Genomic DNA, 101,761 nt, shown 5'->3' with positions numbered 1-101,761 from the left:
TGCGTAACACCGGGGGCTGCTCACAAAATCGATGTCGCTCGGAACGCTGGAAGCCCTAGCGCAGCAAGCTCTGCGTCCGATGTATGCTGATTCTATAGATGATAAACGAATCGTGAAAGGCGGCACTTCGCAAACTAGGTCGATAGCATGCACCCAGGCCGCTTCAATGGCTGCTTTCAGCGGACTTCTCCACCGTCTCTTCCTGGCCGTTATCTGCCCGAGTCGACCTTAGTACGCAGTTCTTTCCCCGCCTGAAAGTGGGGCACAGCTTTCGCTGGAACCCGCACGGCCTCACCGGTTTTTGGGTTGCGCCCAGTACGGGGCGGCCGGTAGTTGAGCCCGAAGCTTCCGAAACCGCGTATTTCAATGCGGTCCCCCTTCACCAGCGTGTTGCTCAGCGCTTCAAGAATGGCTTTGACCGAAAGTTCAGTATCTTTGGTTGTGAACTGCGGGAAAAGGGCAGCGAGTCGGTTGATGAGTTCGGAGCGAATCATAGGCAAATTTTACGCGGCACTTCCGCTCGAGAACGGTGGCAAACTACACAACGCCAAGCGCGACAGCATAAATGACGCATGGCAACTTCGACGCCCTCCGGATGTTGAGCGCCGTCCCTCAGTTCAAGCCACGGTGAGTCACCGTCGGCAGGATTTCGCGACGGAAATCAAGCGCAAAAACCCAGTGGGCGGTCCTGACTGATAAAGAACGATAGCATTCTCTAGTAGGCGACCTTGAAGGTCGGACTGTCCTCCGGCCGAGTCTTGCGGTGATCGTAAATCCGGGTCGTGGCGATGTTGGCGTGACCCAGCCACTCCTGCACCTTGGCAATGTCGGCCTGGTGGTCAAGCGCGTTGGTCGCGGCGGTCGCCCGCAACGCGTGCGCTCCAATCGCGAAACCCAGTGCCGCTGAGTATTGCCGCACCAGTTTGTAAACCGCGTCGGGTGTGATCGCTCTTTCCAGTGTGCCGGTGCAGTTGTTGCGGATGGGTCGGAACAGGGCGCCCGTATCGTCCGCGCCATGCCCCGCGACCTCAAGATAGTCGCCGATCAAGCCGCTGGCCGCGGGGTGCAGCGGGACATAACGGATCTTGCCGCCCTTGCCGAACACCTTGAGGTGCGGCACCCCGCGCCGCTCGTGCTTGAAGTCCTTGACCGTCAACCGGCACAGCTCGTCACGCCGCAGGGCGTGATAGAGCAGGGTGGCCAGGATGGCGCGGTCGCGCTTGCCCTTGAGCGACGCGCCGTCGGGCGCGTCCAGCAGCTTGCGCGCCTGGTGGTCGCCGAGGGCCGGGGTCTTGCCTTCGTAGCTTTCCACCGGTGGGCGCTTGACCCCCTTGACTGGGTTATGGGTCACGGCGTTCTTCTCGCACAGGGACTCGAACAGCGACGACAGTGCCGCCAGGCGATGCCGTACGGTCATGCCGCTCAGCGTGCGCTGCACCAAGTCGTCGCGCCAGGCGATGACATGGGCGCGTGTGACGGTGCGAAATTCCTCGGGCTTCACGATGCCGGTGAACTTCATGAAATCCGCGAGGGCGTTTTCGTAGGCGCGACGGGTGGCCTTGTTGCCGAGATTGGCGAACCATTCGATCTCGGGCGGCACGTCGGCCAGGCGCTGGAACTGTTCGGCGGTCAGGAGCCGGGAAGCGACTGGGGGAGCGCTTGGCAGGTCGCTCGTGGTCATGGCCGCGCCCGGTTCAAGGAGTCAGATCGTCGGGCTGCGGCGGCTCGCCGCCCTGGCGCTGCATGATGCGGTCGAAAGCATCAAAATCAGCCCGCTCCCGACGTTCAGCGAAGAACGTCGCGGTGTTCATGGCCGCCAGCTTCTCGGCGACAGCGGTCGCCACGAACTGGTTTAAGCTCGTGCCGTCGGCCTTGGCGCGGCGCACAACTTCGGCCTTTATCGAATTAGGCAGACGCAGCGGGTAGGTGCTTTGAGAATTTCTCATAGTCTGATCCTCCGTAAGGCGGTGATAGGGGTCAATACTTCGATGCCAAATTGCAGCGGCACAGTGCCGAAATCGCGTTGATTAAACGTCACGATGGCCGACGCGAGGCCGTTGGCGGCGGCTTCGAGCACCAGTTCGTCGCCGGGATCGCGCAACAGCGGTCGCCACAAAAAATGCGTCTCGACCGGCGCGACCATGGCGATGACGGCATCCAGAAAGATGCTCACCTGGGCGGGGCTAAGACCAGCAGCTATGCCGTGTTCAGGTCGACAACAGGTCGCTTCGTATTCGAGCGCCAGCGCCACATTGGCCACAAGCGTAATCTCGCCCCGACGGGCCGCCATCAACAAGGCGGCTGAAGCGCCAGTTGGACTGCGCATGGCGGCAACGATGACGTTGGTGTCGAGAACAAGCCTCATATCACCAGCAATATCATATCTCGGGCGATGTGTCCACAAGAAAGCAGATCATGGCGCCATGGCGCCCGTCATTTGTTTATTGATAAAATAGGTTATCAATAGTACAGAAGCCTTGTCGAGCCCGTTGCCAAGCAGAGGTTTTCCGGCACGGCTGAGACAGCACAACTCGCCTTGTTGCACTTTGCGAGGCGCGCGTTGTAATGATGATGTATATACTTGGTTAGTACCCTTTGACAGGAGACCTGATCATGTCGAAAGAAGCCGTTTTCACGATGAAGCTGGAACCCGAGCTGCGCGCCGAGTTCATGGCGGAAGCTGAAGCCGCCCACCGCCCGGCGTCGCAAGGTGCTGCGCGAGCTCATGCGCGAGTTTGTTCACCGCCAGCGCGAGGCACGGGACTACGATGAGTTCCTGCGCCACAAGGTCGAGGCCGGCCGGGCCTCGATGCGGGCCGGGGAGGGGCGATCGAACGATGAGGTCGAAACCGAGTTTTCTGCACGGCGTGCCAATGTGATGAATCGCCCGTGAGGGTCGTCTGGACACCAGAAGCGCAACAGGACCGCGCCGACGTATGGGACTACATCGCTGCCGACAACCCACGTGCGGCCGCGCGAATGGATGAACTGTTCAGCGACGCAGCCATTCGTCTGGCCCAGCACCCCCATCGTTGCAAGCCGGGAAGGATTCCCGGCACCGGCAAGCTGATCCCGCATGAAAGCTATCGCCTGGTGTATGAGATCGACGCCGAAACAGCGTGGATACTGACGCTCGTTCATACGGCCCGCCTGTGGTCGCCAGTGCGTGATTAACAAGGGCCATCTGTCCCCTGCACCGTTCATGGAGAAGTGGCTCGGCACCCAGCACTCGGAAAGACAGGTAGCATGACCACTACCCTTTGGAAGGCGAAAAACCGAGGGAACCTCACTTTCCGTATCACCTGTTTGTCAAGCCCACACGTGGCTTGCAGCGACTTATCTGGTTCTCGTTGTTCACAGCGTGGTTCTCGTCCACTTCGACTACTGGACGCAGCCGGTCGGCTGGCTGTTGGCCCTGTCGATGCTTGGTGGCAGCATGGCGGCGATCATCGTGCTGACCGGCCGCGTGGAGGCAGGACGTCGAACGCAGGGCTTCATCGAGTCGCTCAATTACTTCCCGGCCTTGCGGGTTCTCGAGTCGTCCATACGGCTGAACGAGGGCTGGGCCGGTCATCGCGCCGGCCAGTTCGCGTTCGTCAGGTCGAGCAAAAGCGAGCGCGCTCACCCATACACCATCGCCTCGGCGTGGAACGGGAACGACCCGCGCATCACCTTCATCACGAAGGCGCTCGGCGACCATACGAGCACGTTGCATGAGCGCCTGAAAGTCGGCATGGCGGTGACCGTCGAAGGGCCGTACGGCTGCTTCGATTTCGACGACGAAAAGCCGCGCCAGATCTGGTTCTGCGGCCCGCCCGGGTTCGGCCAGGCCTTGCGACGCGACTTCATCGCCCGAGGGCTGGCAGCGTCAGCCTTTCACCAGGAACTGTTCGAGATGCGTTGAGCGCGCCCGCGACGGTCCCACCGCGCATGGCGCAAGCACTGAGCCGAGCGGGGTTCGGATGACTTTTTAGGGGCTTCCGGGGCCAACTTCGAGTTGTTTGACTCCGTTTGCTGAGCGTATATATACTCGCTTCGCCCCCGTTGAATTTTTTGTCCATCGGCTACGCTGGCTTCCTTCCATCCACCGGCGAGACCCACCATGAAGATCGTCCTGGCCCCGAATGCCTTCAAGGGCAGCCTATCCGCCATGGCTGCCGCTGTGGCCATGGAGCAGGGGGTGCGCGCCGCCTTCCCCGGGGCGGAGGTAATCAAGGTCCCAGTGGCGGACGGTGGAGACGGTTTAACGGAGGTGCTAATCGATGCGCTGGATGGTGAGGCGCGGGTTGTCACTGTGCGCGGCCCCCTGGAAGAACCGATTCAGGCGACCTTATGCCATGTTCCGGCCTTGGGGCTGGTCGCGGTGGAGATGGCGGTGGCCAGCGGCTTGGCCCTGCTCGCCCCGCAGGAGCGCAACCCAAGCCTGACCACGACCTATGGAACCGGCGAGCTCATTCGTGCGGCTCTGGATCTGGGGGTTCGCCACATTGTCGTGGGTATCGGCGGCAGTGCCACCAACGACGGCGGCGTTGGCATGGCGGCCGCCCTGGGCATGCGCTTTCTTGACGTCGCTGGCAACCCGGTAGCGCCGGTCGGCGGTGCCCTGGGACAAATCCACCGCATTGATCCCAGCGGACTGGATCCACGCCTGGCCAAGCTGCGCTGCGAGGCCATCTGTGACGTCGACAACCCACTACTTGGACCTCGTGGCGCGGCCTATGTCTATGGCCCGCAGAAGGGTGCGTCGCCGGCACAGGTGGAGGAACTCGACGCGGGCCTGGCCCATTTAGCCGATGTCATTGCCTCGGACCTCGGACTAGACGTCCGCGACCTTCCGGGAGCCGGGGCCGCTGGCGGGCTGGGGGCGGGGCTGCATGCCTTCCTGGGCGCCGAGTTGCGTCGTGGCGTGGACCTGGTGTTGGACTTGGTAGGACTCGATGCCCATCTCACCGGGGCCGACTTGGTCATCACGGCCGAGGGCCAGATCGACTTCCAAACCGCCTTCGGCAAGGCCCCGGCCGGGGTCGCCCAGCGGGCCAAGCTGCGGGGCATCCCCTGCATGGCCATCGCCGGCGGGATCGGCGAACGCATCACCGATTTGCACGAGATCGGCATCGACGCGGTCTTTAGCCTCTGTCACGGCCCAATGACGCTCGAACAGGCTATGAAGGGCGGACCTTCGCTGCTGCAAGCAGCAACGGAGCAAGTGGTGCGCTGTTTCTTCAGCACCTCCCGTGGAGGCCAAGGGTAGTCTTGTGTTGCACGCAGTCTCGAACATACAAGTTCCAGCCACCACAAGGGTTTCGCACCGCTTTCACGCTTGCTGAAAGTCCCTTCAAGAATGCAGCACTACACTAGCATCTCATCTTCCCCAAAACGACGAAACCCTACCTGAGGAGATTCCTATGTGGCTCGTTGCGCTATTGGTCATGTCCATCGTATTCATCGTCCTGGCGACCACCAAGCTCAAGATGCACCCATTCCTGGCGTTATTGCTGACCGCATTTGGCTTCGGCATCCTCTCGGGCATGCCGTTGAAGGATGTCGTGGATTCGGTCAATAAGGGATTTGGCGGCACGATCGGCTATATCGGGATCGTCATCTTGGCCGGTGCGATCATCGGTGCCTTCCTTGAAAAATCCGGCGGGGCCTATCGCCTGGCGACCAGTATCCTCAAGCTCACCGGGCAGCGGCAGGTGCCTCTGGCCATGGGATTCATGGGCTACGTCGTCTCTATTCCGGTCTTCTGCGACTCAGCGTTCGTACTGTTGGCGCCGCTCATGCGGGCGCTGGCGAGCAAGGCCGGGATCACCCTGGCGTCGGCCGCTGTCGCCTTGAGCCTGGGCCTCTACGCCACCCACACCATGGTCCCACCCACCCCGGGGCCGGTGGCTGCGGCGGGGATACTCGGCGCAGATCTGGGTCTGGTGATTATTTGGGGAATGGGTGTCGGGCTGGTCTCGATGATAGCCGGCTGGCTGTTCGCGGTCCTGGTGGCCTCCCGGGTCTACATCTCGCCGGACGCCGGGAAGAAAACGGATGCCGAATCTGCCGCTGCCCCCGTGGTATCCGCGCAGGAGGATGGGCCGTCCGTCACTCGCTCACTGCTGCCGATCTTTCTCCCTATCATCCTCATCGTCACCCGCTCCATTGGTGAGCTCCCGAGCAAACCCTTTGGAGAAGCCGGCGCCTTCACGGAAGTGATGGGCTTTCTCGGACAACCCGTCGTGGCCCTGTTGATCGGTGTTGGTCTGGCCATGACCCTGCCCAAGCGCTTCGACAAGGAAATGCTCTCGATGACTGGCTGGGTCGGAGAGGCCATCGTCGGAGCGGCGACCATCATCATCATCACCGGCGCCGGCGGGGCCTTCGGAAAGGTCCTGCAAAACTCCGGCATCGCGAACGTGATCGGCGGTGCACTGAGCGACGCCAATCTCGGTATCTGGCTGCCGTTCCTCATTGCCGCCGGAATCAAGACGGCGCAGGGATCGTCCACCGTGGCCATCATCACCACCGCCGGGCTGCTTGCCCCGCTCCTGGCGACCCTCGGGCTCGATAGTGATACCCACCGGGCCTTGGTCGTGATCGCCATCGGCGCCGGGGCCATGGTCGTCTCCCATGCCAATGACAGCTACTTCTGGGTGGTGACCCAGTTCTCCGGTATGGACGTGAAGACCGGCTACAAACTCCAAACCTTGGGCACCCTGGTTCAGGGGTCGGTGGCGGCGCTCGCGGTCTACCTGGTGTCGATCATGGTTCTGTAACGAGATTGGCGGAGACTGAGCTTCCCTCGAAATTTCGTCTTCCAAGGGTGACGTAGAATTCAATCACTTTGGCTTCCGGCGTTATGCGTGGAAGTGCAATGCCCTCAATCAGGCGTCGCGTCGGGCAGCCCAACGCCTCGGGCTTCCTTCGAAGGCGTCTTTCGCCAGGCCAGTGTCGTCAAGGGGCATAATCGGGACACCGCCTGGTATGCCGCTGTCGACCACGAATGGCCCGCCCTGAACAAGGCTTTCGAGACCTGGCTGGCAGCGGAAAATTTCGATGGGGGCGGCAGGCAAAGGCGATCGCTGAGCAGTCTTACCAAGGCACTGCTGACGGCAAAGGGCTAGCGCGGCGCAAGCCTGTTTCGTCGCGCGCGGAGTGCGGCTTGCGGCAATTCACACAATCGGGCTGGCACGCGGCGGGCGAATCGACAATGCAGAGGTAGTCGACAAGGCTCGTCGATGCATGCTCGTCGGCCAGAATGCAAGGTCCGTTGGCTGAGCGCGTGCGCACATTTTTTGGAGGCTGTTGCAATGGATACGCGTTACCTCGATGACCTGCACGCCGGCCAGCGCTTCGAGAGCGGTGGCATTACCCTGACCGAAGCAGAGATCATCGACTTCGCCTGGCGTTACGACCCTCAGCCCTTTCATCTCGATGCGAATGCGGCGGCAGAATCGCCCTATGGCGGCCTGATTGCCAGTGGTTTCCAGAGCCTGGCCGTGTGCTTCCGCCTGTTCATCCAGAGCGGCGTGCTGGCCGAATCGAGCCTGGGTTCGCCGGGTATCGACGAGCTGCGCTGGCTGGCACCGGTACGCCCGGGCGACACCTTGCACAGTGTCGTCGAAGTGCTCGACGTCCGGCCCTCTAACTCGAAGCCCGATCGCGGCATCGTGCGCATGAAATATCAGGCGATCAACCAGCGTGGCGAGGCGGTGCTCACTTTCATCGTCAACCACCTACTGCGGCGACGGCAGCGCTGAAGGTGACAAATGCCAGCAGAGGGTCGTCGCGGAATTCACCTTGCCCGTCGTTGGTCATCGGATGCCAAAATGATATGTGTCATGGAAATCCTTCGTCGCGGACTCGATCTGCGGCTTCTGGGGCAAGCGGGTCAGTGATCTGCTACCACACGGCGCCTGGCTCAGAAAGGCCGCAGGAGTCTGTTGTCGAGCGGCAATTCGGCCAAAGGAGCTATTCGCGTTTCAGCGAACCCGACCACCAAGGTGCCGGCTGCTATGTTCGCTGAGAACAAACAGAAAACGATCGCGGGAGAGCGGTCGCGCCGCCCATGCACCTAGTCTTCAGAAACCCCTTGATTCCCCTCCACCCCCAAGCCTACGCTCATGCGCCGCCTACTCTGGAGAGACCTCCGTTCAGACCCTGTTCACACTGCGGTTGCTAAAATCACTGTAAGCGCCAGTGGTAAGGGTCGGCGAGGGGAATGCCATCGAGAAGGGTGTTTCGCGTCTGCGGGAAGCGAACCATCTCCGCACTGTCGTCTTGAAAGATCAGGCACGACCACTGAACAGGGTTGCGGTGGCTATGCTCATCCGCTCCAGACAACCCACCACAGGAGTAAATCATGAAACGGAAAACGTTGTTTCTATCTGCGTTGGTAAGCGCGTTGTCACTGTCTGCCGGGTACGCATTGGCAGCCGATCCGCAAGCGGCCAAGGAAAATGCTCAAGTTCAGAAACAGAACAAGTCTATGGCAGCCAACTCATGACGCAAGAGGAGCAGATGGCATATCGCGCCAAAATGCGGGCCACAAAGACTACGGAGGAACGAGAGCAGCTCCGCAAGGAACATCATGAGCAGATGCAGGAGCGCGCCAAGGCGCGTGGTGTGACACTGCCCGCCGAACCGCCGGCCAGAGGTGGCGGCATGGGCCCGGGCGGCGGTGGAATGGGTCCCGGCGGCGGCATGGGGCCTGGTGGTGGTCGTGGTTTCTAACCGGGCAGTAAGTATCACGTAACAACTGCCACACCCACCAGCGATGCCGTGGTCGAGCAAGCTCGTTGTCAAACGCACGCGATCGATCCGGTAGCGGGGCCGGTGACCATGCGCGGTACGATGCTGGCCAACGTGTCCGCTGGTCTCAACCGTCAGTCGCTCGCGATCGGTTGCAGAAGCTCCGGGTTTGTGGAAAACAGACAATGATGACTTCACTCCATTTGCTCCTCTGGATTGCGTCGGGAATCGTGCTGCAGGTGGCGATCTATCTGGGTATCGGCTTCTGGCGTCACTGGCAGGAGTATCAGGCCTTGCGCGGCCGCGCAGTGGAGTTCAACCTGCCCGTCAAAGCGCCTGCGCCGACAGCGGGGAGCGACTTGGCCACTGGCTCCTGCTCAGGGTTCCGGACATTCAGGACCGAACGGAGGGTCGCTGGAGATGCTGCGCGGTCGGTTTGCTCTGGTTACCTCATGCCGGAAGATGGGCAAGCGCGGCCGCCCTTTTCGGTTCCTGACCTTCCGCCTTTGATCTGCCGACGATTGGGGGTACCGAACAGATCGTCCGTTGCTATTCGCTGTTGGATGCGCCTCGCCCGGAAAGCTATCGCGTCTCGGTCAAACGGCTACCGCCGCCAGAGGCCAGCCAACTTCCAGCACGGCGTTCGTCCGGTTTTTTTCCATGACCATGCAGCTGTCGGAAGTCTCCTCCAGGTACGGGCACCCGCTGGACATTTTCATATCGATCGTAGCGACGCACCGGTAGTGCTGTGATCGGTGGCGGCATTAGCATGATGCCAATGCGGAGCAGAGCGTTTACGTTTTCTTTCCTTGGGAGCATAAGAATGAGCTGGCGTAATACCAAATACCACTACGGATCGGTTTCTATTGGGCTTCACTGGTTAATGCTGTTACTTTTCGTGGCGGTGTACGCGTGTATTGAACTACGGGAGTTATACCCGAAGGGTAGCGATCCTCGTGAGGCACTGAAAACTTGGCATTTCATGCTGGGCTTATCTGTTTTGTTCTTGTCTGGCTGCGCCTGCTGGCGGCGCGCATGGCTGGACCCGCCCCCCTAACTGAGCCGGATCCTCCGAAGTGGCAGAAGCTATCGGCCAAGCTTATGCACTTTGCGCTGTACTTCTTGATGATTGGTATGCCGCTTGGAGGATGGCTTCTTCTCAGCGCAGCAGGAAAGCCGATCCCGTTCTTCGGTCTGGAGCTGCCAGCGCTCGTCGGCGAGAGCAAAAGCCTGGCAACGCTGATCAAGGAGATACATGAGGTCGGCGGAACCGTGGGTTATTCCTCATCGGCTTCCACACCGCTGCTGCGTTGTTTCAGCACTACGTCCTTCGAGATAACACGCTACGGCGGATGCTTCCGAACCAGGATTGAGCCGCTACCGTGCGTATTACCCATCGTGCTTCTGGCAAGATCACCATTGCAGCGGTGATCTTTCGCTGCTGTCGACAAGGCGTTTGTCCTCGACCGCGACCACAACGCGCGCTGTGTTACAGGTCATGTCGGCAACGACTACAGTGGCTACACCTGCTATGGCTACCACGAGCTCTCGCTGGCAAAGATTCACCGCGAGCATGCCGAGGAGGCGTCCGTGATTTCGATAATTGCGTTCAGTGTCACCGCAGCGACGACGAGGATGACATCAAAGACTGCCACGGAGAACGGGAAGGGAAGCGCGAGGGGCACGTGGTCGAAAGGACCACGATGGCGATGACGGAGCCGGCCATCCGTGCGTCCTCCAGGGAACTGACGGGAGGCGGCACGAATCTGGATCGCGAACAGCGCCCTGGTACCGGGGAACTGGACGGTGTAGCAAGGTCACACCTCGGTGGAGCGTATCGAGGTCGAGATTCATCATTTCTTGCCACGCGCTCACGTCACGACCCATCTGGAACCATTGGAAGACCCCGTGTCGATGATCGACCAAGAGCTTGATCGAACCTCTCTCCGTGCAAGGCGAATGGAATACGGCCTTTCGGGATATACCAAATAGATCCTCGCCTGGCCAATTTAGTCGTACGGCGCCACGACGAAGCATCCCGCCGCCGCCGACCGCGGTATGTGCAGGGCTGCCTGCGGAGAACGACTACCCCGCGGTCACGGTGTAGCGCGGCGCCGCGCCGTGCTCGCCGTTAAGGCGCGGACCGGGCGTTTACCGGAAGCGTGCCGGCAAGGACGAGAAACCGCAGGCAGGGAAGCTGGCGCGCTCGGGTAATTGGTCTGAAACCAGCGTGATCTCGTGTGTATTCGCCAGCAGCGACTCCATGAGCAGGCGCAACTCGAGCCTCGCCAGCGGTGCGCCCGGGCAGACATGCACGCCGGCCCCGTACAGCAGGTTGTTGTCGCGGTTGCGCTCGGGATCGAAGGCGTCGGGGTCGCCGAACACGGCTTCATCGCGGTTGGCGGCGGCCCAGATTAGCGTCAGACGCTCGCCCGCCTCGAGCTTGCGCCCGCCGATCTCGACCGGACAGGTGGCGACGCGACGGTTGGCGATCAGCGGTGCGTGAATACGCAGGATTTCGTCGATGGCATCGGGCAGATTGGCGGGTTGCTGGCGAAGTTCGGCCTGCAGCGCGGGATGCGCGGCAAGATAGTGCACGAGGATGCCGACGCTTGCGGCAATCGTGCCCAGTTCGCCGACCGTCCAGTTGCGCACGATGCTGACGATCTCCTCGTCACTCAACGGCCGGCCATTGATGTGCTCCTGCAGCAGGCGGTTGGTTACGTCGTCTGGGGCCTGCTCGCCGGCATCGCGGCGGATGACGAGTTGTTGTTTGATGTAGCCATCGAATTCGACTGCGATCTGCGCCATGGCCGCGCGGTTGCCGGCGCGCGTGGCCTGGTGATTCTTGCCGATCCATTGACGTAGCGGCTCATGCAAGGTGTCGGGCCAGCCCATGAAAGCGCACTGACTGCGCAGGGCGAAGGGCTGCGCGAAACCGGCCATCAGCTCGACGGTTTCACCGCGCGGTTGATCGGCGACCAGCGTATCGGCGATTTGCCGGCACTCGGGATCAAACGCCTTAATGTCTTCAACGGTAAAGTAGCGTTCGATGATTTTCCGGTAGGGCGTATGTTCCGGCGGATCCATCGCGTTGGGTATCGACAGGTGATTCGACGCCGCATTGCTGAAGGTTTCGTGATCTTCCAGCACGCGCACTACATCCTCATGGCGAAACAGGGACCACCATAGATAGTCGCTATGGGCGACCGGGCAACGCTTGCGCATCGCATCGTAAGCGGCAATCTGGTCGTTGAGCACGTCTTCCGATCTGGGGTTCCAGTCGGCGGATTTGGCATGGGTCATCATCTTCCTCCGTTGTCTACAGGACACGCGATGGTCTTGGAATCGGACATTCCCGTCCAGGTTGTGGTCCGTTTTTTCTGGTCCCCGTGATTTAAAGATGGACCGGAAGTGTGGCTCGTCGTCGGTTGCCGACGGTAGACCGGGATGACTGACAACCCTGAGATCATGTGTCTATCTGGGTTTTCCGACGACACAGAGAGGTCAGCAAAATGGGTGCAGTCATCCCGGTCTGGATTTTGGGGTACGACGGGCAAGTGATCAAGGAAGTTCGGCAGGACGAAACGACGGGCAAGATCACGGTGACCTGCCGGCGATCGTCCGCCGCCGAGGGCTGGCAGCCTGGCCCGCGCGCCCGCGCCAAGCCTCGCGCCTATGCCTCGTCGATTCACCGGCGCCCGCGCATCGCGTGGTCGAGGCGAGCAAGGTCCTCGTCGCTCAACAAGCGCGCCGCCATCGGCAACAGATCTCGTTCCTCGCGCTCCATGTGGCGCTCATGGCAAGCCGCCAGCACTTCGACCTCGTCGGCGAGCAGCGGCACGCACTCGCCGGCAGCGATCCTTTCGAGGACGCCGCGCAGGTGTTGCCAGCACGCTTCCAGCGCACGGTGATCGGCCGTCAGTCCGTCGATCATCTGGCGCAGGCAGATCGCGTCCGACCCGGCCATCGATTCGATCAGCGCCGGGAAGAGGTGGTCTTCCTCACCGGCGTGATGCTGCATGGTGGCGGTATCGAAGAAGGCGATCAGCTTGTTCGCTACTGCACGCGCCTCGTCGTCGACGCCACGCGCAAGCAGGTGCGGAGCCAGACGCCGCAAGGTTGCGCATTGCGCCTCAATCCGGTGGTGGCAGGCGGAAAGCATGGCCAGCGGCGAACCGGTTGCGGCGGCCGGCGCGGAAAACCCGGGAATGCTGGTCGTCACTTCAAGGCCTCTTCACTCGGCCTGACTGGCGCTGTTGGCCGAAAACTGCGCGACGGCCTTGAGGTGGCGGGCGGTGCAGTCACGGCCGACAGCCAGCGAGCCGACAATCGCGCCGCTGCCGTCCCTCACCAGGCCGAAGCTCAGTTCTACGTAGAGCTTGCTCCCATCCTTGTGCACCGAGCGGGTCGTAAGTACCTGGTTCCGGTACTTGGTCTGGCCGCTGTTAACGGCTTTGTGGAAGCCGTCCCAGTGCGCTTTTCGGAGTCGCTCCGGAATGATCACGTCGAGGCTCTCGCCGAGAACTTCGGCAGCGGAATGGCCAAACACGGTTTCAGCGCCATGATTCCAGACGCGGATGGCGCCATTGCGATCGGCGAAAATGATCACATCCGGGGCCTGATCCACTAGCGCCCGATAGAGATCGGAATCTGTATCCGCACACGCGGCAGTTGCCTGCATCCTGGAACTCCTTTCCACTTGGTCGAATGCGACAAGCGCTCGCCGTCGTTGCGCCGTGGTTGCTATTCGCGGCCGAGCGTCGTCAGGTCGGGCACCGTGAATGTTCCCTGCAAGGACAGAAGCTCGCGGCGATGAAGGCCTGCCAGTTGCTCAACGCATTCGTTGCCTTTTTCTGTCAGTTGCACATCCACCTGCCGCCGGTCGCTGCTGCTGACGCTACGTTGTACCAGTCCGGCCGCCTCGCACCGAGAAATCAGCGACACGACCCCATGATGCTTCGCCTGCAGGCGTTCAGCGAGTTCGCCCACGTTCGCCGATTCCCGTCCGGGAAAGCCTTTGATCTGGAGCATCAACAGGTACTGCAAGGGCGTGATTCCGTTCCGGTGCGTCAGCTCTTCGCTGAAGCGCAGATAACGACGCAGCTGGTAGCGGAAGTGGGCAAGCGTTTCGAAATCGGCTTTTGAAATATGGTCGTCGGACATTCTTCTTGCGGGCGCTTAACCATGATTTGTATCACGGCATGATATAGTTAGCTGGACGCAAGAGCAAGTTGCCTGGCCGCGGTGTTTCGCGAGCTTCGCCTGGCAGGCGTCATCCCGCGGCATCCCCAGGCAAAGGCGACTCAACGGAACCCAATGACTACTGACCCACCTACCCACGGCCTCTCGACGCTCTGCATTCACGCCGGCACGCATCTGGATCAGACCACCGGCGGCGCGTGCAGCCCCATCTTCACTTCCACGGCCTACGCGTTTCCGAATCCGGCCAAGCAGAACACCTATCCGCGTTACTTCAACACGCCCAACCAGCAGGTCATCAACCGCAAGCTGGCAGCGCTAGAGAAGGGCGAGGCGGCGCTTGTCTTCGGCTCGGGCATGGCGGCCATTTCCACTTTGCTGCTCGCTCATCTCAAACCCGGCGACCACGCAATTTTCCAGAACGACCTCTACGGCGGCAGCATGCGGCTGATCAGCAGCGAACTGCCGCGGCTTGGCGTGCAGGTTTCCTGGGGGGCGAACGTGGCGGAGTTCGCCGCTGCATTGCGACCCGAGACGCGGCTGATCTACGTCGAATCGCCGTCGAATCCGCTGCTGCATTGCATCGATCTGGCCGAACTGGCTGCGCTTGGCAAACGCCACGGCGTGTTGACGGTCATCGACAACACTTTTGCCACGCCGATCAACCAGAACCCGATTCCGCTGGGTATCGATGCGCTCATCCACAGCGCTACGAAATACCTCAACGGCCACAGCGACGTGAACGCGGGCGTGGTCGTTGCCTCCACTGAAATTGTTAGCCGTGTGACCGAGAGTGCCGTCAACTTCGGCGGCATGCTTGATGCGCACGCCTGTTCTCAGCTGGAACGTGGTCTGAAGACGCTGGCCCTGCGCGTGCAACGGCACAATGAGAATGCCGAGGCGCTGGCACGTTTTCTTGCCTCGCATCCGGCGGTGTCCAAAGTCAATTATCCCGGCCTGTCCGAACATCCAGACCACGCCATCGCGGCACGCCAAATGCGTGGCTTTGGCGGCATGCTGTCGTTCGAGCTGCGTCAGCCGGAACGGCTGGATCGCTTGCTGAGCCGGCTGCGGATCGTCATGCCGGCCTTGAGTCTCGGCGGCGTGGAGAGCCTGATTTGCGTTCCCAGCCGCAGTACACATCGCACGATGACGGCCGCCGAGCGACAGCGCGCCGGCATCAGCGACGGTTTGTTGCGGGTCTCTGTCGGTATCGAGGATGTTGCAGACCTGCTCGCAGACTTCACCGACGCACTGGCCATGAAATGATCGTCGCTCCTGGCTCCGACGAGGGAATCTCGCTTATGAACAGCACTGACAACACGCAGTCCGCCCCATTAATGATCGTCGGCGAGGTGGCGTCTTCAGGTCTTGCCCGTGGACCCGCTCTGCTGTGCGATTGCGCCCGAACGCAGACAGCCGTTCCGCTTCGGCAGGTGAGCGCGGCGGAGGTGCAAGCTGAGGTCGCGCGTTTCGATGCCGCGGTGGTCGCTGCCGAGGGTAAGCTGCTGGAAGTTCAGGAGAGCGTCCGACGGACTTTGGGGAAGGACGAGGCGGAGATTTTCGAAGCGCAAATCCTCCTCCTGCGCGACGTGCAATTGCGCGATGCGGTGCGTGCGCTTTGCCTCGAAAATCGGATGAATGTGGAGGCTGCGGTCGAAGCAGCGATCAAGCAGTTGATGGAATTGTTCGGTCGCCTCGAAGATCCCTACTTCCGCGAGCGTGCCGCCGATCTGTACGACGTCGGTAGACGCCTCCTCGATCACCTGGCGGAAGACGGGCTGCCGGATGTTCCTGCTGTTCACGAGGGATGCGTCATCGTCACCAGCGAAATTCTCGCCTCCGTCGTTGCTCGCCTGGAAGGCCATGGCGTGCGTGGCTTGATTGTCGAAAAAGGTGGCCTCACCGCGCACGCCACCATCCTTGCCCGCTCGCTCGGCATCCCCACGCTCGTACAGGTGCCGGAGGCGACCGGGAAAATTCGTGCCGGCGATCTGGTGATCGTCGATGCTCTGGCCGGACGCGCCTTCATCAATCCGCAGGCCGAAATCCTGCACAAGTACGATCAACTGGACGCCAACCTGCAAGTTCACCAGGGCATCCTGAAGGGCTTGATTGGCCTGCCGACGGTCACTCGCGATGGCGTCGAAATCAAGCTCTGCGCCAACGTCGGGCAGACCGCCGACGCGCTGGCGGCGGCGAACGTCAAGGCTGATGGCATCGGACTGTATCGCACCGAGTTCGTCTTTCTGGTCCAGGACCATTTCCCTTCGGAAGACGAGCAGTACCAGTTCTACCGCAACACGGCAGAACACCTGCAACCGGCGGAAACCGTGATCCGCGTCCTCGATGTCGGCAGCGACAAACCGCTCAGCTATTTCCCGCTGCCCCGCGAAGCCAATCCGGCCATGGGCTTTCGCGGCATCAGGCTGTTGCTCGCGCATCCCACCCTGCTGCACACGCAACTGCGGGCCATCCTTCGACTGAGTGCCTCGCATCCGGTCGCCATTCTTCTGCCGATGATCGACGGCATCGACGACTTGCGTGCGGCCAAAGCGACGATCGAACATGTGAAGGAGGAACTCGCCGCAGCCGGCCAGTCGTTCGATCCCCTGATCCCGGTCGGGGCGATGATCGAGACGCCTTCAGCGGCGATCCTCATCGAGCACCTGGCCGACGAGGTCGACTTCTTCAGTGTCGGCAGCAACGACCTCGTCCAGTTTCTGCTGGCTGCGGACCGGATACGTGGCGAGATGGTGTCCACCTATGATCCCTTGCATCCGGCGGTCATCCAGGTGCTCGCCAAGCTGGCGACGGTGGCCAGGAGCAAAGGAACACCGATCTCTTTGTGCGGAGAAATTGCCAGTGACCCGACCTACACAAACCTCTTGATCGGCCTCGGATTTCGAAGTTTCAGTGTCAGTCCAGGACGGTTGCTGGACATCAAGCACGCCATTCGCTCGACCGACCTGCAACAGGCTGAAAAGCTGGCCGAGCAGGTTCTGTCGGTGCACTCGACGCGCGACATCCGGGCGCAGGTGCAGGACGACTGGAACCGACGTCGCCCGGTTGCTTCGCCAGAGTTCAACAACCCAACAAGTCCCGTCGGCAGATCGCTTGCGGTGAGACACAACCTTGCTCGGCAGCGCTTCGAAGCGCAGGCAGGAGACAGCGCCTCGGCGTTTCTGAGCTACCGTGTCGAAGGCGAGCGCGTCATTCTGAAGCACACCTTCGTACCGGACGCGCTTCGCGGCCAGGGAATCGCTGCTGATCTGGTTCGTGTAGCGCTGGAGGAGGCGCGGCAACGGCGCTGGAAGATTGTCCCGCGCTGTTCGTATGTCGCCAGCTTCATCGAACGCCATCCCGAATTTGGCGACCTGGTCGACCGGCAGGAAGGAAACCTGGACTGAAGCAAGTGCTTCGCGCTGAGTACCTTGAAGCCGGGTCCATGGAATCGTTGCGCCAGTATTTACGAAGGCTGTTTCTTCCCGAAAATACCGACCCACAAAGAACGGAGGATTGTGTGAACGAGATCATTTCAAAACTGCTCGCGGAACATCGAAACCTGGGGAAACTGGTCGGACTACTGGATCGCCTTCCTGTGGATATGACTGATCCGAAACTCGACGAGATCACGCTGCTGGTTGACGTCTTCGCTTACCTGACCTGCTTTCCAGATGTCCGTCATCACCCGGTCGAAGACCGGATCGTCGCCAGTCTCCTCGCTCAAAATGCGCTGTCTGCCGATATCGCTGACGAGATCGAAAGGCAACATCGTGTACTGGCCGGGCAGGGCACGGATTTGATGCGCGACCTCGAGTCGGCTGCGCGCGAGGAAACGACTTCGTGGCACGCCGCTGTGGTCAGCGCCCGGCTATACGCTGAACGCCTTCGCCACAACATGACGGTCGAGGAACTCGCCGTTTTTCCAGTGGCTGAACAGCGTCTTGGCGACGCGGATTGGCATGCGATTGCCGCTTTATCGACACGTGAGCCGGCAGATCCGCTCTTTGTTTCGCTGACCGAGAAGCGCTTCGCCGACCTGCGCAGAGTGATCGCCAGAGAAGCAGATTGTGGCTGTTTCGAGAATCCGGAAGTAGGGCGGTGATGGCGAGCAATATCGCGGAGCATCGCCCTCGCTTCCCGGTTCTTGGTAAGCTCCCGCTTACGACGTCAGGCTGGACCTCGTCTTGATCTACAGAAAACCGGACGACAGCGTGCTGCAACTCGTCCGTCTCGGTTCGCATGGCGAACCGGGTTTGTGAAAGGTCTGGCTCAATGGAACTCGAAAGTTTTCTTTTCTCCGCGGTACTGCTGCTGAGCGCAGCAGCGGTCGGCGTAGCGCTGTTCAAACACCTTGGGCTGGGATCGGTGCTCGGATTGCTCGTGGCGGGGATCGTGGTTGGCCCGCATTCTCCCGGCCCCTCGGTGACGACGCATGTCGATGAGGTGCGGCATTTCACCGAGCTGGGCGTCGTGCTGCTGCTGTTCGCGATCGGACTCGAGATGCGTCCCGCGCGGCTGTGGGCATTACGGCGCGAGGTGTTTGGCCTGGGGTCGCTGCAGATCTTGCTCTCGGGCCTGTTGATCGCCGGCTACATGCTTTTCTACCTGGATCGCTGGGAGACTGCGCTGCTCGCTGGCCTGACCATGGCCCTGTCGTCGACCGCCTTCGTCATCCAGTTGCTCAACGAACGTGGGGAACTGGCCAGCACCCACGGTCAGGCGTCGTTTGCGGTGCTGTTGATGCAGGACCTGGCGATCGTACCCCTGTTGGCAGTTGTGCCAATCCTGTCCCAGACCGGGGTTCTGTCGATCGAGGTGCCGCTTTGGAAGCAGATCGGCCTGGTGATCGGCACTCTGACTCTGCTGTTCGGCGTCGGCCACTACGTGGTGCCCAGGGTCCTCGAACAACTGTCTCGGCAGCGCAACCGCGAGGGCTTCATTCTGGTCGTGCTGCTGGCAGTGTTCGTCGCTGCCTGGGCGACCAATGAGGTTGGTCTGTCGATGGCACTGGGCGGCTTCATCATGGGGATGCTGTTATCCGGATCACGCTATGCCTACCAGGTGAAGGCCTACATCGAGCCGTACAAGGGCATCCTGATGAGCGTCTTCTTCGTCGCCGTCGGCATGTCCATCGAACTGAAGGTACTCGCCGCTGAACCCTGGGTTTTCATTCAGCAAGTGGCCGTCATCTTGTTGATAAAACTGGCCGTAATGTTTGCTCTGGCGTTGGCGTTCCGATTCACTGTCGAATCGGCCATCCGCATGGCCGTGCTGCTCGGGCAGTCGGGGGAGTTCGGATTCGTGTTGTTCGGTGCGGCGCGTGGACTGGGCGTGATCGACGACCGTACCTTCGTGGTGTCGGTGGCAGTGATATCGATCAGTATGATGTTCACGCCGCTGATGGTGCGGGCGGGCGATGCCCTGGTGCGGCGCCTGACGAAGTCAAGCCCCGGGCCGACCGGCGCAGCTGTCCTCGCGGCGGGGGACTCGGAGGGCGGGACGGTCATCATTGCCGGCTACGGTCGGGTGGGGCACACCGTGGCCATGATTCTGCGCGCCAGTGGCGTACCGATCCTGGTGTTCGACAAAGACCCCGTGCGGGTTGCCCAGGGCCGGGCCGATCACCTGCCGGTTCACTATGGCGACCTGGCCGATCCGGAACTGCTCGCCGCGGCACCGGTCGAGCACGCGGCGCTGGCGATAATCACCGTCGATCACATGCCAACAGCAATCGCGGCGTTGGCACACCTGCGCCGCCAGTATCCGCAACTGCCGATCATTGCCCGGGCACGCGACCTGGAGGCTACCGCCAAACTGGAAGAAGCCGGCGCCACGCGGGTGTTTCCCGAGGTAGTGGAGAGCAGTCTTCGTCTCGGGGCTGAGGCGCTGCTGATGCTCGGCGTCGCAGCCGAAAGCACCGAGGGTCTGTTGCAGGGCGTGCGTGGGACCGACTACGCGCTGGTGCGCGAACCGTCTGAACGTAGATCCGACCCCGATAGCGAGGAAATAGCGCGGTAGCCGAATAGGAGAATATTGCCATGGCACTATCACACGCCAAGTCCGGCGATCTGGTTAACATCCAAGATGCCGCCGCCGAGTTCAGTAGCAACACTTCAGTCACGCTGGTGCGCGATGATCATATCGAGATCTTCCGCCTGGTCCTGGGCGCCGGCACCCACATGCAGGAGCACAGCGCTGCCGGTGCCATGACGGTGCAATGTCTGGGAGGCGAAGTGGATTTCAGTTGTCACGATAAAACCCAGACGCTGCGGCCGGGCAACCTCATCTATCTGAACGATGCGGCACCGCATGCCCTGCATAGCAAACAGGGGACCATCCTTCTCATTACCCTGATGTTGCATCGCAAATAGCTGCTGCGGCACGGAAGCTCAATAGGCAAGCGACGAGCACCGCCGGGCTTACACCAGCGGGCGCTCTCCGGTAGAGTGCGCATCCTGTCCCTTGCCGTCGCCGCGGGGCAGGGCCTGACCGCCAGCCATGGCGATGCCAACTGGCGACCCGAAAACCTGCCATGCACATCACCCAGCACACCGACTACGCACTGCGCGCACTGATCTTCCTCGGGACCAACGAGGACCGTCTGGTGACCATCCAGGAAATTTCCGACCGCTTTGCCGTGTCGCGCAACCACCTGATGAAGGTTGTCAGTCGCTTGATCCGTGGCGGCTTTGTAGACGGCGTACGAGGCAAGGGCGGTGGCTTGCGATTGGCGCGTCCGGCGGCGACCATCGTCGTCGGCCATGTCGTCCGCCACATGGAATCGGGCATGGATCTGGTCGAGTGCTTCGGCAAGGATTGTGCCTGCATTCTTGACCCCGATTGCCAGCTGAAGGTAGCGCTTTCAAACGCCCTGGCGGCTTTCCTCAAGGTCCTTGATGGCGTGACGCTCGCCGATCTGCTGGGCAAGAGCGAACGCGTGATCCTGCACGTCCTGCACCCTTTGGCGCTCCCTTCCAGGTAGTCCTTCTGCAGTTGGCGCCTGTCGCGCCGCCTGCCCATCTTTGAACTCGGTGATTTATAAGCGGTATTGCGCTTGCATCTTTTGTAAGAGGTATTTAATATGCTTCTTTATGACTTTTGCCTCGGTCTTGTTCTGTTCAACGGCTTTCGCCGATATCGTAAAGGAGCTTCATCATGCAAAACACACGCAGGCTTTGGACCTGGCTAGCGCTGATCTGCCTGCTTTCCTTCGCCGCTTTGGGCTGGGTGGGCCGCGAAATATTCGTGCATGCGCCACCGATTCCGAAACAGGTGGTGAGCAGCCAGGGCGACGCCCTGTTCTCGGAAGGGCAGGTGCAACGCGGTCAGGAAGCCTGGCTGGCTGGCGGTGGCCAGCAACTGGGCTCGGTCTGGGGACACGGCAGCTATCTTGCGCCGGACTGGTCGGCCGACTGGCTGCACCGCGAGGCGATCGCGCTGCGCGAGATCTGGGCGCAGCGCGATTTCGGCGCCGCTTTCGCGCATCTGCAGCCCAGCCAGCAGGCGCAACTCGACGCGCGCCTGAAGACCGAGATGCGCCGCAATACCTACGACGCGACGAGCGGCGTGATCAGTTTGAGCGCCGATCGCGCCGCGGCAGTGGCAAAGGTGGCGCAGCACTACATCGATCTTTTTGGCACCGATTCCGAGCTGAACGCATTGCGCGAGCAGTACGCGATGCCGGCCAATGTCCTGCGCGACGCCGCTGACCGCCAGGCGCTGGCAGCTTTCTTCTTCTGGAGCGCGTGGTCGGCAGCGACCGACCGTCCGGGCGAAAACCAGTTGAGCTACACCAGCAACTGGCCGCACGAGCCGCTGGTCGGCAACACACCGACCGCGGGTACCGGTATCTGGTCGATCGCCAGCGTGATTCTCATGCTTGGCGCGATCGCGGCGATGATCTTTTTCCACTCGACCGGTCACGAAGCAGGCGACCCGACGCCGCCACGGGCTGACCCGCTGTTCAACATGAAGGTGACGCCGTCGATGTTGGCCACCAGGAAATACTTCTACGTGGTCATCGCGCTGATCCTCGCGCAGGTCGGCATGGGTGTCATCACCGCACACTATGCGGTCGAAGGCACGAGCTTCTTCGGCATTCCGCTTGGCGAAATTCTGCCATTCACCGTCAGCCGCACGATCCATACCCAGTTCGCCGTGCTGTGGATCGCCACTGCCTGGTTGGCAACCGGCCTTTACATCGCGCCGGCGATTTCCGGCAGCGAGCCGAAGTTTCAGAGCCTGGGCGTCAATGTGCTGTTCTACGCCTTGCTGCTGATCGTCGCCGGGTCTACGGTCACCGGTTGGCTGGGCACTCTCCAGAACCTGGGCAACGACTACAGCTTCTGGATCGGCAATCAGGGCCTGGAGTACACCAGCATGGGCCGTGTCTGGCAGATCCTGCTTTTCGTCGGCCTGCTGATCTGGGTCGGCCTGCTTGGTCGCGCCCTGCTGCCCGCTTTGCGCACGCCATCCGAGAGCCGCGGCCTGATCGCCATGGTCTTCCTCGCTGCAATGTGCATCGGCGGCTTCTATGCCACCTCGCTGGTCTGGGGTCAGCAGACACACTACGCGATGATCGAGTACTGGCGCTGGTGGCTGGTCCACCTGTGGGTCGAAGGCTTCTTCGAAGTCTTTGCCACCGCCGTCATCGCGCTGCTGTTTACCCGCCTCGGCCTGATTCGCGCGGCGACTGCCAACAGCGCGATCATCCTGGAAACCATCGTCTTCATGTTCGGCGGCATTCTCGGTACCCTGCATCATCTGTACTTCACGGGCACGCCGACTTCGGTGATCGCCATCGGCGCCATGTTCTCGGCCCTGGAAGTGGTGCCGTTGGCGATGATCGGTGTCGAAGCATGGCGCAACTACCAGCGTTCACAATCGGCGCCCTGGGTGCAGGCGTACAAGTGGCCAATTCTGTGCTTCATTGCCGTTGGCTTCTGGAACGTCGTCGGCGCCGGCCTCCTCGGCTTCACGCTCAATACGCCGATCGCCCTGTACTACATGCAGGGAATGAACATGACCGCCGCGCACGGTCATGCGGCTCTGTTTGGTGTCTATGGAATGCTCGGCATCGGTCTGCTGCTGTTCTGCCTGCGCGGTCTCTCCAACCATGCAGCGTGGTCCGACAAGTTGCTCGCCCTGACTTTCTGGTCGCTCAATATCGGTCTGGCGATGATGGTCTTCATGTCGCTCGTGCCGGCCGGTGTCTACCAGGCTTGGGCCAGCATCAGCGAGGGTGTATGGTTTGCACGTTCGCCAGCTTTCGTGCATTCGTCGTTGATGGAAACCTTCGTCTGGTTGCGCGTCCCCGGGGACATCGTCTTTGCCCTCGGTACGCTGTTCCTGGCCATCTTCGCTGGGCGCTTGCTGATCGTCCGGCGTAATCCGGCAGCCGTCGCAAACGCCAACGCGTTTGCCGGCAAGACGATGTAGGACTGGATCAGGTGAGAGTTCCGGGGCAAGGGCCGGTGGCCCTTGCCCCGCACTTCCATCTGCCGTACACCAATCCGCACGGAGCGAGACCACCAGACCATGCCAAACGCCAAAACCAACCCGAGAAGGCGCGTCATCGAGATAAAGCCCATCGTCGACCCGGACGCCAAGGTCTATCCACGCTCGATCAATGGCTACTTTCAACGTTGGCGCTGGGCCTTCATCTGGCTTACCCAACTCGTCTTCTATGGCCTCTGCTGGTTGCCCTGGAATGGCCGGCAAGCGGTTCTGTTCGACCTCGATACGCGGCGCTTCTACCTGTTCGATCTCGTCCTCTGGCCGCAGGACGCGATCTATCTGGCGATCCTCCTCGCCCTCTCGGCGCTGGCACTGTTCCTGTTCACCGCCGTCGCCGGGCGCTTGTGGTGCGGCTACACCTGTCCGCAAACGGTGTACACCGAGATGTTTCTGTGGTTGGAAAAACTCGTCGAAGGTGAGCGACCGAAACGCATGAAGCTCGACGCTGCACCGTGGTCGGTGCACAAGTTGGCCATCAAAACCGCCAAGCACTCCCTCTGGATCGCGCTTGCCCTTTGGACTGGCCTGACCTTTGTCGGCTATTTCACGCCGATTCGCGACTTGACCCACGGCATCGTTGAGCTGTCGCTTGGCCCGTGGGAGGTATTCTGGGTTCTCTTTTACGGCGCTGCCACCTATGGCAACGCAGGTTTCATGCGCGAGCACATGTGCAAATACATTTGCCCGTACGCGCAATTCCAGTTCGTGATGTTCGACCGCGATACGCTGAACATCACCTATGACCGGCAGCGCGGCGAACCGCGGGGCCCGCGGCGGAAAATTGCCGACCCGCGCGCGGAGGGCCTGGGCGACTGCGTCGACTGCAGCATATGCGTACAGGTCTGCCCGACCGGTATCGATATCCGCAACGGCCTGCAACTCGAGTGTATTGGCTGCGCGGCGTGCATCGATGCTTGTGACCAGGTAATGGACAAGATGGAGTACCCGCGGGGTCTGATCCGCTATTCGACCGAGAACGCGGTTGACGAAAGCCTGTCGCGCTCCGAAATCATTCGTCGGGCCGCGCGGCCGCGGACACTGCTCTACCTGGCCGTTTTTCTTGCCGTGTCGACGGCCACTGCCTGGTCGCTGCTCAACCGGGTGCCGCTCAAGGTCTCCGTGATCCGTGACCGTGCGGTCCTGTCGCGCGAGGCGCCGGACGGCAGCATCGAGAACGTATTCAGTCTGCAGTTGACGAATGCCAGCGAGCAGGCACGGACCTACCGCGTGCACGTTGCTGGCCTGCCCGGACTTCGCCTCGAGGAGGCGCATGAAATCGAAGCGCCGCCAGCCGGCCTTGGAAAGGCCGTGCTGGTGCTGAAGGTCGATCCCGAGGCCGCGCCTGCCGGTGCTCACCCCATTCAGATCACCGTCGAAGACATCGCCGACGCAAGTGTCCGAAAAACAGAAAACGCGAGCTTCTGGATGCCGTGACGCGAAATCCGGAACGGTCGACAAGTGTCGCCCGAAAATGAAGGCTCAGCGTGTGTGTTCCTCTGCTCGCGAACCAGGATGGCGGTTTCGCCGGTGGGTGGAGGCAAAGTGGCCTGCGCCCGCTCGGACAGCGACGGTTCTGGACATGCTTTTCAGGACCGAAGACCTGTGGCAGCAATAACTCATACTAATTGGCGGCCAAAGCTGGCCGAATACTGACTGTTTGTGGACGACGATCACCATGTCAAAACCGCTCGCATTCGAGAAGCCCGGCCCACAGGCCGGTACGCCGGCCGCAGGATTTGCGCTCTGGGCCCTGGGCTTTCGACCGTTCTACCTGCTGGCCAGCATCTTCGCAGCGCTCTCGATTCCGCTCTGGGTCGCAATCTATGCAGGCTATCTGCCGGCACCATTTGTACCCGGCCTCATCTGGCACGGCCACGAAATGCTCTTCGGCTACACGCTGGCGGTGATCGCCGGCTTCCTGTTCACGGCCGGTCGTAACTGGACCGGACAGCCAACCCCAACAGGCGTAGCGTTGCAGGCGTTTGCCTTGCTCTGGGTCGCCGGTCGGGTCCTGATGCTGACGCCTTACGCAATGGCGGCAGCGCTGGTCAATGCCGCCTTCCCGGTAGCCGTTGCGATCGCTCTTGCCATCCCTTTGTGGAGGAGCCGCAACCGGCGCAACTATTTCTTCGTCGCGCTGCTCATGCTGCTCGGCATGGCGGTTCTGGCGATCCACCTTTCCTGGCTCGGAATGCTGGCCTGGCCCGAACGGACGAGTTTGCAGGCCGGACTTGATGTGGTGCTGTTCATCATCGCCGTAATGGGCGGACGCGTCATCCCGATGTTCACCAACAATGGCATCCCGGGTACGCAAGCGACTCGCCATCCACTCGTTGAAAAAACCGCGCTCGCAAGCCTTCTCGTCCTGCTCGTCGCTGACGTTGTGCCTGCACCGGCCGCCGTGATCGTGACCGTAGCCCTGGTCGCGGCCGTTGCACACGCCGTCCGGCTCTATCTCTGGCAACCGTGGCGAACGGCTACGACGCCAATGGTGTGGGTGCTGCATGCGGCTTACGCCTGGATTGTCGTCTACCTCGTGCTGCGCGCGCTGGCGGCGCTCGGGCTCGTCGCCGAACCGCTGGCGCTGCACGCGCTGACAATTGGCGCCATTGGCAGCATGACCATCGGCATGATGACGCGCACCGCGCGCGGCCACACCGGTCGTCCGCTGCTTGCCGATCGCTACGAGGTCACGTGCTACGTCCTCGTCCAGTCTGCCGCGCTGATTCGCGTCTTCGGCGGCATGATCGTGCCCGACGCCTACCTGATCACGGTCAGCGCCTCGGGGATTTGCTGGTCGCTGGCATTTGCACTCTACGCGATTTGCTACTGGCCGGTACTGTCACGGGCACGGCTAGACGGAAAACCCGGCTAGCCTGTTTCTTCCCTCGCTTGACCTTGAAGGCGAGGGACAGGTCATTCCGCGCAGTTGCACATCAATAGCCACCCGTTCGCACGACAGAATTGAGAATAGTTGACCATTGTCAACGACTATTCGGCGGCTGAGGCGTAAATCGACACCTCGGCTTGGCGTTTTGCCGGCCGCACGACCAAACACGGAGGATCCAGGAAGATGACGACTCATCGCAAATTGCGTAGTACCGCCATATTGCTTGCCGCTTCTTTGCCATTGGCCTTGGGCAGCGCCTTTGCACAGGAGGATGCCAAGAAACCGATTTCACAGGTCGAACAGAGCTATCAGGCCGGCGATTCGTCGCCGGTCGGCGACACGGCAATGCATCACAACATCAACCCCAAGGCACCTCCGATGACCAAGGAGGAATTCGAGAAAGCCAAGAACATCTACTTCCAACGCTGCGCTGGCTGCCACGGCGTACTGCGCAAGGGCGCAACCGGCAAGCCGCTGACCACGGACAAAACGCTGGCTAGCGGCACTGAGTACCTCAAGGTCTTCATCACCTACGGCTCGCCCGGCGGGATGCCAAACTGGGGTACTTCCGGGGATCTGACCGAGGCCGAAGTGGACATGATGGCGCGCTACGTCCAGCAGGAACCGCCCGTGCCGCCGGAATGGGGAATGAAGGAGATGATGGCCTCGCTGAAGATCAGCGTGCCGCCCGAGCAGCGTCCCACGAAGAAGATGAACGACCTGGATCTGGACAACCTCTTTTCGGTGACGCTGCGCGATGCCGGCAAGATCGCTCTGATCGACGGCAAGACCAAGAAAATCGTCAAGATCCTGCCGACCGGCTACGCCGTACACATTTCCCGGATGTCGAAGTCCGGGCGCTACCTGTACGTGATCGGTCGCGATGCCCGCATCAACCTGATCGACCTGTGGATGGCGGAGCCGACCAACGTCGCCGAGATCAAGGTAGGCCTCGAAGCGCGCTCGGTCGAAACCTCGAAGTACAAAGGCTACGAAGACAAGTACGCCATAGCCGGTACCTATTGGCCGCCGCAGTTCGTGATCATGGACGGCGACACGCTGAATCCGCTGAAGATCGTATCAACGCGCGGTTCAACGGTCGATACGCAGGAATACCATCCGGAACCGCGCGTGGCGTCGATCGTCGGCTCGCACTACAACCCCGAGTTCATCGTCAATGCCAAGGAAACCGGCAAGATCATGGCCGTCAACTACTCGGACCTCAAAAATCTGAAGATCACCATCATCGACGCCGCGCGATTCCTTCATGACGGGGGCTTCGACTCGACCGGCCGCTATTTCATGGTCGCCGCCAATGCGTCGAACAAGATCGCGGTGGTCGATACCAAGGAAGACAAGCTCGCAGCGCTGGTCGACGTCGGCAAGATCCCGCATCCCGGACGCGGCGCCAATTTCGTCCATCCGAAGTTTGGTCCGGTATGGGCGACCAGCGACCTCGGTGACGAGTTCATCAGCCTGATCGGCACCGACCCGGTCAAGCACAAGGCACAGGCGTGGAAGGTCGTGCAAACGCTTACGGGGCAGGGAAGCGGCTCATTGTTCATCAAGACGCATCCGAAATCGACCAATCTTTGGGTCGATACACCGCTCAATCCGGAAGCGAAGATCAGTCAGTCGGTTGCCGTCTTCGACATCAAGAACCTGGACAAGGGTTTTGAAATCCTGCCGATTGGCGAGTGGGCCGATCTTGGCGACGATGGTGCCAAGCGCATCGTGCAGCCCGTGTTAACGGTGTCGCTTTTCCGTAGAAATCTGGCGTCGACGGCCTGACGAGGCGAGAAAGCCAGTCGGTTTGCTTTCGCTTTTGACTTTCAGCCAAGCATGTATATGCCGGTTTTCCGGTTTGCCGCCGGCCAGGCTCCCGGCGGACGGGTTGCGCAGCAAACCGTCGTCTGGCAAGCGAAGCGCGGCAGGAATGGGCGACCAGGGATCGGGGAGCGCCGTCGGCTATCGACTCATGGGGTTTCAAGGGGATCTGATCTGCGGCCCGGCATAACCCCCGTGGCAGTAGCGTTCGCGTTGCCGATGCGGTAGAAAGCCGGGCGGCCGGTGGAAAGGCAGGCGCGACACCGGTCCCAACCGCGAAGCCAGACCCGATGCCGCGCCCCGTAGCCTCCACAGTGGCGACGTTGCCTGCCTAGTATTTCACGAAGCGCACCTCGCCGTCAGATTCCCATTGGCCGGGACGGCCAATGGATCTCCCTGGAAGACGTTACCTGTGCGCCGCTTGCCGCACAGCTGTGCTCATTTGCAGCCACTGTGATCGTGGCCATCGCTACTGCACCGCGCAGTGTGCCGACCAGGCACGCCGACAGGCCACCGGTGCTTCGGGTCGCCGCTATCAAGACAGCCGCCGCGGTCGTCACGCCCATGCCGAACGCCAGCGCCGTTACCGAGCCCGGCAGCAGAAAGTGACGCATCAGGGTTCCCCACCCAGGGTCGCTCCTGATCAACTCCCCTTTGAACCGACGTTGCCGGTCGCACCCCTGCCAGGGCACTGCTGTCGCTGTCATCGTCCCTTGCCGGACGGGGTGCGCCAGGACTTTCTGCAGCGTCGGATTCGCCGTCACCCACCCGACCGGAGAAGACATGACTCTCAGCCCCGAGATTGAAGCGCAGATCCTGCGTTATTACCACGCCGAACGCTGGCGTATCGGCACCATCGCGACCCAACTGCACGTGCATCGCGACAGCGTCGCCCGCGTGCTCGCCCAAGCCGGCTTGCCGGCACTCGAACCCGTTCGCCGCCCTTCGGCGATCGATCCCTACCTGCCGTTCATCCTCGAAACCTTGACGCAGTTTCCGCGCCTACGCGCCTCCCGCGTGTACGACATGGTCAAGGGTCGCGGGTATCCGGGACGCCCGGATCACTTCCGGCACCTGATCGCCCGCCACCGACCGCGCCCGAAAGCCGAAGCTTATCTGCGCCTGCGCACCCTGCCGGGCGAACAGATGCAGGTCGACTGGGGTCACTTCGGCCACCTGGAAATCGGTCGGGCACGCCGGCCGTTGATGGCCTTCGTCGCTGTCCTCTCCTGGTCGCGGCAGATCTTCCTGCGCTTCTATCTCGGCGCCTACATGGAGAATTTCCTGCGTGGCCACGTCGGCGCGCTGACCGCCTGGGGCGGCTGCCCGCGGGTCGCCCTGTACGACAATCTCAAGAGCGCGGTCCTTGAACGCCAGGGCTCGGTCATCCGCTTTCATCCGACGCTGCTGGCCCTGGCCAGTCACTACCGCTTCGATCCGCGCCCTGTGGCGGTGGCGCGGGGGAATGAGAAGGGACGCGTCGAGCGGGCCGTGCGTTTTATCCGCGATGCCTTCTTCGCCGGCCGCCGCTTCACGGATGTGGACGATTTGAATGCCCAGGCCGACGCTTGGGTCAGCGGGCCTGCGGGTGAGCGGCGCTGCCCGGAGGACGAGGCGCTGACGGTGCATGAGGCTTTCGACCAGGAGCGAACGCGCCTGCTGACGCTACCGGGGAACGCCTTCCCGACCGACGAGGTCAAGGCCGTCTGCGCCGGCAAGACGCCCTACGTGCGCTTCGACCTGAATGACTACTCGATCCCGCATACCTGCGTGGCGCGCACGCTGACGGTCGCTGCCCGCCTGGATCAGGTACGCATCCTCGATGGCCAGACCGTGGTCGCGACGCATCGACGCAGTTATGACCGCCGGCAACAGATCGAAGTCCCCGAACATATCGCGACCCTGGTCGCGCATAAGCATCAAGCGAGCGCGCATCGCGGCACCGATCATCTGGTGCAGGCGGTGCCGACGAGCCGCGAGCTGCTGACGCAAGCGGTCGACAGGGGCGAACCGCTGGGACGCACGGTGCGCGCGCTGACTGAGCTGCTGGAAGCTTACGGCGTGGCCGAACTGACGGCGGCGATTGCCGACGCCCTGTGGCGGGGCGTGCCGCATCCCAATGCGGTTCGGCTGGCCCTGGAGAAGCGCCGGCAGGCGAAGGCGGAACCGCCGCCGCTGGCGGTGCCTTTGCCGGAGCACCTGAAACGGCGGGATGTCCCGGTGCGCCCGCACAAGCTTGATGACTACGATCAGCTGATGGAAGGGACGCCGGATGACGAATGACACCCACCGCCAACGGGCGGCCGCTTTGCAGTTGCATGGCCTCCTCGCGCATTGGGCCGAGTGTGCCGAGCAGCCCTGGCTGGATCCTTTGCTGTCCTGGGAGGAAAGCGAACGCGCCCGTCGCTCGCTCGAACGGCGGCTGCGCTGCGCCCATATCGGGCGCTTCAAGCCCTTGGCCGATTTCGACTGGGCCTGGCCGCAGCAGTGTGATCAGCGGGCGATCGCCGAACTGATGACGCTGGACTTCCTGCCGGCGGCGACCAACGTCCTCCTGGTCGGCAGCAGCGGCCTGGGCAAGACGATGATCGCTCAGAACATTGCGCATCAGGCAATCCTGGAAGGGCACACGGTGTTGTTTGCCACCGCTGGGCAGCTGCTCGGTGATCTGGCCGGCCTGGACAGTGACTCGGCGCTGCGTTACCGACTGCGTCGCTATGCGGCACCTGATTTACTGGTCATCGACGAGGTCGGCTATCTCTCTTACTCCAACCGCCACGCGGACTTGCTCTTCGAGCTGATCAACCGGCGTCACGAGAAGAAGAGCACCTTGATTACGACCAACAAATCGTTCTCGGAATGGCCGGAGGTCTTCCCCGGGGCGAGCTGCGTGGTGGCGATGATCGACCGCCTGGTCCATCACGCCGAGATACTCGCCATCAAGGGCGAGTCGTATCGGCGCAAGGAGGCCCAGGAACAGGCCGCCGCCAGATCCAGGAAGCGCTCGGCGAAGGCGGCGGCGTGAAGCACTCTCATCCGCCGTCCGGCCTGCATGACGGTCTCGACTTGCTCATCGACTCTCGCTGGTCGCCTGATCAGGCGCTGGCGGTCATCGAGTTGCTTGATGATCTGCGCGATCGGATCTGGGCGCACTACGAGCTCGCTCTGCAGGCCAAGTTCCGAGAGGATCGCGTGACACGCCGCGATGTCCGGGTCAGCGATCCGCCGTTCTAACCAAAATCAACACTCTCAAGACTCAGGGGCCCGCCGGGCCCCTGTTTGGCTAATTTTGCCCAACCCCCGAAAAAGTAAAATCAGCGTGATGGTCCAAAACCGAGCGGTTTCGGACATGTAGAAATGAGGTGTCCACAAGTAAGCAAAAGCGGATTACGGACATGCTAGACTTACGTACTGCCATTTTGGACAAAGAACAGCTTATGTCGCGCATTTTTGCTTACTGCCGGGTGTCAACGGCGGATCAGGTCACCGCGAATCAGCGGCAAGAGATCGAGGCTGCTGGTTTTGCTATTGAAAGTCACCGGGTAATAGAGGAATGCATCAGCGGTTCGGTGGCATCAAGCGAGCGTCACGGCTTCATGCGTCTTTTTGATCGCCTGGAGTCTGGCGATGTCTTGGTGGTGACCAAACTGGACCGACTTGGCCGCAATGCTATGGATGTGCGCACCACCGTCGAACGGCTCGAAGCCAACAATGTTCGCGTACATTGTCTTGCCTTGGGCGGAGTCGACCTCACCAGCGCGGCTGGCAAGATGACCATGCAGGTGATTGCGGCTGTCGCCGAGTTCGAGCGGGATTTGCTCATCGAACGTACGCAGTCGGGCATCAGTCGGGCACGCGCCCAAGGCAAGCGATTTGGCCGACCGTTGGTGTTGAACGGTGAACAGCGCACTCTGGTGTTACAACGTCTGGTCGCAGGCACTACCGTGGCGCAAGTGGCTAAGGAATTCGCCACCAGCCGGCAAACCATCATGCGGGTGCGTGACGCGATGAATGTACACCTTCATGCAGACGACGATGAGCGGCACAGTGCCATTGGAGCCACCTCGGCTCCTTCTCCCGGGCTCCCTGCAAGCATTGCATAGTGTGACCCGAGCAGGATCCCGCCGAGCGGTAGCGGCATCGGGCCTGGAGAATCGGCTGACCTTGGATCGGAACGGTGGCACGACGACAAAGCGCGCAATTGTCGCAAAGAGCAACTCTCTTGGTAATTTGAATGTCGTCAGACACCGATTCTCACCGCCTGACTATCCTCACCCGCGAAGAAATCGATGACCTGTACGGTTTGCCTCGGTTCACCGATGACGACCGCCGCCTTTTCTTCGAACTAAGCCCGGCCGAACGTGCGGCCGTCGACGCGCGAACTATCTCCGTGGCCACGTACTTGGCGTTGGAGCTAGGCTACTTTAAGGCCAAGCGACAGTTCTTCACCTTCGAGCGTGCGGATGTGATTGACGATCTGCGCTATTTGCTCGCGAAGCAATTCCCGGGCAGCACCGTGGAGTCCGTCAAAGCACCCTCGAAGCCCACGCACGTTGTCATCCAGCGCACCATCCTCGATCTGTTTGGCTACCGCCACTGCGACAGTGCTGCCCAACAGGCGTTGGAGGACAAGGCGTGCCGTACCGCGATGCTGTCGACGCAGCCCCTGTATATTCTGCGCGAATCCCTACAGTACCTCGCCAATGAGCGCATCGTGCCGCCGCGTTACACGACGCTGCAGGATATGGTCGGTCGGGTAGTGACCTACGAGCGTAATCGTGTCGCCGATTTGTTGGCTCTTGCGCTGACACCGGCCGTCAAGCAAGCGCTCGACGCCCTACTACAGGCTGATGAACAGATGTACCGCATCAGCGCACTCAAGCGCGAGCCCAAAGACTTCAGCCATAAGGAACTCAAGCGTGAGGTCGAGCGGCGGAAATTCTTCCAACCGCTGCACGAGTTCGCTCAGGACTTCCTCGTCGCGGCCGGTCTGTCCAACGAGAGCGGCAAATACTACGCGTCGCTGGTCAAGTTCTACACTGCCTACAAGCTGCAGCGCATGCCCAAAGGTGCCGCGAGGCTGTACCTGTTGTGCTTCGCCTTTCATCGCTTCCGGCAGATCAACGACAACCTGATCGAGGCGTTCATCCATCTGGTCAGCCAGTACGAGAAGCAGGCCAAACACGCCGCCGAAGCAGCGATGCAGCAGGCGCTGCTCAATGCTGGCGAGAACCTGCGGGCCGCTGGCGAGGTGCTGCACCTGTTCATTGACAAGTCGATCTCCGGCGACAGCCCCTTCGCCACGGTCCAGGAAAAAGCGTTCTCACTGCTGAAGCCGGAAAGTTTTGCGACCGTGGCCGACTACCTGCGCAACATCGCCTTCGACAAGACCATCTTCCAGTGGTCCTATTACTCCTCGTTATCGCTCACGTTCAAGCGCAACCTGCGGCACTTGTTTTGCGAGCTCGACTTTGCCGGCCGGGTGGAAGATGCGCCGTTGCTTGAAGCCGTGACGTTCCTCCAAGGGCTGCTGCGCGAAGGCAAGTCACCGAGGCAGACGAAGCAGAAACTCTTCCCGAGAACGGTGATTCCCAAGAGCTTGCAGCGGTACCTGCTCGTCGAGGCTGAGGCGGATGAAGCGGATGAGGCGAAGGGCGGTGCTACGCGACTGGACGTCGATCGCTACGAATTCCTGGTCTACCGGTTGCTGCGCAACGCCCTGGAGTCCGGCGATCTGTACGTACAAGAAAGCAACGAATTCCGGCGCTTCGAGGACGACCTGATCAGCAACACCCGTTGGGCGCAGCGCGATACCGTGCTGAAGCAAATCGGCGCGCCGCTGCTGCTGGCGCCGATCGAAGAAACGCTCAAAACTTTCCGCGAAGCCCTGGAAACACGGTTCGCGGAGGTGGACCAGCGCATCGTCAATTGTGCCAACGAGCACATCAAGATCACTGGCCGCGCCGAGAAGCGGCGCTGGAAGCTGATCTATCCAACGGCCGAGGAGCCGGTCAATAGCCCGTTCTACGGTCAGTTGCCGGGCATCGGTATCGCCGACTTGCTCTGGTTCGTCGCCGGCAGTACCGGCTTTCTGGGTAGTTTCAGCCATGTGCTCGGTCGCTACGCGAAGGACGCACCGGATCCCCGCGAACTCCTCGCCTGCATGGTTGCTCTCGGGACCAACATGGGGTTGTCGAAGATGGCGGAAGTGTCAGGCCTGAGTTTCTCGTCGCTGCAAGGCACCGCGCGCAACTACCTGCGACTGGAGACCCTACGCGCTGCGAACGACGCCATCAGCAACGCCATCGCAGCGCTGCCGGCGTTTCACCTGTACGACATACGCGATGAGATGCACTCCAGCAGCGACGGCCAGCGCTTCGAGACGCAGATCGACACCTTCAACGCCAGGCACTCGCCGAAGTATTTCGGACTGCAAAAGGGGGTGAGTGCCTGCACGCTGGTGGCCAACCACGTTCCTATCAACGCTCGCATTATCGGCACCCATGAGCACGAGAGCCACTTCGTGTTCGACCTGCTGTACAACAACACGTCCGACATCAAGCCAGAACGCCACTCAACAGACACGCACGGCACGAACCAGGTCAATTTCTGGATTTTGCGCGTCTTCGGCTACGGGTTTGCGCCACGCTACCGCGATCTGCACAAGAAAACGCAGACGCTGGTTGGCTTCGATAATCCGAGCCACTATGCAGACCTACTGGTTAAGCCCTCACGCAAGGTCTACGACGAGCTGATCGTCAAGGAATGGCCCAACATTCTGCGCATCATGGCATCGCTGGCGCAGAAGGACGTGACCCAGGCGACCATCGTGCGCAAGCTCAGCAGCTACCTGCGCCAGAACCAGACGAAGAAAGCGCTTTGGGAACTCGACAACATCTGCCGCACGTTGTACATCTTGGATTTCATCGACGACGTAGACCTGCGCCAGGCGGTTCAAAAGGCGCTGAACCGCGGGGAAGCGTACCACCGGTTCCGTAGGGCGGTGGCCTACGTCAACGGCGGCAAATTTCGTGTACAGACCGAGGCCGAGCAGCAGATCTGGAACGAGTGCTCACGCGTGATCGCCAACTCGATTATTTTCTACAACACAGCGCTGCTCTCCAAGGTGTATGCACAGAAGCTCACCGCTGGCGACCAAGCCGCCATCGACATGTTGCGGAAAATTTCGCCGGTAGCCTGGCAGCACGTCAATCTGTTCGGCACCTTCGAATTCAGCGACGCGCCATCCAAGGTGAACATCGATGTGCTTGCTGCTCGCTACGCCGACCCCGATCACTGGAGCAAGGTGTTCAAAGAGGAGAACCAGGAGGTGCCGTTGGGCTGATTTTACTTTTTTGGGGGTTGGGCAAAAATAGCCTGTTTCGTATACGTCACATCGCACACTTCGCCGCCAAATTCCGCCGCCATTTAGTGCCGCCAGATTTCTGCGGATCTACACAGCCGCTAACAGCCCGAGTACAACGTGGCCGGCGATGAGGTCTGGTTCTCGGTGTGGAGCGCCAAGGACAAGAATTCGGCGCTGGTCGTCGTTGACGACAAGACGCGCAAGCTGAAAGCCGTGATCAAGGATCCGGAGTTGATCACGCCGACCGGCAAGTTCAACGTCTTCAACACCCAGCACGACGTCTATTGATCTATTGATGCAGGAAAGTGCGGGGGCCAACCGGCCCCCGTTTTTCTTGCGTTTGGCAGGCTGCTTACCGTTTGAGGTCAATCTGAAGAGCGTGAAAACGCGCAAACGGCAGCCTGTCGCCAACGCTTCGACCACACAGCACGCCGCAGAGAATAGCTCGTAAAGCTTTCCATTCCGCCGCACTCCGAACCCCTTCATTGGCGGCCGCTGGCCAAGTAGCATGCCCTTGGCTAACGGTCATGGCAATCGAGACGCCCCGGATCATGAGAGTCATGACTGTTTTCCCTCCACTTGCAGTGCGCATTCCGGCTTGCACGCCGGAATCGTTCGACGGGCTGGGCGCATGCGCCCAGAATTTCCCGTCTCACCCCCGACCCTTCTCCGGCAAGGGGAGAAGGGAGGTTTGTGAGTCGCTTGCGCGACTTTCACATTAAAACCCTCCTCGTCAAAGCGAAGAAGTCACCAGGAAGCCGGACCAAACCATGAAAATCCAGTGGGCTGTGTTCGCCAAGACCAGGTCAAGCTAGCGATTCAGGAAGAGCGTGGAGTTCATGGGGGTACGACACACCGCGAAGGCTCGTCATCTGGCTGGTAGCAGCCTGTCGGACAGACGCCATCAGTGCCGCTCTTTCGGCGGAGAGCTTCGCGTCGGTCAAGCCGGCCTCGATGATGGGGATCAGAACGGGTGGTCACCACCCTGTCTACCGTGGAGGTGAGCCGCAGCCTTGCTATACTCGCCTTCGAGGGGTTGCGACCGGCCAGTCACGTTGCCGGTGCCATGCGCGATGAAATACACGTGCGCGCACTGCGCCTTGCCGGTGTAAACAGGGTCATCAATCCCTTCCTGGATGCTGCCGACCATGCTGCGCAGACGATCACCGAAGCACTCAGCCACTCAGAGGACACCTCATGAACAGCCTGCAAACCCTGCTTGTCGCCACCGATCTTTCGGCGCCGTCGCGCCATGCTGCACAGCGCGCAGCGATGCTCGCCCAACAGGCCGGGGCCCGGCTTGAACTGGTGCATGTTTTGGAGAGGGGGTCGCTCGACGAACTGCGCCGCTTGTTCCATGACGATGGTGAGGCCGCGCAGGGGCGCGTACGCGAGCAGGCGCGCGAGGCTCTGTCGCAACTGACCAGCGAAGTCGGAGAAACACTCGGCGTCAGCGCTGGTCATCATCTGCTTGAAGGAGCCGTGCTCGATAGCATTGGCATGCAAGCGGAGCTGCTCAACGCCGCGCTGTTGATCATCGGCGCTCGCGGCGCCAGTGGTATGCGCGCCTGGCTGCTCGGGGCAACCGCCGAGCGCTTGTTGGGGCTCACGCGGCGGCCAATTCTGCTGGTCAGGCAGGCGCCCCGCGAGCCGTACCGTAAAGTCATCGTGGCGGTGGATTGTTCGCCGTGGTCGATGCAATCCATCCGCCTGGCACAGGCTGTCGCTCCGAGTGCGAGACTGATTCTCTTGCACGCCTACGACGTCCCTTTCGAAGGCAAGATGCGCCTTGCCGGTGTCGATGACGACATGATCAAGCGCTACGCGGCCAAGGAGCATCAAGAAGTTTTCCTGCGCTTGAAGCAGAGCGCACGCGAAGCCGGGATACCCGCCAGTTGGCAGCAACAGGTCATCCACGGTGACGCAGCTGCGGTGATCCTGCAGCAGCAGGAAGAAGAGGGTGCCGATCTGATCGTTCTCGGCAAGCACGGTGTCGGCATGGTCGAGGAACTGTTACTTGGCAGCGTCACAAAGCATGTCCTGGCCGAGGCACGTTGCGACACCCTCGTTGCGGCTCGCTGAGCGTTCATTTCTTGATAGGCTTCGATATCGACCATCAGGGGGTGCCGGATGCTGGTACGACGGCGCTTTTTTACCGGCGCCTTGCCCACCCCGGACGCCACCGAGCAGGATCACATTGCCATGCGTCGGCATGAGCAACTTGCTTCTATTGCACGTGCTCGTCTTCAAGCACCGGCTGGTAGTCCCAGTCCCTGACGCCCTGGACAATCAGCTCGATATCATTGTCCGGTACGCACAGTATTTTCATCGCTGTCGCGCCCAGGCGCAGACTCGCTTCAATTGCTTCCGGATATGCGTGCGTGGCTCCGGCAGCGAGTAACTGCGAAGTTGCAGCCAGATCCCTGGCGCGCACGACTATTGGTACGTGCGGGGCGATGCTGCGTAGGAACGCCACCGTCCGCAAGGCAATTACCGAATCGTCCACAGTGAGGATGACCAAGGGAGTGCGCTCGACGTGAATCGCCACCATCAACTCGGGATCGGAAATGTCGCCGTAGAGCACCTGGTTTCCGTCGGCGCGTCCCTGCGCTACCCGTTTCGGGTCAACATCAAAAGCCACACATGGGATGCCGCTGTTTTGCAGCAGGACGGCGATGGTGTGTCCGACGCGTCCATAGCCGCCGATCAACACCGGTGGATTCGACTCATCGATCGCCATGTTGGGCACTTCTGGCTCTGCGTTGCGCCGAATGCTGACCAGGCGGCGCGCGATGGTCTGATTGAAGCGGATCAGCAGCGCTCCAGCAATCATCGAGAAAAGGACAGAGGTCAAGACGATCTGCCCGAGTTCGACGCCAATCACTTGCGCGTCGAGGGCAATGGCGAGCAGGGCGAAGCCGAACTCGCCGCCCACGGCGAGCAGCAACCCGGTCTGCCACGCGGTCATGGCCGAGATGCCGCTTCTACGCACCAGCGCGGTGACCAGCAAGGCCTTGCTCACCAACAGTAGAAGTGCACCGAGTGCCGCCCACTGCCAGACGCGAGGAATCGATGCCGGATCGATGAGCATGCCGATGCCGACAAAAAAGAGGCCGAGCAGGACGTCACGAAAGGGGCGAACGGTCGATTCGATCTGGTGACGGAATTCGGTCTCCCCGAGCATCATGCCGGCCAGAAATGCGCCAAAAGCTAGCGATAAACCGAGATTGTTGGTCGTCCAAGCCGCCAGCAGGGCGACCAGCAGGACCGCCAAGGTGAACAACTCGGCCGAGCGTCGTTTGGTAACCAAGCGAAAAAGTGGGCGCAACAGCCAGCGGCCGGCAAAAAACACTAGTGCGAAGGCGAGCGCAGCCTTGGCGGCCGCCCAGCCGAGGGAACTCACCAGCAGGTCCGCGCCATCGCTCATGCCGAGCACCGGGATCACCACCAGGAACGGAACCGCCGTCACATCTTGAAAAACCGACATGGCGAGGCCGAGTCGGCCATGTGGGCTACTCTCTTCACCTTGCTCGGCCAACTGGCTGCCGATCATGGTCGACGAAGATTGCGCAAATACGGCGCCGATCACGAACGCCGCCGTGGCGGGTACTCCGGCCAGCCAGAGGAGGAGAGCGACGGCGGCGGTGGTAAACGCCACCTGAGCAGTGCCCAGTCCGAGTACCTGGTGGCGCAAGGCGTGTAATTGCGGCAATGAATAATTCAGGCCGATGGTGAACAGCAGAAAGACGACGCCGAACTCGGCCAAGACCTTGAACTCCGGCACGTTGATCGTCGGTCCGACGGTATAGGGGCCAAGAATCACACCGACCAGCAGATAACCCAGGCTGGTCGGGATGCGCAGGCGCTGGAAAGCGAGCACGACGGCAACCGCGACGCCGAGTAGCATGAGAATCTGGGCGAGGTGCTCCATCACGGCGATTTCCACCGTATCATTGACGTGAGTTTGGTTTTTTGGACCATTTCGGCATTCCGTTGAGTAAGAGTAACGCGCGGCTGAGCGTCACAAGCCATCAAGCTCCCACGATCCAATACCGCTTCATGCTGTTCGTTTATTGTCGGATCGAGGCGTCAAATTGCCGAAAAAACGGGATTTCCGGGGAATTGTACCAGCCATTCCTGGACGTCCAGAGCATCGAAAATGGCCGATGTTCAGCCGACGGCAATCGTACAGAGAGGAGAACGCCGTGCATCAATTTGATCGTATCCTCGCCGCCACGGACCTTTCCGCGCCGGCTCGCCATGCCGCAGAACGTGCCGCCCTGGTGAGCAAGGAGGCGTGTGCACCGCTAGATCTGCTGCATGTCGCCAATTTCGACACGTTGGAACGGCTGCGTCTGCTCATCAACGTTGCGCCGGATGACATGCTGGCGCGAGTGCTCGATACGGCGCAAGCACGAATCGCTGAGCTTGCCCTCGCGCTCAACCAGCGCTATGGCATCTCGGCGGGGATCCGGGTTACAGCCGGGTCCCTGCTGCCGAAACTGGTGAAGGAATGTGAGGCGCTGACGGCCGGCCTACTGGTTTGCGGCGCGCAGGGCGAAAGCGTCCTGCGTCACTTCCTGCTGGGGACGACGGCGAGGCGCATATTGAGCACGGCAAAATGCCCGGTGCTGATCGTCAAGCAGGCACCGCACGCGCCCTATCAACGGGTGCTGGTACCGGTTGATTTCTCGCCTTCGTCGCTGCGGGTGATCCGGCATGCGCGCAGTATCGCGCCGCTCGCCGAAATCGTTCTGCTGCATGCATTCGATGTCCCTTTCGCGAGGGACATACGTTCTGCGCGCATAGACGATGAGATCATCGACCTCTACCGAGTCGCTGCCAAACAGGAAGCATTGCAGAAGCTGACGGCTCTTCGCGACGAAGCCGGGCTATCGTCAAACGGCTCCTGCCTGATTGTTCTTCGCGGCGATGCGCGTTCGCGCATCATCGAACAGGAACAGAAAATGGACTGCGACCTGATTGTCATAGGAAAACATGGCAAGGGTTTGGTCGAAAAACTCCTGATGGGCAGCGTTACCGAGCATGTCCTGAGTGAAGCGCGAAACGACGTATTGGTGTCTATCTGATTGTCATCATAAGAGCGGTTATGGAAATCTTTCCATAACCGCTCAACTGCACCTCAAACCCCTTCTTCGTAGCGTTTCATGAGCCAAGTCCTTACCTGCTGCTCGCTTCGCCAATGCGAACTCTTTGCTGCCGTGTCCGGCAATCTCAGTCCGACTCAGCTCGACAATGCACTGGATCAACAGCAGGGCCCCGGTGATCTTGGCGCATACAGCATGTGGCTGGGGGCACAGGTTTCGGGAACTCAACCAAGCTTGCGTGGTCCTCGGCATGGCCTTCAAGGGTGACTTTGGCGTTTCACACGGCAGAAGCAAGCGCCCTCTTGATGCGTTTCAGGCCTTCATCAACGCTTTCCGCCAATTTGATCGCATTTGGATCAGTGGAGCGTTTCTCGGTAGTCCATTCGCAGAAAGACGCCATCAGCGCCGCTCTTTCGGCGGAGAGCTTCGCGTCGATCAAGCCGGCCTCGATGATGGGAATCAGGCCAGCCGCCGCCCGGAGACGATTGAGTTCCGGGGTTGCGGGAGGAATTTGTTTCGACATCTCTTGACTCTAACGAGGAGCCGCGCAGCCCGATAGGCTGGCTATTTTCAATGGCCGAATATTCATGGCTTAGGGTACGCTTTTCTTCCGTTTCGTGAGCAGAATCATTGCTGAGTGCCCGTGAAAGCCCGCACACATCGAGAGTTGAGTGATCGTTGTCAGCCAGCGAGTTCGCGCAAGCGATCTCGCCATCGGGGGGAGCCTAGCGGCGGGGGCCTGCCGCAGGCAGTCCCCCAAGAGCGAGCAGCCGCCGACGGCCTTGGCGGCTTCCGCGGCCTTGCTGCGGCCGGGATTTATTCCCTGGGAGGCTTCCAGGTGCTGATCGTCGTCGCCGGCGATCAGGATGAGCTTGTCCGGAAACTTTGCATGCAAGGCATTGGCGTGGCTTCTGGGATGGTTCATTTCAGCCACATGGGGTTGAAAGAAGCGGTTGCAAAAAGTTGGCGCTGGCGGGACAGCGTCAAACGGCACGCCGCGTAAGCTGGGAACGGCGTGGTCAGGGCACCACCATTCCCGGATACGGACTCAGGTGCATGAGCTTGGAGGTCACCGAGCCCAACAACAGGCTCTCCGTCACGCCCAGTCCGCGGCTGCCGATGACGATGCCGCTACAGTCGAGCCGCTCGGTCAGCGCAATGATTTGCTCGGCGGCCTCGCCCATCACGACATGCAGCCGCCAGGGCTGGCTGTTTGCGTCGAGCAGGGCGCGCGCCCGCGCGGTGGCGAGCCAGGCCCGCTGCGCGAGCTCCGCTTCCGCCGCTTCCGCGCTAAGCCAGGGCTGAACGTTCACAAGGTATAGCCCGCAGGCCGTCGTCGTGCTGGCCTGACCGGCGGCATGGGCGACCGCGCGCAACGCGCTGTCTGAACTGTCGACAGCGACCAGCCAGCGATTCGTTACGGGCGCCGGAAGCGGCAACGCACTATCGAACACCAGCCCGACGAGACGGCCATCGGCGTCGCGCTGGCAACTTACGGGGGCAGGAAGATAAATGGGATACTGCCTACCGCGAGTACCGAATCGCTGGCCTCGATCACGATCAGCACGAGAAACATTGGGGTCGCCCACAGGAGGCCGTTCTGGCGGACGAAGAAGGATTCGCCGTGGAACGTCGGCGTGATGCGCAGATTCCCGCGCAGCCAGCGTAGCAGCGGCTTCTTCTCCAGGTTGGGCTCGGCAAACCGGCCCGAACGATGGCGGGCTCCACGGGCCCTTCGCAGAAGTCGGTTGGGGAATCGAATACATCATGGCAGTCTCCTTTTGAAATAGGCCAAGTTCAGAGATCGAAGGTCGTCAGAACGAACGCCGCGTGGTGGCCACGGCAACCGGTAGCACGGATTCGGCCGCGCCGCTTGAGATCGGCGACGGCGGCGGCCAACGCTTCGCTGGTCGCATCGACACCGTGCAGCACAGCCAGCTTGCGCACGTTAAGGCACGTATGCTGATGCAGCTTGCGCAATATCGAGTTCGGCGAAACTAGTTCAGTGCTCACTTCCATCCTCCAATCCATAACCAGAAAAAGAGCCATACATCCAATCGGGGCAAGCTAATGGCTTCTTCGCGTGTTTCAACGACCTTGCGTACGCGACGACTTCCGCGCGCTGCGTTGCGCGCCAAACGTTCCCTCAAGACGACAATTGTGTGTCTCAACCTCATGCCCGGGTCGCCCTGACCTGGTCCGGCATTGCGCGGTGCCAAGCTCTTCCGGGGAACACTAAAACCTCATGAGTTCAACATTTTGTCTTTCTGTCAAAAGCCGCTAGTACTGCTCGCTCGACTTCCTTGCGATCATCTTAGTCAATCCGGCGGGGTCTTATAAGCCCTCGTGCGGACACCAGAATGTATCGATTTAGGATACAATCGATGTTCCGATTGAAGCTCGCAGGAGAAGCCCATGCTCGACCTCAATTTGATGAGGATCTTCGCCCGGGTCGTTGAAGCAGAGAGTTTTGCGGAGGCCGCGCGACGCCTGGAGACGTCCCGATCCGTCGTGAGTAAGGCGGTTGCCAAACTCGAGAAAGCCCTGGGTGCGCGCCTGCTCAACCGCACCACCCGACATCTGAGCCTCACCGAAATTGGTGCCGCGGTCGCCGAGCATTGCACGCGCATGCTCGATGAAGCCGTGCAGGCGGAGAAGCTCGTCGCCAGTCTCAATACCGAACCGCGAGGCGTCCTGCGCGTCAGCGCCTCGGTCGCCTTCGGCACGCTGCATGTTGCGCCGGCGCTGGCCGAGTTTCTACCACGCCATCCGAAGCTGGCGATCGACCTGACGATCACTGACCGCTGGGTGGACCTGGCCGAAGAGAGTTACGACGTCGCCATCCGCGTGACGCGTGAACCGCCGCTGCACTGGGTGGCGCGCAAGCTGGCACCCGTCCGGCGGGTGCTATGCGCCACGCCGGGATACTTCAGGGACCGCGGTATTCCACGTGCTCCCGCCGACCTGGTCCGGCACAACTGCCTGGACTACACGCGCTCAGGCGAGCAGGGGCGCTGGCGGTTTTCCGGGCCGGATGGCGATCTGCTGGTACCGGTGAACGGGCCGCTGCACGTCGACGACGACGAGGCGCTATCGCAGGCCGTGCTCGGCGGCCTCGGCCTCGGACTGCTGCCGACCTTTATCATCGGCAAGGATTTACAGGAGGGGAGGCTGCTAGCCGTGCTCTCCAATTACATCCCGGTCGACCGTTACGTTTACGCCATGTACCTGCCGACGCGCCACCTGCCGAGCAAGGTTCGGGTGTTCATCGACTTTCTCGTCGAACACATCGGTGCCGACGCTTACTGGGATCGGGCGGGAGAAGCGACGTTCAAAGCGCAAGAGGTGCTTGCCACGCTGAAGAGGAGGTCAGCTCACGAAACGGAAAAAATCGCACGATAAGACGCCGCCGGCATTGTTGCTGAGCCTCGCCGAGCAGCCACCGGACACCTTGATGCCTTCTGAGTCACTCACGCACCGACCATGAGTAAGCTAATAGCGCGTCATCGCAGCGCGACTTGCGATGACGCCACGTCTGTTATCCGACCTTCACCGCCCTGCGTAGCCGCTGCTCCCGTTTCTCGACCTGCTGTGGAGGCTCGACACCGTGTGCCACATAGCGCTCGATCACGTCATCGACCACCGAACGAACCTGCCGCTCGATACCTTCCCGCCGGAGTCGTCTCAGAAAACGGAAAATAAAGCACGGTAAGCGATTCGGCAGAGCCTCTCTTGTAGTCGCGTCGCGACTACAAGAGAGGCTCTGAAACCGCTTTAATCTTTCAACGGCCTTTTGGCGCCCCAGCAGCGGACAAATCAGTCTTGAAGAGCTGACCCTTTGCAGGGCCAATTTTGCAAGACGCTCAGGTGAATGAAAAAGCATCGCGCCTACGGCACGAGCGCCGAAGCCTGTTTGACCGAAACCGGCTAAAGGGTGAACCCCGTCACCCTTTACTCCCGCGACACGGCAACTCTTCACTTGCCCATCTATGCATGCGCCAGATCGAAGTGGCGTGCTTACGGCGGAACGAGTTCTCCCAAACCGGCCCAGCGGAGTTCCTCGTTCAACAGGTTCCGTACCGTTTCGGCATCTTCCATTAGCATGGCGCGGTAAAGGACTTGTCTCGCGCGCTGACTGGAGAAGCTCCTGATCAGCCATTTAATCCGCAGCAGCGCGGATGCGTTCATGCTAAACGTTCTCAATCCCATGCCCAGCAGGAGGATCGCCGAACCAGGATCCGCGGCCATCTCGCCGCAAACGCTTGCCGGCTTGCCGCAGCGCCGGGCATCACGTATTGCACGGTGCAGAGCACGGAGCACTGCCGGGTCCAGATGGTTGAACAAAGGCGCGACACTGGGATTGTTCCTGTCAACGGCGAGCAGATACTGAGTGAGGTCGTTGGAGCCAATCGAGAAGAAATCCACATAGCGGGAAAGAGTGGGAATGGAAAACAAAGCCGATGGCACCTCCAACATGGCGCCGATCAGTGGCGCAGGGCACTCAAACCCCGCCTCGCCAAGTTCTCGGCGCGCTCGGTCGACCGCCTGCCTGGCTGCTTTGATCTCACCGATCCGCCCGATCATGGGAAACATAATGCGCAGATTGTTCAACCCAACGTTCGCGCGAAGCATTGCCCGGAGTTGAGGCTGGAAGATGTCGGGTCGATCCAGCGTAACGCGAATGCCGCGCCAACCCAGATACGGGTTTTCTTCCGTCGTAGAGAAGTAAGGCAGGGGCTTGTCGCCCCCGATGTCGAGCGTGCGCATGGTTACCGGTTTTGGTGCGAACGACTGAAGAACCTTGCGATAGATCTCGTACTGCTCCTCTTCCATCGGAAAAGTCTCACGTGTCATGAACGGAAACTCGGAGCGATAGAGCCCGACCTCGTCGACGCCGAGGTTTGCGGCGACATCCATGTCGGTCAGCAGGCCAACGTTCAGCCCCAGTCCCACATGAACCTCGTCAGTCGTCGTCGCCTCGAGATCGCGTAAACCAGTAAGCTTTACCGAAAGCTGCCCTTCGTGTTGGACCAAGCGCCGGTATTCCTGGATCGCGGCGGGCAATGGGTCGATGAACACGCGTCCCCGATAGCCGTCGACAATGATCGGATGGCCGTCGAGAGAGCTGACGTTGCGTGCCCCGAGACCCATCACGGCCGGAATTCCAAGGCCACGGGCGAGAATCGATGTATGCGACACCACGGAGCCGCGTAGGCAGACGATGCCTTTGAGCTGTCCAGAGGGCACATCCGCGACTCGGGCGAGGCTGACCTCGTCACCGAGCAGGATGGCGTTGCTCGGGTACTGTTTGATCGCGGTGACATTGGACAACAGCTGCAACAGGATGCGACGACCGATTGCCCGGATGTCCTCGGCTCGTGCTCGCAGGTAGACGTCATCTGCCTGTTCGAATACCCGGGCATGCTCGGAAATCGTGTCCCTCAGCGCTCCGGGCGCCCAGTTCCCCAAGCGAATTCTGGCAACCACTTCTTCGACCAAATCGTCCTGTCCGAGAATCAGGATGTACACGTCGAATATCGCGCGAGTCTCGTCGGACAGTCGGCCCTGCATGCGCTCGGCGCTTGCACGCAGTTCCTCCTGTGTTTTGCGCACGGCGCACCTGAAGCTCGCTTCCTCCTGCGCCACATCGTCGGGTATGCGGTTGGCGACCGCATCGAGTTCTGCCAGCGGGGACGGCAGGACAATGGTGCCGATCGTCACGCCCGGGGCTCCGGGCAACCCCTGAATGAGTCCAACCGGTCCCGTTGGACCCGGTGCACTCGGCGGAATGTGGCTTCCCAGGGCAGCATAGCTCAATGTGGCTGCGAGTTGCGCGCCGATCGTGGACAGAAAGGCAACCTCGTCTTTGGCGAACACGCGTTGCGATTTCTGCTGCACGACGAGCACGCCCATGGATTGACGGAAATGCACGAGCGGTACCGCCAGAAACCCGGACAACTGCTGTTCTCCGGATTCCGGGAAATGGCGGTAGCTAGGGTGTTCAGCCGCATTCGCAAGATTTACCGGCGCCTGGCGTCTCGTGACCAATCCAACGATGCCCTCGTGGGCCGCCATCCGAATTTTACCCACCACACTTGGGTTCAGCCCTTCCGTCGCCATCAGCACGTAATGCGATGCGGGATCACGAACGTATACGGAACACACGTCGGTGTTCATGGCCGCTTTCACCCGGCGCACGACGATCTCCAGTGCTTCGTTCAAGTCGCCCGCGGCGGTCACGCGCCACATAATTTCCTGGAGCTTCTCTAGCATGTATTTAGCAATCGTTGAGAAACGGCAAAGAGATTGTGCGAATCCGCAAATGGTGTATTTCGGCCTTCGGAATGATAACTTGGGTTGGGAAGACACATCTTCCAGCCGGCTGCGTCCCTTGAATCCTGATAGCCATGGGGCTGATCCGGCAAAACCCGCCACGTGGGGTCATCTCAGAGAACGGAAAATAACGCACGCTAGCGGCGAACCTGTCAGGTTCAAGCCTAAGACGTTGGGCCTGGAACGTCAGACAAGGCTGAAAGGGGTCCTGACGTGACGTGAGCGTTCACCTGACGCTAAGTTGAAGCGTAGTCCAACCCGGACAGGCTCAACCGAAAAGCTCGCTGTGCGAGCCAAGCCTCGCCAGTCTGAGGGTGTCGGCATCCGACTTGCGGTAGATCAGCAGCAGGTCTGGCTTGACGTGGCATTCACGGTAGCCTGCCCAATCGCCGCTCAGGTCATGGTCGCGGCATTTGGCATCAAGCGGCTGGTCAGTCGCCAGCGCCACCAGAACGGGCTTCAACTCGCTATCGAGCGTGGCCCGGTGCTGTCCCTTGGCTTCGCGCTTGTAGTCGCGTTTGAAGGATGATGCGCGGTCAATCGTCCGCATGCAGGTCTGCCATCAGGTCGTCAACGCTGGCGAACCGCTTGCCCTTCCCGAGCTCAAGCTCGGCAATGGCCTTGCGCGTGGTGGCGTTGGGAACCTTCACATCGAAGGGCAAACGGCGCTCATCGGCTATGCGCAGCATCAGCAAGCGGATAGCGTCAGAAATGGACAAGCCCATTGCGTCGAGCGCATCAGCGGCGCGTTCCTTGGTCTTGCTGTCGATGCGAGCGCGGACATAGGTATCGGCGGTGCTCATAGCGGCTTCCCTCAAAGCGGTTTCAGAGCCTCTATTGTAGTCACATGGCGACTACAATAGAGGCCTCTGCCAGATTGCTTACCGTGCTTTATTTTCCGTTTTCTGTGACGACCCCTATCAGCACAAGGGCTTGCTGCCCGAACCGGCGTGGCCCTATGGCAGCATCCACCGCTACGGCAGGGCGGATGTAGCACGGGTGAAGTTTGTGAAATCAGCCCAGCGGTTGGGGTTCAGCCTGGATGAGATCGCCAAGCTGCTTTGGCTGGAGGATGGCACCTACTGCGACGAAGCCAGCCGCCTAGCCGAGCACAAGCTCCAGGACGTGCGCGCCAAGCTGTGGCCGACCTGGCGCGCATGGAGTTCGTGCTGTCACAGCTCGTGTGCGCCTGCCATTCACGCAAGGGAAATGTTTCGTGCCCGCTGATCGCATCGCTGCAAGGCGAAGCGAGCGGAGTCTCGCAACGTCGGCAGGGGACGAGCTTGGGCGAGCCATGCCTTATCGTACGATTTTTTCCGTTTCGTGAGCTGACCCCAATTATTGGCCGGCAGGCGTCGGGACTCGCAGATAGACCATGCTCCAAAGCACGATGGCCGTCACCAGGTTGAGGCCGCTGGCCCGGTATCGCTGTTGCTCGAAGCCGCGGTCGCGGATTTCGCCAAGCCGGTTGAAGAACACGGCGCGGGCCAGCCGCACTCACGGCTCCCAGTGCGTACCAGTGCGCACTGCGAGGTAGACCTCACGCAGGAACAGCCCCAACCCGATGATCATCGATCCCATGGACGCCATGAAAGTCACCGCCACAGTGACCGCCAGCTCGACTTTGATCAGCGTACCGGCGAAGGCGCCGGCGACCACTAGACAGATCAGCAGCGCACTAAATGCTTCGCAGAACATCGCCATGTAAACCAGATTCCCGCGGCGCTTCAGCAACCCTAGCTCGCGCTCTGCGGCTTCGCAGTTACAAGCCTCTGGAGCGTCCTGGAGACGCTTGCGGATCGCTCGTCGGCGGTCGACGATACGTCCCAGGCGAACGTTCATCGCGTTGATCAGGGTGGCGATTCCGGTCAGCAGGAAGACCGGCGCGACTGCGAGTTGAATGGCGTGCGAGAGATCGGCGAGGGGGGCAGGCATGGGCAGATGCTATCCCGTTGTGAACACCGTGCATACGGTCGACGGTCATGCAATCTGATACCAGCCACCTAACCCGGATGTTGCACAAACGCTGCCCTGTGCCTCCCCCGGGGCTTGACTACGCATTTTTCGATTTCCAGGCGATAGTTCCCCCGACCCCGCAAGCGGGGAGAAGCGTGAGAAGTGGTTGATGGTCAGGGTGGGTGGCTGCCTCTCGTGGGCCAGACGTGGCGTGTTCATGGCGAAGCCGGCATGGGGCGCATCCGCTTGGCGGGGTAAAGCCTCTTGCAGAGCTGTGCCAGCAGCCCCTTGAGCGGGCAACTGCTGGGTAGCTGCAGCAGCACCCGGTCCTTGTACTGTTTGACGCGGACGGCGATCTTGAACAGCGCGAGGATGACGGTCTTGGGCTGTGCCGTCGCCAACGGCGTGCCTTGCAGCCCCAGGTGGCGCAGTTGCTGATGCAGAACGTAGGCCGCGGCGCTCAGCAGCAGGCGAGCGAAGTTGGCGAGGAAGGACGAAGCGGATGTCCGATCCGATTTCAGATCGCTTTTCACTTGCTTGATCAAATTCTCAGCCTGGCCGCGGCCACAGTAGTCCTGTTGGTAAAGCGTCCGCGGCGAGGGGCCACGCAAGGAGGTGACCACGTAGCGCTGATTGTCCTTGGCAGGCGTGATCGCGCTACCGGTCAGGACTTCGGCCTTGAGCACCACCCGGAAGGCGCGCGGCCAGGAGCGCGCCTGGTAGTCGAATTCACCGAAATGGCGCACCGCCGCGGCGGCCGGGCGCAGGCCCCGGGCGGCCAGCGCCCGATTCAAGGCGGCGTGTGCGCGCACGTTCTTCATCAAGCCCTCGGCCTGGCGCGTGAGGACCGGGTTGCCGGCCAGGCCGAAGATGAAATCTGCATTGCCATCGGCCTGAATCAACGCCATCAACTCGGGATTGGAGAAATGGCCGTCGCCACGTAGCAGGATATGGGTCTGCGGCCAGTGGCGCCGCAACACGGTGAGCACCCGCTTCATGATCATGGCGTTCTCGGCGCCGGTCGGGCGTTTGCCGGGGCGCAGGACGGCGCTCACCAGAGCGCCGGAGTGGGCCTCGAACACCAACAAGGGCAGGTAACAGTGGTGGCCGTAGTGGTGATTGTAGAAAGACAGGGCCTGCTGGCCATAGGTGGCATCGTCGGTGTGATCCAGATCCAGCGTGATCGTGCGCGGCGCTTCGGCGTAGCCAGCGATGAATTGCTCGACCAGAGCCTGCGCCAGTCGGTAGATGTCGCTTCGTCGCACGGCGCCCTCCAGACGCGAGAAGGTGGCACCGCTGGCCAGCGCCTGCTCGGCATCGAGCGGTGCCCGCCCGGCTGCCAGCTTGAACAGCGGGTCATGACGCAGGGCGTTGGCGTCGTTGCCGTCCTCATAGCCGCAGGCAATCTGAAAGACGCGCTGCGTCAGCAAATCGCGCAGCGGGTGGGTGATGTAACGAGGATCGCGGGAATCGGCAATCGCCCCGGTCAGGCGATCGATCAGGCCGATGCGACGATCGACGGCGCTCAGCACCAAGGCGCCCAGGTCCGAGGACACCTCACCGGCGCTGAAATCGGCGCGAACCGTGAAGCCCGCAGCGGGCGGGAGGTGGAGTTGTTCCGGGGTAAAATCCAAGGCTGGGCGAGTAGTGGTAGGCATTTTTTACGAACTGGTTTCTATAGAACTCCAATTGTATCAAATGTTTACGTGCTTACTCGCCCTCTTTATGCAACATCCAGGCTAATGGCAATGGCCTGAACGGCTCTTCCGGCTGACCCACTGTCTGTGGGTAGCCGCGCCCAATGGCCGCTGTACGGGGTTGTAAGCCGGAATCGCCGAATATGCGGTGCACTACATATTCGGCGATATGCAGAGTCCAGGAATATGCAGAATTGCAGGCGTGGGAGCCTTGTGCTGACGGCCATGTCGGCTCCCATCGCTCAGCATATTCAAGCGCCCCGCAGCGAGGCGATCAGTTTGTCTGGCGCCCGGAACCGTCCTTTTTTTAGTGAGAGCGGCACAACGGCGCTCATTGCATCCAGCTTTTCTGTTGGGTCCGCCCGCAAGTAAATTTCGGTCGTCTGGATGTCTGCATGGCCGAGCCAGAGCGAGACTTTGCGGATATCCCCCGTTGCCTGCAACACCATCATCGCGGCGCTGTGCCTCAGGCTGTGCGGCGAGATGTGCCGTTGCTTAAGCACGGGATATCGTTCGGCGGCCGTCTGAACGTATTTGTTGAGAATGTACTCGAAGCCGGATCGAGTTAGCTGTAGCGACGCAAAATGATGTCGGCCCAGACGCACAATCAAGGGGGCTTTCTGACGCAAATTAGTTGAGACGGATAGCGACTCCAGACGCACATTCGGTGATTCTCAAACCACATTACGTGAGACGGACGCACATTGTTGAGACGCTCACTCGTGCTCGCGGCACCGACGGTCACGACGGCGGGCTCACGAGATCTCGGTACCGAACGTCTGGATGAATTTCGACTTTCCTACGCGGCTCGGGGGGCTCACATCCGCCATTTCACAGTGGGGCTCGCCAAGAAAACGGTCGGTTTTCTGGCGGGCAGCAGGCGGCAGTTTTTTGCTCCGACGGGTCACCAGAAAACCCGTTGCTAAAATCAACACAAGATTGCATCCTATGCTCCTTGTTTCCTGACGGAGCGAAGAAGTGCTGCTAATCGGTTACGCCAGGGTATCGAAGTCCGATGGCTCACAGACGGTAGCTCCGCAGCGCAATGCACTGCTTGTTGCTGGCGTCGACCCCGAGCGCATCTATGAAGACCTGGCTTCAGGGCGCAATGACGCGCGTCCTGGCTTGATCGCCTGCCTCAAGGCGCTTCAGCCCGGTAACACGCTCGTCCTCTGGAAACTGGATCGCCTGGGGCGCGATCTTCGACACCTGGTCAACACCGCCGAAGACTTGCGCGTGCGGGGCATCGGCTTGAAGGTACTGACCGGCGCCGGGGCGCAGATTGACACCACCACCGCCAATGGACGACTGGCCTTCGGCATCTTTGCAGCCTTCGCCGAATTCGAGCGCGAACTGATCGCCGAGCGCACCCAGGCGGGTCTCGCGGCGGCACGTGCTCGTGGGCGCTTGGGTGGGCGTCCGCGCAAGATGGATCGAGCAATGCTGACCATGGCGATGGCAGCCCTGTCGGATCCAAAGGCCGTTGCTGCCGACGTCGCCAAGCGCTTGGGCATCACGACGACCACGCTTTACACCTACGTCAACGGTGATGGTTCACCGAAAGCCGCCGGTACTGCTTTGCTGCGCACCGAAACGGGCGACGAATCACCAGACACGGCATTCGCTGTCCAGCGGAGCGCATAGTGGGCGCCGGTGTCGCCGTTCCGATGGAGGCGATCGTGGCCTTGCGCCGCAGATTAGCGGCCTTGCCGATACGACATCCGGAGCGCCTGGTGTTGATGGACTCGATGGCCAACCTGTACGCGGTCTCGCGGACCACCTTGTATCGCCTTCTGCGTGGCGATCGGCGTCCGAAAGACGCGCACCGGGCAGATCGCGGCAAGCCGCGCATCATGCCGGCTGTGGAAATCGAACATTGGTGCGAGATCGTCGCTGCCCTGAAAGTTCGCACCACCAACAAAAAAGGGCGCTGCCTGTCGAATGCCCGGATTCTCGAACTGCTCGTTGAGTACGGTGTTGAGACGCCGGATGGACTCGAGAAGCTTCCGCCAGGTCGGCTGTCGGAATCCACGCTCAACCGACACCTACGACGGCTGGGCTATGACCGGGATCGCATGACGCGCGAGCCACCGGCCGTGCGCTTCCAGGCCGAATTTGCAAATGCGCTGTGGCACTTCGACATGAGTCCGTCAGACCTGAAGGAGCTGGAAACCCCACCGTGGCTCGATCCGGATCGGCAGGGTGCGCCTATGCTGATGCTGTTCAGTGTCGTCGACGATCGCTCGGGGGTGGCCTACCCTCGACGCTCACGAAACCTGACCCTTTTTCGCTCACTGAAACGGATCCAGGAGATGCGCAGGAGTCGGCAATCTGCGCGATGCAGGCGGTGATTGAACGAGGTTTGGCGGCGGCGCGGCGACGCGCTCCGCCGGGGATTGTTTTGAGGGGAAAGGGATACGCTTGACGCGTGAGGAAGAGAAGCCTCGGAGCTGGGTCAAGGGCAGGCTGCGGTTTTTTGCAGCCTGGCGAAGCATCCCTTGACGCAGCGGAGGGGCACTACGCTGTGGGGTGGCAGTAAGTGCGGTATCGCGCTTACTGCCATGGAGACCGGTACTTGCGCGTGTCGAATTCGCCCCGATCGCCGTCCTTCAATCACTGATCGCTTTCCCCGTCGCTGCCGCCAAGGCGCGAATCGGACGAACCGGCAAGCGGATCGGTGGCCGACGAGCCAGCAAACAGCGGCGCCGTAGCCCCTTCAGGAGGCCGCAGGCTCGTCCGGCGGCGCGGCTTTCCTCGACGCCGAGCGTTTAGCCGTCGCTGTCGCGGCCGCCGTCGCGCTCGTCGGGGCGCTTCCTGGCTCACTGCGCAAAGAGGGTCCGCTCAAGCGCAGGATGATGCAGCGGTGCTGAAGTCGGTCGAGCAACGCATCGACAAGCGGCTTCTTTTGAAACAGCTCGTACCAGTCGGGCAGATCGAGGTTCGTAGAAATCATCGTTGACAGCCCCAGGCTATAACGCTGATCCATCAAGCGGAAGAACGCGTTGACCTGTTCCGGCTTCAGATTGAGGTAGCCCAGCTCATCGATGGCGATCAGCGGAAAGCGGCACAACTGGTTGAGCAGCCCCGTCGTCGAGCGGTCGGCGAGCGAAGCATACAAGGCGTCGAGCAAAGCCTGCGCGTTGAAGAAGCGCGCACGATAACCGTTCAGACACGCCTCGCGGAGCAATCCCACCGCGATCCCCGACTTGCCGGTCCCTGGCGGACCGATCAACAACACGTTCTCGCCACGGCGCAGGAATTCCAGTCCGGCCAGCGTCATCACCTGCGCCTTGTTCACGCTCGGCTGCCGCGCAAAAGGAAACGACTGCAAAGTCCAGGGCCAGGGCAAATGCGCCTGGCTCAAGCGATAAGCCAGACTCTTCTCCCGTCGTGCCGCGTCTTCCGCGCTGAGCAGACGAAAGAGCACCTCCGGAACCGGCGTCCCCTGGCGCTCGGCCAGATCGAGTTCCTCATCGAGCACCGCCGCCATCCCCGACCAGCGCATCTGCCCAAGCAAAGCCTTCAGACGCTCACGCATCATCACCTCCATCGTCGAGATTAAAGAAATCCCCCGCCACCTGCTGCAGGATCATGCGCTCCAGGCGACCCAGGTCGAACAGACCGAACTGCAGCGCCTGCGCCACCGCGGCCAGCAAAGGCCCCTGCGGATAAGTCCGCTTGAACTCCAGCAAGCGGCGCAGCGGCCGCACCCCCCGACCATGCGCCTGGCGGACCAGCGCTTCGACGTACGCATCGAGCAGCGGGTCGTGCCCCTGCAACAAGGTCGCCTCGCGTGGCGGCGTGCGCGGCCGGGGCTGCGGGGTCGGGTGATGCCCAGGGAGCTTCTGCTTCGCATCGCGCACGCCGAGCAAACGGGCATGCACCGCGAGCAGCTGCTCACCCCGGCAAACCCTGACCTCGGTGGCATACAGATAGACGCTCAGCGCCTTGCCCACCCAGCGTTCGGGCACCGAATAGCGATTCGTCTCAATGGACACGAAACCCTGCAGATCGACCACCCGCTCGACCACCTGATAGACCGGCGGCAGCACCGCCGGCAACGGCTGCAGGCAAAGCTTCTCGACGCCGTAGGCGGCGTTCGGCGCCACCCCCAGAGCGCGCTTCGGTTTGGCATTGGCGACGTTCTCGCACCAGGCCAGCGCCTGCGCGTTCAGGTCGGCGAAATCGCGAAACGTCCGGCCGGCCAGGAAATTCCCTTCTATCCAGGAAAAAGGTCTTTCGATCCTCCCCTTGCGATCAGGCATGTTCACCGGGTGCGCACGGAAAGCGAAGCCCAGCGTACGTGCCAGGGCCACCATCTCGGGCGCGAACACGGCCTCGTCGCCGGCCCCGGCGACGACGATCACGCTGGTATTGTCGATAACGCAGGTCGGGCAGCTGCCGGCCATGAAACGCACGGCTTCGAGCAGGAACTGCTTGGCTTCGAAACGCGTGAAACGCGCAAAGTACTGAACGAAGAGCCGCCGCGAATACGCCAGGATCAATGACGCGCATTGCGCCGTCACCGGCTTGCCGGCCAGGATCACGCGATGCGGCGAAGTATCGTGCTGCATCTCCTGGCCCGGGGCGAAGTAATACGCGCCGGCACGTTTCGGCGGGGTGCGCAGATCGGCTTCCCGGATCCAGCGGGTCAGCGTGCTGTAACCCGGACGAAGGTCCATTTCTGCCGCCAGCATCTCCTGGATGCGCACCCCATTGCCGCGCGCACGCTCGAAGGCAGAGACCAGCCAAAGCCGAACCGGCGCCGGGCACGCGGGTTGCCGAGCGCCCTCTGCGGTGTCGGGCGGGGAAGCCGCCGGAGAACGCAGGACGCGGCGAAGGGTGTTACGCGACAGCTTCAACAGCCGGCTGATCTCGCGCAGCGCCAGACCTTGCTGATGCAGTGTCTGCACGGCTTGACGAATCTCGGGCGATTTCATCGGAGTAACCCTTCCTCAGGTGGCACTGGAGAGCCGCCAGCGCCGGTTGCAAAGCGCTGACCGCGGCGGTGACCGCGGGTGGCAAGTCCACTGGCGAGGGCGCCAGGGCGTACAGACGCCGCCTCAGGCGGGCGCTGACCGCGTCGAGAATGCGGATGTCGGCCAGCACCTCGCCTTCCGGACCCTCGCGCAGGCGATCGGCGCTCTTCTCGTCGGCCTTGGCGGTCAGCGAATTGAGCAACAGCTGCGGCGCCTCGACCATCCGCTCGCGCACCGTCCGCGAAGCGCCTTGATACTGCGCGAACCAGGTCGCCAGCTGGCGGGTGGTCAGCGGCGTCGTGTGCAAACTCTCCAGTAGCTGTTCGGCGTGGGTGCTGTTGGCGCGCGCCAACGGGGCGAGAATCCGCACCGCCGCCCAGGTGGAGACCTTTCCCTGGCGTACAGCCGTCAACAAACCGTCCGAGAGGGCCGTAATCAGTTGCAGACGACGACTGACCCAGCTCACGTCGCGGCCGCATCGGCGGGCGATGTCATGCTGGCTCAGTGAGCCAATCGAGAGCAATTCGCGCAGCAGCAGCGCTTCTTCGATCGGCACAAACGCGCGGCTGCGAGTGCGCGCCAGGACTCCCAGAAGGCCTTGTATTGGATCGCCGTCCCAGCACTCGACCTCGGCCGTATCCTTGCCGAGTTGCCGCAACGCGGCAACGCGTCGATACCCGTCGAGCAGAATCGCCGCGCTGCCCTCGCCAGCCACCGCAATGCAGGGGACGAGTTGGCCATTGACCGCGATCGACTGGGCCAGACGCGTGATCGCCGCCGTATCCGGCACGCGAAGCTCGACGTAGCGCAACTCCAGTCGGTGCAAATCCAGAGTCTGGGCCGTAGCGGCCGTCTGATCCATGCGGTTGACCTCCTATGGCATCCAGCCTAGCGAGGCGACCGCTGCAAGGCGATCGAGTCCTCTCTTTGCAAGCCGCGGCATGTGCCTCAGGGAGCGCGACAAGTGGCTGAAAGAACGGTGATTTCGACCGTCCACGCGTCCATCTTTGCAAGTGACGCGTCGATCATCGGCGATAAGCGATAAGTGCCTGAGGGAAGGGCTATTTCCGTCTTTGACGCGTCCATCTTTGCAACCCCAGCCCGGCCGAGTGCGCGTTCCCGCTGCCGGGCACGATTGCGCGCGACGTATTCCGGATGCTGGTCTCGATATGTCCGCCAATAGTCGGAGTGGCGCTCTGCCCAGGCCTTCTGCGCGCGCTTCTGGTTATCCCGATAGTCGGGATCGTTCTGGCGTTTGGCCGCTTGCCAACGCCGTCGCCGTTCGCGCTGGCAGGCGGCGGCAGAACAAAAGCATTGGTCGGGGTTCTGCGGACGGGGCCGGAACGGCTGACGACAGGCCTTGCACTGCCGGTACTCCATGACGGTTTCTCCCCACACGACGTCGTGCGGGAAGATTGGCCCTATGCAGGGGTTCCTGTCGCGCTGCGGGAGATCTTGCGAGGGCTGGCCGCAACGTGTTGCGGCCGGTGAACTGGGCGGACCCGGTGTGTTCGGTAAAGGGGGCTCGACCGCGTAATCAGAAGAGCAGGCACTCGGAGCTACGCGCGCTGCTGCGTTGCCAACCGGCGTGGCCTGCCGACCGAGCTTGCGGGGCTACGAGGTTCGGCTTCCGGAAATCGCTGCAGACCTCAACAGGGGCTCACTGGGTGACGCTTGGTGGGTCAGCTTTGGTGAGCAAAAGCGGGTCAGTTCCGGGGAGCGTCAAGGGGCCTACCAGGAATACCGCTGCGTATACGGCGAGGATGTCGAGACGGGGCTGAGGTTTCTGTTCAACGCCATGTCAGCCAAGGAGGAAGCAGGAAATCGGTTGCAGGGCATCCCGAGCGCGATCCAACTGGACAACGGGCCGGTCGGTAAGTCGGCAGTGTTCCGCCGCGTGATGGAGTGCCTTGGCGTCGAGGTCATCCTGCATATGCCGCGCAATAGCGACGGCCGACGCACCACGGCGCGCAGCAAGGGCAAGGTGGAGCGTCCCTTCCGGACGGTGAAGGAAGCGCACGAGACGCTGTATCACTTTCACAAGCCAGCGACCGAAGCGGAGGCCAATCGCTGGCTCGTCAACTACGTGACCAAGTACAACCATCGGGACCACCGCACCGAAGACCACAGCCGCCAGGAGGACTGGCTTACGCACCTTCCCGCGGATGGGCTACGGGCGATGTGTTCGTGGGAACGATTCTGCACCTTCGCCCGCGAGCCGGAGCGGCGTACCGTGGCGATCGACTGCCGCCTGACCGTCGCGGGCGTGACCTACGAGGTGGATGCCGAATTGGCCGGCGAGGAAGTCATCGTATGGTGGGGTTTGTTCGATCAGGAACTCTTCGCAGAACTGGGTGACGACCGCTACGGCCCGTTTCAGCCGGTCGGCGGGCCGATCCCGATCCATCGCTACCGCAAGCATCGCAAGAGTCGGCGTGAGCATCGTGCCGACCAGGTGGCGCAGTTGGCCGAGAAAATCAGCATCCCACGTGCTGCGGTGAGCGGAGAGAGCGACATTGTGGTGTGCGCCCCGCCGGGCGCCGCGCTCATGCCGCCGGCGAAGCCGTTCGACGGTCCGGACCCTTTCCACGAACTGACCTTCCCCAATGCGGTAGCGGCTCGGCAGGCCATCGCCGAGGAGTTGCGCTTGCCGCTTGCGAAGCTCGGCGATGAGGACCGCGCCTTCATCACGCAACTACTCGCGGAAACCCTGTCACGGCCCGTCATTATTGCAACCATTCGCACCCGCTTCCCGGCGGGGCGCAAAGGAGGAATCGCCTGATGCTCACCGAAGTCATGCGGCACTACCACCTCAGGCGTCCGCCCGTGGATGTTGGATTCTTCGAAACCGACCATCACCAGCAAATGACTCGCGACCTGATAGCCGCGATCCAGGGAGGGCGTCTGATCGCGCTGACCGCCGTGATCGGCTCCGGCAAGACCGCGCTCGCGCGGCGCCTGCGCGACAGCCTCGATAAGGAGGGGCGCGTGATCGTGTCGCGCTCCTTGACCCTGGACAAGGCCAAAATCACCGTCCCCTTGCTGATCGCCGCACTGTTCTACGATCTGTCGACGGAGAAGACGGTCACGATATCGAGCCAGTCGGAGCGGCGCGAGCGGGATCTGCAGGAGCTATTCCGCAAGGTCAAGAAACCGGTCGCGCTGTTCGTCGATGACGCGCACGACCTGCACCCGAAAACCCTGACCGCCTTGAAGCGCTTGCTTGAGCTGGTCGTAGACGGCGGCGGGCAGTTGGCGATCGTTCTGATCGGGCATCCCAAGCTCAAGAACGACCTGCGCCGCCCCAAGATGGAGGAGGTGGGAGATCGGACTACCATCTTCGAGTTTGGGGGTCTGCGCGACCGGCAGCGCGACTACATCGACTGGGCGATGAAAGCCTCGCTCGAAGAGGGCGTCGAGCCGGGCACAGTGCTGACCGACGACGCGGCCACTCTCCTGGCTGCAAGGCTCAAAACCCCGCTGCAGATCGGGCGGCACCTGGTGCGCGCTTTCGAAGCAGGCTTTGAAGCCGGTGTGAAACCAATCGACGCCGCCATCGTGGAGACGGTGCTGTCGAGGCGCATTGATGATCTGGAACCCCAACTGACGCGGCACGGGTACGACGTGCGCGCTTTATGCGAACAGTTCGAAGCGAAGCCGGTGGAGATCCGCGAACTGCTGCGCGGCACGCTGAATCCGCAGCGCTCGACGGAACTCATCGAGGAAATGCGGGCAGTGGGACTGCCGCTGTGACCCTCCGCACCGCGAACGCGATTGAGCGTCTCAACAATGTGCGTCCGTCTCACGTAATGTGGTTTGAGAATCACCGAATGTGCGTCTGGAGTCGCTATCCGTCTCAACTAATTTGCGTCAGAAAGCCCTCTTGATTGTGCGTCTGGGCCGACATCATTTTGCGTCGCTACAGTTAGCGGCTGGCCGCGCGCATTAACGAACAACTCCGTCGCCGGCGCCGGACCGCGCACCGCCAACCACGCGCGCAAATCCACGCAAGTCTGCTTCCAGAGTGGGAGCAAACGTTCCCGACGGCCCTTGCCCATGATCCGCACATTGGGCGATGGTTGCCACTCGATCGCATTTATCGGCAGGTTGACCAGTTCCGAAACGCGCAACCCGGCGGAGAAGCATAGGTGGAGCATAGCGCGGTCGCGGATGCCGTCGTGGCGCTGGAGATCCGGCGCATTGAGAACGGTCTGCATCTCATCCATCGACAAATAACTGATCAAGTGGGAATCGGTGCGCTTCGCCGGGATCGCCAAAATGCGCCGGCTTTGTTCCAGCAGCGCCGGCACGCGATGCTCGATAAAGCGCATGAAGGACTTGATCGCCACCAAGCGGGCGTTACGCGTGCGCGGGCCATTGTGGCGCTCGGTTTCAAGGTGTTGCAGGAAGTCCATCACCAATTTGGCGTCGATCTGCTCAAGACTTAGCGCCGATGGCGTAAGCCGCAGTCGCTTGCCGGCAAACTCGAACAGCAACTGGAAGGCGTAGGCATAGCTGTCGCAAGTGTGCTCGCTCGCGCCACGTTGCAGGGGAAGGCGTTCGCGCAAAAAGGCGGTGATATGGGGGGCGATCGGTGTCATGGCGTTTGCTCCTCGAACAAGCGCTCGCATACGTCGACGATATCCTCCATCAATCGTGGCGAGCTTTCCAAATACCAGTACGTGCTGCTTGGGACTGCGTGACCAAGGTAGGTCATCAGTGCCAGCATGTGGCTCCCAATGTGGTCGCGAGCATGCGGGCAAGCTATCAGCGCATTCGACGCAAAGGTGTGACGAAAATCGATCAGCCGGGGCCTCGGCTGCCCTGCTTGGCGGGGAAGACCGCAGGCTGACAGGAGTTTGTGGAATGTCGGATACACTGCGTCGAGACTCAATGGACCGAGCTGTGTCGAGAGGAACATATGGTCATCATTGGTGGCAACTCGGCGGCGTTCGACCAGATATCGCTCCAGTGCCGCCTGGGTCGTCGAGTGCAACGGCACCAGCCGACTTTTTTTAAACTTCGTGTTGCGGATCACCAAGCCGTCAGCGGAAATGTCCTGGAAATGGAGGCTGATGGCTTCGGAAATACGCAGCCCGGTCGCGGCCAGCAGGCCAATCAAGGTGCTGTAGGTCTGCGCCCGTAGCGTCCCTGGCGGACCAAGGTGCAGCGCTTGCGCCATCAGCGCCTGGATTTCGTTCTCGGTATACAGATAGGGGGTTGGCCGCTGCCGCCGCGCACAATACACGCCCTGCGGCGGGATCTCGTGGCGACCATCGGTAGCATGAGCAAACCGCGCAAAGCGGATGACCATCTTCAAACGGTTGCTGCGTTGCGATTCCGACCGCCCTTGCCCTGCCCAGGCGATGGCCGTCGCGGCGACTATGACGGTGTCTCCTTGCGCACTGGCGAAGCGGACAAAGCCTCGGAGGCGGTGTTCGTCATCGACGAGAGCGAAACCGGCCGCGTGGCGAACAGCCAAATAGGTATCAAGCGCGTCCTTTAGCATGATGTCGCTCCCGGCCACGGCCTGATGACTTGCTGCAATAGTCCGATGTCGACTTTGGCGTACAAGGCGGTGGTGTCGATGCTGCGGTGGCGCAATACTTCGCCAATGACCTGGAGCGAAGCGCCTTGGCGGAGCAACCCGGTTGCCGCCGAATGGCGGAAAATATGGGAACCGAACGACAGCGCCTCGACACCGGCACGCCGGATGGCACGCGTAGCGACATGCTTGACCACGTTTCGGGTGATCGGCTCCCATGGAGCGACAGCGGTGATAAAAACGTAGACGTCGTTTACCGAGGGACGCGCTTGCCGCAAATAGTTCAAGATGGCGTCACCGACGTCCTGAGGCAAAGGCAGTTTGGCCTCATGCCGACTCTTGCCGATGACGGTAAACGTGCCGTGCAACCAATCGATATCGTCGAACTTCAACGAGGCGACGTCGCTGGCGCGCAGGCCGAGTCGTGCCAACAGCAGAAGGATGGCTTTGTCGCGGATATCGATAGGCCTTGCGCCATTGCATGCCTCCAGAACACGCTCTACGTCGGCCGGCGGCAAATAGCGGGGCAAGCTCGCCAAGCGCCATTCGGCAATGGTCGGAATGGCGGCGTCGAGGCCCGGCTGACAACGTTCAGTGGCGATCAAAAACCGAAGAAACATGCGAGCGGCTTTTACACGGGTTTGTGCAACAGCGCGGCCGTTGCGCTTGGCGTAAGTCAGAATGAAGCCGTGGAGCTTGGTGGCATTGAACTGCTCTGGTTGCGGGTCCAGCGAAGAGAGCAGGTCCATGACGTGCTGGCGATAGGTGATCAGCGTCGAGGGTTTGACGCCACGGTGAATTTGCATCCAGTGCTCGAATGCGGCCACCAGTTCCGGCGGAGCTAGCGCCGCCTTGGTAGCGACGATGCCTTGCTGGGCGCGAAGAAACTCCGTGAACTGTTTCGCGCCGCGCCAGTAGATCGAATGCTGTCCCTTCGTGCCATGCAGCCGACCCTGCTTGGCCAAATGATCGCAGAAGGTATTCCAAACACCTTCGTGCAAGGAAGTCAGGTCACCACCGGCCACCTGCATCCAGTTGGCGAAGCCGACCGCCCCAAGGAGAAGATGCCGGATGGCGTCTTTGCAATAACCCCGTTTCACCAACCAGTCAGTGAAAGGGTCTAGATAGGGACCGACAGGTCCCGCATAATACCCCGCGCGCGTTGCCGGGCGCGTGAAATAGGTCGTAAGCATACTGTCCTCCTTTGGCTAACCAACCGTTCAAGGACGACAGTAATATGCCGAGAAAACCGGCAAAAGAAACCGCTGCAACCACCTGATTTCAAGGCAAATGCTGCCGCCCTAGGAAAGAATACTCCTCATATTCCTGGACTCTGCATATCCCAGAAAATTCCGTCAATCTGGGGTAGAACAAGCAGTTGTGTCACCAGCCGCCACCTTGGAGTAAGCGGGAGCTTCATTTGCTCATCAACTTGCGCAGCAGGCGCTTTTCCAGGGAGACGCATTCCTGCGGATTGCGTCCCTTGTGCTTGGCGATGCGATCCGCCGTGGCGACCTGACGCTTAATGGGCCAGAGCAGGAGCGGCCAGCCATCATTCGTCGCCGTCCAGGCCTCCACAGCACAAGCGGTCCGGGTACAGCGCCGTCAATTGCGATAGCGTCGCCTGTACCTCTTCCAGATTGGTCATCATGTGGGAAACCTGCTCATCCAGATCGCTGGCCAGCTCGAATAGAGAAGCGACCTGGCTGCGCGATCCCTCGTTGATGACGGCCATTGCCAGTTGGTGCAGCTTCAGCAGGTCGGTGCGAAGCTGCGGCGGGGTGGCGTATTCGCCATCGCTGAGATCGTCGCGCAGTTCGTCCACGGCATCGACGGCACGCAGCAGCGAATGCGTCTCGAAATTATCCGGAGACAGTTTGTCCCACTCTTCATCGGTAATGCGGGCTACCATCGGCTGGCACCTGATCAAGCGACCGCGAGCGTCAGGTGTCCGACCGGCTCGGCGGCCGGCCGCACTTTGATCTCGATGTCGTAGCCGAGGCGGTTCAAGCAGTCCATCAGCTTGCGCTCGGACAGGTTCGTGAAGTCACCACGCATCATGCCTGACACCTTCGGTTGCGGGATGCCCATGCGTTTCGCCGCCTCTTGTTGATTCAGCCCAAGAGCGCGCATTGCCTTCCTGATTTCGACTACCAAGCCGGTCTTGATCTTGAGTTTTTCGGCGTCTGGCAGTCCAAGGTCGGCAAAGACGTTGCCCGAGCTGCGCTGAACCTCGACGCCTTCAATGATTCGTTTTTGCATTTCGTAGCTCCTGTGCCAATGCGTCGGCCACTTTCAGCCGAGCGCGCAATGATGTCCATATCTGACTTTGGTGTGGCGATCCCCCTCTTGCTCTTCTTCTGGAAGCAGTGCAGGACGAACACCGCTTCCGCGTACTTCACCGTGTAGACGGCCCGGTACGTGCCGCCGGCATCGTCCTCGACAACCTCAAGCACGCCGGCACCGCCGAAGCCCTTGAGCACCTTTGCCGCGTCGTCCTGATCGCCCATCTGCGCCAACGACAGTGCGTAACCGAAGCGCCTGCGCACGTCAGGCGGCAACGCCATCAGATCCTTGTAGCTGCTCGCGATCCATTCGAGCGCTTTTTCTTCATTGGTCATGGCGGCAGTTTATACCTGTTCAGGTAAACGCAAAAGCGCGATACCAGTCGCGTTGATGTCGCAAAACACCTGCTTCCCACCCGGACGGCAAAGCGTCGCAAACGATAGTCTCGACAGGGCGAAAGCTGCACGGGAAACGGTGTCGGATAGGCCGGATGGCCGGAAACCTTGTCTCCGGCGTTTTCCGACTACGAAATGGCGGCTGGTGACACGGCTTGCTTGTTCTACCCCTTGTGGCGGCGATAGCCGGCTGCCTCGCAGAGCAGGATGTCCGTTGAGCACGCAGTGCGAATAAGGGCTTCGTGAAGAAGGACGACCCGCCTGCGGGTGGGCCTACTTCACATATCCTGCCCGGCGCTGCAGCGTTGTTCTACCTTTTTTTACCGTTACTGCACCGTTGTTTTACCTTTTTTCTACCGTTGTTTTACCGTTACTGCACCGTTGTTTTGACAACACCAGCCCGGACAAACAACGGCGACAAAGCGCCGTAACCACGCTTTGTCGCCGCCATGACCCTCTTGAGGCCACCCAACCAACCCCCGCGCAACAACGATTTCCCGAAGAAAGCTGTCTGTTGCCGCACCCCCTTTGCCCGCGTTCAAGCGCTTGAACGCGGTTTCTTAAGTGCCGTCAGCTCGCCCTGCAACCGGGCGGCTTCCACCGCAGCAGCCTGGGCTTCGGCGCGTGCAGCCGTCACTGCTTCGCGTTCGGCCGTCTGTCGCGCATGGGCCCGCTCCAGTTCGCCCTTGAGGTCCTCGACCCGCGCCGCCAGTTCGCCGGCCTTGGCCTCGGCGGCGGCCATCCGTTCGGTCTGTGCCGCTCGCGCCGCTACCGCTTCACGCAAGGCCTGCTCCTGCGCTGCAGCATGACTCTCGGCCTGCTCGCGCTCAGCCTCCAGTCGGCCGATCGCCTGCTCCGCCTGGTCAAGCTGTGTCTGGATCGCGGCGACCTCTTCCCGCGTCGCCGCCCGCAGCGCTTCCACCTGCTGTCCGGCCTGTTCGTCGAGCAGGCCCCAGAACTCCCGGCCGAGACTCATCAGCCGGGCGACAGCGGGTTCCGGCAGTTCTACCGGCTGCCGCTGCTTTGGCGCCGCCTCCCGCCACTGGTCCAGATAGCGCTTGACCGTCGTATAGCTGCCCCCGCCGATCCCTTCCTGCACGTTCAAGATGGTCGGCGCCGTGCCCTGGTCCGTCAGGGCCTGTGCCACCTCGAAAACACGCGCTTGCGTCACCACCGCCTTGGCCATGATTTTATGTCCTTGAAATAGCGTCCTGAAATTATCGTTATAATGGTAATAAGATTACGGTAATTACCATAATTCAGCAAGAACTCCGTCGCAGAAAAGCCGAAACAAACGGGGCACCGAACGGCCCGCCGGCGCAAAAACGGGCGGCCGCCCGATCCTCAGCCATCACGTAGAGCGCGTGGGTAACGCACCGGGTTATGCAAGGGCTTGTCCACAGAAATCCGGGAGAGTCCAAGGTCACGTCAGACGAAGCCCGTAGAGCGCGCCAGAAAGGATTAGGTAGGGGAGTTCCTGCCCCACCCGAAGAAAACGCGCTCACGGCCCGCTGTGGCCGATTCCCGGGGTGCTCCGAGCGACGGATTGGCCCCGCAGTGCCCTCTTCCCCACCCCGGGCCAGTCGCCCCCGTGGCAGGAGTCGTCTCAGACAAGGAAAGAATCGCACGATAAGGACGGCCGCCACCAACACCGACGAAGGTCTGCGAGAAGCCTTGCCGAGAAAGCAGCGCGACTCTGCGGTGATGTGCTCTAGGTGCTCTCAAAAACCGTTCTCGCTTGGAGCGACGCGCAACGGCGAGTTTCGAGAGATCTGAAACTAGTCTACTGGGGACTAATAGAGTAGGATTAAATCCTATTCACGCGCTTTGGAGGTCGCTATGCGAACCACACAACAACTGAGCATCACCCTGCCTAACGACATGGCGGCCGCGGTGAAAGCCAAGGTGCAGACTGGCGAGTACGCCACCGAAAGCGAAGTCATCCGCGACGGCTTACGTGCACTCCTGGCGCGTGATCGAGCCGTCGAAAGCTGGCTGCATCACCAGGTAGGCCCGGCCTACGATGCGCTTAAGGCAGAGCCTTCCCGCGCGGTCACTATTGACCAGGTGCGCGCCCGTCTTGCCGCCGAACACGCCAAGGCACGATGAGCTATCGCGTTGCCTTCTCCCCCGAGGCAGAGGAACAGCTTGCGGCTCTGTACGGCTACATCGCCGCTGCGGCGTCTCCCGACATTGCCGCACGCTACACCGAGGCTATCGTGAGCTACTGCGAGAGCCTGCGTACCTTCCCTCATCGCGGCACCATGCGCGATGAGGTTCGTCCCGGTCTACGCATCACCCACTACAAAAAACGCGCCGTGATCGCCTTCGACGTGGACGCCGAGCAGGTATCCATCATTGGCGTTTTCTACGGCGGCCAAGACTACGAAACGATCCTGCAAGACGATTCCGAAGACTGAAGACGCCCCCCGTCCCGGCGGGCATTGCTGTGATCGAAGTGGCGGCTGGTGACACGCGTGTTGGGGCTACCTCTCCTCATCCCCGGGCCGGTCGCCCCGGTGGCAGGGCGTTGCGTTGCCGGGCGGCGTAGTCGGCATGCTCGGCGGTCTTCCGAGCATAGGCTTCGCCGTTCTCGCGAGCCTTGGCGCTTTCTTCCAGCAGTCGTTCGGCAGTCGCTTCGATGCCGTGGCCCCAGGAGAGCGCGATCTTGCACCAGATGAAATCTGCGCTGGTGCGCTTTGGACTACCGCCGGAGCCGAGCGGCGCCCCTTCGAGGCAGCGCGCGTAGCTGGGCCATTTGCGGGTCCGTAGCCCGCCGGAGGATGCCACGGCGGGGGGAGGCGCCGCCGGAACCGGCCGGGCCGGCGCGACCACCCCCATCGCGTCGAGGGTCTGCGTAGTGACGCGCAGCCCGGGCTGGGCAGCGTCGATCAGGATCCGGGGGAAGTTCGGGGCGTAGGCGGGTTTGAAATTGGCGGTGCCGGCGACACGAGTGGCGCCGGACGCTTCCTTGTCGGCGCCCGTCCCTTCCTTGAGCCGCGCGGCGAAGCCCCGAGGAGCGCTGGTGACGGCCACCCAGGCCTGCTGTCCCCTGGGACTGGTGCGCAGGATCAGGAATGCGGCCGGAGCGATGCGGGCCAGGGCATCCGGCGCGAGATCGTCGAGCTGCACCAGAGTGACGCCGTCGCCGGCGCGAGGTCGAACGATCAGATTGTTCTGCCGCCGCGCGGCGCTGGGCACCAGGTAGGGCATGGACTGCCGGGCCTGGGCCAAGCTTTGCGCTGGGCGAAAGCCCCGTTTCTCCTGCTGGAGGTTGGTGTGGGTGATGTCGAAAGCCTCGGCCCCCACACTGGCAAACAAGTTGAGCAGGCGCAGCGCCTCGGCGATCGGTTCGCCTGCGTCGTCAGACCCGTTCCCGTTCATGACCCCCCCTGCCCCCCGCCGTGGCTTCTATTTGCGTTGTCTATCCCGTGAACGTTGCCGAAAGCTAGTGGGCGTTGGCGGGGAGTGTAATTGATAACACGTTATCACGCTATCATGATAGCATGTAAACATGGTTGTTGTTTACGGAAGAAACTCTTGCGAATCCTGGTGGAGGTTCTCTAACCCGCAACCCGGATAGTCTGACACGGGACAATCTGTCGATTGAACAACTCGTCGTCGTCTTCTTGTTTGTTGATTTCTGCATGGCAAGGCCGTAGGGAACTTGCTTCCTTGTTGCTGTTGCCTCTGAGCGTGTAACGCGATCACTCTCAAAAGCCGTGGGCTTGGTTTGTGTTTATGCCTATGGCAAGCATAGTTGCCCACCGGCGGGAACAAGGATAAAGACTTTTTAAAGGATAAAAAAAGGATAAAAGAATAGGGCGAAAAAAACAGAGGTTTTTTTCTTTTATAACAATATTTTAAAAAAACGACCCGTCAGCTGGACAACCTGTCACCGTGCAAAAACAGGTCGTTTTTTGGCCCGCTACTCGTGTTTTTTCGTCCTCTGGATGGGTCATTTGGCGACCTGTCAGCTGGACAACCCGACTTTTTGAGGACCTGTCAGCTGGACAACCTGCCAAAAAAGTGACCTGTCAGCTGGACAACCCGCTCTTTTATCGACCTGTCAGCTGGACAACCTACCAAAAAAGTGATCTGTCAGCTGGACAACCTGCCACCTGTCAGTTGGACAACCTGCCTTTTGCCGTGACCTGTCAGCTGGACAACCTGCCTTTACCGCGTCCGCATAGGCTTATCCACAGGCCTATCTAGGGCTGCTGCTGGTCTTTGACTCGGGGCCGAGGTTTGCCGTGCAAGCGTGTTGGCGATGCTCTTGGCGTCGTTCTGGCGGCGGTTGGCGGCCTTCTGCTCGGCAGCAAATTCGCGGGATGGGAACAGCGTATAGCTCGCGTCTTCCAGCTTCCCGCGACTGCCGCGTTGCTCGACCTTCTTGCACGCGTAGAGCACGCCCAATTCCTTGATTTCCGTCCACGCATCGTCGAGAGCGGCGATCGCCTGGCGTTGCTGTTTGTAGCCTTCCAGCAAGCCGCTGTCGCGCTTGATCGTGCTGAAACGCATCTCAAAGCTGTTGGTGATAGCCGCTGCAGTGTATTTCAGCACGAGCTGGCTAATGAGCCAGCGAGCGAGTTGGGTACGGCATTTCATCAGACGCCGGTAATTGAACTGCCGATAGGCGACCTTATCGATGCTTTCCGTGACGAACGGGTGAAACTCCACATACCATTTGGCTTCTGGATTCTTCTCCAGGTCGTCGCGCTTTACCCCTATCAGCTTTGGAAAATAAGTTGAGCGGGCAAAGTGCCGAACGCCGAGAGGATCGGCGGGGTCGCTGGTTTCAAGGTCAATGGCCCCTAACGACAGCACATCCATTCCTTCGGCCAAGTCCCTGTAGGTCATGGCGTGGCCTTGACTGGCCAGCTCCTGCCGCAACCGATGAAGCGTGAAAATCAAGCCGCTGCGCCGATCTGGCTGGTCATAGAAGCCTGCTGGGGGTGCTGCGGCGAGGCGACGCAAAGCGTGTTCTATCAGCTCTTCGCGGGCACTTGGGTAATATTCAATCGTCTCCTCCGTCGGGTTTCCAGCCTCGTCGCGCACTTCAATACGGGCGGGGCGGACGACTGCGGTGAGGGGAATGCCGCGATAGTGGAAGGCCACCTTGCGGATAGGCAGATACCCCCCAGGGAGGCGTACTTCGTCCTGGTTCTTGCGGGATAGCGCATAGCGCGGGATGCTGTCCCAGAGATCGACCGCATTGGAGAGCGTGGCGCGTTCGTTGTCGGTGTTGGCGAGAAAGTCTTGAAACAGACTGAGTTGCTGGTTCTCGAAAGCGTCCACGGGGATCGGCTTGAATGCCTTGGGTCTGCGGACGGCTTTTTTTTTGGCTGTGCTTTCTTCAATCATGCCGCACTCCCCTTCCCTTCCCTGCTCAAGCGATTTGGTCGCGGCCATAGTGAGCAAACAACAGATTAACCGCCTCGATCATCAGAGCTTGCTGCGTTTTGTCCTGTTCAAGCCCCATGTAACTTAGCTGCTTCTCCGCTGCCTCGGTCAAATAAACCAGCTTGCCGCGCTTGCCTTCACGCGATGCCGTGCGAACACGCGACGGGCTCGCTGCTGCGGTCGGTTCCGCGACTCCTGCCGGTGATGGAGCGGGCGGCGAGAAGATCGAGGCGAGGTCGTTGGCGGACTTAGCTCTTGTCATGGTGCTAGTCTCCTATCATGTAAGGATGTTTGCGTGTTTGCGTGCTATCACGATAGCTTCAAGCCTTGTTTGATGCAAGCGAAAAGCTCCGCTATTTCCTGTGCAGCCTTACCGTCCGGCTCGTATTCATGTACGGCGCGGCAACCGGTCAGGGCAGACTCGAACGCGGCGCGCCGGTGCAGAACGGGGGGCAACACGTTGATGCCTTGTCCTTGGATAACCGCTTTGGCTTCGTCCGCCTTGTTGGAATTGGGTTGCGCATGATTGATGACTACGGCGGCGGCGGTGTTGGATAGCCTGGCGATGTCCGCCGTTGAAATCAGGGCTTTGAGGTCAAAGCGGGCAGGGCGGCAGGGCATTAAAACGAAGTCGGCCAGCTTCGCCGCTTGGGCGGCGTCACGATTTGAGTGAGGCGCGGTGTCGATGATGAGCAGTTGCACCCCGTTGTCCTCTGCCTTCTTCTTCTCCCTCGGCAGGTCGCTTTCTCTCGCCCGCACGAAATCGAGTTTCGGGCTGTTGGGGTCATTTTCGGCCCGGCCTTGGTTCCAATCGTAAGCGCTGCCCTGTGGGTCGAGGTCGATCAGGGCAGGATGGATGTTCTGCGTCCGTGCGTAGGCAGCGAGATGCACGGCAATCGTGCTTTTGCCGCTGCCGCCTTTCTGAGCAAGGATGGCTAGGGTCTTCATGGCACGACTTCCTTATAAGATAGATTGGTATCATGATAGCCTGCTCGCATGCGTTCGTGGTCGTTTGCTGTAGTGCTATCACGTTAACAATATAGCGCCAAAGCGGGCAAACCGAAATTTTTCTGGCGAGGCGGGGCGCAGCCATGCCCCGCCACCCAGCGTGAGCGAAGCTGACGCCGCTGCCTGGCTTTTGCGTCATGAGAATCGTTGTCGAAGGCCTGGACTTCAGGACTGGTGCGCGCAGCGCGCGCGTGGACGCCCTGATGTTTTATCTGTCATGGTTTTGAGCTTGCCCATACATAGCACTTAGTGCCATGAAACGAACCTGGGGACGCGGCATGTCCATTTAAAAGACCCGATGGTTCGACTGTTGGGCGCACAAACAGGGATTGACCACGATTTGTGTGGACCACTGGGATCGCACGGCCGCCGGGGCGGAAGACGAAGTGGCAAGGCTTGCGCTCACGCGTAGGGGCAACAGCTAAACAGGCACCCGAACGTATCCGCGGCGAGTTCGGACCTTCTCCACGGTCTCGATCATCTTCATGCCTTCCTCTTCGCTTGATACGAAAAGAGTCCGGAGCGCACCAAGACGATTGGTCTTCCCGCCCCTGGAAACGACGAGCACCCAATCCTGAAGCAGGTCACGCATCAGGCGGACCTCGTAGTACCTGGTACTTGTCTCCCAGCGAACGCGCATCGTTGCCTCTCCTCCACGCTGCATTGCAGGCCATCATTGAAAAGCAGAATACGGTGAAACGGCCCTCCAGCGAACGGCTACCGCCGTCCGGCACCGCAATGTCACTGGTGAAACGCTGTCCCCAGGTCACGAGCGCTGTGCAGGACACGTGCAATCGGGGTTGTAAGCCGGAACCGCCGAATATGTAGTGCACCGCATATTCGGCGATATGCAGAGTCCAGGAATATGAGGAGTATTCTTTCCTAGGGCGGCAGCATTTGCCTTGAAATCAGGTGGTTGCAGCGGTTTCTTTTGCCGGTTTTCTCGGCATATTACTGTCGTCCTTGAACGGTTGGTTAGCCAAAGGAGGACAGTATGCTTACGACCTATTTCACGCGCCCGGCAACGCGCGCGGGGTATTATGCGGGACCTGTCGGTCCCTATCTAGACCCTTTCACTGACTGGTTGGTGAAACGGGGTTATTGCAAAGACGCCATCCGGCATCTTCTCCTTGGGGCGGTCGGCTTCGCCAACTGGATGCAGGTGGCCGGTGGTGACCTGACTTCCTTGCACGAAGGTGTTTGGAATACCTTCTGCGATCATTTGGCCAAGCAGGGTCGGCTGCATGGCACGAAGGGACAGCATTCGATCTACTGGCGCGGCGCGAAACAGTTCACGGAGTTTCTTCGCGCCCAGCAAGGCATCGTCGCTACCAAGGCGGCGCTAGCTCCGCCGGAACTGGTGGCCGCATTCGAGCACTGGATGCAAATTCACCGTGGCGTCAAACCCTCGACGCTGATCACCTATCGCCAGCACGTCATGGACCTGCTCTCTTCGCTGGACCCGCAACCAGAGCAGTTCAATGCCACCAAGCTCCACGGCTTCATTCTGACTTACGCCAAGCGCAACGGCCGCGCTGTTGCACAAACCCGTGTAAAAGCCGCTCGCATGTTTCTTCGGTTTTTGATCGCCACTGAACGTTGTCAGCCGGGCCTCGACGCCGCCATTCCGACCATTGCCGAATGGCGCTTGGCGAGCTTGCCCCGCTATTTGCCGCCGGCCGACGTAGAGCGTGTTCTGGAGGCATGCAATGGCGCAAGGCCTATCGATATCCGCGACAAAGCCATCCTTCTGCTGTTGGCACGACTCGGCCTGCGCGCCAGCGACGTCGCCTCGTTGAAGTTCGACGATATCGATTGGTTGCACGGCACGTTTACCGTCATCGGCAAGAGTCGGCATGAGGCCAAACTGCCTTTGCCTCAGGACGTCGGTGACGCCATCTTGAACTATTTGCGGCAAGCGCGTCCCTCGGTAAACGACGTCTACGTTTTTATCACCGCTGTCGCTCCATGGGAGCCGATCACCCGAAACGTGGTCAAGCATGTCGCTACGCGTGCCATCCGGCGTGCCGGTGTCGAGGCGCTGTCGTTCGGTTCCCATATTTTCCGCCATTCGGCGGCAACCGGGTTGCTCCGCCAAGGCGCTTCGCTCCAGGTCATTGGCGAAGTATTGCGCCACCGCAGCATCGACACCACCGCCTTGTACGCCAAAGTCGACATCGGACTATTGCAGCAAGTCATCAGGCCGTGGCCGGGAGCGACATCATGCTAAAGGACGCGCTTGATACCTATTTGGCTGTTCGCCACGCGGCCGGTTTCGCTCTCGTCGATGACGAACACCGCCTCCGAGGCTTTGTCCGCTTCGCCAGTGCGCAAGGAGACACCGTCATAGTCGCCGCGACGGCCATCGCCTGGGCAGGGCAAGGGCGGTCGGAATCGCAACGCAGCAACCGTTTGAAGATGGTCATCCGCTTTGCGCGGTTTGCTCATGCTACCGATGGTCGCCACGAGATCCCGCCGCAGGGCGTGTATTGTGCGCGGCGGCAGCGGCCAACCCCCTATCTGTATACCGAGAACGAAATCCAGGCGCTGATGGCGCAAGCGCTGCACCTTGGTCCGCCAGGGACGCTACGGGCGCAGACCTACAGCACCTTGATTGGCCTGCTGGCCGCGACCGGGCTGCGTATTTCCGAAGCCATCAGCCTCCATTTCCAGGACATTTCCGCTGACGGCTTGGTGATCCGCAACACGAAGTTTAAAAAAAGTCGGCTGGTGCCGTTGCACTCGACGACCCAGGCGGCACTGGAGCGATATCTGGTCGAACGCCGCCGAGTTGCCACCAATGATGACCATATGTTCCTCTCGACACAGCTCGGTCCATTGAGTCTCGACGCAGTGTATCCGACATTCCACAAACTCCTGTCAGCCTGCGGTCTTCCCCGCCAAGCAGGGCAGCCGAGGCCCCGGCTGATCGATTTTCGTCACACCTTTGCGTCGAATGCGCTGATAGCTTGCCCGCATGCTCGCGACCACATTGGGAGCCACATGCTGGCACTGATGACCTACCTTGGTCACGCAGTCCCAAGCAGCACGTACTGGTATTTGGAAAGCTCGCCACGATTGATGGAGGATATCGTCGACGTATGCGAGCGCTTGTTCGAGGAGCAAACGCCATGACACCGATCGCCCCCCATATCACCGCCTTTTTGCGCGAACGCCTTCCCCTGCAACGTGGCGCGAGCGAGCACACTTGCGACAGCTATGCCTACGCCTTCCAGTTGCTGTTCGAGTTTGCCGGCAAGCGACTGCGGCTTACGCCATCGGCGCTAAGTCTTGAGCAGATCGACGCCAAATTGGTGATGGACTTCCTGCAACACCTTGAAACCGAGCGCCACAATGGCCCGCGCACGCGTAACGCCCGCTTGGTGGCGATCAAGTCCTTCATGCGCTTTATCGAGCATCGCGTGCCGGCGCTGCTGGAACAAAGCCGGCGCATTTTGGCGATCCCGGCGAAGCGCACCGATTCCCACTTGATCAGTTATTTGTCGATGGATGAGATGCAGACCGTTCTCAATGCGCCGGATCTCCAGCGCCACGACGGCATCCGCGACCGCGCTATGCTCCACCTATGCTTCTCCGCCGGGTTGCGCGTTTCGGAACTGGTCAACCTGCCGATAAATGCGATCGAGTGGCAACCATCGCCCAATGTGCGGATCATGGGCAAGGGCCGTCGGGAACGTTTGCTCCCACTCTGGAAGCAGACTTGCGTGGATTTGCGCGCGTGGTTGGCGGTGCGCGGTCCGGCGCCGGCGACGGAGTTGTTCGTTAATGCGCGCGGCCAGCCGCTAACTCGATCCGGCTTCGAGTACATTCTCAACAAATACGTTCAGACGGCCGCCGAACGATATCCCGTGCTTAAGCAACGGCACATCTCGCCGCACAGCCTGAGGCACAGCGCCGCGATGATGGTGTTGCAGGCAACGGGGGATATCCGCAAAGTCTCGCTCTGGCTCGGCCATGCAGACATCCAGACGACCGAAATTTACTTGCGGGCGGACCCAACAGAAAAGCTGGATGCAATGAGCGCCGTTGTGCCGCTCTCACTAAAAAAAGGACGGTTCCGGGCGCCAGACAAACTGATCGCCTCGCTGCGGGGCGCTTGAATATGCTGAGCGATGGGAGCCGACATGGCCGTCAGCACAAGGCTCCCACGCCTGCAATTCTGCATATTCCTGGACTCTGCATATCGCCGAATATGTAGTGCACCGCATATTTGACGGTTCCCGCTTACAACCCCCAGTTGCAGCAGGGCCCGCTGCCGAAGCAGAAACCAGCGCGTTCCGGTCGCGGACCCCCGCCGTCATATTGTCCACCTCGACGTCCTGCAGCCGAAGTGTCCTGTAAAACAGACTGCCCAGCGCCAGGCGGGCTTCACCCTCTCCCATCGAGAGCCACCATTTCTGCCGCGCTGTCTGACCGCTTACTTAGCTGCAAGCCGGTGACCCGCAGATGGCCCGGCATGATGGTCCATGCGGAAGTGGTCGCCGATGACACTGACGGGAAGTGTAACAACGGCTGGCCGCTGCTGCCCGACCCCGGCGCTTGGTCGCCGAGCCGAGGGCACGACCAGCGCCCGGAGAACTCCTTTGTGCAGACTTCCGAACGGCGCGGTTTTCTGGCCATGCCCACGCCAGTCCGGACGATTGACCGGACTCAACACTCACCCGCACCCTTGAAACCTGGCGTTGAAGTTCCTACGCTTACCGTGGAGGTGACCTTATGCAGACAAGTGTGCTTGAAGGCCGTGAACGGGAGATCCTGGTCGCGCGCAGCGAACCGCCAGCCCGCGACAGCGAGCTGTACCTACGGCAGACCGACCGCGTGCGGCCGGATGGTCGCCCCGAGACCCTGGTGTCGGGCGTCGATATCGTGCTCAAGGACGGCGCCCCGAACGGCATCTTCCGTCAGCTGAACCGTCCGCGGACAGAGAAGCTGAACGCCGACCGGCCGAAGGAGAAGCGCCGCAGCGTCGTGATCGTCGCCGATACCGTCACGCTGCACGGCGAGTTGTCGCTGCCGGAAACCGACGTCACGATCTTCGCCCGCCGGCTAGCAATCCGCGACGACGGCCGCATCAACACCAGTCCGTTGGATTGGGATGTCGCCAAGGCGCCGGACGGCGATCCCGTCAACCGCCGGAAGGCGGGCGACGGGATCGCCGGCCCGAGTGCCGGCACGATCACCCTCTTCCTTGACACCATTGATGCCCCGGCAGCGCAAAAGGCCTTCCTTGCGCTCGGTGGCCACGGCCAGGCTGCCGGGCACGGTTTCGACGGCCAGCCCGGCGACCGCATGTCGACGGTCAGCAACCAGTTTCAACTCCGAGATTCCGGCCACCTCAACACCGCCACGGCGAAATACCCGCATCCCTGCGTCTATGCCGACTTCCATTGGAAGTGGGGCTTCATCCCCCAGTACCACGGCCACTACGGCGCCAAGAAATGGCCGAGCAGCGGTCAGGACGCCGTTGAGCCGGGTGTGCCGGGCTCCGGTGGCAATGGCGGTGCCTTCACCACCAACGCGGCCTCGGTCAGGGCCCTGCTGGCCAACGGCGGCGGACGTGCCGGCGCCAAGGCCGGCGACGTGCGCGGCGGCCGGGCCGGCCATCCCACAACCTGCGCTCACTACGAGGTGACCAATCAGTTCGATCTGTTCCGCGCTACCGCCGCCTCCCACGTACGGTCGATCGACGGCAGCCCGAAGTCCTTCGTGGACGGCAAGAGCCATACCGCCCAGCCCGCCGCCCGCGGCGACGGGAAACAGGGTGCGGTTAGCCTGGTCGAGGCGCCGTCTGCTTGGCTGCATCCGCTGCAGCTGAGGACGGTGCTGCGCTATGCCCGCGATGCGCTGCTTGCCGGCGAGCGCGAGACGGTGGCCGGGTTGCTGAAGCCGTACATGGCCGCCCTCGCGCAGCCGATGCCGACGGCCGCAGGCGCCTGGGACGCGGACCTTACCGCCGCCTGGGCAGCCGCCCAGTCCGACGCGGCATCGCTGCTGACCCGGCTCAACACGCAACTGGATGCCTTCGGCAATCCCTTTGGCTTCATGCCGCTGCTGTCGCTGGCCTCGACGGTCCGGCTGCACGAGCGGCAAGCGGAACGGGCCCTGGAGATGCTGCTGCTCGCCGCCTGGGTCGGCGATTCCGAGCGCAACGCCGAGAGTGCGGCCAACGCCATGGCCAGCGCGATTGAGGACACGCTGGCCGACACCGAGCGGGTGGTGTCCGGGCTGCACAAGGCGGAGGCGCGCGTCGAGGCCCTGGATCAGGACCTGATGGCGCTGGAGGAGCGCTTGCGCGCCATGGGGCACAAGCTCGACGCCCTACGCACCAGGCTGTACAACGAGGCGTCGCAGGACCTGCATATCCGGGCGCAGATCAAGTTCGGCATCAAGATGGCCAGCGCGATCGCCCAGGTGATCCCCTACGTCCAGCCGGCGGCGGGGGCACTCGGCGACCTGGCCAACGTGGCGGCAGACCTGACCGATTCCGATACCGACGTGCCGGACACCGTCAGCAAGATGGGCGACACCATCGACAAGGCGCGTCAGGCGCAGAACAAGGCCACTGCGGCGAAGAAGAAGGCCGAGGCGGAAGCCAAGAAGGCCAAGGACACAAAGCCGAACAGCGGCAAAAAGCAGGCCTCGCTGGCCGCCAAGGGCTGGGGCGACGTGGCCGACGGCATCGGCCCCGCCGTTGCCCGCGCCGGCGAAGCGTTCAAGGCGCTGCAGGTGTCCGACGCGCAGATCGAGGCGGAGTTGGCGAAGCTGGAGGATTCCAGCCCCGAGTGGCAGACGGTCACCGGCGACCTGCGAACGCTGAATGCCGACAAGGCGCGCATCTTCGGCGGACTTTGCGCGCTGCTGAACGAAATCGCCGAGAGCTACGGCCGCCTCGCCGCCAATGCCGACGCGGTGCGTCTGCTGCAGGCGGAGAAGGAGGACAAGGTCGCGCGACTCAGCCCGGAGGCGAACGAGGTCGTGCAGGGCATGGCGCAGAACGCCCGCCTGTCGCTGCAGTACAGCCTGTACCTGATGAGCAAGGCCTACGAGACGACTGTGTTCAAGCAGTTGTCCGTCGACTGGTCGTTGGACGCCGTATTCGACAGGATCGTGACGCTGCTTGGCGGCCGCGACAGTCTAGATGCCGCCTCCCTGACCGAAATGGCAACCGCCCTGAAGCCGCTGTTCGACCAGACGGTCAACGACCTGCGCAACCGGCTGCTGCAGGATTTCGACTTCAACAACACTCTGGTGGCGCCGCTGGAGTTCGGCATGACCGACGCCCAGACGCCGGCGCTGCTGGACCGGCTGAACGCTGGCGAAGCGGTGGCCATCGACCCCCTGAGCGTCGGCCTCGTTCTGCCGCAGCAGCAACGCGCACGCGCGGTCAGCTTTGAATGCACCAAGCTGGAGTTCGAACCGGCCGGCCAGGCCCTGCCCGCCTCCGGCAACATGATCGTGACGCTGAGCCCCGGTATCGAGGGCACGGTGCGCCAGGACGAACACCTCTACCTGGTACGCACCGACCGGCCGCGGCAATGGGCGTGGACCTTCAACTTCAGCGGCCGGACGCTGGAGGTGAATCCGCCGTCGCTGGCCGCGCTGGACCTGCTCAACCTTCTGCTGCAGTCCTCTGACGACGACGTGAAGCAGAAGCTGGCCGCCCCGCCCGCCTGGACCGACAACGCCGTCAGCGTCAGCTTCAGCCCGCCACTGCCGCCGCAGCAAAGGCCGCGGATCAAGGCGTTGATCTTTCGTTGCCTAGTCGAGTCCCTGCCTGCGCCGCAGTCGCAGCGAGCGCTGGACATCCGCGGCATCGGCCCGGAGTCGGAGATCGCGGTGGCCCCGGCGGACCTTGCGAGCCGCGCGGCGGGCATGGGAGCGAGCTACCGAATCTTCTCGAAGGGCCAGCAGGTCACCCTGACCGCGCCCGACTGCCAGGGCACCGGCCACTTCCGGGAATGGTCGCTGCTCGGTCGGGACCTGATTCGCTCGGAAAATCCTGAAACGCGGATCGAGCTGTCCGACAACATCGTGGCGATGGCGCAGTACGCCACCACGGTCGTCGAGACAGCGGTGCTGGAACGTTGCCGCGGGATGGACCCCGCCGCCCTGCACGGTGAAGTGGGCGATGCCGCCCAGGTCGAGGCGCTCGCTTCCATTTTCACGGCCCGCGCCGCGGCACCGACCTTGGCCGCCGGCGAGCCGACGCTGCTGCGCGCGGCGCCGGAAGACGCCGCGGCGGCGATCGCCCTGATCCCACCGGACGCTTGGCCGACGACGCTGGAAGACGCCAGCGCCGGTTGGCAGAAGGTCCAGTTCGGCCCCGCCATCGGCTTCATCCGCGCCGCCTCCGTCAAGGCCTCAACGCAGTAGAGAAATCTCCGACTGCGCTCGTGCTTCTCTGGCCGCCAGCCGTTCCGTTTTCCGTTCGCCTAAAATTGGGGGATTACCATCCCCTTAACAAGAAAAAGGAAAGCACTAATTATGCAGATCCACAGACGACTAACAGTATGGACGGCCCTTGTCGTGCTTGCCTTGCCTGGCTTGGCCGCGACAGTACAGGCCGAAGTATCGAAAAAGACGATTGGCTCACTTGGCGCGCCCGACAGCGTCGAGACATCGATCGGAACGCTGAACTTCAAGGACGGCGCGCCCAGCGCCGACACTGCTCAAAAGGTATTCGATACGCTCGCCTTCACCCGCGCGCTTAACGTATACAACAACAGCTTTCGCGGCGCCTCCGCCCTGGGCTTCCACAAGGGCTTCCAGAGCATCGGCGCCAACTACAACGACGTCGTCATTACACCTAAACTGCTCGACTCCACGTCCCTATTCCTGACCGGAAACGCCGACACCGTCTACTACCTCTCCGTCATCGACCTTTCGAAGGGGCCGATGGTGATCGAACAGCCTTCGGATGGCGTCGGGACCATCAACGACATGTGGTTCTCGTGGATCATCGACGTCGGTGGCCCCGGACCAGATCGCGGCCGGGGTGGCAAGTATCTAATCGTCGGTCCGGATTACGATGGGCCGCTGCCCAAGGGTGGATACTTCGTCGCCCACTCCAAGACGAACCGGGTTCTCTACGCGTCGCGCGCCTATCTGGTTAATAACGATCCCAAGCCGGCGGTCGAGAACGTCAAGGCGAACATGAAGATCTACCCCTATGCCGCGGGCGGTTACGGCACCAGCATCGCTGAGGCGCTGACCGGCGCGGTCCGCCTCGGGGGAGACCCGAAGATCCCCGACACCAAGTTCATCGATGCGAGCAACCTGTCGTTCAATACCATCCCGCCCAGCGATTTCGGCTTTTACGAATGGATCAACGAAAACGTCCAGGCCGAGCCCGCCGCCAGCTATGATGTGGAGCTCTCCGGGCAACTCGCCGCCATCGGCATCGTCAAGGGCAAAAAGTTTGCGCCTGACGAACGAATGAAGAAGATCCTCACCGATGCCGCCGTTGTAGGCCAGGCAGCCGGACGGGTGCTGAACTGGCGCCCCTTCGAGGCTCACCCGGACTGGGCCTACTACCCGAACTCGATGTGGGGAAACATGCTCTGGGAAGGCGGCGCCTTCTTCGAGACTCCACCACCCGCGTTCAAGGACGGGGCATTCAAACCGCTACCGCCGACCGGTGCCCGCACCCTGGATTCGCGCACGGCCTTCTACTACGGCTACACCCTCGACAGCCCCGGCATGATCATGAACATCCCCGGCGTGGGATCGCAGTATCTGATGGGTTTCCTGGATGCCAACGGCGATGTGTTCGATGGGTCGAAGGCTTACAAAGTGACGCTGCCAAAGGGTATCCCGGCCAAGGCGTTCTGGTCGTTCACGCTCTACGATAACCAGACACGGTCGATGTTGCAGACGCCCCAGAAATATCCGCGCGCCGGGTCGCAGAGCTACCCTTCACCGGCGGCGAAGGCGGCTGAAGACGGTACCACCACGATCTGGTTCAGTCCTGAACAGCCAGGCGGCGTGGATCGCGGCAACTGGATCCAGACCGATCCTAAGAAGGGCTGGTTTACGATCCTTCGGCTCTACAGCCCGCTTCCGTCGTTCTTCGACAAATCCTGGCGGCCGAGCGAGATCGAATTGGTCCGGTGAGAGACGGTTCAGCCAGCCAACATCCGCATTCACCTGACTGGCTACAGCGGGCTTCGCCCGCCTCCGCCGGCAGGTGGTGTGGGACATTGAATGTCCGCTTCTTGAAAGCGCGACGGGCAGAAAAGGGTCGTTATGCAAAGTCGCCGATTATGGAAAGTTGTCGAGGTGCCTTGGTGACGACGCCAGGCAGGGACTGGCACGGCAACATCTAACGCTGCCACACGCTCGACATAATTTCTGCGTTTGGCTTACGTCGCAACCCTAGGTCAAAGGACATCTATGAACATCCATATCCCGGTTGTTGGTTGTCGTCTCGCCGAAAACGCTGGCCGGGCAAGGATCTTAAGTCTGACGAGGCAGGCAGGATCCAGCGCTATCGTCGTAGAGACCTGCAGACGCCCCCCATTGAGATGCTGCGATTATGTGTACGACCCGATGTTCATGCTCCCCTTCCGATGGCGGTTGGCGTTGAAAAATGACAGCGACTTTCGATAATCGGCGACTTTGCTTCGCTTCCCGGAAGCGGCCATTCATCATCGAGTGCTGACGACCCTAAGCGGAAGTAGCTCGAATTGAAAAGCTGCCGTTCAACGTCGAAGGTGAGGGGCGCGGAGGCAGCAATCGAAGCCTGCTGGCGGAGTGTCCCTCTCGACCGCTTGGTTATGCGGCGTCTTGCTCATCCTGCTGACTTCATTCGCCGGTATTCCCTGGACGCCGAGACTACTTGTTTCTTCGTATGGTCGTAATAGGTGGACCGGCCAACAAGCGTACGAAGATCCCCAGAAAGGTAGAGTACGACTGTCCCAACGATATAGCCCCTCCCCTGTTTGTCCTCGAAGAACAGGACCAGTTGCCCAGAGGTGAACCGCCCTTCGTAGTCGAAGACCCTAGTTCCTTCTGGCACCTCGCGCGTAATCGTGGCTCTTACGAAAGAGCCATGCTGCTCGATCTCAAGTGTGCTGTTCTGTTGATCCGGTTTATCTCCGTCTGGGAAGAAGCCCGCCCACGCGCCGGAGAGGTTCGGGACTGTTGAACTAGACTGCGTATCTTCGGCTGTGACTTTGAGCAGTCTCGGTCGCCCACCTAAGGCGCAAATGCGCTCTTCAATTGAAGTGCAGGCCGGACCAATGGCGGCATGGATGTTGCCGCTGGCGTGTGGCCGATATGTGGCGGCGGAAATGCCCAGTAGATCCGTTGGCAGCTTTAGGTCGTTGGTCTTGTCATACAGGAAGAAGCAACGATTCCGCCCCAACCGGCCCATGAAGAGCCCAAGTTCGAACACAACGTTGTCGCGCGGAGAGACTGCGTCGTGATCTCGACTTTGTGTCAGGTCGTCGGGCGTCAGAACCAATACTGCAAAGTCTGAAGTCTCGATGGCCTTGATGAGAGATTCGAGATAGCTGTATGAAAGTTCAAAGACACCCTGGCTCCAGAGATTCACGTCGGCGAACCCGTCGAGTGCCTTTTGTACCGCTTTTGCGACCAGAAGCCCCTCTGAGGACGAACCGACGAAGACGGAAGCGCGTTGAGTCATGACGGTACCTCCACATATGCCGCATAACGAATAGCGTTTATCTGCCGCCCCGAAAGCGCTCGGCTCAACCGCTGCTGAAACCTCCGAAGCTAGGTCGATAGCATACGCCAAGATTGCTTCGCGTGCCGCTTCGTGATGATTCTTGCATCATGCATCGAGAGGCTCTTCACGACCCAAAGCAGAAGTTCGGCGAAATACAAAGCAGACCTTCGCGGTGCTGCGAAATTACCGGGTCCGGGCGCCTTTTACGAACTCAAGTGAAGCCCGAAATAATTCGAGATCCTGCTCGTAGTCTGCTGCGTCGGCCCTATCGATTTGAATCCACTCCCTCGAACTTGCCATCCCGCCGGGTTGGAATGGAACGACGTTGCTTCTCGAGAATTGCAACTCGGACGCAGTAGAGGCCGGCACACGTAGCCCTACGCCATTTCCACTTATACAGGCGAACATCTTGTCGTTGACGAAGAAGGCGTCAAGGTCGCTAATTTTTCTTGCGCTGACGCCGGGAAGTTTAAGAAGAAGGGTATCGATTTGCGTCTTGCGGCTTGTTTTTTGGATACGGGTGTTCAAAGGGGCTCCATCGAGTGTGTCATGCCAAAGACGATTCAGTCTTATAGTGAAATACGCCGGAGAAATTGAGACTGCAAAAACCCAATGCCAAGGTGTGAAATTATTGCCCGAGTCCAGTCGAATTCTTCTGTGTCGCAGCCTAACGGCTGCTTTCTAAGATCGTCAATGCGAACTCCCGACCTATTGCGGTCAGTCGCTGAGCCGCGTAGCCGACGTTCACGACAACGCAATCTACAGGCTCAACGTTGAAGCTGTGCGCTGCAAACGAAGCGCAGCGTAGTTTGCATCCGAACGAGCGCCTTGTTAGGAACTTACGGCTCACCAACTATTAGAACTGGCGCTCCTTTTTCAAAGTCAATTGGCATGGAAGTATGTTCATGCACAACGCACCACCCGCCATCTAGTTTTTGAAAACAAACAGTAGTGCGACACCAAGGCTGCTTATCTGGATTGGCTATATTGCTGCCGCTTACCTTTGAATAAAAATGCATAAAGGCAAGATCATTTCCTGCATATAATTTAACTTTTCTTCTACTTACTTTCGGGGATTCACCAAAATATGGAAAGCATGAGTTCCATAGGTCTTTATATTTTTCAATTCCCACAACTTGCGCGCCTATATCAAATATTTCAACATTCTCTATATAGTCTTTCGCGAGTGAACTGGAATCGCATTTCGATACTGCTTTATCCCATTGTGAAGTTAGGTCAATAATTTGCTCGGCAGATTCTCTGCTTCCAATAATTTCAATGTCCATTTTCTGATCCTGATGTTTTTAATGTTGTGCCTAACTTTGTTTTATGGCGACAGTTTTGCTGCGTAACACCGGGGGCTGCTCACAAAATCGATGTCGCTCGGAACGCTGGAAGCCCTAGCGCAGCAAGCTCTGCGTCCGATGTATGCTGATTCTATAGATGATAAACGAATCGTGAAAGGCGGCACTTCGCAAACTAGGTCGATAGCATGCACCCAGGCCGCTTCAATGGCTGCTTTCAGCGGACTTCTCCACCGTCTCTTCCTGGCCGTTATCTGCCCGAGTCGACCTTAGTACGCAGTTCTTTCCCCGCCTGAAAGTGGGGCACAGCTTTCGCTGGAACCCGCACGGCCTCACCGGTTTTTGGGTTGCGCCCAGTACGGGGCGGCCGGTAGTTGAGCCCGAAGCTTCCGAAACCGCGTATTTCAATGCGGTCCCCCTTCACCAGCGTGTTGCTCAGCGCTTCAAGAATGGCTTTGACCGAAAGTTCAGTATCTTTGGTTGTGAACTGCGGGAAAAGGGCAGCGAGTCGGTTGATGAGTTCGGAGCGAATCATAGGCAAATTTTACGCGGCACTTCCGCTCGAGAACGGTGGCAAACTACACAACGCCAAGCGCGACAGCATAAATGACGCATGGCAACTTCGACGCCCTCCGGATGTTGAGCGCCGTCCCTCAGTTCAAGCCACGGTGAGTCACCGTCGGCAGGATTTCGCGACGGAAATCAAGCGCAAAAACCCAGTGGGCGGTCCTGACTGATAAAGAACGATAGCATTCTCTAGTAGGCGACCTTGAAGGTCGGACTGTCCTCCGGCCGAGTCTTGCGGTGATCGTAAATCCGGGTCGTGGCGATGTTGGCGTGACCCAGCCACTCCTGCACCTTGGCAATGTCGGCCTGGTGGTCAAGCGCGTTGGTCGCGGCGGTCGCCCGCAACGCGTGCGCTCCAATCGCGAAACCCAGTGCCGCTGAGTATTGCCGCACCAGTTTGTAAACCGCGTCGGGTGTGATCGCTCTTTCCAGTGTGCCGGTGCAGTTGTTGCGGATGGGTCGGAACAGGGCGCCCGTATCGTCCGCGCCATGCCCCGCGACCTCAAGATAGTCGCCGATCAAGCCGCTGGCCGCGGGGTGCAGCGGGACATAACGGATCTTGCCGCCCTTGCCGAACACCTTGAGGTGCGGCACCCCGCGCCGCTCGTGCTTGAAGTCCTTGACCGTCAACCGGCACAGCTCGTCACGCCGCAGGGCGTGATAGAGCAGGGTGGCCAGGATGGCGCGGTCGCGCTTGCCCTTGAGCGACGCGCCGTCGGGCGCGTCCAGCAGCTTGCGCGCCTGGTGGTCGCCGAGGGCCGGGGTCTTGCCTTCGTAGCTTTCCACCGGTGGGCGCTTGACCCCCTTGACTGGGTTATGGGTCACGGCGTTCTTCTCGCACAGGGACTCGAACAGCGACGACAGTGCCGCCAGGCGATGCCGTACGGTCATGCCGCTCAGCGTGCGCTGCACCAAGTCGTCGCGCCAGGCGATGACATGGGCGCGTGTGACGGTGCGAAATTCCTCGGGCTTCACGATGCCGGTGAACTTCATGAAATCCGCGAGGGCGTTTTCGTAGGCGCGACGGGTGGCCTTGTTGCCGAGATTGGCGAACCATTCGATCTCGGGCGGCACGTCGGCCAGGCGCTGGAACTGTTCGGCGGTCAGGAGCCGGGAAGCGACTGGGGGAGCGCTTGGCAGGTCGCTCGTGGTCATGGCCGCGCCCGGTTCAAGGAGTCAGATCGTCGGGCTGCGGCGGCTCGCCGCCCTGGCGCTGCATGATGCGGTCGAAAGCATCAAAATCAGCCCGCTCCCGACGTTCAGCGAAGAACGTCGCGGTGTTCATGGCCGCCAGCTTCTCGGCGACAGCGGTCGCCACGAACTGGTTTAAGCTCGTGCCGTCGGCCTTGGCGCGGCGCACAACTTCGGCCTTTATCGAATTAGGCAGACGCAGCGGGTAGGTGCTTTGAGAATTTCTCATAGTCTGATCCTCCGTAAGGCGGTGATAGGGGTCAATACTTCGATGCCAAATTGCAGCGGCACAGTGCCGAAATCGCGTTGATTAAACGTCACGATGGCCGACGCGAGGCCGTTGGCGGCGGCTTCGAGCACCAGTTCGTCGCCGGGATCGCGCAACAGCGGTCGCCACAAAAAATGCGTCTCGACCGGCGCGACCATGGCGATGACGGCATCCAGAAAGATGCTCACCTGGGCGGGGCTAAGACCAGCAGCTATGCCGTGTTCAGGTCGACAACAGGTCGCTTCGTATTCGAGCGCCAGCGCCACATTGGCCACAAGCGTAATCTCGCCCCGACGGGCCGCCATCAACAAGGCGGCTGAAGCGCCAGTTGGACTGCGCATGGCGGCAACGATGACGTTGGTGTCGAGAACAAGCCTCATATCACCAGCAATATCATATCTCGGGCGATGTGTCCACAAGAAAGCAGATCATGGCGCCATGGCGCCCGTCATTTGTTTATTGATAAAATAGGTTATCAATAGTACAGAAGCCTTGTCGAGCCCGTTGCCAAGCAGAGGTTTTCCGGCACGGCTGAGACAGCACAACTCGCCTTGTTGCACTTTGCGAGGCGCGCGTTGTAATGATGATGTATATACTTGGTTAGTACCCTTTGACAGGAGACCTGATCATGTCGAAAGAAGCCGTTTTCACGATGAAGCTGGAACCCGAGCTGCGCGCCGAGTTCATGGCGGAAGCTGAAGCCGCCCACCGCCCGGCGTCGCAAGTGCTGCGCGAGCTCATGCGCGAGTTTGTTCACCGCCAGCGCGAGGCACGGGACTACGATGAGTTCCTGCGCCACAAGGTCGAGGCCGGCCGGGCCTCGATGCGGGCCGGGGAGGGGCGATCGAACGATGAGGTCGAAACCGAGTTTTCTGCACGGCGTGCCAATGTGATGAATCGCCCGTGAGGGTCGTCTGGACACCAGAAGCGCAACAGGACCGCGCCGACGTATGGGACTACATCGCTGCCGACAACCCACGTGCGGCCGCGCGAATGGATGAACTGTTCAGCGACGCAGCCATTCGTCTGGCCCAGCACCCCCATCGTTGCAAGCCGGGAAGGATTCCCGGCACCGGCAAGCTGATCCCGCATGAAAGCTATCGCCTGGTGTATGAGATCGACGCCGAAACAGCGTGGATACTGACGCTCGTTCATACGGCCCGCCTGTGGTCGCCAGTGCGTGATTAACAAGGGCCATCTGTCCCCTGCACCGTTCATGGAGAAGTGGCTCGGCACCCAGCACTCGGAAAGACAGGTAGCATGACCACTACCCTTTGGAAGGCGAAAAACCGAGGGAACCTCACTTTCCGTATCACCTGTTTGTCAAGCCCACACGTGGCTTGCAGCGACTTATCTGGTTCTCGTTGTTCACAGCGTGGTTCTCGTCCACTTCGACTACTGGACGCAGCCGGTCGGCTGGCTGTTGGCCCTGTCGATGCTTGGTGGCAGCATGGCGGCGATCATCGTGCTGACCGGCCGCGTGGAGGCAGGACGTCGAACGCAGGGCTTCATCGAGTCGCTCAATTACTTCCCGGCCTTGCGGGTTCTCGAGTCGTCCATACGGCTGAACGAGGGCTGGGCCGGTCATCGCGCCGGCCAGTTCGCGTTCGTCAGGTCGAGCAAAAGCGAGCGCGCTCACCCATACACCATCGCCTCGGCGTGGAACGGGAACGACCCGCGCATCACCTTCATCACGAAGGCGCTCGGCGACCATACGAGCACGTTGCATGAGCGCCTGAAAGTCGGCATGGCGGTGACCGTCGAAGGGCCGTACGGCTGCTTCGATTTCGACGACGAAAAGCCGCGCCAGATCTGGTTCTGCGGCCCGCCCGGGTTCGGCCAGGCCTTGCGACGCGACTTCATCGCCCGAGGGCTGGCAGCGTCAGCCTTTCACCAGGAACTGTTCGAGATGCGTTGAGCGCGCCCGCGACGGTCCCACCGCGCATGGCGCAAGCACTGAGCCGAGCGGGGTTCGGATGACTTTTTAGGGGCTTCCGGGGCCAACTTCGAGTTGTTTGACTCCGTTTGCTGAGCGTATATATACTCGCTTCGCCCCCGTTGAATTTTTTGTCCATCGGCTACGCTGGCTTCCTTCCATCCACCGGCGAGACCCACCATGAAGATCGTCCTGGCCCCGAATGCCTTCAAGGGCAGCCTATCCGCCATGGCTGCCGCTGTGGCCATGGAGCAGGGGGTGCGCGCCGCCTTCCCCGGGGCGGAGGTAATCAAGGTCCCAGTGGCGGACGGTGGAGACGGTTTAACGGAGGTGCTAATCGATGCGCTGGATGGTGAGGCGCGGGTTGTCACTGTGCGCGGCCCCCTGGAAGAACCGATTCAGGCGACCTTATGCCATGTTCCGGCCTTGGGGCTGGTCGCGGTGGAGATGGCGGTGGCCAGCGGCTTGGCCCTGCTCGCCCCGCAGGAGCGCAACCCAAGCCTGACCACGACCTATGGAACCGGCGAGCTCATTCGTGCGGCTCTGGATCTGGGGGTTCGCCACATTGTCGTGGGTATCGGCGGCAGTGCCACCAACGACGGCGGCGTTGGCATGGCGGCCGCCCTGGGCATGCGCTTTCTTGACGTCGCTGGCAACCCGGTAGCGCCGGTCGGCGGTGCCCTGGGACAAATCCACCGCATTGATCCCAGCGGACTGGATCCACGCCTGGCCAAGCTGCGCTGCGAGGCCATCTGTGACGTCGACAACCCACTACTTGGACCTCGTGGCGCGGCCTATGTCTATGGCCCGCAGAAGGGTGCGTCGCCGGCACAGGTGGAGGAACTCGACGCGGGCCTGGCCCATTTAGCCGATGTCATTGCCTCGGACCTCGGACTAGACGTCCGCGACCTTCCGGGAGCCGGGGCCGCTGGCGGGCTGGGGGCGGGGCTGCATGCCTTCCTGGGCGCCGAGTTGCGTCGTGGCGTGGACCTGGTGTTGGACTTGGTAGGACTCGATGCCCATCTCACCGGGGCCGACTTGGTCATCACGGCCGAGGGCCAGATCGACTTCCAAACCGCCTTCGGCAAGGCCCCGGCCGGGGTCGCCCAGCGGGCCAAGCTGCGGGGCATCCCCTGCATGGCCATCGCCGGCGGGATCGGCGAACGCATCACCGATTTGCACGAGATCGGCATCGACGCGGTCTTTAGCCTCTGTCACGGCCCAATGACGCTCGAACAGGCTATGAAGGGCGGACCTTCGCTGCTGCAAGCAGCAACGGAGCAAGTGGTGCGCTGTTTCTTCAGCACCTCCCGTGGAGGCCAAGGGTAGTCTTGTGTTGCACGCAGTCTCGAACATACAAGTTCCAGCCACCACAAGGGTTTCGCACCGCTTTCACGCTTGCTGAAAGTCCCTTCAAGAATGCAGCACTACACTAGCATCTCATCTTCCCCAAAACGACGAAACCCTACCTGAGGAGATTCCTATGTGGCTCGTTGCGCTATTGGTCATGTCCATCGTATTCATCGTCCTGGCGACCACCAAGCTCAAGATGCACCCATTCCTGGCGTTATTGCTGACCGCATTTGGCTTCGGCATCCTCTCGGGCATGCCGTTGAAGGATGTCGTGGATTCGGTCAATAAGGGATTTGGCGGCACGATCGGCTATATCGGGATCGTCATCTTGGCCGGTGCGATCATCGGTGCCTTCCTTGAAAAATCCGGCGGGGCCTATCGCCTGGCGACCAGTATCCTCAAGCTCACCGGGCAGCGGCAGGTGCCTCTGGCCATGGGATTCATGGGCTACGTCGTCTCTATTCCGGTCTTCTGCGACTCAGCGTTCGTACTGTTGGCGCCGCTCATGCGGGCGCTGGCGAGCAAGGCCGGGATCACCCTGGCGTCGGCCGCTGTCGCCTTGAGCCTGGGCCTCTACGCCACCCACACCATGGTCCCACCCACCCCGGGGCCGGTGGCTGCGGCGGGGATACTCGGCGCAGATCTGGGTCTGGTGATTATTTGGGGAATGGGTGTCGGGCTGGTCTCGATGATAGCCGGCTGGCTGTTCGCGGTCCTGGTGGCCTCCGGGTCTACATCTCGCCGGACGCCGGGAAGAAAACGGATGCCGAATCTGCCGCTGCCCCCGTGGTATCCGCGCAGGAGGATGGGCCGTCCGTCACTCGCTCACTGCTGCCGATCTTTCTCCCTATCATCCTCATCGTCACCCGCTCCATTGGTGAGCTCCCGAGCAAACCCTTTGGAGAAGCCGGCGCCTTCACGGAAGTGATGGGCTTTCTCGGACAACCCGTCGTGGCCCTGTTGATCGGTGTTGGTCTGGCCATGACCCTGCCCAAGCGCTTCGACAAGGAAATGCTCTCGATGACTGGCTGGGTCGGAGAGGCCATCGTCGGAGCGGCGACCATCATCATCATCACCGGCGCCGGCGGGGCCTTCGGAAAGGTCCTGCAAAACTCCGGCATCGCGAACGTGATCGGCGGTGCACTGAGCGACGCCAATCTCGGTATCTGGCTGCCGTTCCTCATTGCCGCCGGAATCAAGACGGCGCAGGGATCGTCCACCGTGGCCATCATCACCACCGCCGGGCTGCTTGCCCCGCTCCTGGCGACCCTCGGGCTCGATAGTGATACCCACCGGGCCTTGGTCGTGATCGCCATCGGCGCCGGGGCCATGGTCGTCTCCCATGCCAATGACAGCTACTTCTGGGTGGTGACCCAGTTCTCCGGTATGGACGTGAAGACCGGCTACAAACTCCAAACCTTGGGCACCCTGGTTCAGGGGTCGGTGGCGGCGCTCGCGGTCTACCTGGTGTCGATCATGGTTCTGTAACGAGATTGGCGGAGACTGAGCTTCCCTCGAAATTTCGTCTTCCAAGGGTGACGTAGAATTCAATCACTTTGGCTTCCGGCGTTATGCGTGGAAGTGCAATGCCCTCAATCAGGCGTCGCGTCGGGCAGCCCAACGCCTCGGGCTTCCTTCGAAGGCGTCTTTCGCCAGGCCAGTGTCGTCAAGGGGCATAATCGGGACACCGCCTGGTATGCCGCTGTCGACCACGAATGGCCCGCCCTGAACAAGGCTTTCGAGACCTGGCTGGCAGCGGAAAATTTCGATGGGGGCGGCAGGCAAAGGCGATCGCTGAGCAGTCTTACCAAGGCACTGCTGACGGCAAAGGGCTAGCGCGGCGCAAGCCTGTTTCGTCGCGCGCGGAGTGCGGCTTGCGGCAATTCACACAATCGGGCTGGCACGCGGCGGGCGAATCGACAATGCAGAGGTAGTCGACAAGGCTCGTCGATGCATGCTCGTCGGCCAGAATGCAAGGTCCGTTGGCTGAGCGCGTGCGCACATTTTTTGGAGGCTGTTGCAATGGATACGCGTTACCTCGATGACCTGCACGCCGGCCAGCGCTTCGAGAGCGGTGGCATTACCCTGACCGAAGCAGAGATCATCGACTTCGCCTGGCGTTACGACCCTCAGCCCTTTCATCTCGATGCGAATGCGGCGGCAGAATCGCCCTATGGCGGCCTGATTGCCAGTGGTTTCCAGAGCCTGGCCGTGTGCTTCCGCCTGTTCATCCAGAGCGGCGTGCTGGCCGAATCGAGCCTGGGTTCGCCGGGTATCGACGAGCTGCGCTGGCTGGCACCGGTACGCCCGGGCGACACCTTGCACAGTGTCGTCGAAGTGCTCGACGTCCGGCCCTCTAACTCGAAGCCCGATCGCGGCATCGTGCGCATGAAATATCAGGCGATCAACCAGCGTGGCGAGGCGGTGCTCACTTTCATCGTCAACCACCTACTGCGGCGACGGCAGCGCTGAAGGTGACAAATGCCAGCAGAGGGTCGTCGCGGAATTCACCTTGCCCGTCGTTGGTCATCGGATGCCAAAATGATATGTGTCATGGAAATCCTTCGTCGCGGACTCGATCTGCGGCTTCTGGGGCAAGCGGGTCAGTGATCTGCTACCACACGGCGCCTGGCTCAGAAAGGCCGCAGGAGTCTGTTGTCGAGCGGCAATTCGGCCAAAGGAGCTATTCGCGTTTCAGCGAACCCGACCACCAAGGTGCCGGCTGCTATGTTCGCTGAGAACAAACAGAAACGATCGCGGGGAGAGCGGTCGCGCCGCCCATGCACCTAGTCTTCAGAAACCCCTTGATTCCCTCCACCCCCAAGCCTACGCTCATGCGCCGCCTACTCTGGAGAGACCTCCGTTCAGACCCTGTTCACCTGCGGTTGCTAAAATCACTGTAAGCGACAGTGGTAAGGGTCGGCGAGGTGAATGCCCATCGAGAAGGGTGTTTCGCGTCTGCGGGAAGCGAACCATCTCCGCACTTGTCGTCTTGAAAGATCAGGCACGACCACTGAACAGGGTTGCGGTGGCTATGCTCATCCGCTCCAGACAACCCACCACAGGAGTAAATCATGAAACGGAAAACGTTGTTTCTATCTGCGTTGGTAAGCGCGTTGTCACTGTCTGCCGGGTACGCATTGGCAGCCGATCCGCAAGCGGCCAAGGAAAATGCTCAAGTTCAGAAACAGGAACAAGTCTATGGCAGCCAACTCATGACGCAAGAGGAGCAGATGGCATATCGCGCCAAAATGCGGGCCACAAAGACTACGGAGGAACGAGAGCAGCTCCGCAAGGAACATCATGAGCAGATGCAGGAGCGCGCCAAGGCGCGTGGTGTGACACTGCCCGCCGAACCGCCGGCCAGAGGTGGCGGCATGGGCCCGGGCGGCGGTGGAATGGGTCCCGGCGGCGGCATGGGGCCTGGTGGTGGTCGTGGTTTCTAACCGGGCAGTAAGTATCACGTAACAACTGCCACACCCACCAGCGATGCCGTGGTCGAGCAAGCTCGTTGTCAAACGCACGCGATCGATCCGGTAGCGGGGCCGGTGACCATGCGCGGTACGATGCTGGCCAACGTGTCCGCTGGTCTCAACCGTCAGTCGCTCGCGATCGGTTGCAGAAGCTCCGGGTTTGTGGAAAACAGACAATGATGACTTCACTCCATTTGCTCCTCTGGATTGCGTCGGGAATCGTGCTGCAGGTGGCGATCTATCTGGGTATCGGCTTCTGGCGTCACTGGCAGGAGTATCAGGCCTTGCGCGGCCGCGCAGTGGAGTTCAACCTGCCCGTCAAAGCGCCTGCGCCGACAGCGGGGAGCGACTTGGCCACTGGCTCCTGCTCAGGGTTCCGGACATTCAGGACCGAACGGAGGGTCGCTGGAGATGCTGCGCGGTCGGTTTGCTCTGGTTACCTCATGCCGGAAGATGGGCAAGCGCGGCCGCCCTTTTCGGTTCCTGACCTTCCGCCTTTGATCTGCCGACGATTGGGGGTACCGAACAGATCGTCCGTTGCTATTCGCTGTTGGATGCGCCTCGCCCGGAAAGCTATCGCGTCTCGGTCAAACGGCTACCGCCGCCAGAGGCCAGCCAACTTCCAGCACGGCGTTCGTCCGGTTTTTTTCCATGACCATGCAGCTGTCGGAAGTCTCCTCCAGGTACGGGCACCCGCTGGACATTTTCATATCGATCGTAGCGACGCACCGGTAGTGCTGTGATCGGTGGCGGCATTAGCATGATGCCAATGCGGAGCAGAGCGTTTACGTTTTCTTTCCTTGGGAGCATAAGAATGAGCTGGCGTAATACCAAATACCACTACGGATCGGTTTCTATTGGGCTTCACTGGTTAATGCTGTTACTTTCGTGGCGGTGTACGCGTGTATTGAACTACGGGAGTTATACCCGAAGGGTAGCGATCCTCGTGAGGCACTGAAAACTTGGCATTTCATGCTGGGCTTATCTGTTTTTGTTCTTGTCTGGCTGCGCCTGCTGGCGGCGCGCATGGCTGGACCCGCCCCCCTAACTGAGCCGGATCCTCCGAAGTGGCAGAAGCTATCGGCCAAGCTTATGCACTTTGCGCTGTACTTCTTGATGATTGGTATGCCGCTTGGAGGATGGCTTCTTCTCAGCGCAGCAGGAAAGCCGATCCCGTTCTTCGGTCTGGAGCTGCCAGCGCTCGTCGGCGAGAGCAAAAGCCTGGCAACGCTGATCAAGGAGATACATGAGGTCGGCGGAACCGTGGGTTATTTCCTCATCGGCTTCCACACCGCTGCTGCGTTGTTTCAGCACTACGTCCTTCGAGATAACACGCTACGGCGGATGCTTCCGAACCAGGATTGAGCCGCTACCGTGCGTATTACCCATCGTGCTTCTGGCAAGATCACCATTGCAGCGGTGATCTTTCGCTGCTGTCGACAAGGCGTTTGTCCTCGACCGCGACCACAACGCGCGCTGTGTTACAGGTCATGTCGGCAACGACTACAGTGGCTACACCTGCTATGGCTACCACGAGCTCTCGCTGGCAAAGATTCACCGCGAGCATGCCGAGGAGGCGTCCGTGATTTCGATAATTGCGTTCAGTGTCACCGCAGCGACGACGAGGATGACATCAAAGACTGCCACGGAGAACGGGAAGGGAAGCGCGAGGGGCACGTGGTCGAAAGGACCACGATGGCGATGACGGAGCCGGCCATCCGTGCGTCCTCCAGGGAACTGACGGGAGGCGGCACGAATCTGGATCGCGAACAGCGCCCTGGTACCGGGGAACTGGACGGTGTAGCAAGGTCACACCTCGGTGGAGCGTATCGAGGTCGAGATTCATCATTTCTTGCCACGCGCTCACGTCACGACCCATCTGGAACCATTGGAAGACCCCGTGTCGATGATCGACCAAGAGCTTGATCGAACCTCTCTCCGTGCAAGGCGAATGGAATACGGCCTTTCGGGATATACCAAATAGATCCTCGCCTGGCCAATTTAGTCGTACGGCGCCACGACGAAGCATCCCGCCGCCGCCGACCGCGGTATGTGCAGGGCTGCCTGCGGAGAACGACTACCCCGCGGTCACGGTGTAGCGCGGCGCCGCGCCGTGCTCGCCGTTAAGGCGCGGACCGGGCGGTTTACCGGAAGCGTGCCGGCAAGGACGAGAAACCGCAGGCAGGGAAGCTGGCGCGCTCGGGTAATTGGTCTGAAACCAGCGTGATCTCGTGTGTATTCGCCAGCAGCGACTCCATGAGCAGGCGCAACTCGAGCCTCGCCAGCGGTGCGCCCGGGCAGACATGCACGCCGGCCCCGTACAGCAGGTTGTTGTCGCGGTTGCGCTCGGGATCGAAGGCGTCGGGGTCGCCGAACACGGCTTCATCGCGGTTGGCGGCGGCCCAGATTAGCGTCAGACGCTCGCCCGCCTCGAGCTTGCGCCCGCCGATCTCGACCGGACAGGTGGCGACGCGACGGTTGGCGATCAGCGGTGCGTGAATACGCAGGATTTCGTCGATGGCATCGGGCAGATTGGCGGGTTGCTGGCGAAGTTCGGCCTGCAGCGCGGGATGCGCGGCAAGATAGTGCACGAGGATGCCGACGCTTGCGGCAATCGTGCCCAGTTCGCCGACCGTCCAGTTGCGCACGATGCTGACGATCTCCTCGTCACTCAACGGCCGGCCATTGATGTGCTCCTGCAGCAGGCGGTTGGTTACGTCGTCTGGGGCCTGCTCGCCGGCATCGCGGCGGATGACGAGTTGTTGTTTGATGTAGCCATCGAATTCGACTGCGATCTGCGCCATGGCCGCGCGGTTGCCGGCGCGCGTGGCCTGGTGATTCTTGCCGATCCATTGACGTAGCGGCTCATGCAAGGTGTCGGGCCAGCCCATGAAAGCGCACTGACTGCGCAGGGCGAAGGGCTGCGCGAAAACCGGCCATCAGCTCGACGGTTTCACCGCGCGGTTGATCGGCGACCAGCGTATCGGCGATTTGCCGGCACTCGGGATCAAACGCCTTAATGTCTTCAACGGTAAAGTAGCGTTCGATGATTTTCCGGTAGGGCGTATGTTCCGGCGGATCCATCGCGTTGGGTATCGACAGGTGATTCGACGCCGCATTGCTGAAGGTTTCGTGATCTTCCAGCACGCGCACTACATCCTCATGGCGAAACAGGGACCACCATAGATAGTCGCTATGGGCGACCGGGCAACGCTTGCGCATCGCATCGTAAGCGGCAATCTGGTCGTTGAGCACGTCTTCCGATCTGGGGTTCCAGTCGGCGGATTTGGCATGGGTCATCATCTTCCTCCGTTGTCTACAGGACACGCGATGGTCTTGGAATCGGACATTCCCGTCCAGGTGTGGTCCGTTTTTCTGGTCCCCGTGATTTAAAGATGGCCGGAAGTGTGGCTCGTCGTCGGTTGCCGACGGTAGACCGGATGACTGACAACCCTGAGATCATGTGTCTATCTGGGTTTTCCGACGACACAGAGAGGTCAGCAAAATGGGTGCAGTCATCCCGGTCTGGATTTTGGGGTACGACGGGCAAGTGATCAAGGAAGTTCGGCAGGACGAAACGACGGGCAAGATCACGGTGACCTGCCGGCGATCGTCCGCCGCCGAGGGCTGGCAGCCTGGCCCGCGCGCCCGCGCCAAGCCTCGCGCCTATGCCTCGTCGATTCACCGGCGCCCGCGCATCGCGTGGTCGAGGCGAGCAAGGTCCTCGTCGCTCAACAAGCGCGCCGCCATCGGCAACAGATCTCGTTCCTCGCGCTCCATGTGGCGCTCATGGCAAGCCGCCAGCACTTCGACCTCGTCGGCGAGCAGCGGCACGCACTCGCCGGCAGCGATCCTTTCGAGGACGCCGCGCAGGTGTTGCCAGCACGCTTCCAGCGCACGGTGATCGGCCGTCAGTCCGTCGATCATCTGGCGCAGGCGATCGCGTCCGACCCGGCCATCGATTCGATCAGCGCCGGGAAGAGGTGGTCTTCCTCACCCGGCGTGATGCTGCATGGTGGCGGTATCGAAGAAGGCGATCAGCTTGTTCGCTACTGCACGCGCCTCGTCGTCGACGCCACGCGCAAGCAGGTGCGGAGCCAGACGCCGCAAGGTTGCGCATTGCGCCTCAATCCGGTGGTGGCAGGCGGAAAGCATGGCCAGCGGCGAACCGGTTGCGGCGGCCGGCGCGGAAAACCCGGGAATGCTGGTCGTCACTTCAAGGCCTCTTCACTCGGCCTGACTGGCGCTGTGGCCGAAAACTGCGCGACGGCCTTGAGGTGGCGGGCGGTGCAGTCACGGCCGACAGCCAGCGAGCCGACAATCGCGCCGCTGCCGTCCCTCACCAGGCCGAAGCTCAGTTCTACGTAGAGCTTGCTCCCATCCTTGTGCACCGAGCGGGTCGTAAGTACCTGGTTCCGGTACTTGGTCTGGCCGCTGTTAACGGCTTTGTGGAAGCCGTCCCAGTGCGCTTTTCGGAGTCGCTCCGGAATGATCACGTCGAGGCTCTCGCCGAGAACTTCGGCAGCGGAATGGCCAAACACGGTTTCAGCGCCATGATTCCAGACGCGGATGGCGCCATTGCGATCGGCGAAAATGATCACATCCGGGGCCTGATCCACTAGCGCCCGATAGAGATCGGAATCTGTATCCGCACACGCGGCAGTTGCCTGCATCCTGGAACTCCTTTCCACTTGGTCGAATGCGACAAGCGCTCGCCGTCGTTGCGCCGTGGTTGCTATTCGCGGCCGAGCGTCGTCAGGTCGGGCACCGTGAATGTTCCCTGCAAGGACAGAAGCTCGCGGCGATGAAGGCCTGCCAGTTGCTCAACGCATTCGTTGCCTTTTTCTGTCAGTTGCACATCCACCTGCCGCCGGTCGCTGCTGCTGACGCTACGTTGTACCAGTCCGGCCGCCTCGCACCGAGAAATCAGCGACACGACCCCATGATGCTTCGCCTGCAGGCGTTCAGCGAGTTCGCCCACGTTCGCCGATTCCCGTCCGGGAAAGCCTTTGATCTGGAGCATCAACAGGTACTGCAAGGGCGTGATTCCGTTCCGGTGCGTCAGCTCTTCGCTGAAGCGCAGATAACGACGCAGCTGGTAGCGGAAGTGGGCAAGCGTTTCGAAATCGGCTTTTGAAATATGGTCGTCGGACATTCTTCTTGCGGGCGCTTAACCATGATTTGTATCACGGCATGATATAGTTAGCTGGACGCAAGAGCAAGTTGCCTGGCCGCGGTGTTTCGCGAGCTTCGCCTGGCAGGCGTCATCCCGCGGCATCCCCAGGCAAAGGCGACTCAACGGAACCCAATGACTACTGACCCACCTACCCACGGCCTCTCGACGCTCTGCATTCACGCCGGCACGCATCTGGATCAGACCACCGGCGGCGCGTGCAGCCCCATCTTCACTTCCACGGCCTACGCGTTTCCGAATCCGGCCAAGCAGAACACCTATCCGCGTTACTTCAACACGCCCAACCAGCAGGTCATCAACCGCAAGCTGGCAGCGCTAGAGAAGGGCGAGGCGGCGCTTGTCTTCGGCTCGGGCATGGCGGCCATTTCCACTTTGCTGCTCGCTCATCTCAAACCCGGCGACCACGCAATTTTCCAGAACGACCTCTACGGCGGCAGCATGCGGCTGATCAGCAGCGAACTGCCGCGGCTTGGCGTGCAGGTTTCCTGGGGGGCGAACGTGGCGGAGTTCGCCGCTGCATTGCGACCCGAGACGCGGCTGATCTACGTCGAATCGCCGTCGAATCCGCTGCTGCATTGCATCGATCTGGCCGAACTGGCTGCGCTTGGCAAACGCCACGGCGTGTTGACGGTCATCGACAACACTTTTGCCACGCCGATCAACCAGAACCCGATTCCGCTGGGTATCGATGCGCTCATCCACAGCGCTACGAAATACCTCAACGGCCACAGCGACGTGAACGCGGGCGTGGTCGTTGCCTCCACTGAAATTGTTAGCCGTGTGACCGAGAGTGCCGTCAACTTCGGCGGCATGCTTGATGCGCACGCCTGTTCTCAGCTGGAACGTGGTCTGAAGACGCTGGCCCTGCGCGTGCAACGGCACAATGAGAATGCCGAGGCGCTGGCACGTTTTCTTGCCTCGCATCCGGCGGTGTCCAAAGTCAATTATCCCGGCCTGTCCGAACATCCAGACCACGCCATCGCGGCACGCCAAATGCGTGGCTTTGGCGGCATGCTGTCGTTCGAGCTGCGTCAGCCGGAACGGCTGGATCGCTTGCTGAGCCGGCTGCGGATCGTCATGCCGGCCTTGAGTCTCGGCGGCGTGGAGAGCCTGATTTGCGTTCCCAGCCGCAGTACACATCGCACGATGACGGCCGCCGAGCGACAGCGCGCCGGCATCAGCGACGGTTTGTTGCGGGTCTCTGTCGGTATCGAGGATGTTGCAGACCTGCTCGCAGACTTCACCGACGCACTGGCCATGAAATGATCGTCGCTCCTGGCTCCGACGAGGGAATCTCGCTTATGAACAGCACTGACAACACGCAGTCCGCCCCATTAATGATCGTCGGCGAGGTGGCGTCTTCAGGTCTTGCCCGTGGACCCGCTCTGCTGTGCGATTGCGCCCGAACGCAGACAGCCGTTCCGCTTCGGCAGGTGAGCGCGGCGGAGGTGCAAGCTGAGGTCGCGCGTTTCGATGCCGCGGTGGTCGCTGCCGAGGGTAAGCTGCTGGAAGTTCAGGAGAGCGTCCGACGGACTTTGGGGAAGGACGAGGCGGAGATTTTCGAAGCGCAAATCCTCCTCCTGCGCGACGTGCAATTGCGCGATGCGGTGCGTGCGCTTTGCCTCGAAAATCGGATGAATGTGGAGGCTGCGGTCGAAGCAGCGATCAAGCAGTTGATGGAATTGTTCGGTCGCCTCGAAGATCCCTACTTCCGCGAGCGTGCCGCCGATCTGTACGACGTCGGTAGACGCCTCCTCGATCACCTGGCGGAAGACGGGCTGCCGGATGTTCCTGCTGTTCACGAGGGATGCGTCATCGTCACCAGCGAAATTCTCGCCTCCGTCGTTGCTCGCCTGGAAGGCCATGGCGTGCGTGGCTTGATTGTCGAAAAAGGTGGCCTCACCGCGCACGCCACCATCCTTGCCCGCTCGCTCGGCATCCCCACGCTCGTACAGGTGCCGGAGGCGACCGGGAAAATTCGTGCCGGCGATCTGGTGATCGTCGATGCTCTGGCCGGACGCGCCTTCATCAATCCGCAGGCCGAAATCCTGCACAAGTACGATCAACTGGACGCCAACCTGCAAGTTCACCAGGGCATCCTGAAGGGCTTGATTGGCCTGCCGACGGTCACTCGCGATGGCGTCGAAATCAAGCTCTGCGCCAACGTCGGGCAGACCGCCGACGCGCTGGCGGCGGCGAACGTCAAGGCTGATGGCATCGGACTGTATCGCACCGAGTTCGTCTTTCTGGTCCAGGACCATTTCCCTTCGGAAGACGAGCAGTACCAGTTCTACCGCAACACGGCAGAACACCTGCAACCGGCGGAAACCGTGATCCGCGTCCTCGATGTCGGCAGCGACAAACCGCTCAGCTATTTCCCGCTGCCCCGCGAAGCCAATCCGGCCATGGGCTTTCGCGGCATCAGGCTGTTGCTCGCGCATCCCACCCTGCTGCACACGCAACTGCGGGCCATCCTTCGACTGAGTGCCTCGCATCCGGTCGCCATTCTTCTGCCGATGATCGACGGCATCGACGACTTGCGTGCGGCCAAAGCGACGATCGAACATGTGAAGGAGGAACTCGCCGCAGCCGGCCAGTCGTTCGATCCCCTGATCCCGGTCGGGGCGATGATCGAGACGCCTTCAGCGGCGATCCTCATCGAGCACCTGGCCGACGAGGTCGACTTCTTCAGTGTCGGCAGCAACGACCTCGTCCAGTTTCTGCTGGCTGCGGACCGGATACGTGGCGAGATGGTGTCCACCTATGATCCCTTGCATCCGGCGGTCATCCAGGTGCTCGCCAAGCTGGCGACGGTGGCCAGGAGCAAAGGAACACCGATCTCTTTGTGCGGAGAAATTGCCAGTGACCCGACCTACACAAACCTCTTGATCGGCCTCGGATTTCGAAGTTTCAGTGTCAGTCCAGGACGGTTGCTGGACATCAAGCACGCCATTCGCTCGACCGACCTGCAACAGGCTGAAAAGCTGGCCGAGCAGGTTCTGTCGGTGCACTCGACGCGCGACATCCGGGCGCAGGTGCAGGACGACTGGAACCGACGTCGCCCGGTTGCTTCGCCAGAGTTCAACAACCCAACAAGTCCCGTCGGCAGATCGCTTGCGGTGAGACACAACCTTGCTCGGCAGCGCTTCGAAGCGCAGGCAGGAGACAGCGCCTCGGCGTTTCTGAGCTACCGTGTCGAAGGCGAGCGCGTCATTCTGAAGCACACCTTCGTACCGGACGCGCTTCGCGGCCAGGGAATCGCTGCTGATCTGGTTCGTGTAGCGCTGGAGGAGGCGCGGCAACGGCGCTGGAAGATTGTCCCGCGCTGTTCGTATGTCGCCAGCTTCATCGAACGCCATCCCGAATTTGGCGACCTGGTCGACCGGCAGGAAGGAAACCTGGACTGAAGCAAGTGCTTCGCGCTGAGTACCTTGAAGCCGGGTCCATGGAATCGTTGCGCCAGTATTTACGAAGGCTGTTTCTTCCCGAAAATACCGACCCACAAAGAACGGAGGATTGTGTGAACGAGATCATTTCAAAACTGCTCGCGGAACATCGAAACCTGGGGAAACTGGTCGGACTACTGGATCGCCTTCCTGTGGATATGACTGATCCGAAACTCGACGAGATCACGCTGCTGGTTGACGTCTTCGCTTACCTGACCTGCTTTCCAGATGTCCGTCATCACCCGGTCGAAGACCGGATCGTCGCCAGTCTCCTCGCTCAAAATGCGCTGTCTGCCGATATCGCTGACGAGATCGAAAGGCAACATCGTGTACTGGCCGGGCAGGGCACGGATTTGATGCGCGACCTCGAGTCGGCTGCGCGCGAGGAAACGACTTCGTGGCACGCCGCTGTGGTCAGCGCCCGGCTATACGCTGAACGCCTTCGCCACAACATGACGGTCGAGGAACTCGCCGTTTTTCCAGTGGCTGAACAGCGTCTTGGCGACGCGGATTGGCATGCGATTGCCGCTTTATCGACACGTGAGCCGGCAGATCCGCTCTTTGTTTCGCTGACCGAGAAGCGCTTCGCCGACCTGCGCAGAGTGATCGCCAGAGAAGCAGATTGTGGCTGTTTCGAGAATCCGGAAGTAGGGCGGTGATGGCGAGCAATATCGCGGAGCATCGCCCTCGCTTCCCGGTTCTTGGTAAGCTCCCGCTTACGACGTCAGGCTGGACCTCGTCTTGATCTACAGAAAACCGGACGACAGCGTGCTGCAACTCGTCCGTCTCGGTTCGCATGGCGAACCGGGTTTGTGAAAGGTCTGGCTCAATGGAACTCGAAAGTTTTCTTTTCTCCGCGGTACTGCTGCTGAGCGCAGCAGCGGTCGGCGTAGCGCTGTTCAAACACCTTGGGCTGGGATCGGTGCTCGGATTGCTCGTGGCGGGGATCGTGGTTGGCCCGCATTCTCCCGGCCCCTCGGTGACGACGCATGTCGATGAGGTGCGGGGCAGTTTCACCCAAAACAAAAAAAGGAGCTGGCGTCGTGCTGCTGCTGTTCGCGAT

At 61.0% G+C, this 101,761-nt stretch carries 91 protein-coding genes and 16 pseudogenes; 58 read left to right on the top strand and 49 right to left on the bottom strand.

Features of this window, described 5'->3' with window-relative positions:
- Positions 1-209: 209 nt before the first annotated feature.
- The 4 genes from QZ648_RS23360 to QZ648_RS23345 all read right to left on the bottom strand — a co-directional run bounded on the left by QZ648_RS23360 (position 210) and on the right by QZ648_RS23345 (position 2,365).
- A complete protein-coding gene (locus QZ648_RS23360) occupies positions 210-494 on the bottom strand; it encodes an integration host factor subunit beta (protein ID WP_169068583.1) in 285 nt (94 codons plus the stop codon).
- Between the two features lie 221 nt (positions 495-715).
- A complete protein-coding gene (locus tag QZ648_RS23355; RefSeq protein ID WP_169068584.1) occupies positions 716-1,681 on the bottom strand; it encodes a tyrosine-type recombinase/integrase in 966 nt (321 codons plus the stop codon).
- A 13-nt stretch (positions 1,682-1,694) separates the two neighbouring features.
- Entirely contained in the window at positions 1,695-1,946 is a 252-nt protein-coding gene (locus QZ648_RS23350) for a YlcI/YnfO family protein (protein WP_169068585.1), read from the bottom strand.
- Positions 1,943-2,365, bottom strand: coding sequence for a PIN domain-containing protein (locus QZ648_RS23345; RefSeq protein WP_169068586.1), 423 nt, complete (start codon positions 2,363-2,365; stop codon positions 1,943-1,945). Before QZ648_RS23345 ends, QZ648_RS23350 begins: the two co-directional genes overlap by 4 nt.
- Before the next feature lie 248 nt (positions 2,366-2,613).
- On the opposite strand from QZ648_RS23345, the pseudogene QZ648_RS23340 reads away from it, so the two are divergent.
- The 10 genes and pseudogenes from QZ648_RS23340 to QZ648_RS23300 all read left to right on the top strand — a co-directional run bounded on the left by QZ648_RS23340 (position 2,614) and on the right by QZ648_RS23300 (position 10,112).
- Positions 2,614-2,893: pseudogene (locus QZ648_RS23340) on the top strand (antitoxin of toxin-antitoxin stability system).
- Positions 2,890-3,174, top strand: a complete 285-nt coding sequence (locus tag QZ648_RS23335) for a type II toxin-antitoxin system RelE/ParE family toxin (RefSeq protein ID WP_169068588.1) — start codon at positions 2,890-2,892, stop codon at positions 3,172-3,174. Before QZ648_RS23340 ends, QZ648_RS23335 begins: the two are co-directional and overlap by 4 nt.
- A 262-nt stretch (positions 3,175-3,436) precedes the next feature.
- A complete protein-coding gene (locus QZ648_RS23330; RefSeq protein WP_248595647.1) occupies positions 3,437-3,904 on the top strand; it encodes a hypothetical protein in 468 nt (155 codons plus the stop codon).
- 198 nt (positions 3,905-4,102) lie between these two features.
- A complete protein-coding gene (locus QZ648_RS23325) occupies positions 4,103-5,251 on the top strand; it encodes a glycerate kinase (protein ID WP_291998415.1) in 1,149 nt (382 codons plus the stop codon).
- Between the two features lie 154 nt (positions 5,252-5,405).
- A complete protein-coding gene (locus QZ648_RS23320) occupies positions 5,406-6,764 on the top strand; it encodes a GntP family permease (protein ID WP_169068590.1) in 1,359 nt (452 codons plus the stop codon).
- A gap of 70 nt (positions 6,765-6,834) precedes the next feature.
- Positions 6,835-7,112, top strand: a pseudogene (locus QZ648_RS23315) (GNAT family protein); the annotation flags it as partial.
- Between the two features lie 186 nt (positions 7,113-7,298).
- Complete coding sequence (locus QZ648_RS23310) at positions 7,299-7,748, top strand: MaoC family dehydratase (protein WP_169068529.1); 450 nt, start codon at positions 7,299-7,301, stop codon at positions 7,746-7,748.
- Between the two features lie 602 nt (positions 7,749-8,350).
- Positions 8,351-8,494, top strand: coding sequence for a hypothetical protein (locus QZ648_RS25205; protein WP_366144232.1), 144 nt, complete (start codon positions 8,351-8,353; stop codon positions 8,492-8,494).
- Positions 8,495-8,508: 14 nt separating this feature from the next.
- On the top strand, positions 8,509-8,721 hold the full coding sequence (locus QZ648_RS25200; protein ID WP_366144231.1) for a hypothetical protein: 213 nt from the start codon (positions 8,509-8,511) through the stop codon (positions 8,719-8,721).
- A gap of 841 nt (positions 8,722-9,562) precedes the next feature.
- Positions 9,563-10,112: pseudogene (locus QZ648_RS23300) on the top strand (cytochrome b).
- A 778-nt stretch (positions 10,113-10,890) separates the two neighbouring features.
- On the opposite strand, the gene QZ648_RS23295 reads toward QZ648_RS23300, so the two are convergent.
- From QZ648_RS23295 to QZ648_RS23280, 4 genes are all read right to left on the bottom strand, one after another.
- Positions 10,891-12,048, bottom strand: coding sequence for a cytochrome P450 (locus QZ648_RS23295; RefSeq protein ID WP_169068532.1), 1,158 nt, complete (start codon positions 12,046-12,048; stop codon positions 10,891-10,893).
- 382 nt (positions 12,049-12,430) lie between these two features.
- Complete coding sequence (locus QZ648_RS23290; protein ID WP_291998426.1) at positions 12,431-12,964, bottom strand: hemerythrin domain-containing protein; 534 nt, start codon at positions 12,962-12,964, stop codon at positions 12,431-12,433.
- A 12-nt stretch (positions 12,965-12,976) separates the two neighbouring features.
- The gene (locus QZ648_RS23285) at positions 12,977-13,423 is read right to left on the bottom strand and encodes a PAS domain S-box protein (protein ID WP_169068533.1); all 447 of its coding nucleotides are present in this window, start codon (positions 13,421-13,423) and stop codon (positions 12,977-12,979) included.
- 62 nt (positions 13,424-13,485) lie between these two features.
- The gene (locus tag QZ648_RS23280; protein ID WP_169068534.1) at positions 13,486-13,905 is read right to left on the bottom strand and encodes a MarR family transcriptional regulator; all 420 of its coding nucleotides are present in this window, start codon (positions 13,903-13,905) and stop codon (positions 13,486-13,488) included.
- Between the two features lie 153 nt (positions 13,906-14,058).
- On the opposite strand from QZ648_RS23280, the gene QZ648_RS23275 reads away from it, so the two are divergent.
- From QZ648_RS23275 to QZ648_RS23225, 11 genes and pseudogenes are all read left to right on the top strand, one after another.
- Positions 14,059-15,210, top strand: a complete 1,152-nt coding sequence (locus tag QZ648_RS23275) for a PLP-dependent aspartate aminotransferase family protein (protein ID WP_169068535.1) — start codon at positions 14,059-14,061, stop codon at positions 15,208-15,210.
- 35 nt (positions 15,211-15,245) lie between these two features.
- The gene (gene ptsP / locus QZ648_RS23270) at positions 15,246-17,351 is read left to right on the top strand and encodes a phosphoenolpyruvate--protein phosphotransferase (protein ID WP_169068536.1); all 2,106 of its coding nucleotides are present in this window, start codon (positions 15,246-15,248) and stop codon (positions 17,349-17,351) included.
- A gap of 113 nt (positions 17,352-17,464) precedes the next feature.
- Positions 17,465-18,049 (top strand): hemerythrin domain-containing protein, encoded by a 585-nt coding sequence (locus QZ648_RS23265; RefSeq protein WP_169068537.1) that lies wholly within the window; start codon positions 17,465-17,467, stop codon positions 18,047-18,049.
- Positions 18,050-18,113: 64 nt separating this feature from the next.
- A pseudogene (locus QZ648_RS23260) lies at positions 18,114-18,206 on the top strand (type II toxin-antitoxin system mRNA interferase toxin, RelE/StbE family); the annotation flags it as partial.
- A gap of 13 nt (positions 18,207-18,219) precedes the next feature.
- Positions 18,220-19,965, top strand: a complete 1,746-nt coding sequence (locus tag QZ648_RS23255) for a cation:proton antiporter (protein ID WP_169068538.1) — start codon at positions 18,220-18,222, stop codon at positions 19,963-19,965.
- Positions 19,966-19,985: 20 nt separating this feature from the next.
- Positions 19,986-20,318 carry an AraC family ligand binding domain-containing protein gene (locus QZ648_RS23250; RefSeq protein WP_169068539.1) on the top strand — a complete coding sequence of 111 codons (333 nt, stop codon included), beginning with the start codon at positions 19,986-19,988 and terminating at the stop codon, positions 20,316-20,318.
- A gap of 161 nt (positions 20,319-20,479) precedes the next feature.
- On the top strand, positions 20,480-20,929 hold the full coding sequence (locus tag QZ648_RS23245; protein WP_169068540.1) for an Rrf2 family transcriptional regulator: 450 nt from the start codon (positions 20,480-20,482) through the stop codon (positions 20,927-20,929).
- Between the two features lie 173 nt (positions 20,930-21,102).
- The gene (locus tag QZ648_RS23240) at positions 21,103-23,385 is read left to right on the top strand and encodes a nitric-oxide reductase large subunit (RefSeq protein ID WP_291998425.1); all 2,283 of its coding nucleotides are present in this window, start codon (positions 21,103-21,105) and stop codon (positions 23,383-23,385) included.
- Between the two features lie 99 nt (positions 23,386-23,484).
- Positions 23,485-24,897, top strand: coding sequence for a cytochrome c oxidase accessory protein CcoG (gene ccoG / locus QZ648_RS23235; RefSeq protein ID WP_291998424.1), 1,413 nt, complete (start codon positions 23,485-23,487; stop codon positions 24,895-24,897).
- A gap of 241 nt (positions 24,898-25,138) precedes the next feature.
- Positions 25,139-26,338 (top strand): NnrS family protein, encoded by a 1,200-nt coding sequence (locus tag QZ648_RS23230; RefSeq protein WP_169068733.1) that lies wholly within the window; start codon positions 25,139-25,141, stop codon positions 26,336-26,338.
- Between the two features lie 198 nt (positions 26,339-26,536).
- Positions 26,537-28,144, top strand: a complete 1,608-nt coding sequence (locus QZ648_RS23225) for a nitrite reductase (protein WP_291998423.1) — start codon at positions 26,537-26,539, stop codon at positions 28,142-28,144.
- Between the two features lie 395 nt (positions 28,145-28,539).
- Here QZ648_RS23225 and QZ648_RS23220 read toward each other — a convergent pair whose 3' ends face one another.
- Complete coding sequence (locus QZ648_RS23220; RefSeq protein WP_169068695.1) at positions 28,540-28,794, bottom strand: hypothetical protein; 255 nt, start codon at positions 28,792-28,794, stop codon at positions 28,540-28,542.
- 169 nt (positions 28,795-28,963) lie between these two features.
- Between QZ648_RS23220 and istA the strand changes: the two genes are divergently transcribed.
- The 6 genes and pseudogenes from istA to QZ648_RS23190 all read left to right on the top strand — a co-directional run.
- Positions 28,964-30,463 (top strand): IS21 family transposase, encoded by a 1,500-nt coding sequence (gene istA, locus QZ648_RS23215; RefSeq protein ID WP_169068694.1) that lies wholly within the window; start codon positions 28,964-28,966, stop codon positions 30,461-30,463.
- On the top strand, positions 30,453-31,205 hold the full coding sequence (gene istB, locus QZ648_RS23210; protein WP_169068693.1) for an IS21-like element helper ATPase IstB: 753 nt from the start codon (positions 30,453-30,455) through the stop codon (positions 31,203-31,205). The genes istA and istB (QZ648_RS23210) overlap by 11 nt, the downstream gene beginning before the upstream one ends.
- Positions 31,202-31,414 carry a hypothetical protein gene (locus QZ648_RS23205; protein ID WP_169068692.1) on the top strand — a complete coding sequence of 71 codons (213 nt, stop codon included), beginning with the start codon at positions 31,202-31,204 and terminating at the stop codon, positions 31,412-31,414. Before istB (QZ648_RS23210) ends, QZ648_RS23205 begins: the two co-directional genes overlap by 4 nt.
- 203 nt (positions 31,415-31,617) lie before the next feature.
- Positions 31,618-32,283 carry a recombinase family protein gene (locus QZ648_RS23200; RefSeq protein WP_291998429.1) on the top strand — a complete coding sequence of 222 codons (666 nt, stop codon included), beginning with the start codon at positions 31,618-31,620 and terminating at the stop codon, positions 32,281-32,283.
- 131 nt (positions 32,284-32,414) lie between these two features.
- Positions 32,415-35,525 (top strand): Tn3 family transposase, encoded by a 3,111-nt coding sequence (locus tag QZ648_RS23195; protein ID WP_291998422.1) that lies wholly within the window; start codon positions 32,415-32,417, stop codon positions 35,523-35,525.
- Positions 35,526-35,648: 123 nt separating this feature from the next.
- Positions 35,649-35,834 (top strand): annotated as a pseudogene (locus QZ648_RS23190) (cytochrome D1 domain-containing protein); the annotation flags it as partial.
- A 676-nt stretch (positions 35,835-36,510) separates the two neighbouring features.
- On the opposite strand, the gene QZ648_RS23185 reads toward QZ648_RS23190, so the two are convergent.
- Entirely contained in the window at positions 36,511-36,729 is a 219-nt protein-coding gene (locus QZ648_RS23185) for a hypothetical protein (protein ID WP_169068691.1), read from the bottom strand.
- Positions 36,730-36,743: 14 nt separating this feature from the next.
- On the opposite strand from QZ648_RS23185, the gene QZ648_RS23180 reads away from it, so the two are divergent.
- Positions 36,744-37,628 (top strand): universal stress protein, encoded by an 885-nt coding sequence (locus QZ648_RS23180; protein ID WP_169068690.1) that lies wholly within the window; start codon positions 36,744-36,746, stop codon positions 37,626-37,628.
- A 145-nt stretch (positions 37,629-37,773) separates the two neighbouring features.
- On the opposite strand, the gene QZ648_RS23175 is transcribed toward QZ648_RS23180, so the two are convergent.
- A complete protein-coding gene (locus QZ648_RS23175) occupies positions 37,774-39,477 on the bottom strand; it encodes a cation:proton antiporter (RefSeq protein WP_291998428.1) in 1,704 nt (567 codons plus the stop codon).
- A 274-nt stretch (positions 39,478-39,751) separates the two neighbouring features.
- Here QZ648_RS23175 and QZ648_RS23170 point away from each other — a divergent pair, with 274 nt between their 5' ends.
- Positions 39,752-40,636, top strand: coding sequence for a universal stress protein (locus tag QZ648_RS23170; RefSeq protein ID WP_169068677.1), 885 nt, complete (start codon positions 39,752-39,754; stop codon positions 40,634-40,636).
- Between the two features lie 295 nt (positions 40,637-40,931).
- Here QZ648_RS23170 and QZ648_RS23165 read toward each other — a convergent pair whose 3' ends face one another.
- A complete protein-coding gene (locus QZ648_RS23165) occupies positions 40,932-41,177 on the bottom strand; it encodes a hypothetical protein (protein ID WP_169068678.1) in 246 nt (81 codons plus the stop codon).
- 315 nt (positions 41,178-41,492) lie between these two features.
- On the opposite strand from QZ648_RS23165, the gene QZ648_RS23160 reads away from it, so the two are divergent.
- Positions 41,493-41,657, top strand: coding sequence for a hypothetical protein (locus QZ648_RS23160; protein ID WP_291998421.1), 165 nt, complete (start codon positions 41,493-41,495; stop codon positions 41,655-41,657).
- Between the two features lie 16 nt (positions 41,658-41,673).
- Here the strand turns inward: QZ648_RS23160 and QZ648_RS23155 are convergent, their stop codons facing one another.
- The 3 genes and pseudogenes from QZ648_RS23155 to QZ648_RS23145 all read right to left on the bottom strand — a co-directional run bounded on the left by QZ648_RS23155 (position 41,674) and on the right by QZ648_RS23145 (position 42,667).
- Entirely contained in the window at positions 41,674-42,093 is a 420-nt protein-coding gene (locus QZ648_RS23155) for a universal stress protein (RefSeq protein WP_291998420.1), read from the bottom strand.
- A 65-nt stretch (positions 42,094-42,158) separates the two neighbouring features.
- A pseudogene (locus tag QZ648_RS23150) lies at positions 42,159-42,350 on the bottom strand (hypothetical protein); the annotation flags it as partial.
- Between the two features lie 101 nt (positions 42,351-42,451).
- Entirely contained in the window at positions 42,452-42,667 is a 216-nt protein-coding gene (locus QZ648_RS23145; protein WP_169068681.1) for a hypothetical protein, read from the bottom strand.
- Positions 42,668-43,069: 402 nt separating this feature from the next.
- Here QZ648_RS23145 and QZ648_RS23140 point away from each other — a divergent pair, with 402 nt between their 5' ends.
- Positions 43,070-44,056 carry a LysR family transcriptional regulator gene (locus QZ648_RS23140; protein ID WP_169068682.1) on the top strand — a complete coding sequence of 329 codons (987 nt, stop codon included), beginning with the start codon at positions 43,070-43,072 and terminating at the stop codon, positions 44,054-44,056.
- A gap of 615 nt (positions 44,057-44,671) precedes the next feature.
- Here the strand turns inward: QZ648_RS23140 and ptsP (QZ648_RS23135) are convergent.
- From ptsP (QZ648_RS23135) to QZ648_RS23125, 3 genes are all read right to left on the bottom strand, one after another.
- Positions 44,672-46,927 (bottom strand): phosphoenolpyruvate--protein phosphotransferase, encoded by a 2,256-nt coding sequence (ptsP, locus tag QZ648_RS23135; RefSeq protein WP_169068683.1) that lies wholly within the window; start codon positions 46,925-46,927, stop codon positions 44,672-44,674.
- A 328-nt stretch (positions 46,928-47,255) separates the two neighbouring features.
- Positions 47,256-47,537 carry a type II toxin-antitoxin system YafQ family toxin gene (locus QZ648_RS23130; RefSeq protein WP_169068684.1) on the bottom strand — a complete coding sequence of 94 codons (282 nt, stop codon included), beginning with the start codon at positions 47,535-47,537 and terminating at the stop codon, positions 47,256-47,258.
- The gene (locus tag QZ648_RS23125; RefSeq protein ID WP_169068685.1) at positions 47,524-47,790 is read right to left on the bottom strand and encodes a type II toxin-antitoxin system RelB/DinJ family antitoxin; all 267 of its coding nucleotides are present in this window, start codon (positions 47,788-47,790) and stop codon (positions 47,524-47,526) included. Before QZ648_RS23125 ends, QZ648_RS23130 begins: the two co-directional genes overlap by 14 nt.
- 115 nt (positions 47,791-47,905) lie before the next feature.
- Here QZ648_RS23125 and QZ648_RS23120 point away from each other — a divergent pair.
- Positions 47,906-48,237 (top strand): annotated as a pseudogene (locus QZ648_RS23120) (MerR family DNA-binding protein); the annotation flags it as partial.
- A gap of 115 nt (positions 48,238-48,352) precedes the next feature.
- Here the strand turns inward: QZ648_RS23120 and QZ648_RS23115 are convergent.
- From QZ648_RS23115 to QZ648_RS23100, 4 genes and pseudogenes are all read right to left on the bottom strand, one after another.
- A pseudogene (locus tag QZ648_RS23115) lies at positions 48,353-48,478 on the bottom strand (Tn3 family transposase); the annotation flags it as partial.
- 6 nt (positions 48,479-48,484) lie between these two features.
- Positions 48,485-48,922: a DUF2721 domain-containing protein gene (locus QZ648_RS23110; RefSeq protein WP_169068686.1), complete on the bottom strand. Its 438-nt coding sequence runs from the start codon at positions 48,920-48,922 to the stop codon at positions 48,485-48,487.
- 236 nt (positions 48,923-49,158) lie between these two features.
- A complete protein-coding gene (locus QZ648_RS23105; RefSeq protein WP_169068687.1) occupies positions 49,159-50,601 on the bottom strand; it encodes an IS1380 family transposase in 1,443 nt (480 codons plus the stop codon).
- 290 nt (positions 50,602-50,891) lie between these two features.
- A complete protein-coding gene (locus QZ648_RS23100) occupies positions 50,892-51,245 on the bottom strand; it encodes a tyrosine-type recombinase/integrase (protein ID WP_336511762.1) in 354 nt (117 codons plus the stop codon).
- 376 nt (positions 51,246-51,621) lie between these two features.
- On the opposite strand from QZ648_RS23100, the gene QZ648_RS23095 reads away from it, so the two are divergent.
- Complete coding sequence (locus QZ648_RS23095) at positions 51,622-52,284, top strand: recombinase family protein (protein ID WP_291998427.1); 663 nt, start codon at positions 51,622-51,624, stop codon at positions 52,282-52,284.
- 23 nt (positions 52,285-52,307) lie between these two features.
- Positions 52,308-52,898: pseudogene (locus QZ648_RS23090) on the top strand (IS481 family transposase); the annotation flags it as partial.
- Between the two features lie 458 nt (positions 52,899-53,356).
- On the opposite strand, the gene istB (QZ648_RS23085) reads toward QZ648_RS23090, so the two are convergent.
- The 4 genes from istB (QZ648_RS23085) to QZ648_RS23070 form a co-directional block, all read right to left on the bottom strand.
- Positions 53,357-54,178: an IS21-like element helper ATPase IstB gene (gene istB, locus QZ648_RS23085; protein WP_169068735.1), complete on the bottom strand. Its 822-nt coding sequence runs from the start codon at positions 54,176-54,178 to the stop codon at positions 53,357-53,359.
- Entirely contained in the window at positions 54,171-55,580 is a 1,410-nt protein-coding gene (locus QZ648_RS23080; RefSeq protein ID WP_248595661.1) for an IS21 family transposase, read from the bottom strand. Before QZ648_RS23080 ends, istB (QZ648_RS23085) begins: the two co-directional genes overlap by 8 nt.
- On the bottom strand, positions 55,486-56,481 hold the full coding sequence (locus QZ648_RS23075) for a ParB/RepB/Spo0J family partition protein (RefSeq protein ID WP_169068736.1): 996 nt from the start codon (positions 56,479-56,481) through the stop codon (positions 55,486-55,488). Before QZ648_RS23075 ends, QZ648_RS23080 begins: the two co-directional genes overlap by 95 nt.
- Positions 56,482-56,567: 86 nt before the next feature.
- The gene (locus tag QZ648_RS23070; RefSeq protein WP_291998419.1) at positions 56,568-56,999 is read right to left on the bottom strand and encodes a hypothetical protein; all 432 of its coding nucleotides are present in this window, start codon (positions 56,997-56,999) and stop codon (positions 56,568-56,570) included.
- 331 nt (positions 57,000-57,330) lie between these two features.
- Here QZ648_RS23070 and QZ648_RS23065 point away from each other — a divergent pair.
- Together QZ648_RS23065 and QZ648_RS23060 are read left to right on the top strand one after the other, a co-directional pair.
- Positions 57,331-58,401 (top strand): annotated as a pseudogene (locus QZ648_RS23065) (IS481 family transposase); the annotation flags it as partial.
- Complete coding sequence (locus QZ648_RS23060) at positions 58,401-59,372, top strand: AAA family ATPase (protein ID WP_169068491.1); 972 nt, start codon at positions 58,401-58,403, stop codon at positions 59,370-59,372. The pseudogene QZ648_RS23065 and the gene QZ648_RS23060, both read left to right, overlap by 1 nt.
- A gap of 107 nt (positions 59,373-59,479) precedes the next feature.
- Here QZ648_RS23060 and QZ648_RS23055 read toward each other — a convergent pair whose 3' ends face one another.
- From QZ648_RS23055 to QZ648_RS23025, 7 genes and pseudogenes are all read right to left on the bottom strand, one after another.
- Positions 59,480-60,220 (bottom strand): tyrosine-type recombinase/integrase, encoded by a 741-nt coding sequence (locus tag QZ648_RS23055; protein WP_169068490.1) that lies wholly within the window; start codon positions 60,218-60,220, stop codon positions 59,480-59,482.
- Complete coding sequence (locus tag QZ648_RS23050) at positions 60,217-61,128, bottom strand: tyrosine-type recombinase/integrase (protein WP_291985968.1); 912 nt, start codon at positions 61,126-61,128, stop codon at positions 60,217-60,219. Before QZ648_RS23050 ends, QZ648_RS23055 begins: the two co-directional genes overlap by 4 nt.
- A complete protein-coding gene (locus tag QZ648_RS23045; protein ID WP_291995983.1) occupies positions 61,122-62,357 on the bottom strand; it encodes a tyrosine-type recombinase/integrase in 1,236 nt (411 codons plus the stop codon). The genes QZ648_RS23050 and QZ648_RS23045 overlap by 7 nt, the downstream gene beginning before the upstream one ends.
- A gap of 359 nt (positions 62,358-62,716) precedes the next feature.
- Positions 62,717-63,076: a transposase gene (locus QZ648_RS23040; RefSeq protein ID WP_169068487.1), complete on the bottom strand. Its 360-nt coding sequence runs from the start codon at positions 63,074-63,076 to the stop codon at positions 62,717-62,719.
- Between the two features lie 14 nt (positions 63,077-63,090).
- Positions 63,091-63,426: a helix-turn-helix transcriptional regulator gene (locus tag QZ648_RS23035; RefSeq protein WP_169068486.1), complete on the bottom strand. Its 336-nt coding sequence runs from the start codon at positions 63,424-63,426 to the stop codon at positions 63,091-63,093.
- A pseudogene (locus QZ648_RS23030) lies at positions 63,407-63,785 on the bottom strand (type II toxin-antitoxin system RelE/ParE family toxin). The gene QZ648_RS23035 and the pseudogene QZ648_RS23030 overlap by 20 nt, the downstream one beginning before the upstream one ends.
- A gap of 598 nt (positions 63,786-64,383) precedes the next feature.
- Positions 64,384-65,031 carry a DNA-binding protein gene (locus QZ648_RS23025; protein WP_169068740.1) on the bottom strand — a complete coding sequence of 216 codons (648 nt, stop codon included), beginning with the start codon at positions 65,029-65,031 and terminating at the stop codon, positions 64,384-64,386.
- A 653-nt stretch (positions 65,032-65,684) separates the two neighbouring features.
- On the opposite strand from QZ648_RS23025, the gene QZ648_RS23020 reads away from it, so the two are divergent.
- Together QZ648_RS23020 and QZ648_RS23015 are read left to right on the top strand one after the other, a co-directional pair.
- Positions 65,685-65,954, top strand: coding sequence for a type II toxin-antitoxin system ParD family antitoxin (locus QZ648_RS23020; protein WP_169068561.1), 270 nt, complete (start codon positions 65,685-65,687; stop codon positions 65,952-65,954).
- Positions 65,951-66,265 carry a type II toxin-antitoxin system RelE/ParE family toxin gene (locus tag QZ648_RS23015; RefSeq protein WP_169068739.1) on the top strand — a complete coding sequence of 105 codons (315 nt, stop codon included), beginning with the start codon at positions 65,951-65,953 and terminating at the stop codon, positions 66,263-66,265. Before QZ648_RS23020 ends, QZ648_RS23015 begins: the two co-directional genes overlap by 4 nt.
- A 76-nt stretch (positions 66,266-66,341) precedes the next feature.
- On the opposite strand, the gene QZ648_RS23010 is transcribed toward QZ648_RS23015, so the two are convergent.
- The 4 genes from QZ648_RS23010 to QZ648_RS22995 form a co-directional block, all read right to left on the bottom strand.
- Positions 66,342-67,229, bottom strand: a complete 888-nt coding sequence (locus QZ648_RS23010; protein ID WP_291998418.1) for a DNA-primase RepB domain-containing protein — start codon at positions 67,227-67,229, stop codon at positions 66,342-66,344.
- 792 nt (positions 67,230-68,021) lie between these two features.
- The gene (locus tag QZ648_RS23005) at positions 68,022-69,209 is read right to left on the bottom strand and encodes a replication protein (RefSeq protein ID WP_291998417.1); all 1,188 of its coding nucleotides are present in this window, start codon (positions 69,207-69,209) and stop codon (positions 68,022-68,024) included.
- 25 nt (positions 69,210-69,234) lie between these two features.
- Complete coding sequence (locus QZ648_RS23000) at positions 69,235-69,510, bottom strand: ribbon-helix-helix domain-containing protein (protein ID WP_169068699.1); 276 nt, start codon at positions 69,508-69,510, stop codon at positions 69,235-69,237.
- Between the two features lie 47 nt (positions 69,511-69,557).
- Positions 69,558-70,196: an AAA family ATPase gene (locus QZ648_RS22995; RefSeq protein WP_248595660.1), complete on the bottom strand. Its 639-nt coding sequence runs from the start codon at positions 70,194-70,196 to the stop codon at positions 69,558-69,560.
- Between the two features lie 1,054 nt (positions 70,197-71,250).
- On the opposite strand from QZ648_RS22995, the gene QZ648_RS22990 reads away from it, so the two are divergent.
- The 5 genes from QZ648_RS22990 (at position 71,251) to QZ648_RS22970 (ending at position 80,390) form a co-directional block, all read left to right on the top strand.
- Positions 71,251-72,486: a tyrosine-type recombinase/integrase gene (locus QZ648_RS22990; RefSeq protein ID WP_291995983.1), complete on the top strand. Its 1,236-nt coding sequence runs from the start codon at positions 71,251-71,253 to the stop codon at positions 72,484-72,486.
- The gene (locus QZ648_RS22985) at positions 72,480-73,391 is read left to right on the top strand and encodes a tyrosine-type recombinase/integrase (RefSeq protein ID WP_291985968.1); all 912 of its coding nucleotides are present in this window, start codon (positions 72,480-72,482) and stop codon (positions 73,389-73,391) included. Before QZ648_RS22990 ends, QZ648_RS22985 begins: the two co-directional genes overlap by 7 nt.
- Positions 73,388-74,377, top strand: coding sequence for a tyrosine-type recombinase/integrase (locus tag QZ648_RS22980; protein ID WP_169068653.1), 990 nt, complete (start codon positions 73,388-73,390; stop codon positions 74,375-74,377). The genes QZ648_RS22985 and QZ648_RS22980 overlap by 4 nt, the downstream gene beginning before the upstream one ends.
- Before the next feature lie 616 nt (positions 74,378-74,993).
- Positions 74,994-78,650: a hypothetical protein gene (locus QZ648_RS22975; RefSeq protein ID WP_169068580.1), complete on the top strand. Its 3,657-nt coding sequence runs from the start codon at positions 74,994-74,996 to the stop codon at positions 78,648-78,650.
- A gap of 111 nt (positions 78,651-78,761) precedes the next feature.
- The gene (locus QZ648_RS22970; protein WP_291997247.1) at positions 78,762-80,390 is read left to right on the top strand and encodes a DUF1254 domain-containing protein; all 1,629 of its coding nucleotides are present in this window, start codon (positions 78,762-78,764) and stop codon (positions 80,388-80,390) included.
- Positions 80,391-81,066: 676 nt separating this feature from the next.
- Here the strand turns inward: QZ648_RS22970 and QZ648_RS22965 are convergent.
- From QZ648_RS22965 to QZ648_RS22935, 7 genes are all read right to left on the bottom strand, one after another.
- Positions 81,067-81,924 (bottom strand): nucleotide-binding protein, encoded by an 858-nt coding sequence (locus tag QZ648_RS22965; protein WP_291998416.1) that lies wholly within the window; start codon positions 81,922-81,924, stop codon positions 81,067-81,069.
- A 225-nt stretch (positions 81,925-82,149) separates the two neighbouring features.
- Positions 82,150-82,494, bottom strand: a complete 345-nt coding sequence (locus QZ648_RS22960) for a hypothetical protein (protein ID WP_291997223.1) — start codon at positions 82,492-82,494, stop codon at positions 82,150-82,152.
- A gap of 311 nt (positions 82,495-82,805) precedes the next feature.
- On the bottom strand, positions 82,806-83,252 hold the full coding sequence (locus QZ648_RS22955) for a nuclear transport factor 2 family protein (protein ID WP_291997224.1): 447 nt from the start codon (positions 83,250-83,252) through the stop codon (positions 82,806-82,808).
- A gap of 268 nt (positions 83,253-83,520) precedes the next feature.
- The gene (locus tag QZ648_RS22950) at positions 83,521-83,805 is read right to left on the bottom strand and encodes an integration host factor subunit beta (protein WP_169068583.1); all 285 of its coding nucleotides are present in this window, start codon (positions 83,803-83,805) and stop codon (positions 83,521-83,523) included.
- Between the two features lie 221 nt (positions 83,806-84,026).
- Positions 84,027-84,992, bottom strand: coding sequence for a tyrosine-type recombinase/integrase (locus tag QZ648_RS22945; RefSeq protein WP_169068584.1), 966 nt, complete (start codon positions 84,990-84,992; stop codon positions 84,027-84,029).
- 13 nt (positions 84,993-85,005) lie between these two features.
- Complete coding sequence (locus tag QZ648_RS22940) at positions 85,006-85,257, bottom strand: YlcI/YnfO family protein (RefSeq protein WP_169068585.1); 252 nt, start codon at positions 85,255-85,257, stop codon at positions 85,006-85,008.
- On the bottom strand, positions 85,254-85,676 hold the full coding sequence (locus tag QZ648_RS22935) for a PIN domain-containing protein (RefSeq protein WP_169068586.1): 423 nt from the start codon (positions 85,674-85,676) through the stop codon (positions 85,254-85,256). The genes QZ648_RS22940 and QZ648_RS22935 overlap by 4 nt, the downstream gene beginning before the upstream one ends.
- 248 nt (positions 85,677-85,924) lie before the next feature.
- Between QZ648_RS22935 and QZ648_RS22930 the strand changes: the two genes are divergently transcribed.
- From QZ648_RS22930 to QZ648_RS22890, 10 genes and pseudogenes are all read left to right on the top strand, one after another.
- Positions 85,925-86,203, top strand: coding sequence for an antitoxin of toxin-antitoxin stability system (locus QZ648_RS22930; protein WP_169068587.1), 279 nt, complete (start codon positions 85,925-85,927; stop codon positions 86,201-86,203).
- Positions 86,200-86,484 (top strand): type II toxin-antitoxin system RelE/ParE family toxin, encoded by a 285-nt coding sequence (locus tag QZ648_RS22925; RefSeq protein ID WP_169068588.1) that lies wholly within the window; start codon positions 86,200-86,202, stop codon positions 86,482-86,484. The genes QZ648_RS22930 and QZ648_RS22925 overlap by 4 nt, the downstream gene beginning before the upstream one ends.
- Before the next feature lie 262 nt (positions 86,485-86,746).
- The gene (locus tag QZ648_RS22920) at positions 86,747-87,214 is read left to right on the top strand and encodes a hypothetical protein (RefSeq protein ID WP_248595647.1); all 468 of its coding nucleotides are present in this window, start codon (positions 86,747-86,749) and stop codon (positions 87,212-87,214) included.
- A 198-nt stretch (positions 87,215-87,412) separates the two neighbouring features.
- Entirely contained in the window at positions 87,413-88,561 is a 1,149-nt protein-coding gene (locus tag QZ648_RS22915; RefSeq protein ID WP_291998415.1) for a glycerate kinase, read from the top strand.
- Positions 88,562-88,715: 154 nt separating this feature from the next.
- Entirely contained in the window at positions 88,716-89,513 is a 798-nt protein-coding gene (locus QZ648_RS25195; protein WP_366144230.1) for an SLC13 family permease, read from the top strand.
- The gene (locus tag QZ648_RS25190; RefSeq protein ID WP_366144234.1) at positions 89,414-90,073 is read left to right on the top strand and encodes a hypothetical protein; all 660 of its coding nucleotides are present in this window, start codon (positions 89,414-89,416) and stop codon (positions 90,071-90,073) included. The genes QZ648_RS25195 and QZ648_RS25190 overlap by 100 nt, the downstream gene beginning before the upstream one ends.
- Before the next feature lie 70 nt (positions 90,074-90,143).
- Positions 90,144-90,421: pseudogene (locus QZ648_RS22905) on the top strand (GNAT family protein); the annotation flags it as partial.
- A gap of 186 nt (positions 90,422-90,607) precedes the next feature.
- Positions 90,608-91,057: a MaoC family dehydratase gene (locus QZ648_RS22900; RefSeq protein WP_169068529.1), complete on the top strand. Its 450-nt coding sequence runs from the start codon at positions 90,608-90,610 to the stop codon at positions 91,055-91,057.
- A 602-nt stretch (positions 91,058-91,659) separates the two neighbouring features.
- Positions 91,660-92,031 carry a hypothetical protein gene (locus QZ648_RS22895; protein ID WP_169068530.1) on the top strand — a complete coding sequence of 124 codons (372 nt, stop codon included), beginning with the start codon at positions 91,660-91,662 and terminating at the stop codon, positions 92,029-92,031.
- A gap of 841 nt (positions 92,032-92,872) precedes the next feature.
- Positions 92,873-93,423, top strand: a pseudogene (locus tag QZ648_RS22890) (cytochrome b).
- A gap of 779 nt (positions 93,424-94,202) precedes the next feature.
- Here QZ648_RS22890 and QZ648_RS22885 read toward each other — a convergent pair.
- The 5 genes and pseudogenes from QZ648_RS22885 to QZ648_RS22870 form a co-directional block, all read right to left on the bottom strand.
- A pseudogene (locus QZ648_RS22885) lies at positions 94,203-95,358 on the bottom strand (cytochrome P450).
- A gap of 381 nt (positions 95,359-95,739) precedes the next feature.
- Entirely contained in the window at positions 95,740-95,994 is a 255-nt protein-coding gene (locus tag QZ648_RS25185) for a hemerythrin domain-containing protein (RefSeq protein WP_366144233.1), read from the bottom strand.
- 57 nt (positions 95,995-96,051) lie between these two features.
- Positions 96,052-96,273, bottom strand: a complete 222-nt coding sequence (locus tag QZ648_RS25180; protein ID WP_366144229.1) for a hypothetical protein — start codon at positions 96,271-96,273, stop codon at positions 96,052-96,054.
- On the bottom strand, positions 96,270-96,731 hold the full coding sequence (locus QZ648_RS22875) for a PAS domain S-box protein (protein ID WP_291998414.1): 462 nt from the start codon (positions 96,729-96,731) through the stop codon (positions 96,270-96,272). The genes QZ648_RS25180 and QZ648_RS22875 overlap by 4 nt, the downstream gene beginning before the upstream one ends.
- Before the next feature lie 62 nt (positions 96,732-96,793).
- A complete protein-coding gene (locus QZ648_RS22870) occupies positions 96,794-97,213 on the bottom strand; it encodes a MarR family transcriptional regulator (RefSeq protein WP_169068534.1) in 420 nt (139 codons plus the stop codon).
- A gap of 153 nt (positions 97,214-97,366) precedes the next feature.
- On the opposite strand from QZ648_RS22870, the gene QZ648_RS22865 reads away from it, so the two are divergent.
- From QZ648_RS22865 to QZ648_RS22845, 5 genes and pseudogenes are all read left to right on the top strand, one after another.
- Positions 97,367-98,518 carry a PLP-dependent aspartate aminotransferase family protein gene (locus QZ648_RS22865; protein ID WP_169068535.1) on the top strand — a complete coding sequence of 384 codons (1,152 nt, stop codon included), beginning with the start codon at positions 97,367-97,369 and terminating at the stop codon, positions 98,516-98,518.
- A 35-nt stretch (positions 98,519-98,553) separates the two neighbouring features.
- Complete coding sequence (gene ptsP, locus QZ648_RS22860; protein ID WP_169068536.1) at positions 98,554-100,659, top strand: phosphoenolpyruvate--protein phosphotransferase; 2,106 nt, start codon at positions 98,554-98,556, stop codon at positions 100,657-100,659.
- 113 nt (positions 100,660-100,772) lie between these two features.
- Complete coding sequence (locus QZ648_RS22855) at positions 100,773-101,357, top strand: hemerythrin domain-containing protein (protein WP_169068537.1); 585 nt, start codon at positions 100,773-100,775, stop codon at positions 101,355-101,357.
- 64 nt (positions 101,358-101,421) lie between these two features.
- Positions 101,422-101,514: pseudogene (locus tag QZ648_RS22850) on the top strand (type II toxin-antitoxin system mRNA interferase toxin, RelE/StbE family); the annotation flags it as partial.
- Between the two features lie 13 nt (positions 101,515-101,527).
- Positions 101,528-101,761 (top strand): annotated as a pseudogene (locus QZ648_RS22845) (hypothetical protein); the annotation flags it as partial.

The organism is Candidatus Accumulibacter sp. ACC012 (assembly GCF_907163155.1).
Taxonomy (GTDB): domain Bacteria; phylum Pseudomonadota; class Gammaproteobacteria; order Burkholderiales; family Rhodocyclaceae; genus Accumulibacter; species Accumulibacter delftensis.
This window is presented reverse-complemented; position numbering and strand designations above follow the sequence as displayed.

Coding starts and splice junctions, on each gene's coding strand:
- QZ648_RS23360 (WP_169068583.1), bottom strand. CDS start 494: ATGATTCGCTCCGAACTCATCAACCGACTCGCTGCCCTTTTCCCGCAG.
- QZ648_RS23355 (WP_169068584.1), bottom strand. CDS start 1,681: ATGACCACGAGCGACCTGCCAAGCGCTCCCCCAGTCGCTTCCCGGCTC.
- QZ648_RS23350 (WP_169068585.1), bottom strand. CDS start 1,946: ATGAGAAATTCTCAAAGCACCTACCCGCTGCGTCTGCCTAATTCGATA.
- QZ648_RS23345 (WP_169068586.1), bottom strand. CDS start 2,365: ATGAGGCTTGTTCTCGACACCAACGTCATCGTTGCCGCCATGCGCAGT.
- QZ648_RS23330 (WP_248595647.1), top strand. CDS start 3,437: ATGGCGGCGATCATCGTGCTGACCGGCCGCGTGGAGGCAGGACGTCGA.
- QZ648_RS23325 (WP_291998415.1), top strand. CDS start 4,103: ATGAAGATCGTCCTGGCCCCGAATGCCTTCAAGGGCAGCCTATCCGCC.
- QZ648_RS23320 (WP_169068590.1), top strand. CDS start 5,406: ATGTGGCTCGTTGCGCTATTGGTCATGTCCATCGTATTCATCGTCCTG.
- QZ648_RS23310 (WP_169068529.1), top strand. CDS start 7,299: ATGGATACGCGTTACCTCGATGACCTGCACGCCGGCCAGCGCTTCGAG.
- QZ648_RS25205 (WP_366144232.1), top strand. CDS start 8,351: ATGAAACGGAAAACGTTGTTTCTATCTGCGTTGGTAAGCGCGTTGTCA.
- QZ648_RS25200 (WP_366144231.1), top strand. CDS start 8,509: ATGGCATATCGCGCCAAAATGCGGGCCACAAAGACTACGGAGGAACGA.
- QZ648_RS23295 (WP_169068532.1), bottom strand. CDS start 12,048: ATGATGACCCATGCCAAATCCGCCGACTGGAACCCCAGATCGGAAGAC.
- QZ648_RS23285 (WP_169068533.1), bottom strand. CDS start 13,423: ATGCAGGCAACTGCCGCGTGTGCGGATACAGATTCCGATCTCTATCGG.
- QZ648_RS23280 (WP_169068534.1), bottom strand. CDS start 13,905: ATGTCCGACGACCATATTTCAAAAGCCGATTTCGAAACGCTTGCCCAC.
- QZ648_RS23275 (WP_169068535.1), top strand. CDS start 14,059: ATGACTACTGACCCACCTACCCACGGCCTCTCGACGCTCTGCATTCAC.
- ptsP (WP_169068536.1), top strand. CDS start 15,246: ATGAACAGCACTGACAACACGCAGTCCGCCCCATTAATGATCGTCGGC.
- QZ648_RS23255 (WP_169068538.1), top strand. CDS start 18,220: ATGGAACTCGAAAGTTTTCTTTTCTCCGCGGTACTGCTGCTGAGCGCA.
- QZ648_RS23250 (WP_169068539.1), top strand. CDS start 19,986: ATGGCACTATCACACGCCAAGTCCGGCGATCTGGTTAACATCCAAGAT.
- QZ648_RS23245 (WP_169068540.1), top strand. CDS start 20,480: ATGCACATCACCCAGCACACCGACTACGCACTGCGCGCACTGATCTTC.
- QZ648_RS23240 (WP_291998425.1), top strand. CDS start 21,103: ATGCAAAACACACGCAGGCTTTGGACCTGGCTAGCGCTGATCTGCCTG.
- ccoG (WP_291998424.1), top strand. CDS start 23,485: ATGCCAAACGCCAAAACCAACCCGAGAAGGCGCGTCATCGAGATAAAG.
- QZ648_RS23230 (WP_169068733.1), top strand. CDS start 25,139: ATGTCAAAACCGCTCGCATTCGAGAAGCCCGGCCCACAGGCCGGTACG.
- QZ648_RS23225 (WP_291998423.1), top strand. CDS start 26,537: ATGACGACTCATCGCAAATTGCGTAGTACCGCCATATTGCTTGCCGCT.
- QZ648_RS23220 (WP_169068695.1), bottom strand. CDS start 28,794: ATGCGTCACTTTCTGCTGCCGGGCTCGGTAACGGCGCTGGCGTTCGGC.
- istA (WP_169068694.1), top strand. CDS start 28,964: ATGACTCTCAGCCCCGAGATTGAAGCGCAGATCCTGCGTTATTACCAC.
- istB (WP_169068693.1), top strand. CDS start 30,453: ATGACGAATGACACCCACCGCCAACGGGCGGCCGCTTTGCAGTTGCAT.
- QZ648_RS23200 (WP_291998429.1), top strand. CDS start 31,618: ATGTCGCGCATTTTTGCTTACTGCCGGGTGTCAACGGCGGATCAGGTC.
- QZ648_RS23195 (WP_291998422.1), top strand. CDS start 32,415: ATGTCGTCAGACACCGATTCTCACCGCCTGACTATCCTCACCCGCGAA.
- QZ648_RS23180 (WP_169068690.1), top strand. CDS start 36,744: ATGAACAGCCTGCAAACCCTGCTTGTCGCCACCGATCTTTCGGCGCCG.
- QZ648_RS23175 (WP_291998428.1), bottom strand. CDS start 39,477: ATGGAGCACCTCGCCCAGATTCTCATGCTACTCGGCGTCGCGGTTGCC.
- QZ648_RS23165 (WP_169068678.1), bottom strand. CDS start 41,177: ATGTCGAAACAAATTCCTCCCGCAACCCCGGAACTCAATCGTCTCCGG.
- QZ648_RS23140 (WP_169068682.1), top strand. CDS start 43,070: ATGCTCGACCTCAATTTGATGAGGATCTTCGCCCGGGTCGTTGAAGCA.
- ptsP (WP_169068683.1), bottom strand. CDS start 46,927: ATGCTAGAGAAGCTCCAGGAAATTATGTGGCGCGTGACCGCCGCGGGC.
- QZ648_RS23130 (WP_169068684.1), bottom strand. CDS start 47,537: ATGCGGACGATTGACCGCGCATCATCCTTCAAACGCGACTACAAGCGC.
- QZ648_RS23125 (WP_169068685.1), bottom strand. CDS start 47,790: ATGAGCACCGCCGATACCTATGTCCGCGCTCGCATCGACAGCAAGACC.
- QZ648_RS23110 (WP_169068686.1), bottom strand. CDS start 48,922: ATGCCTGCCCCCCTCGCCGATCTCTCGCACGCCATTCAACTCGCAGTC.
- QZ648_RS23105 (WP_169068687.1), bottom strand. CDS start 50,601: ATGCCTACCACTACTCGCCCAGCCTTGGATTTTACCCCGGAACAACTC.
- istB (WP_169068735.1), bottom strand. CDS start 54,178: ATGCGTGAGCGTCTGAAGGCTTTGCTTGGGCAGATGCGCTGGTCGGGG.
- QZ648_RS23080 (WP_248595661.1), bottom strand. CDS start 55,580: ATGAAATCGCCCGAGATTCGTCAAGCCGTGCAGACACTGCATCAGCAA.
- QZ648_RS23075 (WP_169068736.1), bottom strand. CDS start 56,481: ATGGATCAGACGGCCGCTACGGCCCAGACTCTGGATTTGCACCGACTG.
- QZ648_RS23070 (WP_291998419.1), bottom strand. CDS start 56,999: ATGGAGTACCGGCAGTGCAAGGCCTGTCGTCAGCCGTTCCGGCCCCGT.
- QZ648_RS23060 (WP_169068491.1), top strand. CDS start 58,401: ATGCTCACCGAAGTCATGCGGCACTACCACCTCAGGCGTCCGCCCGTG.
- QZ648_RS23055 (WP_169068490.1), bottom strand. CDS start 60,220: ATGACACCGATCGCCCCCCATATCACCGCCTTTTTGCGCGAACGCCTT.
- QZ648_RS23050 (WP_291985968.1), bottom strand. CDS start 61,128: ATGCTAAAGGACGCGCTTGATACCTATTTGGCTGTTCGCCACGCGGCC.
- QZ648_RS23045 (WP_291995983.1), bottom strand. CDS start 62,357: ATGCTTACGACCTATTTCACGCGCCCGGCAACGCGCGCGGGGTATTAT.
- QZ648_RS23040 (WP_169068487.1), bottom strand. CDS start 63,076: ATGGTAGCCCGCATTACCGATGAAGAGTGGGACAAACTGTCTCCGGAT.
- QZ648_RS23035 (WP_169068486.1), bottom strand. CDS start 63,426: ATGCAAAAACGAATCATTGAAGGCGTCGAGGTTCAGCGCAGCTCGGGC.
- QZ648_RS23025 (WP_169068740.1), bottom strand. CDS start 65,031: ATGGCCAAGGCGGTGGTGACGCAAGCGCGTGTTTTCGAGGTGGCACAG.
- QZ648_RS23020 (WP_169068561.1), top strand. CDS start 65,685: ATGCGAACCACACAACAACTGAGCATCACCCTGCCTAACGACATGGCG.
- QZ648_RS23015 (WP_169068739.1), top strand. CDS start 65,951: ATGAGCTATCGCGTTGCCTTCTCCCCCGAGGCAGAGGAACAGCTTGCG.
- QZ648_RS23010 (WP_291998418.1), bottom strand. CDS start 67,229: ATGAACGGGAACGGGTCTGACGACGCAGGCGAACCGATCGCCGAGGCG.
- QZ648_RS23005 (WP_291998417.1), bottom strand. CDS start 69,209: ATGATTGAAGAAAGCACAGCCAAAAAAAAAGCCGTCCGCAGACCCAAG.
- QZ648_RS23000 (WP_169068699.1), bottom strand. CDS start 69,510: ATGACAAGAGCTAAGTCCGCCAACGACCTCGCCTCGATCTTCTCGCCG.
- QZ648_RS22995 (WP_248595660.1), bottom strand. CDS start 70,196: ATGAAGACCCTAGCCATCCTTGCTCAGAAAGGCGGCAGCGGCAAAAGC.
- QZ648_RS22990 (WP_291995983.1), top strand. CDS start 71,251: ATGCTTACGACCTATTTCACGCGCCCGGCAACGCGCGCGGGGTATTAT.
- QZ648_RS22985 (WP_291985968.1), top strand. CDS start 72,480: ATGCTAAAGGACGCGCTTGATACCTATTTGGCTGTTCGCCACGCGGCC.
- QZ648_RS22980 (WP_169068653.1), top strand. CDS start 73,388: ATGACACCGATCGCCCCCCATATCACCGCCTTTTTGCGCGAACGCCTT.
- QZ648_RS22975 (WP_169068580.1), top strand. CDS start 74,994: ATGCAGACAAGTGTGCTTGAAGGCCGTGAACGGGAGATCCTGGTCGCG.
- QZ648_RS22970 (WP_291997247.1), top strand. CDS start 78,762: ATGCAGATCCACAGACGACTAACAGTATGGACGGCCCTTGTCGTGCTT.
- QZ648_RS22965 (WP_291998416.1), bottom strand. CDS start 81,924: ATGACTCAACGCGCTTCCGTCTTCGTCGGTTCGTCCTCAGAGGGGCTT.
- QZ648_RS22955 (WP_291997224.1), bottom strand. CDS start 83,252: ATGGACATTGAAATTATTGGAAGCAGAGAATCTGCCGAGCAAATTATT.
- QZ648_RS22950 (WP_169068583.1), bottom strand. CDS start 83,805: ATGATTCGCTCCGAACTCATCAACCGACTCGCTGCCCTTTTCCCGCAG.
- QZ648_RS22945 (WP_169068584.1), bottom strand. CDS start 84,992: ATGACCACGAGCGACCTGCCAAGCGCTCCCCCAGTCGCTTCCCGGCTC.
- QZ648_RS22940 (WP_169068585.1), bottom strand. CDS start 85,257: ATGAGAAATTCTCAAAGCACCTACCCGCTGCGTCTGCCTAATTCGATA.
- QZ648_RS22935 (WP_169068586.1), bottom strand. CDS start 85,676: ATGAGGCTTGTTCTCGACACCAACGTCATCGTTGCCGCCATGCGCAGT.
- QZ648_RS22930 (WP_169068587.1), top strand. CDS start 85,925: ATGTCGAAAGAAGCCGTTTTCACGATGAAGCTGGAACCCGAGCTGCGC.
- QZ648_RS22920 (WP_248595647.1), top strand. CDS start 86,747: ATGGCGGCGATCATCGTGCTGACCGGCCGCGTGGAGGCAGGACGTCGA.
- QZ648_RS22915 (WP_291998415.1), top strand. CDS start 87,413: ATGAAGATCGTCCTGGCCCCGAATGCCTTCAAGGGCAGCCTATCCGCC.
- QZ648_RS25195 (WP_366144230.1), top strand. CDS start 88,716: ATGTGGCTCGTTGCGCTATTGGTCATGTCCATCGTATTCATCGTCCTG.
- QZ648_RS22900 (WP_169068529.1), top strand. CDS start 90,608: ATGGATACGCGTTACCTCGATGACCTGCACGCCGGCCAGCGCTTCGAG.
- QZ648_RS22895 (WP_169068530.1), top strand. CDS start 91,660: ATGAAACGGAAAACGTTGTTTCTATCTGCGTTGGTAAGCGCGTTGTCA.
- QZ648_RS22875 (WP_291998414.1), bottom strand. CDS start 96,731: ATGCAGGCAACTGCCGCGTGTGCGGATACAGATTCCGATCTCTATCGG.
- QZ648_RS22870 (WP_169068534.1), bottom strand. CDS start 97,213: ATGTCCGACGACCATATTTCAAAAGCCGATTTCGAAACGCTTGCCCAC.
- QZ648_RS22865 (WP_169068535.1), top strand. CDS start 97,367: ATGACTACTGACCCACCTACCCACGGCCTCTCGACGCTCTGCATTCAC.
- ptsP (WP_169068536.1), top strand. CDS start 98,554: ATGAACAGCACTGACAACACGCAGTCCGCCCCATTAATGATCGTCGGC.